Consider the following 83,263-nt stretch of genomic DNA (forward strand, 5'->3'; position numbering starts at 1 on the left):
GGGCGGGTGAGCGCATTATCTCCCGGACAGGCAAACTGATACGTAAAATTTCCTGTTATCTGATGCTGTTATGGATGGCACGGACGGCCCATAATCGGCACTCGTACACAAAGGCGTTGTGCAAGGAGATGCCATGAACCCGTTGAGGCTGTTGCGGACCGTGCTGTGGGGCTTCTTTGGCCTGCGCCAGGGGCAGGAGCACCAGCGCGACCTGGACACCTTGCGCCCGGTACCGCTGATCCTGACTGGCGTGGCCGTGGCCGCCGGGCTGGTGGTGTGCCTGGTGCTTGCGGCAAACTGGGCGGTATCGGCTGCCTGACCTGAAACTGCTCCCATGCATTTCCTGCCCCAAGGACCTGGTATCGCCACAGCCCGTGCGCTGCGCAAGCTGGCCTGCCTGACGCTGGCGGTGCTGCTGCCCGTGGGCATGGCGCTGGCCGCCACCGACACGCAACAGATCGAACGCGGCCGCTACCTGGCGCGCATCGCCAACTGCGCCGCGTGCCATACCAGCGAAGGCGGCAAGCCGTTTGCCGGCGGGCTGCCGATCCGCACGGCGGTCGGCACGGTTCATTCGACCAATATCACGCCCGATGCCGGCAGCGGCATCGGCGCCTATACGCTGGCCGAGTTCGACCGCGCCTTGCGGCACGGCGTGGCGCGCGATGGCAAGCGGCTCTATCCGGCGATGCCGTATCCCTCGTACGCGCGCATGCGTGCCGAGGACGTGGCGGCGCTGTACGCCTACCTGCGTGCCGAGGTGGCGCCGGTCACGCAGCGCAACCCCGCGCCGCAGATGCGTTGGCCGTTCAGCATGCGCAGCCTGCTGGCCGCGTGGAACGTCCTGTTCGTCGATGACGACCCGGTCCGCACCGACCCCGCGCGCGGCGCAGCCTGGAACCGCGGTGCCTACCTGGTGCAGGCGGTGGCGCACTGTGGCGCCTGCCATACGCCGCGCGGCAACCTGTTCGCCGAGAAGGGGCTGGACGAGCGCAGCCGCCATTTCCTGTCCGGGGCGAGCGTGGAGGGCTGGTCCGCCACCAACCTGACCGGTGACCAGGTCACCGGCCTGGGCGCGTGGTCGCGCGCGGATATCGCCGAGTTCCTGCGCACCGGGCGCAACGGGCACGCGACCTCGTTCGGGCCGATGTCCACGGTGATCTCCACCGCCACCCAGTACATGAGCGCGCCCGACCTCGATGCCGTGGCCGCCTACCTGAAATCCCTGCCCGGCGCGCGCGGCGAGGACAAGCCGTTCCGGCATGATGCCGCCACCGCGCAGCAACTGCGGCAGGGCCGCTTCGATGTGCCCGGTGCGCGCCAGTACGCGGTGTTCTGCATGCCTTGCCACGGCGCCGACGGCAAGGGCTTTGCCCGCGTGTTCCCGCCGCTGGCCGGCAACCCCACCGTGGCCGATCCCGACCCGGCCTCGCTGGTGAACCTGCTGCTCGACGGCGCCGTGACCGCGCGCGTGGGCACCGCGCCGGCGGATTACCACATGCCCGGCTATGGCTGGACGCTGGACGACCAGGAACTGGCCAATGTGCTGACCTTTATCCGCGGCAGCTGGGGCAACCGCGCGGCGCCGGTGCCGGAAGCCGCCGTGGCGGCACGGCGCAAAGAGCTGGCCGCGCAGCACCCGGCCGCGGCAGGCGACGCATCCCGATGAGCACCCGATGACGATTACGCGCAGAGACTTCCTCAACGGCACCGCCCTGACCATTGCCGCCGGCCTTGCGCCGGTGCAGTTGCTGCACGCGCAGCAGGGCGGGGCAGGCGTGGCGTATCCGCCCGCGCTGACCGGTCTGCGCGGCAACCATGCCGGCACCTACACGCTGGCGCACAGCCTGGCGCGCGAGGGCGCGAAATACCCGGTCGTGCTGGCGCGCGAGGCTTTCGACCTGGTGGTGGTCGGCGGCGGCCTGAGCGGCCTGGCGGCGGCGTGGTTCTACCGGCGCCGTTTCGGCGCCAACCGGCGCATCCTGATCCTGGACAACCACGACGACTTCGGCGGTCATGCCAAGCGCAACGAGTTCACGGTGCGCGGCAAGCGGCTGGTGACCTATGGCGGCAGTGCAGAAATGCCGGCAGGCGCTGCCAGCGACGCCGCGGTGCGCGAACTGCTGGCGGGGATCGGGCTCGATGCCACGCGCCCGCCTGGCACTGTGCCTGCGGATCCCTATGGCGCGCTCGGCATGGGCCGCGCCGTGTTCTTCGATGCCGAGCATTTCGGGCGCGACCAGTGGGTGGCTGGCGATCCGTTCGGCGAGCTGATCGATGTTCGCAGCGGGCAGCAGGCCGGTGCCCCGGACGCGGCTGCCCTGTCGCGCTTCCTGGACAACACGCCTTTGCCTGTGGCGGACCGCGCCGCGCTGGCGCGGCTGGCCGCCGGCACCACCGATTACCTGCCGGCGCTGTCCGGCACCGAGCGCGCGGCTGCGCTGCGCTCCATGCGTTACGCCAGCTTCCTGCGTGACAAGGCCGGCATCGGCCTGGCCGGGCAGCGCTTCCTGCGCAGCCGCAGCAACGATGCCTATGCGCTCGATGTCGATGGGATTTCGGTTGCCGACGCCATCGCCATCGGCCTGCCTGCAGGCGCCAACATGCCCGCGCCGGCGGGCAATGCGCGGCTTGGCAAGTCGCCGGCATCGCGCCTGTGGTTTCCGGATGGCAATGCCTCGCTGGCACGGCTGCTGGTGCAGAGCCTGATCCCGGGCGTGGCGTCGATCGCCCGGCCGGCCGATGTGGTGTCGGCCGCGTTCGACTACAGCCGGCTGGACCGCGACGGGCAGCCGGTGCGCCTGCGCCTGAACAGCACCGCGATCGCGGTCGAGCCCGACGGCAATATCACGCGCGTGACCTACGGGTTCAGCGGCAACCTGCATCGCGTCGAGGCGCGCCACGTGGTGCTGGCCGGCTACAACATGATGATCCCGTACCTGCTGCCGTCGCTGCCGGCCAAGCAGAAAGAGGTGCTGCACAACGAGGCCAAGGCGCCGCTGGTCTACACCAAGGTGGCGCTCGACCACTGGCAGGCGTTCGCCGCGCTGCGCACGCGCCGCATCCACGCGCCGGCCATGGCCTATACCGACCTGTGGCTGGAACCGCCGGCGGGCAGGCAGCCCTCCGATCCGGCCGTGCTGCACATGCTCTATGTGCCGACCGTGCCTGACAGCGGCATGCAGGCGCGCGACCGCTTCCGCGCGGGCCGCGCCTTGCTGCTGGGCACGCCGTTCGACACGCTGGAGCGCGACATCCGCGCGCAGCTTGACCGCATGCTCGGGCACAAGGGCTTTGCTTCGAAGGACGTGATCCGCGGCATCACCGTCAACCGCTGGGCGCATGGCTACAGCTATATGCCCGACAGCCTGGCCGCTGAGAACGTGGCGCCCGACGCGGTGTGGCCCGGGCTGGCCGGCGTCGGCAATATCAGCATCGCCAACAGCGACAATGCCGGCAGCCCTTCGCTGACCGCGGCGGTGGGACAGGGGAAGCGGGCAGTCGAGCGGCTGCCCGGGTAGCAGGGCTTCAGCCTTCGCGCGGCGGCGTCAGCGCATCGATCTCGGCGTCCTTGGCTTCCCACTGGCGTGCCAGCCAGTTGTGGAATTCCGTGCGGAAGGCCTTGTCGCTGCCGTAGTCGGCCTCGCAGAAGGCCGGCGGCACCGGCAACTGCCGCATGCGCACCAGCACCGGGCCGGCGCGTCCGCAGGCCAGGTCCCAGAAGCCTGGCGCGCCTTCCGGGTACACGATGGTGACGTCGAGCAGGGAGCGGAACTTGTTGCCCATCGCATTCAGCGCCACCGCCAGCCCGCCGGCCTTGGGCTTGAGCAGATGGCGGTACGGTGAGTCCTGGGCCGCGCGCTTGGCCTCGGTGAAGCGGGTACCTTCGGCAAACACCATCACGCTGGTCGGCACCAGCGAAAACTTCGCGCAGGCGCGCTTGGCCGTTTCCTGGTCCTGGCGCCGCAACGCCGGATTGCGCCGCAGCTGCGCCTTGCCGTGTCGCTTCATGAACGGAAAGTCCAGCGCCCACCACGCCAGCCCGATAACCGGCACATAGATCAGCTGCTGCTTCAGGAAAAACTTCAGCAGCGGGATGCGCCGGTTCAGCGAGCGCTGCAGCACGAAGATATCGGCCCACGACTGGTGGTTGCAGTTGACCAGGTACCAGTCGGCATAGCGCAGTCCCTCGTTGCCCTGGACGTCCCACGGCTCACGCTGGATCCACGCGAACCAGCCGGTGTTGCCGGAGATCCAGGCGGTGGCGATGCCGTTGAGCATCGGATCGATGCGCCGCCTGGCGGGGGCAAACGGCAGCACCAGCTTGAGCAGCGCGAGCGGAAACAGCAGCGCGCACCAGAACAGCGTGCTGGCAATCAGAAGCGTCCAGCTCAGGATACCAGTCAGCCACGCGAAACGGCCCCGCGGCACAAGAGCCGGGCGGCGTGCAGCCACGGAGGGGGGCGGGGGCTTGGGTTGGCCCGCGTCAGCGGCGACGGGCGGAGAAGAGGGCAGTGTGGTCATGGGCGCCAGTGTGCAGGCTTGTAATGGATCGGGGCTTGAGCCTGATCAACGCGGACGTTGGCGCGTGGATCCCTCAAGTTGACGCTGCTACCCCGTTCGGCTGACGCAGCAGGCTTAATACAGCCTACCAAATGTTTCACTGGTGCGCAGATTGCCGGTTCCCGAGAATGCAACAAAAATCCTACAAAGGAGATCACTGTGCGAGTTCCGGGACCAGGCATGCAGCACGGTGCCATCATCAAGCGGCGACGCAACCACGCCCTGCGGCCGATTGCCGCGCTGATCGCTTACTGGCTTGCGCCGGCCGGAACCATGGCCCTGGCAACGCTCGAAGTCCGCGCACAGACCGCCTGCGGCACGATTGCCAGCGGCACTTATACGGCACTGTCCTGTACGCCTGCATCGGGCAACGCCGAGATGGAGACCGTGTCAGGCACCACCTTCAATACGAACACAGGCGCGAGCCTGCGCGCGCTCGCGAGGGGGGCGAATGCCTCGGTGACCCTGACCGGGACCACCATCACGAATACCACCGCCACGGCTGCCAGTGGCGTCGCGTCACAAGTCATCACCAACCCGGGCGATGCCAGCGTGACGTTCAATGGCGGCACCAGCGCCATCACGATGCAAGGGGCCGGCATGGACGGCGTTGCCGTCACCAAGCACGGCCGGCGGGTCGGCTATCACCGTCAATGCGGGCACGACGCTGAACCTCAACAACCTGGTTGGCGGCAACGAGCGCGACGGGTTCGATATCAATGCCACCGGGGGCGGCAACGCCAGTGCAGGACAAGCCGCGCAGCGGCTGGCTGCGCGCAGTGGGCAAGTGGGAGGGCAGCCGCAGCAAGGACGGCAACTTCCGCACCCGCACCGACAGCTTCCTGCTGCACGGCGGTGCCGAGCTGGCCAGGTGGCGTGTCGCCAGCGAGACCGACCGCCTGCATGTCGGCGTAACGGGCAGCTATGGCAACGCCAGCACCGACGCGGATGCCGCCGGCAACCCCACGCGGGCCAGGGGCAAAGTGGAAGGGTGGGCTGCGGGTGTCTACGGCGCCTGGTACCAGAACGACGAGAACAAGCTGGGCGCCTATGTCGATGCCTGGTTCCAGTATGGCTGGTTCACCAACCGCGTTGAAGGCGACCAGTTGCCGACGGTGCGATACCACGCGCAGGGACTAGGGCTGTCGGGGGAAGTCGGCTATGCCATCCCACTGCCGCGCGACTGGGTGATCGAGCCGCAGGCGCAGCTCATCTATGTCAACTACAGCGAGGACGACATTGCCGAGCCCAACGGCACGCGCGTCAGCGGGGCGGATTCCAGCGGGATCATCGCGCGGCTGGGCGTACGCACGCATCGGACCTTCGTGCGCGAGGACGGCCGCAAACTGCAGCCGTATGCGACGGTGAACTGGTGGTATTCCGATACCGACACCAATATCTCGTTCAACCAGTTGCCGATCGGCGGGCTGTATCCGCATAACCGCTTCGAACTGAAGCTGGGGCTGAACGCCGATCTCGGCAAGCGCTGGACCGGCTGGACCAATGTGTCGGGTTCCTGGGGCCAGCAATCCTTTTACCAGTACGCGCTGAGGGCAGGGGTGAAGTACACGTGGTGAGCGGGCTCACCGCGCGCGCGGCCATCAGAACACGACAGTCGCTGTCCCCATGAACGTGTTCGTGCTCTTCAGGCGGTTCTTGCCGGCAACGGTCGGCACCCAGCGCAAGCCCAGCGACAGCAGGCTCTTCGCGCCGATCTTGGTGTCGTAGGTGACGATCGGGCCCACCGCCCAGTCATGGCCGCGGAAGCCGTTCAGGCGGTCGGCCAGCGGGCCGCTGTCGTCGCCGAGCTGCTGCGTCGTGCCCGCGATCAACCCGAGGCCCGCGCCGTTGGCAAAGCGCTTGAGCAGCATGGTGTCGAGCGTGAACAGCGGTGCGTTCTGGTAGTCGGTGGCGTTGTTGCGGGTGTAGAACTGGACCCCGGCGACGGCATCGAACTCGAGCCCGTGTTCGGGGAACAGCTTGGTGTAGGCCACTTGCGGAATAAACGTCCAGTTGTTCAGGCTGGCGTTGGCCAGTGCGTTGGGATCGTACTTGCCGGTCGGCGCCCACACATTCAGGCTCAGAGCCACATGCTCGGTCTTTGAGAAATGGTAGCCCGCGATGATCGGCGCGAAGGTGATGTCGAACAGGTTCGATGCGGTGTCCTGGGTGCTGGCGCCCCGGCCGCCGGCGCTGATGTTGGCCGTGACCTTGGTCCAGACATAGGGCAGCGTGAAGCTGGAGGCAAAGTTCCAGGGGCCGGTATCGGTGTCCCATACCTTCATCACCGTTGCCAGGGTGAACGCGACCTTGCCGTCCACGCCCAGCGCCGTCTTGCCTGCGATGGGCACGTTTCGGCTGCCGCCGATCGAGCCATCCAGGTAGATCTCGCCGACGTTCACGATGAGCGCGGGTTCCGGCGACACGATCCCTACATTGGGGAGCACGCTGGTGCCGGTCACGGGTCGCCCCAGGGCGCCTTCAGTCGCGTTCGCACCTGCACAGGCAAAGAGGAAGGAAGCAGCAATGGCCAGCCGGTTTGCGATGGTCGTTGACATATTCAAGGAACAAGGAATGCAAGGCCGGCCAGGCGCTTGCCGGAATGCCGGCCTCTGGCGCATGCCTGCCCGCGCCAGCTATAGTGAAATTACACAGTAAGGCAATGCCCCACCCTCATATTTTCGTGACATTGCATACTACCAGCAAAGACCCCTGTCACTGCCAGCGCGCAAGCCGACGAAAATCTTCATCACGGCATCGCAAATATTTACTTCACAGGCCTTGAGGCGGTCTGCGATGATGGAAGCGCCATATTCAATCGGCGGGCGTTACCAATTTCATTCAGGGCAACGATTCCAAATGAATTCAGTCATGCAGGGATTAAGGCTTGCTGCGGGCAGCGTGGCAGCAACATTGCCGGCGCTTGCCTGTGCGGCAGGGCCCTCGACGGATGACATGAATGCGTCAAATAATCCGCTGAGCCCGACCATTACCCTGAATCTGCAGGACCAGTACGTGGGACGCTATTACGGACTCGGCGACGAGGACGGAAACAGCGTCCTGCTGCGCGGCACCATTCCGCACAAGCTGTTCGGGTTGCCGCAGATCGTCGGTTCACGATGCCCGTCGTCACCACGCCGAATGTCGCGCCGGATGGCAGCAAGACCGGACTGGGCGACCTGAACCTGTTCAACCTGGTGTTGCTCAAGGGCCTGGGCATGGAATGGGGCATTGGCCCCCAACTCACCATTCCCACGGCATCGCGCGACCAGACCGGCACCGGGAAATGGCAGGCCGGCCTGGCCGGCGTGGGTATTTCCCCGCAGAAATGGGGCATGATCGGCGGGCTCGTGACCTGGCAGCATTCATTTGCCGGGGAAAGCGACCGGCCCACCCAGGACAACCTGACCGCGCAGCCGTTCGTGATCTATAACCTGCCGCAAGGCAGGTACCTGCGCAGCACCGCAACCTGGAATTTCGACCTCAAGCGTGGGAATTACTACATCCCCCTCGGTATCGGCGCGGGCAAGATCTGGAAAATCGGCAAGGAAATCTACAACCTGTTTGCCGAGCCGCAATGGACGGTGGGGCACGAGGGAGTCGGGGTGCCCAAATTCCAGGTGTTCATGGGCTTGAATATCCAGTTCCCGCTGTAGCCATAAGCAGGGACCTTTCATAACTTGCTGATGACCCGCTCCCAGGCAAGCCAGCGCATTGCATCGCTGCTAAGCGCACTGGCCTTGCTCTGGTGCGACGCCGCGTTCGGCCAGGCTGAAGCGCCGGCTGAAAAGAAACCGCTGTCGTTCTTCGATCCTGAGGACGGCAAGCTGGACATGAGCGACTTCCTGCTCAATCACAAGGGCGCGCTGCCGGTGCCGGTCGTTATCACGGAACCAGCCGTTGGCTACGGCGGCGGGCTGGGGCTGATGTTCTTCTCGGAATCCATGGCGGATGCGGCGGCCAGCGCCAAGGCCAGTGGAAAGGGGCCCGCACCGCCGAACATTACAGCCATCGGCGGTGCGTATACGGAAAACGGCACCTGGGGCGCAGGCGTGGCGCACTTCCACACGTGGGACGGCGACCGCTACCGTTATCTTGGGGGCATCGCCAAGGTCAATGCAAACCTGGACTACTTCGGCTTGCTGAGCCAGCCCCGTGCCTACGAACTCAGAGGCGTGGCATTGGTGCAGCAACTGCTCGTGCGGGTTGCCGATACGCGTTGGTACGTGGGGCCGCGCTACGTGTATTTCGATTCGACCGCGACCTTCAAGGTTGGCGATGCGGGTGAACTCGGCAGCTTCGACAAGACCCAGCGCATCGGCAAGGCCGGGTTGGTGGTCGACTATGACTCGCGCGACAACATCTTCTATCCCAGCCGCGGCAGCTATGCCGAGCTGGAGGCGCAGTTCGCGCGCGGCGGCTTCGGCAGCACGCAGTCATTCAATATGTATAACGCGCGCGGCTTCACTTGGCTGCCGGCTGGCGCGCCCCGTGATCCTGGGGCTGCGCGCCGATACGCGCTTTTCCACCGGCGACGTGCCGTTCTACGCGCAGCCGTTCGTGGACCTGCGCGGGGTACAGAAGGGGCGCTGCCAGGACCGCAATGCGCTGGCGGCAGAAATGGAGCTGCGCTGGGACGTGACGCCGCGCTGGTCGCTGCTGGGCTTCACTGGCCTGGGCAAGGCATATGGGCGCTGGCATGATTTTTCCGATGCATCGACCATCTACAGCGTAGGCGCGGGCTTTCGCTACATGATTGCGCGCAAGCTGGGGGTGTCGATCGGTCTCGATGTGGCCCACAGCAAGGGCCAGAACGCCTTCTATATCCAGGTGGGGAGCGCATGGCACTGAGTTGCGAGGTCCGCTCGATGTGCCGGTAGGCTGTCCGGGCGCCCACGCGCCCAACCTGCTCGCTACGCTATGGCAATCAAGAAGATCAAGGACAGGCGGGGCGTGATGGCCAGGCTGTCCGCCTCCGATGAGACGTCCAGCCGGAACTACCTGCGCGAAGCGGTGCTGCTGTGCGAAACGCATCTGGCCGGGCTGCCGGATGTCTCCAAGCCTTACTTCGGCGGGCACTTCGTCTGGCAAAACCGCGTTCACTACTATGTGGCAGGCCAGGAGAACGGCGGCCGCAGCCGCTTGATCGAGGTGTTCGTGATCGACGCTGGCGAAAACCTGGAGCCGCTGCACGCCTTTCAGTATCCGCCACCGCTGGCAGCGCTGTTTCCGGCGGACTACGGCATCCTCAATGAGGGTGAGGAAGATCCGGCGGCCCTGACGAAGATGGTGCCAAGGGCAGATAGCGAGCGATGAGCAGGGCGCCAGTGGCAGTGCGCGCAAGAAAAACTTAATTCACTTGGCCCCCGAACGAGAAAAAGCTGACTTCTGATAACCGTAGCCATCTGAGATCATGGTTTGCGCTGAATCAGCATGATTCTTGTATACAAAGAGGCGGAGTGAATGAGCGGACGACGTAAAGGCAGCAATCCCGGCGCGGGCGCGGGGCGTTCCGGCTCGGTTGCGCTTGCCGCGGGACGGCGCAGCGGGCAGAGGGCACTGATCCTGGTGCTGCTGGGTCTCGGGGTCGCAGCAGGCCTCGGCGCCAGCTACTGGTACATGAAAGGGCGGACGCCAACGGCGCCCGCCATCGTCATCGGCGATGGCAAGCGCGGACCCGCTGGCATGGTGCGCGTGCCCGGCGGTGAGTTCCTGATGGGCAGCGACAGCAAGATGGCGCAGCCCAACGAAAGGCCGGCCCACAAGGTGCGCGTGCACTCCTTCTGGATGGACCAGCACCACGTCACCAACGCGGAATTCCGCAAGTTCGTCGAAGCCACGGGCTACGTCTCGACCGCGGAACGGGCACCTGACTGGGAAACCCTGCGGGTCCAGCTGCCGCCCGGCACGCCGCGCCCGCCCGACAGCGCCATGATGGCCGGCGGCATGGTCTTCGTGGGCACGCCGCGGCCGGTGCCGCTGCAGGACTACTCGCGCTGGTGGCGTTATGTGCCCGGTGCCGACTGGCGCCATCCGACTGGCCCCGGCAGCTCGATCGAAGGCAAGGACAACCACCCGGTGGTCCAGGTCTCGTATGAAGACGCGCAGGCCTACGCCAAGTGGGCCGGCAAGCGCCTGCCCACCGAGGCGGAATGGGAGTTTGCCGCGCGCGGCGGGCTGGAGCAGGCCACCTATGCCTGGGGCGAGCAGTTCGCCCCCGACGGCAAGCAGATGGCCAATGTCTGGCAGGGCCAGCAGAACCAGCCGTTCCCGGTGGTCAGCCCCAAGGCGGGCGGGGCGCTCGGCACCAGCCCGGTTGGCACTTTCCCGCCCAACGGCTATGGCCTGGCCGACATGACCGGCAATGCCTGGCAGTGGGTGTCCGACTGGTATCGGGCCGACCAGTTCCGGCGCGAGGCCGGCAAGGCCCAGCCGATCGAAAACCCGGTCGGCCCGATGGCCTCGTGGGATCCGGCCGAGCCCGGCGTCCCGGTGAATGCGCCCAAGCGCGTCACGCGCGGCGGCTCCTTCCTCTGCAACGAGGATTTCTGCCTCAGTTACCGCCCCAGCGCGCGGCGCGGGACCGACCCGTACAACAGCATGTCGCACCTCGGTTTCCGGCTGGTGATGGACGAGGGCCGCTGGGCGGAACGGCAACGGCAGGCGCCGGTGGCCTTGGCCGGCCAGTCCGGGCAGGCGGCTCGATAGCGCTGCGCCCGCGCGAACCAAAGCACAACGACGAGCACGACAGCACGCGACAGGAGTGAACCATATGGACATCGCTGCCACCCGCGGATTCCTAGCCAGCCCCTCGCGCAGGGCCATTGCCGCGCTGGTGCTGGCCGGCCTTGCGCTTGCGGGCTGTTCGACGCCCGCCACGGCGCCCGAGTCTCAGGCCGCCGTCACCCAGGCGGCGCAGCCGGCCGCGCAGGCTTTGGCGTCGTGGCGCGACGGTGCGGCACGGCAGGCACTGCTGAAGTTTGTTGCCGACGTGACGCGCAAGGGCTCGCCGACATTCGTGCCGCCCGAGGAGCGCGTCGCAGTGTTCGACAACGACGGCACGCTGTGGAGCGAGCAGCCGCTGTACTTCCAGTTCTTCTTCCTGCTCGACCAGATCCGCGCCGCCGCGCCGCAACACCCGGAGTGGCGCAACAACCCCGCCTTCAAGGCGCTGATGGCCAACGACATGGAGGGCCTGATGCGCAACGAGAAGCAGCTGGCCGGCCTGGTCGTCACGGCCAACAGCGGCATGACCACGGACGAGTATGAGCGCACCATCCGCGACTGGCTGGCGAAATCGCGGCATCCCAGGTTCAACCGGCCCTATACCGAGCTGGTCTATCAACCGCAGCTGGAACTGCTGTCCTACCTGCGCGCCAACGGCTTCAAGACCTACATCGTCTCCGGCGGCACCATCGAGTTCATGCGCCCCTGGAGCCAGGCTGTCTATGGCATTCCGCCCGAGCAGGTGATCGGCTCCTCGCAGGCCGTGCGCTACCTGGTGCGCGACGGCAAGCCGGTGCTGGTGCGCGACCCCAAGCTGGAATTCGTGGATGACGGGCCGGGCAAGCCGGTCGGCATCTACCGCCATATCGGCCGCCGGCCGATCCTCGCCGTGGGCAACTCCGACGGCGACCTGCAGATGCTGGAGTACACCACCGGCGGCGACGGTCCGCGCATGGGCGTGCTGGTGCATCACGACGATGCCGAGCGCGAGTTCGCCTATGACCGCCAGTCAAAGGTGGGCAAGCTCGACAAGGCACTGGACGCTGCCCGCGCCAAGGGCTGGACGGTGGTCAGCATGAAGCAGGACTGGCAGCAGGTTTACCCCACGGCTGGTGCGAAGTAGGCAGAAGAGGGAGCCGGCATGCCAGGCGTGCCGGACGCAGGTTGAAGCTGTTTGACTATCGGGAGCAGCAATGCAACGAATGACAGAGTCCACCCCGGCAAGGCGCGGCGCGCGCTTTGCCATGGCCGCAATGGCGATCGCCATCGCGGCGATCGCCGGCTGCAAGAAGGCAGACGAGCCCAAACAGCAGGCGCCTGCCGCGCAGCAGCCGGCGACCCCGGCCCCGGCTGCGGCGGCGCCGGACACGTCCGCGACGCCGGCACAGCCGCCGGCGCAGTCCAACCTGCCGGTTGCACCTGAAGCCGCTTCCGCGCCAGTGGCTGTCAATACGTCGGGCAAGAAGCCCAACATCCTGGTGATCTTCGGCGACGACATCGGCCAGACCAACATCAGCGCCTACAGCATGGGCGTGGTGGGCCATCGCACGCCGAACATCGACCGCATCGCCCGTGAGGGGATGATCTTCACCGACTACTACGCCGAGAACAGCTGCACGGCGGGCCGCTCGTCGTTCATCACGGGCCAGTCGCCGCTGCGCACGGGCCTGTCGAAGGTAGGCGCGCCGGGGGCGACCGTGGGCTTGCAAGCCCGCGATGTGACCATTGCCGAGGCCCTCAAGCCGCTCGGCTACGCCACCGGCCAGTTTGGCAAGAACCACCTGGGCGACCGCGACGAGTACCTGCCGACCAAGCACGGTTTCGACGAATTCTATGGCAACCTCTATCACCTGAATGCCGAAGAAGAACCGCAGCGCCCGTACTGGCCGAAGGACAAGAACGATCCATTCGTGAAGAACTTCTCGCCGCGTGGCGTGCTGCACTCCACGGCCGACGGCAAGATCGAGGATACCGGTGCACTGACTACCAAGCGCATGGAGACCATCGACGACGAGACCACCGACGCGGCGCAGAAGTTCATTACCAAGCAGGTCCAGGCCGACAAGCCGTTCTTTGTCTGGATGAACACAACCCGCATGCACGCGTTCACCCATGTGCGTCAGTCCATGCAGGGCCAGAGCGGCATGCCCGGCAACGATTACGCCGACGGCATGATCGAGCACGACGGCGACGTCGGCAAGCTGCTCAAGACGCTCGATGACCTGAAGATCGCGGACAACACCATCGTCATCTACACCACCGACAACGGCCCCAACCAGTGGTCCTGGCCTGATGCGGCAAGCACGCCGTTCCGCAGCGAGAAAAACACCAACTGGGAAGGCGCGTTCCGCGTACCGGCGATGATCCGCTGGCCGGGCAAGATCAAGGCGGGCACCGTCAGCAACGAGATGTTCTCCGGGCTTGACTGGTTCCCGACGCTGCTGGCTGCCGTTGGCGACGGCGATATCAAGGAGCGGCTGCTAAAGGGTACGTCGCTTGGCAGCAAGAACGCCAAGGTACACCTCGACGGCTACAACCAGTTGGCGTACCTGACGGGGCAGACCAACAAGGGTGCGCGCAAGGAGTTCTATTACTTCAACGACGACGGCGTGCTCGTGGCGATGCGCTATGACGACTGGAAGGTCGTCTTCTGCGAGCAGACTACACCGGGCGGGTTCCAGGTCTGGCAGGATCCGTTCAAGTGCCTGCGGGTGCCGAAGATCTTCAACCTGCGCATGGATCCGTATGAACGCGCAGACATCGTTTCTGACCAGTACAACGACTGGCTGGGCAAGAACGCGTACCTGACCGAGATCGGGACGATGAAGGCTGCGGCGTTCCTCCAGACCTTCGTCAACTACCCGCCGAGCCAGCGCCCGGCCAGCTTCAGCATCGACCAGGTGCGCGAGCAGGTCGACAAGAAGATTGAAGAATCAATGAAGAAGAAGTAATGCAGTCAGTCATCAGCGCCGTCCGCCTGTGACGGCAGTTGAAACCGGCGAAGGCCCGCGTACGCGCGGGCCTTCGCGCCAACGGTCCAGTTCATGATCGAATCTCATGCCGCCCCGGGCGGCAATGGTGGCAAGGACGGGCGCCGGGCGCGCTCCGTGAAGACCGAATATTCCGCATCCGCCTTGGCGCTGCGGGGCAACACGGCCGACCAGACGTGGCTTTGGGCGGCCGTGTTGCTGTTCATATCCGGCACGGCCGGACTGGTTTACCAGATCGTCTGGATCCGCCAGCTGTCGCTGGTGGTGGGCGTCGACGTGCACGCGGTCACCACCGCGGTCAGCGCCTTTTTTGGCGGGCTGGCCCTGGGCGGCTGGCTGTTCGGCCGCGTGGCCGACCGCCACGGCAATCCGCTGCGCCTGTATGCGTGGCTCGAAATCGGCGTCCTGGTGCTGGGCATCGGCGCCACCGTGGCGCTGGCGCATGCGGCAGCGCCGTTCGCCTGGCTGGAGCAGCGCACCGGATGGCTGGCGTGGGCCTTGCCCTTTGTGCTGGTGATCCTGCCTGCAGCCGCCATGGGCGGCACCTTGCCGGTGCTGATGCGCGTGCTGACGCCAGGCGCCGGCCGTGTGGGCGTGCATGGCGGGCGGCTGTATGCCGCCAATACGGCCGGCGCCATCGCCGGCACGCTGCTGGCTGGATTCGTGCTGGTGCCGCTGCTGGGCATCCTGGGCAGTGCGGTCACGGCAGGCATGCTCAATGGCGCCGCGGCGCTGGTGGCCTGGCTGCTGGCTGCGCGCACGCAAGCTGCGGCCGAGCCGGTTGCCGCCGCTGCCGGGCAAGGCGCCGCTGCCGGCGGCGATGCCGCCAACGGCCGGCTGGCGCTGGTGCTGTATGCCGCTGCCGGCGGCATTGCCCTCGGCTACGAAGTGGTCTGGTCGCAGGCCATCGTGCAGTTCCTCAGCACGCGTACCTTCGCTTTTACCGTGGTGTTGGCAACGTACCTTGCCGGCCTGGCTATCGGCAGCGCGCTGGCTGCGCGCCATGCCGACCGGGTGCGCGACCCCTGGGGCGCCTTCGGTCTGCTGGTGACGGGGGCGGGGCTGGTGGCGTTGCTTGAATTCGTGCTGCTGGGCGAATGGCTGCTGCGGGCGCAGGGCAGCCTGTCCGCCTGGGTGCAGGGGCTGACGTCCAGCCCGCTGGTGGCGGCCTGTGCCAGCTTTGCGCTGGCGGCGCTGTCGGTCGTGTTCGTGCCCACGCTGTTGCTGGGCGCGGCGTTCCCCTTCGTGCTGCGCGTGAGCATCGATAGCCGGCACGTCGGCGCCGGCGTGGGCAGCGTGGTGGCGCTCAATACTCTGGGCGGCATCGCCGGCACGGCGCTGGCCGGCTTTGTGCTGGTGCCATACCTGGGGCTGGTGCATACGCTGTCTCTGCTGGCAGTGAGCGCTGGCGTGGTCGGCGTGGTGGCGGTGGCGCTGGGTAGTGGTGTGCGCCGCGTAGCGCGCTGGGCGGTGCCGATGGTCAGTGTGCTGGCCGTGATCGCCGCCGCGCTGGCGCCTGCGGACCGGCTCGCCACGCTGCTGGCGCGCGCCCGCGGCGGCGACCTGGTGTTCTACGAGGAGGGCCGCGGCGCGACCGTGGCCGTGGTGGAGCAGACCTCGTCCAGCAACCGCTTCCGACGCCTGTATATCCAGGGCGTCTCCAATTCGGGCGATGCCATGACCTCGCAGCGCTATATGCGGCTGCAGGCGCTGCTGCCGTTGATCGTGCACAACGGCACGCCCAAATCCACCCTGGTCATCGGCCTTGGCACCGGTATCACGGCCGGCGCCACGCTGGCCTGGCCTGGCCTTGAACACCGCGTGGTGGCGGAACTGCTGCCGCCGGTGGCGCGCGCCGTGCCCAACTTCGAGGGCAATTTCGGCGTGGCCACCGACAAGCGCATGGACATCCGCCTGCGCGACGGCCGGCGTGAACTGCTGCAAAGCACGCAGCAGTACGACCTGATCACCCTGGAGCCGCCGCCTCCGTCGGCGGCTGGCGTGGTCAACCTGTATTCGACCGATTTCTACCGCCTCGCGGCAGCGCGGCTGCAACCCGGCGGGCTGGTGGCGCAGTGGCTGCCGCTGCCGACGCAGAACGACGAAGACACCCGCATGCTGGTGCGCAGCTTCCTGGACGTGTTCCCGCACGCCATGCTGTGGACCACCGAGCTGCACGAGATGATGCTGGTGGGTTCGCTGTCGCCGCTGGCGCTGGATGCCGCGCGCATCCGCACGCGCTTTGAACAGCCGGAAGTTGCTGCCGCGCTGCAGGCCGTGGGCGTGCGCTCGCCGGCGGCGCTGATGGCGACCTGGGTCACCGACCGCGCCGGCCTGGACTGGTATGCGGCCGATGCGCCGGCCGTCACCGATGACCGCCCGCGCATCGAATACGCCGGCTGGGTCCGCCGCGACGCCTTCCCGGAAACCTTGTCCAGGCTGCTGTCGCTGCAAAGCGAACCCCCGCTGGCGGGCGCCGATGACGCATTCTGGCGCGACTTGCGCCGCGAGCGCGAAGTGCTGCACACCTTCTACCGCGCCGGCCTCGATGCCTACCGCGGCGACCGCGAAGCCTGGGCCAGCCATATCACGCAGGCCATGCGCGCCGATCCCGACAATCCCTACTACGCCTGGTTCGTCGGCGGCCAGTCAGCTCGCCCCGCCCGCCGCGCACCTGCTGAACCAAGGAACACGCCATGAGCGCACGCGACGACGTCCTGGCCCTGCAGCAGCGCATGGGCGAATCGATTGTGGGGCAGCAGCGCATGATCGAACGCTTGCTGCTTGGCCTGTTGGCCGATGGCCACCTGCTGGTGGAAGGGTTGCCGGGGCTGGCCAAGACGCGGGCCATCAAGATGCTGGCGCGCAACCTGGATGCGCGGCTGTCGCGGATCCAGTTCACGCCGGACCTGCTGCCCGCCGACATCACGGGTTCAGAGGTGTACTTCACCGAAGGCGGCAAGGGCGAGTTCCGATTCCAGGCCGGCCCGGTGTTCGCCAACCTGGTGCTGGCGGACGAGGTCAACCGCTCGCCGGCCAAGGTGCAGGCGGCTCTGCTGGAAGCCATGGAGGAGCGCCAGGTCACCGTCGGCGGCACCACCCACAAGCTGGAGCCGCTGTTCCTGGTGATGGCCACGCAGAACCCGATCGAGCAGGAGGGCACCTATCCGCTGCCCGAGGCCCAGATGGATCGCTTCCTGATGCATGTCAGCGTGGGCTATCCCGAGGCGGACGCCGAGGCCGACATCGTCAAACTGGCCCGCGAGGAAGAGGCCGGCGGCGGGGCGGGGGGCGGGGCGCAGGCAGTGCGGCTGGCGCCCGAAGCGATCTTCGCCGCGCGGGCGGAGATCCATGGCATCCATGTCAGCGATGCGGTGGAGCGCTACATCGTGACGCTGGTGCAAGCCACGCGCGCCCCCAAGCCCGTGGACGACGACCTCGACAAGTGGATCCAGATCGGCGTGAGCCCGCGCGGCTCGATCGGGCTGGACAAGGTGGCGCGCGCGCACGCCTGGCTGCATGGGCGCGATTTCGTCACGCCCGAGGATGTGCAGGCGGTGGTGCACGACGTGTTCCGCCACCGGCTGATCCTGTCGTACGAGGCGCATGCGGCCGGCATCGGTGCCGATGCCGCAATCGACCGCCTGGTGCAGCGGGTGGCGGTGGCTTGACGGCGCGCGAGGGCTAGCCGATGCGTCTGCCGTTCCGTGCCATGGCCCGCGCCGCGCCATCTGCGGTGCAGGCGCCGGCTGCCGCGACCGTTGCCGGCGTCAGCGTGGACGCGGCGGCGCTGGCCGCGCTGGAAGTGGCCGCGCGCGACTTCCACTTCCTGCCGCGCCAGCCGGTGCACAGCGTGCTGGCCGGCCGCCACGCTTCCAAGGTTCGCGGACGCGGACTGACCTTCGAGGAACTGCGCCTGTACCTGCCCGGCGACGATATCCGCAGCATGGACTGGCGCGTGACCGCGCGCACCGGCAAGCCGCACGTGCGCGTCTACACCGAGGAAAAGGACCGTCCCGTGCTGCTGGTGGTGGACCAGCGCATCAATATGTTCTTCGGCAGCCGGCGCGCGATGAAGTCGGTCAGCGCGGCCGAGGCGGCAGCGCTGGCCGCCTGGCGCGTGCTGGCCGAAGGCGACCGCGTCGGCGGCGTGGTGTTCGGCGATGCGAAGGCCGAGGAGTTCACCCCGCGCCGCAGCCGCGAAGCCGTGCAGCAGCTGCTGGGCGCCATCGCGCGCTTCAACCAGGCCTTGCGCGCCGATGCGCCGGCGCGGCGCGCCGCGGGGCAGCTGAACGCGGCGCTGGAGCGCGCCGCGTGCATGGCGCGCCATGACTGCCTGGTTATCGTCATCAGCGATTTCGACGGCCATGACGATCGCACCCGCGACCTGATGCTGGAAATGGCGGCGCGCAACGACGTGCTGACCATCCTGGTCCACGATCCCTTCCTGAGCGAGTTGCCGGAGTCCGGCCAACTGGTGGTCAGCGACGGCGAACTGCAGGTGGAGCTGGGCTTCGGCCACGCGGCCACGCGGCGCAGCATTGCGGAGTTTGTCGATACGCACGCCAAGGCGCTGCTGGACTGGCACCACGCCATCGGCGTGCCGCTGCTGCCGCTGTCGGCGGCAGAGGAAACGGCGCTGCAGCTGCGCCGGCTGCTGGGCCGCCCGCTGCAGCAGACGCCGGTGCGGCAACGCGCAGGAGCGGCGCGATGAGCCTCACGCACAGCACCGCAGCGGGCGTCGAAGACAGCACGGGCGTGGCTACGCTGGCCACCCTTGCCGACGTAGCCGTGCCGCCGCCCCCTTCCTGGGCGCCGCAGACCATCGGCTGGCCGATCGCCGGCGCCTTGCTGCTGCTGGCCCTGGCCTGGGCAGGCTGGCGCGCGTGGCGGCGCTACCGCGCCAACCGCTACCGGCGCGAGGCGCTGGCCGAACTGGCAGGACTGCCGCTGGGCGCTGACCCCGCGCACCGCGTCGCCGCGCTGCGGCAGATGGCGGCGCTGCTCAAGCGCACGGCGCTGGCCGCGTGGCCGCGCGCCCAGGTTGCCAGCCTGGCCGGCGCCGGCTGGGCCGAATTCCTGCAGGCACACGCCGGGCGCGCACAAGACGCCGCGCCGCTGCTGGCTGCGCTGGTGCAGGACGCCGAATACCGCGACGACGCGGTGCTGGCGCAATGGCCCGAGACGCAGGTGCAGGCGGTGGCCGGCGCGTGCCGGCGCTGGATCGCGGAGCACCATGTACCAGTTTGAATACCCCTGGCTCTTCGTGCTGCTGCCGCTGCCGTTGCTGCTGTGGTGGTGGCTGCCGCCGTACCGCGAGGAAAGCCCGTCGGTGCGCCTGCCGTTCTTTGGCGAGGTGGCCAGCGCCGCCGGCCTGACCCCGGCCACCGGGGCCGTGGTGTCGCGCCGCAACCGGCTGCAATGGGTGCTGGCGCCGCTGGCGTGGGCGCTGGTGGTGACGGCGCTGGCGCGGCCGCAGTTCCTGGAGGCACCGATCCAGAAGGTGCAGCCGGCGCGCGACCTGCTGATCGCGCTGGACCTGTCGCAGTCGATGGACACACGCGACTTCGGCGACCCGTCCGGCGCGCTGATCCCGCGCGTGCAGGCGGTGCGGCAGGTGGTGAGCGGTTTTGTCGCCAGGCGCCCGGGCGACCGCATCGGCCTGATCGTGTTTGGCGACGCGCCGTACCCGCTGGCACCGTTCACGCTGGATCACCAGTTGGTGCAGACGCTGATCACCGGCCTGCTGCCGGGCATGGCCGGGCCGAGCACGGCGCTGGGCGATGCCATCGGGCTCGGCATCAAGATGTTCGAGCACAGCGAAGCGCCCGAGAAAGTGCTGATCGTGCTGACCGACGGCAACGACACCGCCAGCCGGATGCCGCCCGAGCGCGCGGGGGGGATCGCCAAGGAGCGCAAGGTGGTGGTACATGCCATCGGCATCGGCGATCCCAATGCTTCGGGCGAGGAGAAGGTCGATCTCGGCGTACTGCAGCGGCTGGCCGCGCAGACCGGGGGGCGCTACTTCTTCGGCGCCGACCAGGCCGGGCTGGAGACCATCTACGAGACGCTGGACCGGATCACGCCGCACAACCAGAAGACCTTGTCATGGCGGCCGCGGCGCGAGCTGTTCATGTGGCCGCTGGGGGCGGCGCTGGCGCTGGTGCTGGCGTACCAGTTGCTGATGCTCGGCTACTCGGCGTGGTTGTCGCGCCGGCGTGGCACGGCCAAAGGAGCTGACGAGATCGCGAATGCCGCCGGGGAGGGGCGCTGATGCAGGCCCTCGACACGCTTGCGCACTTCCATTTCCTGCGCCCGTGGTGGCTGCTGGTGCTGGTGCCGGCCGCGCTGCTGGTGTGGGCGGTGCAGCGCCGCGGCGATGTGCGGCGGCGCTGGCGCCAGACCATCGCGCCGCACCTGCTCGACGCGCTGGTGATCGGCGAACGCCGCCGCGTGGCGCTGCGCCCGGTGCACCTGACCGCGCTGCTGCTGGCACTCGGCGCCATCGCGCTGGCAGGGCCGAGCTGGCGGCAGGAGCGCCCGCCGTTCCTGGATGACAAGGCACCGCTGGCGATCGCCGTGGACCTGTCGCGCACCATGGACGCGGTGGACGTCACGCCCACGCGGCTGGAGCGCGCCAAGCTCAAGATCAAGGCGCTGCTGGCGCGCCGCGGCGGCGGCCGCACGGCGATCTATGCCTATGCCGGCTCCACTCACCTGGTGCTGCCGCTGACGGACGACACCAACCTGCTGCAGACCTTTGTCGATGCGCTGCAGACCCGCATCATGCCGGTGCCGGGGCGCGACATGGCACAGGCGCTGCGCACCATTGACGCCGACCTGGCGCGTGAGCCGGTGCCCGGCACCATCCTGTTCCTGACCGACGGCGTGGACCCCGCCGCCGCCAGGGCCTTCCGCGCGCAGGCGGACAGCGGCCGCAGCCAGCCGGTGGTGCTGGCCATCGGCACGGAACAGGGCGGGCCGCTGCGCAATGCAGCGGGCGGCTATGTCGAACAGGACGGCGCACGTGTGTTCGCGCGGCTGGATGTGGCGGCGTTCAAGCGCTTCGGCGACGACAGCGGCACACCGCTCGCCACCTTCACGCCCGGCAGCGACGACGACGTGGCGTGGGTGCAGCGCCATGTGCAGTCGCACCGCGAACAGATGCAGGCTGGCGACCGCACGCGCTGGAAGGATGAAGGCTGGTGGCTGGTGCTGCCGGTCACGCTGCTGGCCATGCTGTGGTTCCGCAAGGGCTGGACCGTGCGCTGGACCGCCGGCCTGCTGCTGGCGCTGGCGTTCGCTGCGCCGCAACCGGGCTTGCGCGCACAGCAGGCCGATGGCGCGCGCCCGTGGCGCTTTGCCGACCTGTGGCTGACGCATGACCAGCAAGGCCGCCGCGCCTTCGAGCAGGGCGACTTCGCGCGCGCCGCGACCCTGTTCGACGATGCGATGTGGCGCGGCGTCGCCCAGTATCGCGCCGGCCAGTACGTGCAGGCGGTGCAGAGCTTCGCGCTGGTCGATTCACCGCAGGCCGACTACAACCAGGGCAATGCGCTGGCGCGGCAGGGCCAGTACCAGCAAGCCGCCGCGCGCTACCGGCAGGCGCTCAGGCGCCAGCCGCAATGGCCGGCGGCCACGGCCAACCTGGCGCTGATGGAAAAGCTGCTGGCGCAGCAGAAGCCAAAAGACAAGCCAGACCCCGACGACCAGGAAGAGCCCCCCGACGTGCCGCCGGATGAAATCAAGTACGACGCCGCGAAGCCGCCGGAGCAGGGCGGCCAGTCCATGCATATCGGCCTGACGCAGGACGCCGAGATGTGGATGCGCGCGATCCGGACCACGCCGACCGACCTGTTGCAGCGCAAGTTCGCGCTGCAGCGCGGGCAGGCCGCACCGCAGCAGGGGCAGCGATGAGCGGCCGCGCCGTGTGTCAGCGCGGGTGGCTGCGGCGGCTTGCGCCGCTGGTCATCTTGCTGATGGCGGCGTTGCTGCTGCCCTTGCTCGCGCGTGCCGCCGAGCCCATCGTGCGCGTGGAAGTGGGCGCGAAGCAGCCGGTGCTGGTCGGCCAGCAGATCAGCATCGACGTCACTATCCTGGCGCCCAACTTCTTCATGTCGGCGCCGGCCTTCCCGGTGCTCCAGGTGCCGGGCGCCGTCGTCACCATGCCTGACCAGCGCGCGTTGAACTCGACCGAAATCATCGATGGGGTTGGCTACGCCGGCATCCGCAAGACCTATGCCTTTACCGCCGAGCAGGATGGCGACTTCGAGCTGCCATCCGCGACCGTGCGCTTCACTTATGCGGGCGACGACGGCGCGCCGCGCGAGGGCAGCGTGACCTTCCCGCCCACGCGGATCCGCGCGGGAGCCGGCGGCGCGGTGAAGGCCGGCGCCGGAACCGGACGGCCCTTGCTGCCGGTGGCCCGGCTCACCGTGACACAGGCGCTGGACCACGCCTCCGACGAAGGCACCGTGCGGCTGCGCGCGGGCGATGCCCTGGTGCGCACCGTCACCACCTTTGCGCCGCAGACCCAGGCCATGATGATCCATCCGCCGCACGCCGCGGCGCCGCGCGGGGTGCGTGTCTTCAGCGCCGATGCGCGGCTGTCCGATCACGCCCAGGACGCGCCCGGGCCGGGCGGCACGCGCGTGGATGCCATCACCTACGTGTTCGAGCGGACCGGTACCTACACGCTGCCGGCGGTGACAGTGGATTGGGTCGATCCGGCCACACGCAAGCCGGCAAAGTCCGAAGCGCCCGCGATCAGGGTGGTAGTGGCTCCCGCGCGCGCGGGCAGCGCGCTGGCCCCGGGCGGTCCGTCTGCCGGCGCGCTGCCGGGCGAGGGCGGCTTGCCCTGGCGGACATTGCTGTGGGGGGCAGTGGGGCTGGTGGCTGTGCTGGCAGCCGGGCTGTCGTGGTGGCGTATGCGGCCGGCGCTGGCCCGGCTGCGCCAGCGGCTGGCCGAGCGCAAGCGCGCCCGCGCCGAAGGTGCCGACGCGCAGCTGGAAGCAACGCTGCAAGCCTGCCAGGCAGGCAGTGCCGCTGCCGCCAGCCAGGCGCTGGGCGCATGGACGCGCGCCGCCCACGGCACCACCCCCGCAGTGTGGGCAGAGTCGGTCGGCGATGCCGCCCTTGCCGATGCCGTGACCGACCTGCAACGCCATCTCTACGGCGCGATGCCGGCCCAGGCCGCCTGGAATGGCACCCCGTTGGCCCAGGGCCTGCGCCGCCATACTGCCAGGGCGCCGGTGCGACGGCACCGGCAAGCCATGCCCGCACTGCCTCCGCTCAATCCCTGACAATCAAGTCCCCCAAACGACGCCCCCTCTATGAAATGCTCCGTTGATCTGTTTGCAGGCAACCCGTTGATGGTGCTCTTCATCACCGTGGGCCTGGGTTACTTCATCGGCAAGGCACGCGTGGGCCCGATCCAGCTAGGGGGAGTCTGCGGCACGCTGGTCGTCGCGCTGTTCATGGGGCAGACCGGTTGCCAGATGCACGGCGAGCTCAAGGACATGGCCTTCGCGTTGTTTATCTTCGCCATGGGCTATTCCGGCGGGCCGCAGTTCTTTGCCAACCTGAACCGGTCGAGCCTGCGCTATATGGTCCTGCCGGTGGTGGAAGCCATCGTCGTGCTCGCCATCGCCGTCGGTGCGGCGGCCTACCTGGGCTTCGATCCCGGCACCGCCGCCGGCCTGGCCGCGGGTGCGGCGACGGAATCGGCCGTGGTCGGCACCGCCGCCGAGGCGCTGAAGCACCTGGGCCTGGACGCCGCCGCCGCGAGCCGCTACGAGGCCAATATCGCCACGGCATATACGCTGACCTACCTGGTCGGCCTGATCAGCATCGTGTTCTTCACCAGCCAGATCGCGCCGGCCTTGCTGGGCATCGATCTGCGCAAGGCCGCCAGGGAAGTCGCCGCGAAGATGGATGCCGCGTCCGAGGACGACGTCGCGACGCAACCCGCGCTGCCGCGCCTGATCGGGCGCGCTTATTCCGTGCACCAGGCCGCCGGCATGACGGTGAGCGAGCTGCAGCAACAGGTGGGTGGCCGGGCGTCTATCGTCAAGGTGCTGCGCGACGGCACCAGTATCGAGCTTGGCGATGACGACAAGGTCCAGGCCAGCGATATCCTGGCCATGGTCGGGATCCGCAGCAACCTGCTGAAGGCGGCAGCCCTGATCGGGCCCGAAGTCCTGCTGCCCGAGGCCCACACCGATGCCATCCAGCTGGTCGAAAAGCAGGTCATCGTGAACAAGCCCAGGGTCAACGGCAAGACCATCGGCGAACTGGCCCGCCTGGCCGGCGCACGCCGTCTGCGTGAAGTCTGGATCCTGCAGGTGCGGCGCTCGGGGATGTCGCTGCCGATCACGCGTTCCACGCCGCTGCAGCATGGCGATGTGGTCACCATCGTCGGCCTGGAGCCGTCGCTGTCCGAAGCCATTGCCGGAATCGGCGTGGAAGCGAAGGCAACCGAGGTCACCGACCTGGTCTTCCTGTGCGTGGGCATCCTGGCGGGCCTGCTGGTGGGAACCCTGAGCCTGAGCCCTGGCGGCATGCATATTTCGCTTGGCAGCGGGGGCGGGGCGCTGCTCAGCGGCCTGGTGTTCGGATGGATCAATTCAAGAAGGCCGTCGCTCGGCACCTTCCCGAGGTCGGTCGTGCAGATCCTGAAGGACCTGGGCCTGGCGCTCTTTGTCGCATGCGTCGGCTTGTCCGCCGGGCCGGATGCGATCTCGCTGATCCGCGAGCACGGCGCGGTGCTGCCGCTGATCGGGCTGGCCGTGTCGCTGGGGCCGGCGTGCCTGTCCTTATGGATCGGTCACAAGCTCCTGAAGATCGAAGGCCCGCTGCTGGTTGGTGCGATTGCCGGGCAGCACGTGAGCACCCCGGCGATCAGCGCCATCCTGGCCGCCAGCCACAGCTCGGTGCCGTTGCTGGGGTACACCATTACCTATGCCATTGCCAACGTGCTGCTGCCGGTGCTGGGGCCGATCATTATTTCGCTGGCGTTCAGGTTCACTTAGGGAAATGCGGCCTGCTTCTCTCACATTACGAATGCCGAGGTCTGGATTACCTGCGCCAGCTCACTGATCAGCATTTTCCTAGTGTCCGCGAGGGCGCTCCGCCGGTGCCGGATCTGGCCCAAACACACTGCCGCTATATCGTTTCGCTCAGGCGCCGCCGGTCTCCGCCGGGCGATCGCCAAGTCAGCGGACGGAAGCGCTGGCACAAGCGTTTCTGTGCGCGCCGTGGCGTCGCTCGCGAGCCACGCAATGTGAGCAAGTGTCAATGCGCGGGATTGCCGATATGCCCGCCATTAACCTGGGCGAGATTGCTCCGATTGGCCCCATAAGCGGTTCGATGCTTGCGGATCGGATGGAGCAGATTTCGCCCGGCAAGGCACTGATGCTGGCATGCAACGACCCGCTGGCGATTATCGAGGACCTGAGCATCCTGACCAATCCCAAGATGCACCCGAAGGCGAACAACGCGGTCATCTGGGATCAGTCTACGGACTTTTTGCTGGATCGTCTTGAATCGAACATCCGGGCCAGCGCCGAGGCGCAGCACACAAAAGAGGCGGAGGCCGCGGCGGCCGAGGCTGAGCGCATGAAGACCACGCCGGATGGATTTCCGGCTTACGAACTCATGTCGGTTCTGTTTAATGGAAAAGCGACGGCCGAGCGATGGAAGCGCGAAGATGCGGAGCGTGAAGCGACTCGCCTTGCGAGGAAAAAGGCAGCCGGCGATGCGGCTTGGGCGCCCTATGAAGCCGTGCTGGACAAGAGTAAGCGACACCAGCACCGCCGCGCTAATCTCTGCAGAACTAATTCTCGTTGGCACTCCGGTTTGGCCTCTCCTGGTCGTACTCTTCGCGGTGAACGTGAGGATCGCGATCCTGGACGACCCGGCCACGCTCAAATGGGCCACGCGCTGCCATTTCAGCAAGCAAGCGAATGGCGAACGCTACACCACCATGGAGAAGGAATGGGCAGAGTTTCTTCAACTTGACATTAAGGTTAGCGAGGATGCCAAGAAATGAAGCTCCCGACCAAGGATGAACGCATTCCACTTTACTTTCGCGAGAAGGGAAGACCGCCTGGAACATGGCAGTTGCAGCACCGCTTGTACATCGATAGGCCGTCCAGCGAAGTCGCCGATGAAATCGGCAACGTCTACAGCATAGGTTCGACCTGTTTGGAAATCATCGATGAGTCGCAAAAAAGAATCCAGATGATCGGTCAGAGTTGGGTCTTGGGCCTAGCTTTTGCGACGCTCAGTTTCCTCGGCTTCGCGATGATCATTTCCGGGTTCAAGAATGACTCACCAGAAGTGGTAGGACGCCCGGGGTACTGGCCTGCTATGTTGATTGGTCTCATCATGATGGCTTCGGCAACCGGCTTCTTTGGCTTCATCGCCGCTGAGTCGATGCGACGAAACCTCTTCACGTTGAAGCGGCGTCCGATCCGGCTGAACCGAAGAACCCACCGCATCTATGCCATGCGCACGAAAGGGGGGACGGTGTATGGGAGGTGCCATGGAGCAACGAAGAGTTCTTCTGCGTGGGCGTCAGCAAGATGGGTGGCTTGTCGCGTAGCTATGAGATGTATGACATACGCCATTACAAGTTGGACGCGGACGGTAATGTGGTTCGTGCCTTCGTTCTCGGGCAGCAGATGTTCATGCTGGAACAGGCCCAGCAGCAGTGGGAATACTACCGACGTTATATGCAAGACGGTCCCGCCAACCTGCCTGAACCGAAGTTTTTTTGGGCTCCACGAGAGGGCTTTTGGGAGGGCTTCAAGATCTGCAGGGGCGACCTCAGGTCTGCTGGTGATCTGATCTTCCTGCCGATGATCTTGCTGGATGCGACATTCCGATGGCTCACGCTGGTAACTTGCAGCGATCCCGTGTGGCCTCCCGAGATTGAGGCGGCGTGCAGGCCCACACCCAACGACCCTTATGCGCGTCCCCATGCCGACGAGTTCATCGGTGTGCCGAACGGCCCGGATGCCAGGCCTGGCATTGAAGACGGCAACCACCATGTCTAAGTCATGGGACGTGGAGGAAGTTGCGAATGAAGCGAAGGAAACATCAGCATCCAGTCAAAGGAACTGACAATGCGAGCCAACGAAACAAGCCCGATGGCAACGCCCTCGGATACGTCGGCACTAAGAGTCTTGCTCAGGGAGTTACCCTCACCAACCCCTGGGGGACGGATGATACTGGGATTCATGCCTGGGCGAGTGGGCTTCCCATCGACCGCCTGGAAGCCGCTGAGCTTGACTACCTCCACGAGCATGCGGGCCTCTTCGCATGGCGCGAAATACTTCATTACTTTGCCAGCAACTGGGACCAGGCGCGTTGGACCGAGCAGTGACACAAGCCTTTCACACTGCCTGCGATGTACAACGTAGCCGGTCGTTGACGCGAGTTCCGGCATGGATGTCGATGGGCAACCCGCAGCACTGCATGGGGACCGCACCCGGTGCGGTGCCACGCTAATCGGCGGTGGCAGCGCGAACGTGGCTTAGCTGGCCGGTGCCGGCCTACGCATAATCGAGCGGCAGCGCCGTGGTGTACTTGATCTGCTCCATCGCAAAGCTGGAACTGACGTCGGCCAGCTCGGCGCCCTGGATCAGCTTCTTGTAGACGCGGTCGTAGGCGGCAATATCCGGCACCACCACGCGCAGCAGGTAGTCCGTATCGCCGGCCATGCGGTAGAACTCGGTCACTTCCGGGATCGATGCCACCAGCCCGTGGAACTGCGCCAGCCATTTCACGTTGTGCTGGCTGGTGCGGACCGAGACAAAGACCGTGACCCCGGCATTGAGCTTGTCGGCGTCGAGCAGTGCCACGCGTTTGCGGATCAGGCCGGCGTCTTCCAGCCGCTGGATCCGGCGCCAGCATGGCGTCGAGGTCAGGCCGACGCGTTCGCCGATCTCTGCCACCGGCACGGTGGCGTCTTCCTGCAGGATGGCGAGAATCTGTTTGTCGTAGCGGTCCATGGCGCGTAGCGGTTCAGGTGAGGGTGGGCCGGCGCCCGCATGCGGCGCGGCTACGCGCGGCAAAACCTAGGCGTCGGCGGTCGGCACCAGCAGGTTCACGCCGGTGGCAATGTGGTCGCGGTGCACGCCATAGAGGTGCAGGGACACGGCGATCTCGTCGCTGGCATTGCCCAGCGCATGGATATGCTGCAGCCCGGCCGGCACGCTGAAGGTATCGCCGGCCGTGCGCGCGACGGTGTTGGCATGGCGCGCCTGCCGGCTGGCGGGATCCCACCGGTAGTGCTGCTCGCTTAGCGTGCCGCGCAGCACGCGGTAGGCACACCAGGTGCGATGGCCGTGCACGGGGCTGGCCTGGCCCGGGCGCCAGACCAGCACCATCGCCGAGAAGCGCTCCAGCGGGTCGGCATGGACCAGGTGGCGGGCATAGGAATCCGGCTTGCCGAGCAGGGCGCCTGGCGGCAGTGTTGCAAGCAGCGTGTCGGTGTCCGGCAGGTGCGTGGCGATGTGGCCGGCCACCATGCGCGCGCTGTGGGCGAAGGTGGCCTCGAGGTTGAGCGCCAGCTGGTCGAGCGGCGCGGCTGGCGGGGGCAGATGCGGGAGAGTTGCCGGAGGGGCGGCAGTCAGGGGAGATCCGGTCGGCATGGCAGGCACCTTGGTCTTGTTCTGGGTACGTGTCCATGATATTTGCGGGCCGGAGCACAGGCATGCGAATTGTCGTTCAATGTCGCCGGAGATTGTAATTCTATTCCTGGATTGGTTGAATTTTGAGAATCATATGCTCACATCAGGCCGGGCAGGGTGAATGGGTGCTCGCCAACGACGCCACGGCCGGGCCAGGGTGGCGTACCCCGTGCGCTGTGCAGCGAACGCATATATGCTGATATGGGCAGGCAGCCCGAGTAGCCGGGTCACGGACGACGGTGCGGCAAAGGAGCATGATCGATGCGCTCGCCAGCGAGGGACGCCACGCGCCTGGGACGCCTTGCGACCTGGGTTGTTGCCGTCATCGTCGCGCTGATCGCCGTCAGTCGCGTCACCGGCCTCGTTGTTGACTGGATGTGGTTTGCCTCGGTTGGCTACGCCGGGGTTTTCCGCACGATCTTCCTCACCCAGGCGCTGCTGTTCCTTGCCGTATTCGCCGTTTCGGCAGGCGCGCTCTGGCTATCGGGCTGGCTGGCGCACCGCAGCGCGAGCCAGGCGCAGGCCTGGAGGCCGGAGGTCCTGGGCCAGCCGGTTGGCGAGATTGCGGCGCGCGTCCCCTGGCGCGCCGCCATTGCCGGCGTCGCCGTCCTGGTGGGGCTGCTCATGGCCGTCGGTGAACTGTCGAGCTGGGCCATTGCGCTGCGCTATTTTCATCAGGTGCCTTTCGGCAAGACCGATCCGATCTTCGCCAAGGACATCGGTTTCTACTTCTTCACGCTGCCGGCGTATCTTGCACTGAGGAACTGGCTGCTTCTGCTGCTGGGCTGCAGCGCAGTGCTTGCCGGCGTGGTCTATGGCTTGCGCGGCGACATCGCGCTGGTCCGGTCGCCGCGCGGGCTTTCGCCGGCGGCCGCTACCCATGGATCGGCATTGCTCGGCTTGTTCTTCGCGCTGCAGGCGTGGTCCTACTGGCTCGACCGCTTCATGCTGCTCTACGGCGACAACGGCGTCGTGGTCGGCGCGAGCTATACCGATGTCCATGTCGGGCTGCCGGTCCTGTGGCTGCAAGTCGGCCTGGCTGCCGCGGCTGCCGCCGCTTCGTGGGCCAATATGCGCTGGCGGGACTACCGGGTGCCTGCGGCCGCGGCGCTGCTGGTGGTCGGTAGCGCAATCGTGCTCGGCACGATCTGGCCGGCACTGTTCCAGCGTTTCTATGTCAAGCCGAACGAGCTGCAACTCGAGACACCGTATCTCCAACACAATATTGCGCTGACGCGCGAGGCCTATGGCTTGACGCAGATCGAGGTAAAGCCGTTTCCGGTCGAACAGAACCTGAATCTCGCCGCGCTCCAGGCCAATCGGCCGACCATCGACAACATCCGCCTGTGGGACCTGCAGCCGCTGCGCGATACCTATGCGCAGCTGCAGGAGATCAGGACCTATTACAAGTTCCTCGCGACGGACATCGACCGCTACCAGCTCGGCGCTGGCTACCAGCAGGTCATGCTGTCGGCGCGGGAGCTTGAGCCGGCACTGATTCCGGCCAATGCCCAGACCTGGGTGAACCTGCATCTGTTGTTCACCCATGGCAATGGCGTGGTGATGTCGCCGGTCACCGAGAAATCCGCCGAAGGCCTGCCCTCGCTCTATCTGCATGACATTCCCCCGCTCTCCGACGGCGGCCCGGTCATCCAGGAGCCGCGCCTCTATTTCGGTGAAGGCGGCAAAGGCTATGTCATCGTCAAAGGCAGCGTGCCCGAGTTCGACTACCCCAAGGGCAAGGACAACGTCTATACGGCCTATCGCGGGCGCGACGGCATCGGAATCGGCGGCATTGCGCGCCGGACCCTGTTCGCCTGGCATCTCGGCGATCCCAATATCCTGCTGAGCGGCTACATCACGCAGGAAAGCCGCATCCTGCTCCATCGCAATATCCGGAACCGCGTGCGCACGATTGCGCCGTTCCTCAGCCTCGACCATGACCCCTATGTGGTCGTGAGCGATGGTCGCCTCTACTGGATCCAGGACGCCTACACTACCAGCCGCTGGTTCCCTTATTCGCAGCCCGGCACCGGTGGCGGCGCCAACTACATCCGCAACGCCGTCAAGGTCGTGATCGATGCGTACAACGGCACGGTCGACTTCTACACCAGCGACCCGGCCGATCCGATCGTGCAGGTGTACCAGCGCATCTTCCCGGGCATGTTCAGGCCGCTGGGCGCCATGTCGCAGGACCTGCAGCGGCATATCCGCTACCCTGAGGACCTGTTCCTGATCCAGGCGCGGATCTACCGCGCCTACCACATGGAAGCGGCAGAAGTCTTCTATAACCGCGAGGATCTGTGGGAGTTTCCTCGCCAGCTGACCGGCATGAGCACAGGGAACACGCCCGCCGCGCGGATGATGCCCTACTACATGATCCTGCGGCTGCCGGACGAACCGCGCGCCGAGTTCGTCCTGATGCTGCCGATGGTGCCGAGCCAGCGCGAGAACATGATCGCCTGGCTGGCTGCGCGCTCCGATCCCCCCAACTACGGCAAGCTCGTCGCCTACACCTTCCCCAAGGAAAAGCTGGTCTACGGGCCGTTCCAGATCGAGGCGCGCATCCAGCAGAATACCGAGATCTCGCAGCAGATTTCGCTGTGGAACCAGATGGGCTCGCGAGTCATCCGCGGCCATCTGCAGGTCGTGCCGATCGAGAACTCCATCCTCTATGTCTCGCCGCTCTACCTGCGTGCGGAGTCCGGCCAGTTGCCCGAACTCAAGCGGGTGATCGCCGCCTATGGCGATCGCGTGGTCATGGAGGACACCCTGGGCGCAGCGCTTGCGGCCCTGTTCAAGGAATCCGCGCCGGCGGCGATTCCGGCGCAGGGCGCAGCGAACGCCCGCGCGCGCGAAGCACTCGCGCACTATGACCGCGCCGTCGAGCGTTTGAAGGCGGGGGACTGGAGCGGCTTTGGCGCGGAGCTCGATGCCTTGCGGCCGCTGCTCGAGGCGCTCGGGGCAGGGGGTGCCGATGAGCGGAAGTGAGCGGCGTGCCGGGAGCCGCCGGCAGGAGTGCCGTCCTATGTCGCCAGCTCCCTGATCTTCTCGACGACCTCCGGATTGGCAAGCGTGGATACGTCTCCAGGCTCCTGGTGGTTGGAGATCGCCGCCAGCACGCGGCGCATGATCTTGCCCGAGCGTGTCTTGGGCATGTCGGGGACGATCACGACCCGATGCGGACGCGCAATCGCGCCAATCTGGGATACCACCGCGGCCGAGACCTTGTTCGCGATCTTGATGGAGGGCGACAGTCCCGGCTTGAGCGATACATAGAGATCAGGCACCTTGCCCTTGACCTCGTCGGCCACCGGCACCACCGCCGCCTCGGCGACGTCCGGCACCAGCAGTGCTGCGGATTCGATCTCCTTGGTGCCGAGGCGATGGCCGGAAACATTGATCACGTCGTCGATGCGGCCAAGGATGCGAAAGTAGCCGTCCGCCGCCTGCGTTGCGCCATCGCCCGCCATATACGGCCAGTCGTGCCAGTCCTTGCTGTCGGGATTCTTGCAATAGCGCGCATAGTACTGGCGCACGTAGCGGTCCGGATCCTTCCAGACGGTCTGGAATATGCCCGGCCAGGGATTGCGGATGCAGATGTTGCCCGCCTTGCCCGAGCCGGCCGGGACCTCATTGCCTTCCTCGTCAAAGATCACCGGATGAATGCCCGGGATTCCCGGGCCAGTGCTGCCGGGCTTCATCGGGTGGATGCCCGGCAGCGTGCTGCAGAGGAAGCCGCCATTCTCGGTTTGCCACCAGGTGTCCACGATCACCGCCTCGCCCTTGCCGACTTCACGGTGGTACCACTTCCAGACTTCGGGCTCGATCGGCTCGCCCACCGTGGTCATGTGCTTGAAATGGCAGTCGTACTTCGCCGGCTCGTCGGGCCCGTTGCGCCGCAGCGCGCGGATTGCGGTGGGCGAGGTGTGGAAGATATTGACGCCAAGGCTTTCCGCAATACGCCAGGGCCGGCCGGCGTCGGGCCAGGTCGGCACGCCTTCATAGACGACAGACGAAGCGGCGAGCGCGAGCGGGCCATAGACGATGTAGGAATGCCCGGTGATCCAGCCAATATCGGCCATGCACCAGTAGACGTCCTCGGGGTGGATATCCTGGATGTACTTAGAGGTCCACGCCACATAGGACAGATAGCCGCCAGTGGAATGCTGGCAGCCCTTGGGCCGGCCCGTGGTGCCGCTCGTGTACATCAGGAACAGCGGCGCCTCCGCCGGCATCGGCTCAGGCTCGACACGCCTGCCGCGGAACCCGGCGAGCACGTCATTGAGAATGACATCGCGGCCCTTCACCAGTAGGGCGGCACTGGAATACTTGCCCGGGTAGCGCTGCCAGATCAGGACCTTCTCGACCTGCTGACCGGCGCTGGCGGCTTCTGCCACGGCGATGTCGGCCTTTTCCTTGTGATCGAGCAATTCACCGCCGCGGTGATAGGCGTCCATGGTGATCAGCAGCCGGCTCTCGGAGTCCGCGATGCGTTCGGCGCAGGCCTTGCCGCTGAAGCCGCTGAATACCTGCGAATGAATCACGCCGATGCGGGCGCAGGCGAGCATGGTGATGGGCAGTTCGGCCACCATCGGCATATGCAGCGTGACGCGGTCGCCGGCCTTCAGGCCGCAGAACTCGCGCAGCAGGGTGGCCAGCTCATTGACGCGAACGAAGAGCTCCTGGTAGGTGAGGTGATGCACCGCCTCATCCTCCGGCTCGGGCACGAAATGAATCGCGGTCTTGTTCCTGTATGCAGCGAGGTGGCGATCCACGCAATTGTGGCAGGCGTTGATCCTGCCGCCGACGAACCAGCGCCAGAAAGGCGGGTTGCTGGTATCCAGGGTCGTTTCCCAGTATTTGTACCAGTCCAGCAGGTCTGCGAACTCCTTGAAGCACTCGGGGAAACGTTCGAGGGAGAAGCGCTCGAAAATATGGGGATCGGTCAGATTGGCCTGCGCAATGAACTGGCCGGCCGGCGGGACGTAGTCTTCCTCGGGCCAATGGACCGCGATTTCGGCCTCGGACACATCAGCCAATTCCTGCTGGGCAGCATGGCGTGGCGCTTTGCCTTCAGACATGACGATCCCCCTTCACTTTCATGGCATCCATCCAGGGATGGTCGGTGCCACTATCCTGCGATAGCTGCCTGAAACGACTAGTCCATATTAAGTCCGGGCACGGGGAGTTTCCAGGAATTCGCCCTGCCGCTGTCCGCCGAGCCCGGAGCTTGCCTGGCGGCCGCCATGAGCTAGATTCGTAGGAGGGCATTGGAGGAATGAGCAATGACCAACGATCTTCTCGTGGAACGCGTGGACGTGTGGGCGGCAACCATACCGGACCGTCCCGGCGGCCTCGCCGAGGTACTGGAGACCTTGCGCGATGCCGGTGCGGACCTGCAATTCGCGATTGCGCGCCGCACGCCGGAGGACCCCGGCAAGGGTGTCGTGTTCGTGACACCGCTGCAGAATGACAGGGAAATCCGTGCCGCTGCCCAGGTCGGCTTCAACGTCACGCACAGCCTGCATTCGGTGCGAATCATGGGCGGGGACCGGCCCGGCATCGTGGCGGAACTGACCCGAAAGCTGGCGGAAGGCGGAATCAACCTGCGCGGATTCTCTGCCTCCGTCATCGGGATACAGTTTGTCGCGTACGTGTCGGTGGACTCGCTCGACGATGCGAACAAGGCAATGGCAATCCTGGGCAAGGGCTGAAGCGAGGTTCAGCCATCTCCTATCATGGAATCACGCCTTGCCTCTGAACGGGCAGGCAGATGGGGCCCGGCGCGAACCGGCTGATTCATGTTGATGGCGTCTCCGACGTTCCCCTCGCGGCCGGTTGCGCCGTGGCGGTCCGTCCGTTGGCGAGACCTGGCGACTTGCGCCGAAGTTGCGCATCGCTGGCATGCAAATTGGGAGAATTCCATGGGCAACAACCAGCAACAAGCTGTCTTGGCGCTGAACCAGCTGATCGAGGCTGGCAAGGACAGCGAACTGGCCTGCATGAGCGGAGCCAGCGAAGTGCGCGATGCAGCGCTGCGCGACATTCTGACCAGCACCGCGGAATCGTACCGGGCGTCGGTGAAGGAACTGCAGTCGATGGTCAGCGCCATGGGCGGCGCGCCAGCTGACCGGGGCAGCATGAATGGCATGCTGTACCGCCGCTGGATGGCATTCCGCCACATGCTGTCGCCGAACAACGACGACGCCGTGCTGGGCATGTGCGAGCACGAGGAAGATGCCGCCAGGCGCGAGTATCAGTCCGTCATGATGAAGCCGCTGCCGCCAGAGGCCAGCGCGGCGCTGCAGCGCCAGTATGAGGCGTTGACGCAGCATCATGGCCGGATTCATGCCATGCGCGGGATGCAGATTCACTGAGGGCCCGGCTTCGCGCGATGGGAGTAAGCAATGGCAACCTACGAGTTCAAGGACAAGGATCTACAGTTCCTTGCCCAGGGCGCCGACTCCTGTTTCCCGTCCCCTGACGCTGCTTTCGTTGAGTGCGCGGACAGCCATCCGGCGTTCCTGGTGACATGGCCGGAGAGTGGACCGACGACGATGCATCTCAAGGTGCAGATTCGGGCAAGCCAGTACGCCAGTTACCTGACGGATCCGTTCAGGGGACGCGAAGTCCTGCGCAAGGCGGTTGAAGATCGCCTTGCGCTGATCCATACGGTGAAAAGCGGGCTCCTGGTCGCCCCCGACATCTAGGAGCGGATGCCGAACAAGCCGTGCCAGAACGAATCGAAGGCGCCGGCATGACGCCTGGGCCGCGTTTCCTCGTCGGGGTTTGACGCTGCCGCCCCGTCGGGCGCCTGGGCGGCCTCGGTGTCCGGCGCGTGCGCGTCCCGCGCACTTGCCCGCCGCGACTCCTGCAGCGCCCATATGCTGTCCGCGATGCGTGACGCCAGTTCCGCCTCGCAGTCGCGGCCGAGCAGCACGCCGAAGATGACGTCGCGGTTGTGGCCGTCGTCGGCAAAGCGCATCGCGATACCGAGCATTTTCTCGTAGTGTTCCTGCGCGATGCGCTGGCTCTCGCGTTGCGCCTCGCGCTCCTGCTCTTCCTGGGCCTCGCGCTCGGCCTGCCAGCGCCGCATCTCCCGCTCGAATACCTCGTCGTAGATCTGGCGCTGCCCGGCATCGGAGAGAATGGTGTAGGCGTCGCGGATTTCCTGGAATGCCGCATGCGCCTCAGTCTCGCGGCCAAGGTTGCGGTCGGGGTGCCACTTCATCGCGGCGCGGCGGTAGGCGCGCTTGATCTCGTCCAGGGTGGCGTCCGGTGCCACGCCGAGGGTTGTGTAGAGGGTGGTCATGGGCCGATTGGGCGTCTTTCTGCCGGGCGGGCATTCATCCTAGCACGGGGTGACCCGCAGCCATGGCATGCGAGATCGATCCCGGCCCCGGTTCATGGGCACGCAAGCGCCGCGGCAGCGTACAGGAGCAGCGCCAGCAGCACCACCGCGGTGAATCCGACATGGATCGCGACCAGCGTGGCAAGGACCGCCGCCACCACCGAGGCGCAGGCGTTGATGCCCCATGCCCAGGGCACCAGCGTTTCGTCGCGCGCCGCGACCCGGGCCAGGCCGAGCGGGAACGGCATTCCCATCAGAAACGCCAGCGGCGCGATCAGCAGCACTGAGACACCTATCCTGGCCGGGTCCGGCAACCCGATCAGCAGCCTGAACACCGTCGGCAGCGCCGCCAGGTAGACCAGCGCGGCCACGCAGATGCCGTTGACGGCCAGCGCCGCCTGCCGCCGGCCGCGGTCATCGCCAGCGCGCGCGGGCATGCGCTGGGCGTATCGGCTACCCAGTCCCGCAAAGCAGAGAAAGGCGCACAGCACCACCGCGACCGCGTAGAGCGGGTGGCTCAGGAACAGGATGAATTTCTGGATAAAGGCGATCTCCACGAACATGAAGCCGAGGCCGACCGCGAGGAAGTAGAAGCCGGCCCGCCATTCGGGCAAGCGCCGCACGGCTGCGCCATTGCCGCCAGGCCCCGCGGCGGGCTGCGGCCGGGGGCGCCGCCGCAGAATCCAGAGCGGGACCACGATCAGCAGCCATGCCAGGGCGGTGGCCTGCAGCAGCGTCGCCACCAGCACCGGATAGCCCCATTCCAGCAAGGGCAGGCCACCCTGCGCCTTGAGCGACAGCAGTTCAGGCAGCGTGCGCCATTTGAAGAAATGGAAGAAATACGGCCTGTCGTCGGTGGCGGGCCGCACATCGAACTTGTAGCGGGACAGGAACCGGTCGTGTTCGGGGCCGAGCAGGGCCTGCGCGGCGTCGAAGAAGTAGGGCTGGTCCAGCACGTTGTAGCGATTCGCCTGGCCGGGCTGGATGCCGGGATAGTATTCGACGTCGAAGGAACGGGCGCGGCAGAAGTCGGCGAGGGCGGCAAGGTCCGCGGCACTGAATTCCCCGTTCTTGACCACCAGCGTGGCCGTCTTCCAGCCACGGATCAGCGCCAGCCGCCGGGACGGATCGGGCACGCCCGCGCCTTCCATGGCGGCCACGGCGGTGGCGAGCAGTTTGGGTATGTCGCGCGGCGGCAGCGTGACCCAGCGCGTGATCGCAAGCAGGCCGCCGGGCCTAAGATGGCGCAGGTAGCCCTGGAAGGCCTCAACGGTATAGAGATAGCTCTCGGAGAGCGCGTACAGTCCGGCCGATGAGGTGCTGAATGAATCCAGCAGGGCCACCTGGATCAGGTCGTAGCGTGCCGTGCTGGCCGCCAGGAAGCCGCGCGCCTCGCCGGCAAAGACACGCACGCCGGCGGCACTGTACGGCTTGCCGGAAAACGCAGCGAAGCGGCCCTGCACCAGGTCGATCACCTGCGGATTCAGTTCCACGGCATCGACCGCGCTGGCCTGGTGATAGACCGCCTGCAAGACGTCCGCCCCCGCACCGCTGCCCAGCACCAGCACCTTCGGATTGCGCAGCAAGTGGTAGGGCAGGGCAGAGGTCAGGTCGCCCAGGTAGGCAAGCGGTTCGCGCCGGCCGTCATGGCGGTTGAGCGCACTGAGCCCGTCGCCATCGGTAAATACGGCCAGTTGTGCTGGCGGCTCCTGGCTGGCATTCAGGCTCAGCCCGGGTGCGTGCCGCAACGGGATCGAAGGGCTCTCGACCACCGTGACCAGGCCGAGGGGACTCGAGCGCTGCGCCACCACGCGCGCGTTGCCGATGCGCAGGGCCTGGCTCAGCTCCTTGTACTCGGACGGCCGCAGCGCAATCCAGTCACCTGGCACGCCGGCCGGAACGATTGCCGCCAACAGCAGCAGCGCCGGCAGCCAGGGCCGGTGCCAGCGGCATTCCACGCATGCCAGCGCCGCCGCCGCCATGCCTGCCATGCCGACCAGCCGCAGCGCATCGACCGGATGCAGCGCGAACAGCGCCACGATGATGCCCAGGCAGCCCAGCCCGGCGCCAAGGATATCGAAGCTGTAGATGCGCGGAACCTGCCCGGTGAAGCGGGAAAAGCTCAGGCAGATACTGGTCGCGGCGCAAAAGAACGGCACGAACAGCAGCAGGTAGATCAGCAACAGGCGCAGCGGCTGCGATGGCTCCCACAGGATCTCCAGGGGGTTGAACGCCACGTGCTGGGCCAGGGCGAAGCAACCCATCGCGCTGACGCCGAACAGCAGGGCCCCGCCCGCGAACACTGGCACGAAATGGCGGACCAGCGTTCGCTGCGCCAGCGCCACCAGCGCACCCGCCGCGCCATAGCCCAGCAGTGCCACGCTGATCATCATGTAGGCGAAGTGATGCCACTGGATGATGGAAAGCAGCCGCATCAGCAGGATCTCGTAGCCCAGCGCGGCGGCAGAGAGCAAGGCCAGGGCGAACAGCGGGGGGCGTGGCATGGCGTCAGCTGGCCGGGCTGATGTGCCGCGCTTCAGTGCTTGCCAACCAGCGGCACGAACCTGACCGGCAGGATCTGCCTGGTGGAAACGGTGCCGTCCTCGGACTTTTCGACCAGCAGCAGGTACTGCGTCAGGAACTGGGCGCCCACCGGGATCACCATGCGCCCGCCTGGCTTCAGTTGCCGGATCAGCGGCGGCGGCACGTGGCTGGCCGCCGCGGTGACGACAATGGCGTCATAGGGCGCGTGTTCGTCCCAGCCGTAGTAGCCGTCGCCCACCTTGCACGCCACCTGCCGGTAGGCCAGCCGCTTCAGGCGGTCGCAGGCGTGCCGTCCCAGCGGCTCGATGATCTCGATGGTATAGACCGCGCGCGCCAGCCCGGTCAGCACCGCGGCCTGGTAGCCGGATCCGGTGCCGATTTCCAACACGGTGTCGCCAGGCTTGACCATCATCAGGTCGGTCATCAGGGCGACGATATACGGCTGCGAAATGGTCTGGCCATGGCCTATCGGCAGCGGCCGGTTCTCATAGGCGTGCGGCTTCTGCGCGTCCGGCACAAACTCGTGGCGAGGCACTTGCCCCATCACGGCCATGACGCGCGGGTCGATGGCATGCCTGCCGCTCTGGGCGGCGGCCGCTGCCGCGACCGCGGCGATCTCCCTGACCATGTCGGCGCGCTGCGGGGCAAGGGCGTCGTCGGCGGCGGTGATCGAGCAGGGCAAGGCCAGCGCGATGGCGGCGACCAGGATTGGGAGGAGTGGGCGGGGCGCTGATGGCTTCACGAGTGGGGCAGGCAAGGAGCCTACCGTCATCGTAGATCATCGGCCTGGCTGGCGCAGATAAGTGGCAAATGAGGCGCCTGCCAGTCGATTCGCGCTGGTCTGCTACCCCGCGATCAACTTGAGCCCGGCGGGCAGCGCCTCCCCAAACACCCGCCCCTCGTCCGCGGTATTGAGTTCCACCACTTCGCGCACCGTGGCAATCCAGCTTGGCGGCGCGTTGGCGGCTTCCAGCCGGCGCACCACGGTTGCCCGGATCTCGTCGGGCAGGTCGCGGCTGCGATCGCCGGTCATGCGCGCGATCTGCACGGCGGCGAACGCTGCCGGCTCGACCTTTTTCCAGTCGAGGGCCAGGATCGCGTCCACCCATTGGGCGGCGGTCCCGGCCGGCACCACGCTGTGCGCGCTGCCGTAGAACGGCCGGCGCGCGCCGATGCGGCCCACGGCCCACCAGCCCTGGCTGTTTTCGGATGGCTTGCGCAGCCGGGCCAGCAGCCATTCGGCCAGTTCGATCTTGGCGTCGGCGGGAATGCGCTCGAGCGAGCCGGCAAGGCGCACCATATCGGCATAGCCGCCCCTGGCGGGCCCGGCGGGCTTCTTGTAGCGGGTGCTGCCGGGTGGCTGCAGGTAGAAGGCCATGTCTTCCAGCAGGCGCAGTTGCGCGCTTTCGTCCAGCCCGCCTGCCGCGCGCCGCCACAGCGTCCACCACTCGGACCAGTTCTGGCTTTCGTTGACGTACTGGATGCCCTGGTCGTACTGCGACCAGAGTTGCCCGACGCGCCATTCGTCGAGCGGATAGCCGAATCCCGGGCGCACGCAATAGCCGGCCAGGTTCAGCCACAGGCGTTCATGGTCGGCAGTGCGCCGCCTGCGCCGGGCGCGTTCCCAGAAGGCGCCGAACAGCTCGCGCAGCACGGCGCTGTCCCATTGCTCGCGCGCACCCAGCAGCTGTTCCAGCTGCGCACGCAGGCGCTTGACCTCCTTGGGGCCGACGTCCTGCGAGCGCGCGCCAAAGGTGCGGTCGATCGCCTCCAGGGCCTGGGGCAGGGACGGGTGTGCCGTATCGGGCGCCGGTGCCGCCTGGGTGTCATTGCCACGCAACTGGAACTCAAGGCGCCATCGCTGCGAGGCATCCGCGATGTCGATGCAGTGGACCTCGAGCGTGCCGACCTCGGTCAGCGAGGCGGTGATCTGCACCGGCGTTTCCCGCGGGCCGCTGGCGCCGCGCGGCGGCACGACGGTGGCGATCGGCGGCAGGCGGATGAAGTCGCCCGCCGACAGGTCGGTCAGCTGACCGGGCTGATAGGCCGTGTCGGCGACGGAGGATGCCAGGTGGAATTGCACCGGATGGCCGAGCCGCAAGGCGAAAGTGCGGTCGCTGAGGTGAATCTCGTGGCCTTCCTCAGTGCCGCGCGGCAGCAGGCAGATCCCTTGCGGCCCCGACGCGCCATCATCGAGGACCAGAAAGTAGCTGCGCGGCGAGCCGCCGCCGATGCGCGGGGCCTGCCCGGCACGGGCCCGGGCATACGCAACCGCGCCCCGGGCCACGGCAACGTCGGGATTGTCGTTGTGCAGGACCTGCAGCGGCGCGCCGCGCCACGTGCCCAGCGTGTCGGCGATGCGGCCGGCCAGCGCCTGCGCCCTGAATACGCCGCCGTTGAGGAGCAGGGTATCGGGCATCGGCAAGGCATCGGCCGGCGCCTGTGGTGCGTCCAGTGCCGCCCGCGACTGCGCCGCGTGCTGGCTCAGGAACGCCGCAACGTGCCGGGTCACGGCGGGGTCGGACGCATACGGCAGGCCGAACTCGACAATCGCGCCCCGTGCGCGCCCCGGCCTTTCACTGGCCGGCACCTTGGGGAAGAAGCCGTCGACGATCAGCTGTTCGACCTCCTGCCGCGTCACTTCCACCGAGCGTGCGCCGCCGATCAGCCTGGCGCCCGCGCCCAGCAGCGTCACCGCGACCGAGTCCGGCGCCTGCGCGCCGAGCAGCTGTTCCTTGGCGGCGCGGCAGCGCGCGACCAGCTGCGACAGGCCGGCCGCCGACAGCCGCGGCTGCGCGGCCCCGCCGGCCCCGAGGCGCGCCTCGACCAGATGCGCCAGGCCAAGATCCATGTTGTCGCCGCCGAGCATCAGGTGGTTGCCCACGCCGATGCGGGTCAGCTGCGGCTGCCCGTCCTGCATGTCCACCCGGATCAGGGTGAGGTCGGTGGTGCCGCCGCCCACGTCGCAGATCAGCACCAGGCGGGTTTGCGCCAGGTCGGTGTCCAGGCTCTGGCGATGATGGAACAGCCAGTCGTAGAGCGCGGCTTGCGGCTCCTCGAGCAGGCGCAGCGCGGGCAGACCGGCCAGGCGCGCCGCCTCAAGCGTCAGCGCGCGCGCGCCTTCGTCGAACGAGGCGGGCACGGTGAGGACCACGTCCTGGTCCTCGAGCCGCGCATCGGGAAAACGGTGGTTCCACGCCGCGCACACATAGCCCAGGTAGCTGGCGCTGGCGACGACGGGCGAGATCTTGTCGAGATCGTCATCCCCGCCCCAAGGCAGGATGGCCGCGGTGCGGTCGACCGAAGCATGCGACAGCCAGCTCTTTGCGCTGGCTACGAGCCTGCCGGGCACTTGCGCGCCGAGCGTGGCCGCCAGGCGGCCGAACACGGTCCGGCGCGCGGCGGCGCTGGCGGCGGATTGCCAGGGCAGCTGCAGGTCGTCGCCGCTGAGCTCGCCCGGTGCCGCGTGGTAGCGCACCGAGGGCAGCAGGGGACGGGCCGCGACCTCGCCCGGGCTGACCAGCTGGTCGATATCGAAGACGCGGATATCGTCGGACCCGGCCTTCGCGTAGGCGACGACGGTGTTGCTGGTGCCGAGGTCGATGCCGACGACGTATTGCTTTGTCGCCGGCCCGGCCGCTTGCTCAGGCATCGGCGCTGCCGCGCACATCGAACTCGACCTTCCAGCGCTCAGCGCTGCCGCCGGGCACGGCTTCGAGTTCCAGGGTGCCGGCCTCGGTCACCCGCGCATGCAGCCTGACCGGTACCACTTCGCCCGCGGTGCGGCCTTCGGCCGGCAGGGTCGCCTGGATTTCTTCCAGCTCCTGCAGTTCCTCCGGCCCCCAGTAGTCCAGCAGGGTGCCGACCTGGTCCTGGCGGCGCACCGACGAGCCGAAGAAGCGGAAGTGCACGGGTTCGCCTACCACCAGGCCGAATTCCTGCGGCGGCAGCGCGGCCTCGGTGCCTTCCTCCATGCCGAACGGCGCCACGCACAGGGCCTGGATCGGCGGTTCGAAGCCAGGCACGGCGGGCATCGACGATTCCACGGCGATATAGTAGGCGCGCGCGGTGCCGCCACGAATCCGCACCCCCTTGCCGCGCCGCACGTAGCCGTAATAGGCGGCGCCGCGTGCCACGGCCAGGTCCAGCTCGGCGCCGTCAAGCAGGCGGGCAGGGGCCGCGCCTTCCGCGGCGAGCCAGCCGTTCAGCGTTTGCAGGATGCGGTCCGCCAGCAGGCCGGACTTGAACACGCCGCCGTTGAACAGGACGGCGGTCGGGTGCAGCAAGGTCGCGCCTTCCGGCTGTGCGCCTTGCAAGCCTTCGATTTCGGCCAGCGCCGCCACCTGCCGGCCCAGGAACGCGGCCAGGTGCCGCGTGATGGCCGCATCCTGCGCATAGGGCAAGCCAAGCTGCGTCAGGCCGGCGCGTGCGCGGCTCACCGGGCGGGCCGAGGCCTCGACTTGCGGGAAGAAGCCTTCCAGGATGGTCTGGGTCAGCTCGGCGCGGGTCAGGTCCGTGCGGATCGAGCCGCCGATCAGCCTGGAGCCGCGGCTGGGCACGACCAGGGGCACGGTATCGGTATCCGGGTCGGTCAGCAGCGTTTCCTTGGCCGCGCGGCAGGCATAGGTCAGCGCGCGCAGTTGCCACGGATCGGCCTGCGTGCCCTGGGCCGCCAGCTTGCGCGCCACCACGTGGGCCAGCGCCAGGTCCATGTTGTCGCCGCCGAGCAGGATATGGTCGCCGACCGCAATACGGTGCAGCTCAAGGTTGCCTTCGCGCTCGATCACGGCGATCAGCGAAAGGTCGGTGGTGCCGCCACCCACATCGACGACGAGGATGATGTCGCCGACCTTGACCTGCTTGCGCCATTGGCCGCCGCTTTTCTGGATCCAGCTATAGAGCGCGGCCTGGGGTTCCTCGAGCAGGGTCATGCGGGCATAGCCGGCCGCGGCGGCTGCCTCGGCTGTCAGCTCCCGTGCGGCCGGGTCGAACGATGCGGGAATCGTCACGGTGACGTCCTGCTCGCCAAACGGCGCTTCGGGGTGGGCCTGGTCCCAGGCTTCACGCAGGTGCGTGAGATAGCGCACGGAAGCCTCCAGCGGCGACACGCGCGTCACCTCGGGCGGTGCGTCGTTGGGCAGGACCGGCGCGCGGCGGTCGATGCCGGGATGGCACAGCCAGCTCTTCGCGCTCGACACCAGGCGGATCGGCGTGGCCGCGCCGCGGCTGCGCGCCAGCTCGCCCACGGCGAAGTCGCGCGCGGCGTTCCACGGCAGCGCCAGGTCGCCCGGGGCGAGTTCGCTGGCGTGTGGCAGGTACAGGAAGGAGGGCAGCAGGTCCAGGTCTTCGACGGCCCCCGGCGCGGTCAGCTGCGTGATGGGCAGGACGCGCTGGCTGGTCTTCTCGCCATCGCTGGCGGCCAGGTCGACGTAGGAGACCGCGCTATGGGTGGTGCCCAGGTCGATGCCGATGGCATAGCGTGCTTCGCTCATCAAAGCTCCACCTCGGCGGGGGCAATCACGGTGGCGTCATGGCGTTCGGCCACGCGCGGCAGGCGGACTTCCTCGACCTTCCAGCCGCGGTGGCTGATGCTGCCATGGAACGGCGCGCTGCCTACCACGTTGCCGGTCAGGCGGATGGCGGTGGCATCGAAGCCGTCGGCCAGCGTGACACGGCTGCCCTCGGCTTCCTCGCGCACCGGCCGGATGGTGAAGTGCTCGCGCAGCACCCCGCGGCAGCCATCGTGCACCAGGCGCGCGGCGGCACCGATCTCCGTGTCGGAATAGCGCGCGATATCTTCCTCGACGAAGTCGATGAAGCGTGCATCGCGCTGGAGCAGTCCGAGCAACTGCAGCGCCGCCACCGGGCTGGCTTCCTTCAGCACGGGTGCGGCAGCCTCCGCCACCGGGGCGGGAGCAGGTGCTGATACAGGCGCGGGCGCCGGCGCCGCGGCGAATCCCTCGCCGTCACGCAGGCGCTTGACACCGGCCGCGAGTTCGCGGTTGCCAAGGATGGCGAAGAAGGTGCCCATGGCAAGCGAGACCCTGCCGAAGAAAGATAGGTTCGAGTCAGTCATCCGAAAGCTCCTGTCTGCTCTGTGTCAGTCGGCCAAGCGGCTGTTGCCGGCAAGTATCAGGCGTCGCGCAGATAGGTGATCAGCTGGTCTGCCCGGCTGGGATGCCTCAGCTTCTTCATTGCCTTGCTTTCAATCTGGCGGATCCGCTCGCGCGTGACATCGAACTGCTTGCCGACTTCTTCCAGCGTGTAGTCGGTGGACATATCGATGCCAAAGCGCATCCGCAGCACCTTGGCTTCACGCGGCGTGAGCTCGTCGAGCATTTCGCGCACGACGGCGCGCAGGCCCGCCTGCAATGCGGCGTCGGCGGGCGTGGCCGTGTCCGAGTCGGCAATCATGTCGCCCAGGCTGGTATCGCCATCCTCGCCGACCGGGGTTTCCATCGAGACCGGCTCTTTCGCGATCTTCATGATCGAGCGAACCTTGTCTTCGGTCATGTCCAGGCGCTCGGCCAGCACCGCCGGATCGGGTTCCTTGCCGGTCTGCTGCATGATCTCGCGCGACAGGCGATTGAGCTTGTTGATCTGCTCGATCATGTGCACCGGGACGCGGATGGTGCGGGCCTGGTCGGCAATCGCCCGCGTCACGGCCTGGCGCACCCACCACGTCGCGTAGGTGGAGAATTTCCAGCCGCGGCGATATTCGAACTTGTCGACCGCCTTCATCAGGCCGATGTTGCCTTCCTGGATCAGATCCAGGAACAGCATCCCGCGGTTGGTGTACTTCTTGGCAATCGAGATCACCAGCCGCAGGTTGGCCTGCGTCATCTCGTGCTTGGCCTGGCGCATCTGCCGCTCGGCAGCCAGCATCTTGCGGTTGACGCCCTTCAGGTCGGGCAGCGACAGCGCCGCCCGGGCCTGGATGTCGATCAGCTTTTGCTGGTGCGCCTCGAGGTCCGGCAGGGCCCGCGCGACCGCCGCGCTGTACGGACGGGACTGGGCGACCAGCTCCTGCCCCCAGGCCAGGTTGGTTTCATTGCCGGGGAAGCGGGCGATGACCTCCTCGCGCTCCATCCCGCAGCGCTCGACCAGCAGCTGGACCACCTGGCGCTCGACCGTGCGCACCTCGTCGACCATGGCCTGGACGTTGGCGCACAGGCGCTCGATGGTCTTCGCGGTAAAGCGGATCGTGCGCAGTTCTTCGCGCACCGCATCCCTTGCGGCCAGGAAGGCTGCCGAGCCCGCGCCATTTGCGGCGCTTTCCTGGCACATCAGCTCGAATTGCGCGGTGACGCGCGCGAACCGCTTCAGGCATTCCTCACGCAGTTGGGCCAGGGCTTTTTCGTTGCTTTGCTGGGTCGAGCCTTCGTCGTCGGAGTCTTCGGAATCGTCATCGGCCTCGTCGGCACTATCGACGCTGTCGTCGGTCTCGTCAGCTGCCGCCGCCACGGCTGCTTCGGCAATACTCTCGTCGCTCAGGCCATCGACCAGGTCGTCGATGCTGATTTCATTGCTGGCGACCTTGCCCGACAGCTCGAGAATCGCGGCGATGGTGAACGGGCAGGCCGAGATGGCATGCACCATATTGTTCAGGCCTTCCTCGATGCGCTTGGCGATCTCGACTTCCTGCTTGCGCGTGAGCAGCGTTGCCGAGCTCATTTCGCGCATGTACATGCGCACCGGGTCGGTGGTCCGGCCGAACTCGGAGTCCACAGTCGCAAGCGCTACCTCGGCCTCTTCATCGGCCTGGTCGTCCGAGGCCACCACCGGGCCATCGCTCAGGAGCAGCGTCTCGGCATCCGGCGTCTGCTCATAGATCTTCACGCCCATCTCGGCGAACGTGCTGACGATGCTTTCCATCGCCGCCGTGTCAGTGAAGTTCTCCGGCAGGTGGTCGCTGATATCCGCGTGGGTCAGGTAGCCGCGCTGCCTGCCCAGCTGGATCAGCGCACGCAATTGCTGGCTACGCGCGGCGGCTTCCGTCGATGGATCAGGCTGCGCCGTCGACCCTGCGCTGGTCTGGCCAGGGTCCTTGATTGCGCCTGTTTCTCGTGTTTTAGCTGCCGTTCGTTGTACGCCGCTTGTCATTTACTACTGTTTCCTTCGTGAATCGCGTTTCGACAGCAGCGCGCACGCTGTGCGTGCGCTATCGGGCCTGCTGTCAAGCTCGTGAGGTACCGGTGCGGCGCGGGCCGATATCGGACGCCGTGACCATTGGAATCGGGGAGGACGCGTATTCTACAGCCATTGCTGCTTCGCAGCGTCAACTCGCCGTATCCCGGTGGAGCCGGCGCACAGTTGAGGGTAGCCGGTGCGCCACAGCTGCGCGTGCTTTGCGTTCGCGCGTTGTCGTCCTACAACTGGAAGTGTGGGCCGGAAGCCACCGGGCCGCACCGGTCAAGGAGGAGCATCATGTGCCGCTGGCTGGCTTACTCGGGCAAATCCGTTCCGCTGGAAACGGTGCTGTTCCAGCCGGAACACTCGCTGATCGACCAGAGCCTGAATTCGCGGCTGGGTCATACCACGACCAATGGCGACGGGTTCGGCGTCGGGTGGTATGGACGTCACTCGGAGGTGCCGTTCCGCTACCGCTGCCTGCACCCGGCCTGGAGCGACACCAACCTGCGCGAGACCGCGCGGGCGGTGAGAGCGCCACTTTTCGTTGCCCACGTGCGCGCAGCCACCGGCACCCCGACGCAGGAGACCAACTGCCATCCGTTCCGCTTCGGCCGCTGGCTGTTCGTCCACAACGGCCTGATCCGCGAATACCCGCTGTTGCGGCGTGACCTGATGTTGGCCGTGGCGCCGCACCTGTTCCGCTGGATCGAGGGGTCGACCGACTCCGAGGTGATGTTCTTCCTGGCCCTGAGTTTCGGCCTGGAGCGCGATCCGGGCGGCGCGCTGGAACAGATGGCCGGGCTGATCGAGGACGTTGGCCACCGTTACGATGTGCAGTTTCCGCTCAACATGACCGTCTGCGTGACCGACGGCCAGCAGATCGTGGCGGTGCGCTATTCGAGCGAGACGGACTCGCGCTCGCTGTTCCACAGCACCTCGTTCCGGCAATTGCGCGCGCTTTACCCGGACGATCCGCGCATCATCGCCGCCGGCGACAACGCCTTCCTGGTGCTGTCCGAGCCGCTGATCGAGGTGCAGGGGGTATGGGAGGAAATTCCCGAGGCGACCACCCTGGTGGCCCGGGGTGGCGAGATCGAGCGCCGCCGCTTCGTGCCGCGGATGCCTTCCCAGTCGGCCTGAGGGCGTAAAGGAGCAAGGGAGCGCGGCAGGATCCGGCTCCGCAGGACAAGTCCTTACTCGTGACCCTTCACGGCCCTCTTGGTCGCGCGATAGCCCTGTTTAGTGGTATCGGCAATCGCATGGCCGGCCGCCTTCGCGCCGCGGCCAATGGCATGCGCGCCGTCGCGCACCGCATGCCCGGCCTGCTTGCCAGCCGATTTGACGCCGTTCTTGAACCCGCGCGCGTCCTCGGCCACCCCCGCGTGCGCCATCGGAGTGGCCAGGGTCACCAATACGAATGCAATGATCGAGGCTCTTGCCTTCATCGCGACAACCTCTTCGATTCTGACTGAACCGGGGTCGGGGCCTGGGAGTGATCCCGACGTGGTTCCCATGAATACATTCTAGCCGTGCCCGCGCCTGTCCCCGGAGCGCTGCCCGCCGGGCCGCGCCGGCCTGGGGAATCAGTTCCGGTCCGCGATGGACAGCCCGACCGGCGACGCAGGCAGCCCGGCGCTCATTTCGTCGTAGCGGGCCGATGCCGAGCGCCTGTGATCGATCAGCAGGACCGCGCCCATGCCAATCACCGCCGGAATGGCGATCGCGATGAAGTTCTGCTGCAGCGGGAGTTCCATGGCGACGAGTACCCCGATGACGATTGGGGCGAGGATGGCCCCGCTGCGGCCGATGCCCAGGGCCCAGCCAAGACCGGTGGAACGGATGGCGGTCGGGTAGAACTGCCCGGTGTAGGCATTGGCGACGATCTGCGTGCCGATCGTCGACGCACCGGCCAGGCCCACCACGACGAACAGCAGTTCAGTCGGCATCCTGAATCCGAGCAGCGTGATCGAGACCGCGGCCAGCGCGTACATGGCGGCGAGCACGTACTTGATGTGGTAGCGGTCGGCGAGCCAGCCGCCGCCCACGGCGCCCATCATCGCCCCGAGGTTGAGGACCAGCACGAAGGTCAGCGCGGAACCCAGGCTGTAGCCGGCGCCCGCCATCAGCCTGGTCAGCCATGAACTGAGCGCGTACACCATGAACAGGCACATGAAGAACGCGATCCAGAACATGATGGTGCTGAAGCCACGGCCCTCGTGGAACAGGTGCCGGATTGGCGCGCTGGCGGCCTTGTCCTGCGCCGGCACGGCGAAGCGGTCGGTGGCCGACCACCGTTGCTCCGGCGCAAGCCTGGAGACGATGCGCCGCAACGCTTCGTGGTCGCCCCTGGCCAGCAGGAACGGCATCGATTCTGGCAGCGACCCGAGAATGACAGGAATGAGGAGCACGGGCAGGCCGGCCGCCAGGAAGACCGACTGCCAGCCGTAGGCCTCGATCAGGCTCTTGCCGAGCAGCGCCGCCAGGACCCCGCCCACGGCATAGCCGCTGAACATCACGGTGACCAGGGTCGCCCGGATTTTCTTCGGCGCGTACTCGGTCATTTGCGCGACCACATTCGGCATCACGCCGCCGATGCCGAGCCCGGCCAGGAAGCGGGCCATGCTGAACAGCAGCGGGTCCTTGACCAGCCCGGCCGCAGCGGTGAAGACGCTGAACAGGGCGACGCAGATCGCGATCGTCCAGCGGCGGCCGATCCTGTCGGCCATGGTGCCGAGGAAGATCGCGCCGAACACCATGCCGAACAGCGCGGAGCTGACCATGAGCCCCGCCTGGGTCGGGGCGACGCCGAGGTCCTTCATGATCGAAGGCAGCGCGATGCCCACGACCGCGAGGTCATAGCCGTCGAAGATGATGATGAGTGCGCACCAGAACAGCACGAGCGCATGGAAGCGGTTGAAGCGGGCCGTGTCGGCCAGCTTGTGGATGTCGATCTGCTGCATGGGGGCTTGTCTCCGGTCGGTCTGTTCTTATGGCTGGGCTTACTGCCTGGACATCGGCACGTTCGGGTCGGCCAGGCGGCTGGCATCGACCGGCTTGCACTGCTCGATGTGGCGGCGCGCGAAGCGCAGGTCGCGCGCGGCGTTGGACCCTAGCGCGGCCTTGACCACGTCGCCGTCGAGGTAGAACAGCACGAAGCTGTCCGCGCCGGGCGTGCCGCGTGCCACCACGCGGTGCGAGGGAAGGGGGATGCCATGGATCTGCAGGTTCATGCCGTACTGGTCTGACCAGAACCAAGGCAGCGGCTGATAGTCGACCGCGAGACCGAGCGCCGCGCGCGCGGCGGCAATGCCCTGTTCCTGGGCGTTCTGCCAGGATTCCAGCCGCAGGCGCCGGCCGGCCCACGGGTTGGGCGTGACCGCGACGTCGCCCGCGGCGAAGATGTCGGGGTCGGACGTGCGGCAACCCGCGTCGACGACCACGCCGCCGTCGCACTCCAATCCGGCTTCCCAGGCAAGCTCGTCGTTCGGCACGAGACCGACACCCGCAACGATGGCGTGGCAAGCCAGCGTGCTGCCATCGGCCAGCTTCACGACGGACCGGCCGCCGGTACCGGGGGCGATGCCGGCGATATTGGCGCCGAGCATGACACGGGTGCCATGCGAGGCATGCAGCCCGAGCAGGTGTTCCGAGACTTCCGGCGGCACGGTGCGCTCGCACAGCCGGCTCTGGGCTTCGAGCACGGTGACCTCGGCACCTTTGCGGCGTGCCGTGGCGGCGACTTCGAGGCCGATCCAGCCGCCGCCGATCACCACGATGCTGCGCCCGGGCCGCAACGCCGGCGCCAGCGCCAGGGCATCGCCAATCGTGCGCAATGTATGCACGGCAGCCGTGTCGACGCCCGGAACGGTGAGCGCGCGGGCCCTGCCGCCGGTGCACAGGATCAGCTTGTCGTAAGGCAGCATCTCTCCGTTGGCTATCTCCAGGCGCTTCGCGGCCCGGTCTATGCGGGTGACGCGCGTGTCCAGCCACCACTCCAGCCCGAGCGCAGCGAACGCTTCAGGCTTGAGCAGCCACGTGCTGGCGGGTGCGGCCTCGCCGGCCAGCACGGCCTTGGATAACGGCGGCCGCTCATGCGGTGGATGGGCCTCGTCCCCGATCAGCACGAGCCGGCCGGTGAAGCCCTCGTTGCGCAGCGTCTGGGCGGCCCAGCCGCCAGCCTGGCCGGCACCGACGATGACGATGGTGGCGGTTGGCGATATGGGAGTCGCGGTGTCTGAGCGCTCGGAATCCATGGCTGTCTCCTCTGGTTGGTGACGCGACCTCTCAGCCGAGATCGAGGTACACCTTGTCGCCGTCGATCCGGACCGGGTAGGTGCGAATGTTCTCGGTCAGCGGGGCGCACTTCGCAGCACCGTCGCGGATATCGAACCTGCCCTGGTGAAGCGGGCACTCGATCTCATGTCCCTCCAGGAAGCCTTCGCACAGGCGCGCATGGCCATGGGTGCAGATGTTGTCGGTCGCGTAGACGTCGCCGTCCACGCCGTACAAGGCGATCTCCTGGCCTTGCACGGCCACGGCGATGACATCGTCCTGCGGGACGTCGGACAGCAGCGCTGCCTCGATCCAGGTTTCGGTCATGAATCACTCCTGCTAGATGGGGTAGATCAGCGAGTTGGGGATCATCTCGCTATCGAAGACGCAGATGCGCGAGGCGAAGCGCAAGCCCGCCGGCGTCCGGACGACGGTGTCGAGGTAGCGGCCAACGTTGTAGACATCGGTCATCTGGTCCGGCTTGGTGCGCAGCACCGCGTAGTTGGTCTCGGCCACGATCCTGTCGCCGTCGGCCTCCCTGATCAGCGGCGCGCCGACAATGTGGCGCTGGTAGTAGGGATCGTGGAACAGGGTCTCGCGAATGCCGTAGATGCGGTCCTTGAGCATGCCCTTGCTTTCGAGCGAGAGCGTTGCCAGCGGCAGGCCACGCTCGTGGTTCTCGCGGGGCTGGACCCGGTAGAGGCAGTCTTCGGTGAAGAATTCCGGCCAGCGGTCCCAGTCGCCGTTGTCCACGGCGCCGGTGTAGTCGGCGAACAGGGAGAGCAGGGCGTAGTAGTCAGTGAAGTCCATGGCGTCAGACCTCCATCATCTTGCGCCAATAGGCGTACATGCCGCGGATCAGGGTTTCGGTCACCATGTGGTCCGTGTTCTCCGCGGTCTTGCCGCCCAGTTCGGCGAGCACGCGATGCCAGGGTTTCTGGGAGAAGCCTTCCTGCGAGCATTCGATGGCTTCGCCATCGTCGGCCGACACGAAGCCGGCGGGGCCGAAGAGATTGGCCTGGCGCAGGCGGCGCCGCGTCATCTCCTCGGTGTCGTCCTCGAAGCCGAAGTGCGTCCAGACGAAATCGAAGGAATCCGGGCCATGGGGCTGGATATGGCGCGTGGAGACCGAGTTGACCTGCTGCTGGAAGATCACGCTCGGGAACACCGTCATCATCACGGCGGTAGGCTCTCCCCACCACGGCTCGTGGACGATGTCGAGGACGCGGTCGTCGTGCAGCGCCATCTGGTCCTTGAAGCTGGATACACCGGCGGTCACGTCGCTCTTGCCGCCCTGGCCGCGGGTCGACACCATGGCGGCATGCCGGAAGTGCGGGTCCATCACCAGGCGTGCCTTGTTGTCGGCGCGCCAGAGGCCGAAGGTGACAAACCAGGTATGCAGCAGGCCGGGGTGGTAGGGGTCCTTGATGTTCTCCTGCATGAGCTTCCAGTTGCCCGGAATGCGCTGCTTGTTGTAGCCGAGGACCTTCAGCTTGCGGCCGTTGAAGAGCCGGTCGAAGTAGCCGAGGATATCCGGCCCGAGGTATTCCTCGAGTGATGGAACCTCATGGTCGAACGAGGCAAACACGACACCACCGCGTGTCGCGACCTTCAGTTGCGTGAGCCCGTGCTCCTGCGGCCTGAAGTCGGCGGGCATGCCGCCATTGACCTTGCCGTCCTGCTTGACCCCGCGACGCAGCGGCACGCCTTGCAGGTTGCCCTTCAGGTCATAGTTCCACTGGTGGTAGGGGCAGTGGAAGTCCTTCCGGTTGCCGCTGCGTTCCCGGCAGAACTTCATGCCGCGATGGGCGCACACGTTTTCGACGACGTTGATCTCGCCGTCCTGGTCGCGCACCAGGATCACGGAACGCTCGCCAAGCGTGGTGCGCTTGAAGTCACCGGGATTCGGGATCTCCGCCTCGAGCCCGACGTAGTTCCAATGACCGCGGTAGAAGCAGCGTTCGAGTTCACGCTGGTATAGCTGTGCATCCGTATACACGCGGAACGGGATGCGGCTGATGCTGTCGTCGGCCCACACCGGGCCGGCTTGCGGGGGGATTGCCATGCTTGTCTCCGGCTATGTCTCTTCGTATGGGAAGGATCATGGTGCACGGAGGAAAATTAACCAATAGAATTCTGACTATAATGAACATTCATAAAATCAATAATAGACGGCACCATGGAGCTCAAGGACGTCGATCTGAACCTGCTGGTCGTGTTCGATAACCTGCTGCGGCAGGGCACCGTTTCCGGCGCCGCGAAGACCCTGAATCTGAGCCAGCCCGCGGTCAGCAATGCGCTGGCCCGCTTGCGCACCTTGTTCGGCGACCCGCTGTTTGTACGAAGCAGCAAGGGCATGCTGCCGACACCCCTTGCCGAGGAACTGGCGGAACCGGTTGCCTATGCGCTGGAGTCGCTGCAGACGGCGCTCAGCCACAAGGTGTCGTTCGATCCGCTGCGCAGCGTGCGCGCATTCCGGATCGCCATGACGGATATCGGCGAGGTGCACTTCATCCCGCCGCTAATGGGCGCGCTTGGCGACCGCGCCCCGGGTGTCACGGTAACGACAGTGCGTAATACGGCAGTGGACCTGGCGGCGGAGATGAGCCAGGGAAAGATCGACCTGGCGGTTGGCCATCTTCCTGAACTCGGCACGACGTTCTTTCAACGGCGGCTATTTCGCCAGCGATACGTTTGCCTGTTCCGGCCCGGTCATGCCATGGACAAGAAGACGGTCAGCATGCGCGACTTCGAGGCGGCGGAGCACATCGTGGTCACGGCGGCGGGGACGGGGCATGCCCGGGTCGACGAGATCCTCGCCCAGCACGGCGTACAGCGCAAGATCCGGCTGCGTGTCCCCCATTTCGTCGCACTGGCGGACATCATTGCCACCACCGACCTGGTCGCCACGGTGACCTTGACGTTTGCGGAGCGATGCGCCAGGTACTTCGGGCTCAGGTACGTCAAGCATCCGTTCGCGTTGCCGGAAATCCAGATCAACCTGTTCTGGCATGCCCGGTATCATCGCGATCCGGCGAATCAGTGGCTGCGCGACCAGTTCGTCGGCTTGTTTTCGGATTAGGCGCAGCACTGCTGCTGCGTGGATAAGCTCGTCTCAGCCGCGATCTGCTTGCGTAGTGTCGCGAAGCGCGCTTGCACTTCTTCCCCCGAACATAGGATCAGAGCTTTCGGGAGCCGCGTCGGCAATAGCTGCCCAGTCCTCTTGTGTCAGCAACTGGGCAGCGCGCGGCATTGCCTGTCTCTCCTCGGTAGAGAGATGGTTACGGCAGTACACAAGGTACATGGCTGCGGCTGCCTCCAGCGCCGCTCGCGAACTTATAGCGTCTCCCTCCCTGGTGGAATACGCATACCTGCTCTTCCAGTAGGTCGAGCAGACGAGAGAAATTGAGGTGCGCGGCATGCCATACGGCAAGTCGGGTGGACATGGCGCGCTCCTTGGGAACGGGCAAGTACAGGGCTTGTTCGAAGGCCGATTGATTTCAGTCAGCCTTAAGCAGGACAGTAGTCTCCAATTTCCGAGTAGGTCGGATATAGCTCAAGAGATCAGTTCACGGATGCGGGTGCAGCACCTGTCTGCGCGTCATCAGGCAGCTCAGGTTCCCCGACAGGAAAGCCGCCAGCAGCAAGGCACCGGCACTCCAGGCCACGGCCGGAAGCCATGGCAGCAGGTTTGCCAGCACGGGGGTCTTGCTGGCGCCCGACGACACCAGGGCAATGCGCATGAACGCGGCAACCGCCAAAGCGGCAAATACCAGCCCGGTGTACATCCCTTCGCGGCCGACGTGACCGGCGTCGAGCGCCGCACTGGCCGTCGCGGCGAACATGATTCCCCACAGGCCGCCGGCAAGACACTGCACGGCGAGGATGGCCCCGAGCGAGCCCGCAACTGTGAAGCCGAACAACGACAGGGCGCCAAGGGCCGCGGCGGTCAACAGCAGCGTATAGGGCGGATAGCGCCGCAGCAACGACGTCGCGGGCAGCAGCGTGCCCAGCGCGAAGCTAATCCAGAACACCGGCGTCACGCGCTCCAGCTCGGCAGCCGTGACAAAGCGCAGGTACGCCGGCGCGGAGTTGACGGTGGTGTGGATCTGGAAGCCGAGCGCAAGCACCCAGACCGCGGCAAACAGCAGCCAGACGCGCTTGAGCGCAACGCCGGCTGCCGGCGCGGCGTCGGCATCGTGGCGCGCCGGGCCGGATTCGATCCATCGCAGCGCGGCCACGGCCACCACCAGCCCGACGCTTGCGGCCAGGAACGGCAGCATGGGCGACGCATCGCGCAGCCGGGCCGTCAGCAGCGGCGCCACGGCTCCGGCAAGGCCGACGCCGAGCAGCGAGCATCCCACCAGGAACGACGACGCGGTCGCCGGCAGCCGCCGGGCAATGATTACCATGGGCGGCGCCCGCAACGCCGAAGCGGTGGCTGCCCAGAGCGCGGTCAGGCCCAGCAGCAGCGCTGGTGAAGTTGCCCGGGGCAGCAGCACGAAAGCCAGTGCGGAGATGACCGACAGCCCCAGCATCCAGCCTCCCAGCCTGCGCATCGCGTTGGCGACACGGTCGGCCGCGACGCCCACCGTGAAATCCATGGCGACAAAGATCAACTGGTCCATCAGCAGGATCAAGGCGACGTGCGCGCGCGCGATGCCGGCCTGCGCGGCCAGCTGGGGCAGGAAGGCCACATAGAGGGTCCATGTCACCGCCAACAGGAACTGCACAGAGCAGAAGACCAACGCGCGCATGCCGCCCTCCCGCTTGGATTGACCAACAGCCTATTCCTGTGCTCGACGGCTGGACTGCCGCGCTGAGCCTCCCATAGCAAGGATAGGGCAGCGTCTTGCCATGGGAGTGGCGGATTGTGCAGGTGCGATTGGGCCTCGCGAGTCGCCTGTGGTCCAACAGTCCACTGGAAGTGGCGGGGCGGTACCAACACTAGACCATTTGGCGGCGCACCGGCGCCCACTGCCGCTCCCGCGGCCAAATGAGGGCGCAGTGTCATAAGCGGCCTGTAAGCTGCACTTTTGGCATGACCTGGCCAAGAACTTGCTAGGTCAATGCGTAAGGTCGCAAGCCGGCAGCCATCAGTTGGGAGGAACCATGCAGCACGCACGCATCACCGCGCACAGGGGGATTCTGGTCGTCGAGCTGTTACCTGACGAGGCAAACGACGAGGCCACCCCGACCAACAAGCTCCGCAACCTGGCCACGGTCATTCATGACACAGGGCGGCACCTGGGTGTTTCAGAGGAAGCCCTGGCGCTGCTGAAGCTGGTGAAGCGCGGCCTGGACGCCATCGGCGACTTCGCGTGGTTCAGTAGTGACGATGGAAAAGATCATTTTGCGTGGCTGGGCGGCCCGAAGCGGCTTGTGAATCCCACTGCAGTGGCGGCTGCCCGGAGCTACGCGATACTTGCGCACCGCGTCATACCGAACGAGGTGCCAGAGGGCGCCAGGAAGGCCATCGAAGCCAATTTTTGAACGTGCGGCATCGCTCCGGGCCGGGCCGATCTTTCGAGTGATCCGCGCTGCTAGAACGAGGAGAGTGTCGAGCGATACCTTTCCCAGAGCTCTTGCAGCATGGACTCCGAAGGCGGTGTGATGTCAAAACCGGCGACGTTTCCGAAAACACCGAGAATGCGCGCCCTGAACGAAGCCATATCCGTCGTCGCCTTTGGTGAGCGCTGTGCGATATCGATAATCGTATGCAGCTGCTTGCCCGAGAGTTCGGCGACAGCGGACCACAAGCTATCAGGCCTTGCGCAGGGCTGGACGGGTATGTTTCGTATCGGCGCCCGGCGGCGCTTGCTATCGGCTTGCGGGTCCATAGCTGCGCTGGTACGACGACGAGAACGTGGCCAGCGCGCGCAATGCCGCTGCCGGGTCGTGCCCGGGCTTGAGCGCAAAGCTGTTGAAGCCGCAACGTGCCAGGTAGTGCACGGTGTCGATCATCACGTCACCCACGGCGCGCAGCTCTCCGGTCCAGCCTAGCTGGTGCCGGAGCAGCTGTGCGATCGAATAGCCACGACCATCCGTGTAGACCGGGAAATCGATGGCAATCATCGCGATGCCTGTCGGATCAACGGCCGTGGCACCGGGTTCCAGCAGGGTCTGGGGCTCCGCATCCGGCGACAGGTAGACCGCGAGCGGATACTGTCGAAGCCGATACCGCTGGCGGTGGGTGGTCCAGTTCTCCAGTGTCACCAGGTAGCCGGGCTCGTCGGGGGGGCAGGTGTTGTCGGCGTCTTGCGCATCCCCGATGTGAGCGAGCCAGCTATCCGCGACCAGTTGTCCGTCACGGATGACGTTGCGCCGGTCCTGCCCGGCTAAATGGTCATGGTCAGGCATTCACCGCCTCCTGGCGAGCTCGCCGCGCGCCGCTGTCAGAGTCCGGGTACACGGCGCGCTGGAAGGGTTCTATGCCGATTCGGCCAACCACGTCGACAAAGCGTTCGGCTTCGCTGTCCCGATGCAGCAAATAGGTCTCGATCAGCCGCTCCACCACATCCGGAACCTGCTCCTGTGCAAAGGACGGCCCGATGATGCGGCCGATGGCCGCGCCGCCGGCCGCCACGCCATCCGGGCGGCCCAGGCCGTCGGCGCCGTTCTGCCGGCCGCCGATGGTGATCTGGTACCAGGCCTCGCCGGCCTTGTCGACGCCGAGGATGCCGATGTGGCCGATATGGTGGTGGCCGCAGGAGTTGATGCAGCCGGAGATGTTCAGGTCCAGTTCGCCGATGTCGTGCACATGGTCGAGGTCGTCGAAGCGCTCCTGGATGGCCTGCGCAAGCGGGATCGAGACCGCATTGGCCAGCGAGCAGAAGTCGCCCCCGGGGCAGGCGATGATGTTGGTGATCAGGCCGACGTTTGGCGTGGCCAGCCCGGCGGCGTCCAGCGCCTGCCACAAGGCGTGCAGCCCGCTGCGGCGGACATCGGCGAGGATCAGGTTCTGCTCATGCGACACGCGCAGCTCGCCGAAGCCGTGGCGCTCGGCCAGGTCGGCCATGATTTCCATCTGCTCGGCAGTGATGTCGCCGGGCGCCTGGCCCGCGGCTTTCAGCGATGCCGTGACGGCGGCGTAGCCAGGCACCCGGTGCCGGTGCACATTGCTTTTCAGCCAGAGGCGGAAGGCGCGGTCGGTCTTGGCCAGGTCGGTTGACTGGTCCGGCTCGTCGGCGGCCGCGGCTTCATACGGCGGGATCGTGAAGCGCTCGGCGATGGACGCGACAAAGCCCTCGGACACGGTGTCCGGGCCCCCGCGGATGCGTTGCCACTGCTCGTCCACCTGCGCCCGGAACACCTCCGGGGTCAGGTCCTTTACCAGGATCTTGATGCGCGCCTTGTACTTGTTGTCGCGGCGGCCGTGCAGGTTGTAGACGCGCAGTGTGGCCTGCAGGTAGGTCAGCAGGTCCTGCCAGGGGACGAAGGGGTTGATCAGCTTGCCCACCATCGGCGTGCGGCCCATGCCGCCACCGACCCAGACCTTGAAGCCGGCCTGGCCGTTCTGTTCAACCGCCTGGAGCCCGATGTCATGGACGCCGACCGCGGCCCGGTCCGTCCGCGCGCCACTGATGGCAATCTTGAACTTGCGCGGCAGGAAGGCGAACTCGGGATGCAGCATCGACCATTGCCTGACGATCTCGCACCACACCAGCGGGTTCACCAGTTCGTCGGGAGCAATGCCGGCAAAGTGGTCGGTGGTGGTATTGCGGATGCAGTTGCCGCTGGTCTGGATCGCGTGCATCTGCACCGTGGCCAGCTCGGCGAGAATGGCAGGGGCATCCTCGAGCCGCGGCCAGTTGAACTGCAGGTTCTGGCGCGTGCTGAAATGCCCGTAGCCGCGATCCCAGCGGCGCGCGATCTCCGCGAGCTTGCGCAATTGCCGGGACGCCAGCATGCCGTACGGAATCGCCACGCGCAGCATCGGCGCATGGCGCTGGATATAGAGGCCGTTCTGCAGCCGCAGCACGTGGAACTCATCCTCGGTGAGCTGGCCGCTCAGGAAGCGGCGGGTCTGGTCGGCGAACTGCACGACCCGTTCGTCGACGAGCTTCTGGTCAATGGCGTCATAGACATACATGGTGGAAAGCCTCCTTGCGCGCGAGCGCTAGTCTTTTGCCCGGGCCCGTTCGATGGACATGTCGGTCGGCATCATGTTGATATCGGCGTTGTGCATCACCCACAGCGAGCCGGCCACGACGATGACGATCAGGAAGCCGGTACAGGCAAAGATGGCGGTGTTGCCGCGCTGGCCGGGACCGGTGCCCAGGTGCAGGAAGTACACCAGCTGCACCAGCAGTTGCGCGACACAAAGGCCGACAACCAGCGCGATCGCTGCCTGCGTTGACAGGGATCCGGTCATCACTGCCGCAAACGACGCCATCGTCAGCGCGACCGACAGCAGCAGTCCGATGGTGTAGCTGCGCACGCTGCCGTGCGCGGCCGGCTGGTCCGCGTGCACGGAATGTAGATGGGACGGCTTCATCAAGCGAACTCCCGCAGGTAGACAAAGGTGAAGACACAGATCCAGACCAGGTCCAGGAAGTGCCAGAACAGGCTCAGGCAGGCCAGGCGGCGGCGCACGATGTGGTCCAGCCCGAAATGCCGGATCTGGTGGATCATCACCGCCAGCCACAGCAGGCCCGACGTGACATGGAGTCCGTGCGTGCCGACCAGCGTGAAGAAGGCAGACAGGTAGGCGCTGACGCCGGGGCCCGCGCCCTGGTGCAGCAGGTGCGCGAACTCGTAGACCTCCATGGCGATGAACAGTGCGCCGAGCGCGAAGGTCACCGCCAGCCAGCGGATCATCCGCGGCGCGTCGTCGGCGCCCTGCCTGAGCATGGCCAGGCCGAAGGTATAGCTGCTCAGCAGCAGCACCATGGTCTCGGCGAACACGAACGGCAGCTCGAACAGTTGCCGCCCGCCGGGGCCGCCGGCAGTGTTGCCGGACAGCACGCCGAAGGTGGCGAACAACACCGCGAAGATCAGGCAATCGCTCATCAGGTAGAGCCAGAACCCCAGCGGAGTGTGTGCGCCGGCTTCGTGATGGCGGTGCGCCGCGTCGTGGGCCGCCTCGTGCCCGGGCTGGTGCAGGGTAGGGGAGAGAGTCGGAGTCATGGTCAGGCAGCTTCCTGCAGTTGTGCAAAGCGCGCGCGCTCGATGCGCTCGACTTCGGCGGCCGGCACGTAATAGTCGACGTCGCGGTCATAGCTGCGCACGACGAAGGTCGCGATGGCGCCGACCAGGCCGGCGACGGCGACCAGCCACATGTGCCAGACCAGCGCGAAGCAGCACAGCAGCCCGAACGCCGACACGATGAAGCCTGCCGAGGTGTTGCGGGGCATGTGGATGTCTTCGTAGCGGGCCGGCTGGCGCCATGCGCGCCCGGCTTCCTTGTCGTCCCAGTGCTGTTCCAGCGAGGTGATATGCGGCACGTGGGCGAAGTTGTAGAACGGCGCGGGCGAGGCCGTCGACCACTCCAGGCTGCGGCCATCCCACGGATCGCCAGTCAGGTCGCGGTTCTGCTTGCGGTCGCGGATACTGACCGCGAACTGCACCAACATCGCCAGGATGCCGGCGCCGATGACGAAGGCACCGACCAGCGCCACCACCAGGTAGGGATGCCAGTCGACGTTGGCATAGTGGTTCATCCGGCGGGTCATGCCCTTGAAGCCCAGTACGTAGAGCGGCATGAAGGCCAGGAAGAAGCCGGCCAGCCAGCACCAGAACGACACCTTGCCCCAGAACTCATTGAGCGTGAAGCCGAACACCTTCGGGAACCAGAAAGTGATTGCGGCCAGGCAGCCGAAGAGCACGCCGCCGATGATGACGTTATGGAAATGCGCAACCAGGAACAGGCTGTTGTGCAGGACAAAGTCGGCCCCGGGAATGGCGAGCAGCACGCCGGTCATGCCGCCGACCGCGAACGTCACCATAAAGCCGATGGTCCACATGGTCGAGGTATGGAAGCGGATCCGGCCCCGGTACATGGTGAACAGCCAGTTGAACAGCTTCACGCCGGTCGGGATCGAGATGATCGAGGTCATGATGCCGAAGAAGGCATTGACGTTCGCGCCCGAGCCCATGGTGAAGAAGTGGTGCAGCCAGACGAAGAACGACAGCACGCCGATCGAGGAGGTGGCGTACACCATCGACTTGTAGCCGAACAGGGGCTTGCGCGAGAACGTGGCGATGATCTCGGAGAAGGCGCCGAACGCCGGCAGGATCAGCACGTAGACCTCCGGGTGGCCCCAGATCCAGATCAGGTTCACGTACATCATGGCGTTGCCGCCGAGCTCGTTGGTGAAGAAGTGCATGCCGAGGTAGCGGTCGGCGGTGAGCAGGGCGAGCGTGGCGGTCAGGACCGGGAAGATCGCCACGATCAGGATGTTGGTGATCAGCGCGGTCCAGGTGAAGACCGGCATCTTCATCAGGTTCAGGCCCGGCGCGCGCATGCGCAGGATCGTGACGATGAAGTTGATGCCCGTCAGGGTGGTGCCAAGCCCGGATATCTGCAGTGACCAGATGTAGTAGTCAACCCCTGGCGTGGGGCTGTAGCCGAGCTCGGACAGCGGCGGGTAGGCGACCCAGCCGGTGGCCGCGAAGTCGCCGACGAACATCGACATCATCACCAGCACCGCGCCCATTGCCGACATCCAGAAGCTCAGCGAATTGACGAACGGGAAGGCGACGTCGCGCGCGCCGATCTGCAGCGGCACGATCACGTTCATCAGCCCGAGCACCAGCGGCGTCGCGACAAAGAAGATCATGATCACGCCGTGCGCCGTGAAGATCTGGTCGTAGTGGTGCGGCGGCAGGTAGCCCGCGGCATCGCCATAGGCGATCGCCTGCTGGGCGCGCATCATGATGGCGTCGGCAAAGCCGCGCAGCAGCATCACCAGCGCCAGGATGATGTACATCACGCCGACCTTCTTGTGGTCGACCGAGCAGATCCATTCGTTCCACAGGTATTTCCATTTGCCGTAGTACGTAATGGCGCCCATCAGCGCGATGCCCAGCACGATCACGACGGCCAGCGTCCCCATGATGATCGGCTCATGGAGAGGGATGGCGTCCAGGTTGAGTTTTCCAAGCATTCTTATTGCTCCATGCGGCCAGCGGGCGCCGTCGGGACGCGCTGGAAGGCCTGCAGAGATTCCGGGGTGTCCGCGCGGCAGATCTGGCCGTTTTCCAGCATGTATTTGTCGACGACCTGGTCGAACAGCTTCGGCGCGACGGCGGCGTAAAGCGTCACGGGATCCTTGCTGCTGGGCAGTTCAAGCGTGCGGTAGGTCTTCAGGTCGAGCGCCTGGGACGAAGCGCGGGCAGCCTGGATCCAGGCATCGAACTCCTTGCGCGAAGTGGCCAGGGTCTTGAAGTGCATGTCCGAGAAGCCGGGGCCGCTGTAGGCAGCGGACTGGCCGAGATAGACGCCCGGCGTGTCGGCGATCAGGTGCAGGCGCGTCTGCATCCCCGCCATGGCGTAGACCATGCTGCCGAGCTGCGGGATGAAGAACGAGTTCATCATCGATTCCGCGGTCAGCCGGAAATTGACCGGCGTGCCGACCGGGATCGCAAGCTGGTTCAGCGACGCGACGCCGTATTCCGGATAAATGAACAGCCATTTCCAGTTCAGCGCGATCACATCGACCTGGACCGGCTTGACCTGCGATTCCAGCGGCCGATAGGGATCGAGCTTGTGCGTCGAATCCCAGATCAGCACGGCCAGGCAGGCCACGATGACGCAGGGAATGCCCCAGACCACGACCTCGATCCTGGTGGAGTGCGCCCATTTGGGGGCATAGGTGGCGCTCGTATTGGTTTCGCGGTAGCGCCACGCGAACCACAGCGTCAGGACGATCACGGGGATGACGACCATCAGCATGACGAACAGGGAGATCAGGATCAGTGACTTCTCCTGTTCCCCGATGCTGCCCTTGGGGTTGAGCAGTTCCAGGTTGCAGCCGCTCAGCAGCGCGCTCAGGCAGGCGCTCAGCAACAGTGTGGGAAGACGGCGCTGCGGGCCGGGGGACGGGCGGGGGAGCGGGCCTTGTCGATTCTTGTCTGCCGGCCCGGCAATAGGTTTGAGCATTTCGGACACCTTGGTTACGGATCACCGAAGGCTCCCGGCCACGCGCTCCGATTCAAGTGCTGGCTCAGCCCCGCGCGGGCGTGGTTTGTATGGATTCCCTCGGTGATGTCTGGCATGCTAATGCAAGACAAAACCCATACATCGAAGAAATCTACCGGATGAAATCCATGCAAGGAACCGATATCCGCGCCAAAGCCAGTGCCAAATGGGATCTTGAGATCACAACAGGTGGCGGCGCGCGCTACTTGCAGATCGTGGATTTCATCGAGCGGGCGATCGGCGAAGGCCGCCTGGTAGCCGGCGACCGCGTGCCGCCGCAGCGCAGCCTGGCCAAGTCCCTCCGCGTGGACCTGACCACCGTGACGCGTGCCTACAACGAGGCCAAGCGGCGGCATCTGATCGATGCCCGCGGGGCCCTCGGCACTTTCATTGCCGCGCCGCGGGCGGAGCTGGCGCGGGTGATCGACATGAGCATGAACGTGCCGCCGCCACCGGCGGGGCTGGATTTCCAGGACCTGTTGCGGCGCGGCCTGTCGCAGGTGCTGCTGCACAGCGACCCGCACCTGCTGATGACCTACCAGCTCGGCGGCGGCAGTGCTGCCGACCGGTCGGCCGGCACCCTCTGGCTCGCGCAGATATTCGGGCAGGTCGCTACTGCGCGGCTCGTGGTGTGCCCGGGCGCCCAGGCTGCGCTGGCCGCCGTGATCCTGGCCCGGACCCGGCCTGGCGATGCGATCGTGAGTGAGCCGCTGGCCTACCCAGGCATTCGCGCGGCTGCGGCACAGCTCGGGCGGCGCGTGATCATCGCGCCGGTCGACGCCGACGGGATGCTCCCCGACGCCCTCGAGGCGGCCCGTGCCGACGGTGCCACGCTGGCATACCTCAATCCGACCGCCCAGAATCCAACTACGCACACCATGCCGGCCTCACGCCGGGAGGCTATCGCCAGGGCCGCGGCGCACTGTGATGTCACCTTGCTGGAGGATGATCCCTACTGGCTGCTGACGCCGTCAGCGCCGCCGCCGCTGTCCAGCTTCGCTCCCGAGCGCACGTACTATGTCTCGACCCTGTCCAAGACCCTCAGTCCGGGGCTGCGGACCGCGTATGTCATGCTGCCGGAGGGCAGGCGCGGCGACGATCTGCTGGCATCGCTGCGGGCCTTCGCGCTGATGGCTGCACCGATGACCGCCGCCCTGGCGACCCAATGGATCCACGATGGCTCGGCCATGCATCTGCTCGACGGCATCAGGACCGAAGCGTTGGCCAGATGCGCGCTGGCAAGCCGGTGGCTGAGCGGGATCGGCCAGCTCCCGCCCAGCGCCATCCACGCATGGCACCGCTTGCCGGAGCACTGGTCGGCGCAGCAGCTCACCCGGGCCGCGCTGGCGGAGGACCTGCGCGTGACGCCGTCCGACGCGTTCTGGGAGGGGCCCAACGCGCCGACTGCCATCCGCATCTCGCTCGGTGGCGTGGAGGACCGCGCGCAACTATCGGCCGCGCTGCGCAGGCTGGCCGCATTGCTGGAACGCCGGCCGACGCCGGGGCTGGAAATGGTGGTGTGAGTTGCGGCGTGAGTCGGCTGGCTACTTGCCCGCATCGTCCGCAGTCGCGGACTGCCTTGTCGCAAACTCGCCCGCGGCTTCCAGCAGCCACTCGCGCAGCCGCTGCATCGCCTCGCTCATCGGCCGGGTATCCGGCGAGACCAGGTGATACGCGCTCGTGGAGCGCTGCGAATGGGCGACGGGCATGACCAGCTGGCGGTTTGCCAGGTATTCCCCCACGAGGAAGCGCGGCACCAGGCCAACGCCCAGCCTGGCGCGTGCGGCGGCGATGACCATGGAATGGTGGTCGAAGCGTGCGCCGCGCATGGCGTTGACGTCGTCGATGCCGGCCGCTTCCATCCATTGCTTCCAGCCGAGAATGCGTGTGGCGAGGTGCAGCAGCGGCGACCGGGCGATGTCATGTGGGCTGATCCGCTTTCTGCCGCCGAAGAAGTCCGGATGGCAGACCGCCACCGATTCTTCGTCGAACATCCGGTCGGCACGCGCGCCGGGATAGACCGCCTCGCCAAAGTGAATCGCCGCGTCGTAGGGGGTGCCGTCGAACAGGAAGATGTCTGACTGCGCGCTGATATTGACCACGATCCCCGGATGCCGCGCATAGAAGGCCGGCAGCCGCGGAATCAGCCACTCGACCGCCAGCGTGGGCACGCAGGCCAGCTCGACGGTGCCGCCCGCGCCCTCGTGCGCCATCAGGTCGAGCGTGTCGCGCTGCAGCTTGCGCAGCAACTCCCGCACCTGTCCGCTGTAGAGCGTGCCGGCCGCCGTCAGCGTGATGCGCTGGTTGGCGCGGTGGAACAGCTGCACGCCCAGCAGCGCTTCCAGCGACGCAATCTGGCGCGACACCGCGCTCTCGGTGATAAACAGGTCCGCCGCCGCGCGGCGCAGGTTCAGGTGCAGCGCGGCGGCCTCGAAGGCGCGCAGGCTGGACAGGCTGGGAAGTCGTTGCCGCATCGGGGAAGGGCTGGGTTGATGATCTTAGGTCATCATCCTATACGGAAATCTCGCTTGAAAGCTTGGAGTTGATGAGAAATCATTCGATCCTTGCGTTGCCGCCTCCTCCCGGCATCGTCATCACGACAACCTCATAACGACAACCATCAGGTAGACAGGAGACTGCATGAAACACTTGTTCAGCGCGCTCGCCGCCGGCACCCTTGCATTCGGCGCGACCATGCCCGGCATCGCCGGCGCGCTCGAGTTCCCGGCCAAGCCGGTGCGCATCATCGTGCCGTACCCGCCGGGCGGCACCACCGACATGGTGGCCCGGCTGATCGGCGAGCAACTGGCCACGCAATGGAAGCAGTCGGTGGTGGTCGACAACCGCCCCGGCGCGGGCGGCATCGTCGGCACCGGCACGGCCGCCAAGTCCACGGCGGACGGCTACACCCTGCTGATGGGCTCGGTGGGCGAGTTCGGCATCAACCCGGCCTTGTACAAGAAGCTGCCCTATGATGCCGACGCCGACTTCGCGCCGGTCGCGATGGTGGCGCGCGTACCCAACGTGGTGGTGCTGTCGCCGGCGTTTGCGGAACGCGCGCGCGTGCAGACGCTGCCCGAGTTCATCGCCTACCTGAAAGCCAATCCCAAGCGCGTCAACATGGCGTCGGCCGGAAATGGCACGTCCACGCACCTCGCGGGCGAGCTGTTCCAGCGCATGACCAGCACGGAGATGAGCCACGTCGCCTACAAGGGCAGCAGCCCGGCCATCGCCGACCTGATGGGCGGCAGCGTCGACGTGATGTTCGACAACCTGCCGGCGTCGCTGCCGTTTATCCGCTCGGGCAAGCTCAAGCCGCTGGCCGTGACCACGCCGGCGCGCTCGTCGGCGCTTCCGAATGTGCCGACGGTCGCCGCCGCGGGCCCCGTCCCCGGCTTTGATGCCAGCCCTTGGTTCGGCCTGCTTGCGCCGCGCGGGGTGCCCACGGCGGTGGCGCAGAAGATCAGCCAGGACCTGACGCGCGTGCTCAACGAGCCAGGCGTGCAGGCGAAAATGCGCGAGCTGGGCGCGGAACCGGCGCCCAGCTCGCCGGAGGCATTTGCCGACGTGTTGAAGAAGGACCGCCAGAAGTGGGGCGAGATCGTTCGCCTGTCCGGTGCTTCGGTGGACTGAAGCACGCCCATGTCCAGCACGTTCTGCATCCGCTCATGACTTCCGACGCCGCTTATCCCTTCGTCCCCGCGCTGCGCAACCCGGCTGGCTCTCCGATCCGGGAACTGTTCAAGTACCTGTCCGACCCCGGGATGATCTCGTTCGCCGGCGGCTACCCGTCCGCCGCGCTGTTCGATGTCGACGGCATTGGCGCGGCCTCGGCGGCGGTGCTGCGCGAGCGGCCCGCCGAATGCCTGCAGTACGGCGCCACCGAAGGCGCGCCGGCGCTGCGCCAGGTGCTGGCGTCGTTGATGGCCGGGCGCGGCGCGCCCGTGGCCCAGAACGAACTGCTCGTGACCAGCGGCTCGCAGCAGGGCTTCGATTTCCTCGCGCGCGCGCTGGTCGAGCCCGGCAGCGTGGTGCTGGTCGAGGAGCCGACCTATTCCGCCACGCTGCAGGCCTTGCGGCTGGCCGGCGCCGACGTACGCGGCGTGCAGTCTGATCACGACGGCATGGACGTGGCTGCGCTCGAAGCCATGCTGGCCGACCCGTCGTTGCGGCCCCGGCTGATCTATACGGTGCCAACCTTCGCCAACCCCTCCGGGGCAACGCTGTCGTCCGCTCGCCGGCTGCAGCTGCTGAAGCTGGTAGCACGGCACCGCGTGGTGCTGGTCGAGGACGATCCCTACGGGGCGCTCAGCTTCGATGGCGCACCGCCGCCTTCGCTGCTGGCGCTGTGCGCGTCGGTCCCCGAGGCGCGGCCGTGGCTAGTGCATCTGGCCAGCCTGTCGAAGACGCTGGCCCCCGGCCTGAGGATCGGCTGGATGGTCGCCGCGCCCGAGATCGTGCGCCGCACGGTGATTGCCAAGCAGGTATCCGACCTGTGCACGCCGCCATGGATCCAGCTGGCCGCGGCGCAGTATCTGGAAGCGGGCGGGCTGCCGGCACAGGTCGCGCGGGAAGTCGCGGCCTATCGCGACAAGCGCGACCAGCTCGCGGCGGCGCTGCGCCAGGCCTTTGGTGACCGCATCCGTTTCGCATTGCCGGCGGGAGGGATGTTCCTTTGGGCCGCGCTGGATGGCATCGACGATGCTGCCGCACTGCTGCCGCACGCGATCGCGGAAAAGGTGCTGTTCGTCCCGGGTGCCGGATTCTATGTGGAGCAGCGCCAGCGCGCCGCGTTCCGGCTGTCGTTCGCGAGCACGAACCTGGCGCAGATCGGGGAGGGCGTCGCACGGCTCGCGCGGGCGGTCGAGCTGGCCGGGTGAGGGCTTCCACAACGGAAGCGGTTCGTGGCGGCTGGCGGATGCTATCCTGCTGCGGTCGAAACCACGCGGCCGAACGCGGCAGGAGGACGGTATGACCATGACGCTCTACTACAACCCCCAGAGCCGCGCCTCGGTGGCGCGCTGGATGCTGGAGGAGGTCGGGGCTGAGTACAAGCTGCAGCACATCGATTTCACCAAGGGCGAGAGCCGCGCGCCGGAGTTCCTGGCGGTCAACCCGATGGGGAAGATTCCAACGCTGGTCTTGCATGACGGCACGGTCCTGACCGAGAACGGCGCGATCATCGCCTGGCTGGCGGATGCCTTTCCGCAGGCCGGGTTGATGCCGCCTGCAGGCTCGTCCGCGCGCGGCACGGTGCTGCGGTGGCTGTTCTTCTGCGGCAGTTGCTTCGAACCCGCGCTGACTGACCGGATGATGCGCAAAGAGGCGCCGCTGCCGAAGCAGGCGGTCGGCTGGGGCGACTATGACGATGTGATCGACGCCATCGAGCAAGCCCTGACGCCCGGCCCCTTCGTGCTCGGCGCGACCTTCAGCGCGGCGGACATCTATCTCGGTGCCTCGCTGGCATGGGCGGGCCGATTCGGTGCGCCGCGCATCAGCGAGAGCGCGTGCATCCAGGACTACGTCAAGCGGATCACCGCGCGCGACGCGTTCGTGCGCGCGGCGGAGGCCCAGTGAGACGCGAGAAGTCCTGCGGCATCAGCCCAGCGCGATGTTCGCCTTGCTGACCAACTCGCCCCGGCGCTGGGTCTCGAAGCGCACCAGCCTGGCATAGTCGGCACTGGCGCCGGGCAGCGGCGACGCCCCTTGGACAGAGGCCGCCGGCGGCTCCTCAGCTCGCCCTTTGCGCGGCCTGCGCCCGCCACCGGAATATGAGACATTGGAGTCCCGGTGGCGGATTCCCGGTGCTCGACTTTCCAGGAGACACATCATGCAAAGCAAGAACACGATCTGCTTGTGGTACGACCGCGACGCCCTTGATGCCGCAAACTTCTATGCCGAGACATTCCCCGACAGCGCAGTCAGCGCCGTCCACCGTGCGCCGGGCGACTATCCCGACGGCAAGCAGGGCGATGTCCTGACGGTCGAGTTCACCGTCGCCGGCATTCCCTGCCTCGGGCTGAACGGCGGCCCGCATTTCAAGCACAACGAGGCCTTCTCTTTTCAGATTGCGACGGACGACCAGGCCGAAACCGACCGCTTGTGGAATGCGATCGTCGGCAATGGCGGCCAGGAAAGCGAATGCGGCTGGTGCAAGGACCGCTGGGGACTGTCATGGCAGATCACCCCGCGCGCGCTCAGCGCGGCGATAACCGACCCCGACCGTGCGGCGGCCAAGCGCGCATTCGACGCCATGATGACGATGAAAAAGATTGATATCGCCGCGATCGAGGCGGCACGGCAGGGCAAAAGCCCATCCTAGAATTAAGGTAGGGCGTCTCAGTGCCAACCGCAAAGGGGGCTGGGGCAGGGCCGCTCCTCCATCGACTGGGAGAGACCATCATGAGTCGTTTGCTGCTAGGCAACATCGAACCTGGCACCTCGGACGAGGAAATCGCGGCCTTCCTGGAAAAGTACGGGTTTCCTCCGTTCGACAGCCTCGAACATGAGGAGGGCGATGGCTCGCAGCCTGCCGTGCTGCTGACCTATGGCAGCCTCGACCCCATGGTGCTGGGCAAATTGCAGCAGCGTATCCACCATATGTACTGGAAGAAGCGCGAATTGACCGCCGCTATCCTGCACGACCGTTTTGCGTGAGCCGAAGATGCCGCGGGGTGGCTTACGCGGCTCACGCGCCTGGCCCATCGGCTAGAATCCCGACCGGTAGCCGTTTCCCAATGTACCTAACGTGGCACTTCCGCAGGGTTTCATCCTGACCCGACATTGGCGCGATACGCCGGCCGGCACCGAAGTCGAATTCTGGCTGGCGACCGATGATGGTCCGCGCCACCTGCACCTGTCCTGTCAGCCGTCAGTCGCGTTTATCCCCGAGTCGCAGCGCGAGCGTGCCGAGGCGCTGCTGCGCCGCGAGCGCGAGGTCGAGCTGCGCCCGCTCAAGCTCCAGGATTTCCAGCGCCGGCCCGTACTGGGCCTGTACTGCCGCCAGCATCGGCAACTGATCCAGCTCGGCCGCTCATTGCGCGACGCCGGCGTGGATGTCTACGAAGCCGATATCCGCCCGCCCGAACGCTACCTGATGGAGCGCTTCATCACCGCCCCGGTCTGGTTCGACGGCGAGCCGGACCCCGGCGGCGCGCTGCGCAATGCCCAGATGAAGCCGTCGGAGTGCTACCGGCCCAAGTTGCGCCTGGTCTCGCTCGATATCGAGACCAACGCGTTCGGCGAACTCTATTCGATTGGGCTCGAAGGCTGCGGCCAGCGCCAGGTCTACATGCTGGGTGCGGCGCCGCAAATGCCCGCCGATGTCGATTTCTCGCTCGAGTACTGCGCCACGCGGCCCGAGTTGCTGGAAAAGCTGAACCAGTGGCTGGCCGATCACGATCCCGACGCGATCATCGGCTGGAATCTGGTCCAGTTCGACCTGCGCGTGCTGCACGAGCATGCGCGCAAGTTCCAGCTTCCGCTGCGCCTCGGCCGCGGCGGTGCCGAGATGGAATGGCGCGAGCACAACGCCCAGCAGCACTATTTCGCCAGCGCACCAGGCCGGTTGATCATCGACGGCATCGAGGCGCTGCGTTCCGCCACGTGGAGCTTCCCGTCGTTCAGCCTCGAATCGGTGGCGCAGACGCTGCTGGGCGAGGGCAAGGCGGTCGACAACCCGTACGACCGCATGGACGCCATCGACCGCATGTTCGAGCAGGACAAGCCGGCGCTGGCGCGCTATAACCTGCGCGATTGCGAACTGGTCACGCGGATCTTCGAAAAGACGGAGCTGTTGCCGTTCCTGCTGGAGCGCGCCACGGTCACGGGCCTGCCGGCCGACCGGAATGGCGGCTCGGTCGCCGCCTTCACGCATCTCTACATGCCGCTGATGCACCGCCAGGGGTATGTCGCGCCCAACCTCGGCGAGAAGGCGCCCGAGGCCAGCCCGGGCGGCTTCGTCATGGACTCGCGGCCGGGGCTCTACGAATCGGTGCTTGTGCTGGACTACAAGAGCCTCTACCCGTCGATCATCCGGACCTTCCTGATCGACCCGATCGGGCTGGTCGAGGGCCTGGCGCATCCGGACGATGCCGATTCGCTGCCTGGCTTCCGCGGTGCGCGGTTTTCCCGGACGAAGCACTGCCTGCCGGCGATCGTGGCCAGAGTCTGGCAAGGCCGCGAGGCCGCCAAGCGCGACCGGAACAAGCCGCTCTCGCAGGCGCTCAAGATCATCATGAACGCGTTCTACGGCGTGCTCGGGTCCAGCGGTTGCCGGTTCTTCGACGCGCGGCTGGCGTCGTCGATCACCATGCGCGGGCACGAGATCATGCGGCAGACCCGCGCGCTGATCGAGGCCCGCGGCTATGAGGTGATCTATGGCGACACGGATTCCACATTCGTCTGGCTGCGCCGCGCGCGAACGGAAGCCGATGCCAGGCAGATCGGCCGTAGCCTGGTCGCCTACGTCAACGACTGGTGGCGCGACCACCTCTGGCAGACCTATGGACTGGAAAGCGCGCTGGAACTCCAGTTCGAAACGCACTTCCGGCGCTTCCTGATGCCGACCATCCGCGGCACGGACCTTGGCAGCAAGAAGCGCTATGCCGGCCAGGTCGAACGGCCTGACGGGAAGATCGAGATGGTGTTCAAGGGGCTTGAGACGGTGCGCACGGACTGGTCGCCGCTCGCCCAGCGTTTCCAGCAGACCCTTTACGAAAAGATCTTCAACCGCGAGCCGTACGCGGATTATGTGCGGGACATCGTGCGTCGCACCCTGGCCGGCGAGCTCGACGAGCAACTGGTCTATCGCAAGCGGCTGCGCCGCAAGCTCGATGATTACCAGCGCAACGTGCCGCCGCACGTCCGCGCCGCCCGTATCGCCGATGCCTATAACGAGCGCCAGGGACGTCCGCGCCAGTACCAGCATGGCGGCTGGATCAGCTACGTGATGACCGTTTCAGGGCCGGAGCCGCTTGAGACCCGGTCGGCGCCGGTCGACTATGGCCACTACGTCAACAAGCAGTTGCAGCCGATCGCCGATGCGATCCTGCCGTTCCTGGACGACGATTTCGAGACGCTGCTGGCTGGGCAGATGGCGCTCTTTCCGCAGTAGCATAAGCTGCTGATTCTAATGGAAAACTGTTCGATGGCTGGGGCTGCGGCAGTCGATCAGTTGCTTGTTCCCAAGCTCAAGGATCTGCCGGAACACGGGCACCCGTCACGGAGCAGTTCGACCTGCGCCGGCAGGCGGCATCAGCGCGGCATGTCCGTGTCGGGTGTTGCGCGATAGCGCCAACGACGTGCTCGCATTCGCGCTGCGGCACTTCCCGACCTAATATAGGCCATGCCATCGGCGGCACGGGGCCTTCCTATGATGATCGATCCGCCAGTCTTGCCATGTTGACGCGCAGAGCCTTCCTGCTTGGCGGTGCGGGCGCTGCCGGTGCGCTGGTGATCGGGTGGGCCTGGCTGCCGCCGCGCCAGCGCCTGGCGGGCGGCGAGCCGCTGGCAGCGCGCGACGGGCAATTCGCGCTGAACGGCTGGGTCAAGGTGGCGTCCGACAACACCGTCACGGTTGTCATGAACAAGGCCGAGATGGGGCAGGGCGTGCATACCGGCGCGGCGATGCTGCTGGCCGAGGAGATGGAGGCCGACTGGTCGCAGATCCGGGTCGAGCCGTCGCCCATCGACAACCTGTACAACAACATCGAGGGCGTGGTCGCCAACCTGCCGTTCCGGCCGGACGACAAGGGGTGGCCCAGGCGTGCCGCCGAATGGTTCACGCGCAAGGGCGTGCGCGAGGTGGGCCTGATGTTCACCGGCGGCTCTACCAGCATCAGGGACCTGTGGCATCCGATGCGCGAGGCCGGCGCCGCCGCCCGCATGATGCTGTGCGCGGCAGCGGCGAAGCAGTGGGACGTCAAGGCCGAAGCCTGCCGCGCGCAGGCCGGCAAGGTGGTGCATCCGTCGGGGCGCAGCGCCACCTTCGGCGAACTTGCCGCGGCTGCCGCGCGTGAGCCTTTGCCTCGCAAGGCCGAACTGAAGGATCCGGCCAGCTACAGGCTCATCGGCACCCGCGCGGCGCGCCTTGATGCCGCTGCCAAGCTCCACGGCACAGCCAGTTTCGGTATCGACGTGGTGGCGGACGCGATGGTCTACGCCAGCGTGCAGATGTGTCCGACGCTGGGCGGCACGCTGCGGGGATCCCCGCCCGACGACGTAAAGAAGTTGCCCGGCGTGCTCGACCTGGTCGCGCTGCCTCCGCTCCAGGGCGGCAGCGGCGGCGTGGCGGTGATCGCCAGCGATGCGTGGATCGCCATGCAGGCGGTGGAGAAGGTCCAGTGCAAGTGGGACGAGGGCGAAGCGGCGAAGCTGTCGAGCGACGGCATCCGCGATACGCTGGTGAAGGCGCTCGACGCCGCCGACCCACGCGTCTGGTACGAGCATGGCAACGGGCGCGCCATGAAGCAGGGCAAGCCCGCCATCCAGGTCCTGTACTCGGCGCCTTATCTCGCTCACGCCGCGCTGGAGCCGGTCAACTGCACGGTGCTGGTCCAGGAGGACCGCGCCATCGTGTGGGCTGCCACGCAGATGCCCGGGCTGGCTCGCCGCTGCGTGGCGAAGACGCTCAGGCTGGACACCGACAAGGTCGAACTGCGCCAGCAATTCATCGGCGGTGCCTTCGGGCGCCGGCTCGAAGTCGACTTCATCTGCCAGGCGGCCACCATTGCCGCCAGGCGCAAGGGCGTGCCGGTGCAGACGATCTGGTCGCGCCCCGAGGACATGCGGCATGACTTCTACCGTCCGGCCAGCGTGTCGCGCTTCGAGGCCTGGCTCGACGAAAACCGAAAGGTCATCGCCGTGCGCAATGTCTCGGCCAGCCAGTCAGTGCTGGAGGGCGTCGCGAAACGCAACTTCGGCCTGCCCGACATCTTCCTGTCGCGGCTGGACAAGTCCACGGCGGAGGGCGCCTTCGACCAGGCCTATGACTGGCCGGACGTGTGGGTCGGCCACCAGACCGTGGACCTCGCCATCCCCGTGGGCTACTGGCGCTCGGTGGGGCACTCGCACCACGCCTTCTTCATGGAGAGCTTTGTCGATGAGCTGGCGGTGGCGGTCGGGGTGGACCCGCTCGACTACCGCATGAGCCTGCTCAGGGATGAGCGCCAGCGCGCGGTGCTGGAGCAGGCAAGAAAGATGTCGGGCTGGGGCCAGCCCTTGCGCAAGCAGCCTGGCGTGGCGAAGATGGGGCGCGGCGTGGCCCTGCACGAGTCGTTCGGCAGCGTGGTGGCGCAGGTCGCCGAGGTGTCGGTAGGCAACATGGGGCAGGTCCGCGTGGATCGCGTGTTCTGCGCCATCGATTGCGGCATGCCGGTCAACCCGACCCTGATCGAGCAGCAGGTCGAGGGCGGCATTGTGTTCGGGCTGTCGGCAGCGCTGTGGCAGAAGATCACGCTGGAGCGAGGCAAGGTGAAGGAGGACTACTACACCGCCTTTCCGGCCATGCGCCTGCGAGACTGCCCGGACATCCAGGTACACGTGATGCCTTCGACGCGCCCGCCGCAGGGCGTGGGCGAGTCCACCACGCCGCCGATCGCCCCGGCGGTGGCGAACGCCTTGTTCCATGCGACCGGCGAGCGCCTGCGCGACCTGCCGCTGCTGAAGACCCTGCCGCCTTCCGGAGCCTGCGATGCCAGACCATCAGATCAGTGTCAACGGTAAGAGCGTCGAAGTCCGCTCGGACGGCTGCACGCCGCTGTTGTGGGTGCTGCGCTGCGAGCTCAAGCTGACAGGCACCAAGTTCGGCTGCGGCGTGGGGGTGTGCGGCGCCTGCGCGGTGCATGTCAACGGCAAGATGGTGTTGTCGTGCCAGCACCAGGCGAGCGAGATGGAAGGCAAGAAGATCGTCACCATCGAAGGACTCGACGGCCCCGAGGCGAGCGCGCTGCGGGCGGCCTGGCTGAAGCACGAGGTGGTGCAGTGTGGCTACTGCCAGAGCGCGCAACTGATGGCGGCGAGCGCGCTGCTCAAGCGCACCCCGAATCCGAAGGAGACGGAGATCGCCGACCAGATGAGCTGCGTGATCTGCCGGTGCGGCACGTACACACGGATCAGAAGGGCGATTGCGGAAGCGGCGGAGATGTTGAGGGGGTGAGGGCGTAGGGCCATTGGCAACGGCTGGCACTCGCGCCAGCATGCGCGAGCGCCCCGATCCTTGCGGACGAGCTGGAAGTCTTGGGGGTAAGGCGATGAAACATTCCGGGTCAGCACCAGAGTCGCCATATCCGGGTGGTTCGCAAGCTGCGGCCGATGCTGCCGGCTCCGCGACGATCGCTTCCGCGTCTGCCGCGACCGGGCGCGTGGAACTCTACACCCAAAGAACCATGGTGAACTGGCTGAGCCCGCTACAGCTGCCGTTCACTGCCATGCGGGTTGCCGTGGCGATGGCGATCGGCGCCTTTGCCGACCAGCGCATGGTGCAGGCGGCACTCACCACGCTGAATCCGAACCCGCCGCTCCCGGTGCCCGCCGACGGGCACGGCGGTGTCTGGGTCGACTATCTGGCCGACACCGGCGACGGTTGGGACTCGACCTACTCCATGGCGTTGTGCGTCAGTCACGCGGTGACGCTGCGCGAGCAAGGCGTGACGCTGCCACGGGCAAAGGTGCTGCTGCTGGGTGGCGACCAGGTGTATCCGACCCCTGCCCATGAGGGTTATCGGACACGCTTCGTCGATCCCTTCCGGGCGGCATTCCCTGCGCCGGTCGAGATCGTGCGCCCCGCATACAGCGACCAGCCGATCAAGTTGCCGGATGCGCCGTGGATGGTCGCCACGCCTGGCAATCACGACTGGTACGATGGCCTGCGTGGCTTCGCCCGCCTGTTCTGCAGCGGCAAGCCCGTGGGCGGCTGGGAGACACGCCAGCGCACTGGCTACTATGCCTTGCAGTTGCCCGGCGGCTGGTGGGTCTGGGGCCTGGACCTGCAACTGGAGTCTGAGATCGACCGGCCGCAGCGCGAGTACTTCCAGAAGATGCACACGGCGCTGCAGCCCGGTGACCGCGTCGTATTGTGCGCGCCCGAGGCGAGCTGGATTGACGAGATGGAGCGCGTGCGCCGCGGCGAGCGGCGGGCCGTACCTTCGATCGAGGCCAAGACGCCGCGCTTCCGGAGCCTGAGCGAGATCGAGGGGATGCTGGGCGACCGGCTCGCGCTGGTGCTGGCCGGCAACTCGCACCACTACGCGCATTACGTGCCGCGAGAGGGCACGGCGGGACCGCATCGCATCACCTGCGGAGGCGGCGGTGCATTTCTTCACGGCACGCACCTGCTGCCAGATCCGCCGAGGCCTATCGTCGTGGGCCCGGCCAGACAGTTCTACGAACTGAAGTCAGCGTATCCGGAAAAATCCGCTTCCCGGCAATTGCGCAATCGCGCGTGGCAACTGCCTGCGCGCAACCTCTCGTTCTGTGCGCTGGTGGCGATCCTGTACTTGCTGTTCGACTGGATCATTCAAAGCGCGAGCCTGGTATCTGTCCCCGGACGCGATCAACGCAGCTTCGTCGACAGGCTGGCCGGGCTCGAAGTGACATTCGGGAATATCGGCGAGGTGTTCCACCAACTGTTCCGGGTCATGGCGCACAGTCCGGCGTCGGTGGTGTTCGCAGCGGCCATTGTCTTTACCTGTGCTGCGCTGTCGACCAGGGATGTCAGGCGCGGCGTGCGCCTGGCGTGCGTTGTCGGCGCGTTGCACGGGCTGCTGCACCTGGCACTGGCAGTCGCGCTGCTATGGCTCGTCATGCGCCTCAACTTCCATGTCTTTGGCGCGGACAATGCGCCCCCCGTCTTGCTGTTCGTGGTCGAGGCCATGCTGCTGGGCGGCGCCCTCGGTGGCCTGCTGTTTGGCGCATGGATGGTGTTGGGCAATGCCCTTTGGCGCCTGCACCCCGAGGAAGTGTTCTCCTCCCAGCGCATCGCCGATTACAAATGCTTCCTGCGGATGCGGTTCGAGGGTGGGCAATTGACGATCTACCCGCTCAAGCTGGAGAAGGTCTGCCGTCATTGGAAGCTGGGCGAGGGCGTCAAGCGATTGACGAAGGTCCATGGCACCTGGCGCATACGCGCCCAGCCCGGCGCGACCGGCCCCCGGTTCGTGCCGGCAGACGGTCAGGTAATGCCGCCCGAGGCGGTGCGGATGATTGAGGAGAAGCCAATCATCATCCAACGATAGGGAGCGTCATGATGAGCAATGCGCTTGCCTACGATGTCGTCGTCATCGGCAGCGGCTTCGGTGGTGCAGTCTCGGCGTGCCGGCTCGCGCAGGCCGGCCGCAAGGTGCTGGTGCTGGAGCGCGGCCGGCGCTGGAGCCCCGCGACTTACCCGCGCGACGAGAGCGACCCCTGGCTGTGGAACCAGGAGCGCGCCAATCGCTTCAATGGCTGGGCCGATATCCGGACCTTCTCTGACGTATGGGTCATCGCCGGGGCCGGGGTCGGTGGCGGCTCGCTGATCTACGCCAACGTTTCCGTGGAAGCCAAGCCGGAAGCCTTCCAGCAGGGCTGGCCGAAAGAGGTTACCTATGCCGGCCTGCAGGCCCACTATGAGGAGGTCGGGCGCATGCTCGCGGTGAGCGAAGTGCCGGATAACCAGTTGAGCGAGCGAACCCGGCTGTTGCGCGAGGGGGCGGAAGCCTGCGGTTGGGGCGGGCGCTTCCGTAAATTGCCGCTGGCGGTGACATTTTCCGAGCATTGGGACCCCACACGGCAAGACGCCCGCGATGACCGTCATTCACAGACATTCATGAACCAGCACGGCAGGTTGCAGGGCACTTGTGTTCACTGCGGCAACTGTGACGTGGGGTGCCAGGTATCGGCCAGGAATACGCTGGACCTGAATTACCTGGCAGTGGCTGAGGACAATGGCGCCGAGATTCTTCCGCTGCACCTGGTAGACCGGCTCGAGCCGCTGCAGCAGGGCTGGCGCGTATGCTTCAGGAAGATCGACCCGGAAAACGAAACGACGAGCCCTGGCACAGTCACGGCCGCCAGGGTGATACTGGCCGCCGGCTCCATCGGCAGCACCGAGCTTCTGCTGCGCTGTCGGGATGAGCATCGCACACTTCCGGGGCTTTCGCCACGGTTGGGATATGGGTGGGCGCACAATGGCGACTTCGTGACGCCAGCCTACTATGACCACAGGACGATCTCTCCTTCCCATGGCGTAACCATCTCCGCAGCGATCGACCTGTTGGACCACAGCGGCCCGAACGGACAGGCGCTCTTCGTGGAGGACGGTGGAATCCCGAACCTCGCAGGCAACTTCATTCGGCGCCATATGAAGCGAACGCGTTCCCGCAAGCTGCGTGCCGTGTGGAAGGAGGTCGGAGGACTGTTTGACGACGGCGATCCGGTCGAGCAGATGATGCCCTGGTTCGGGCAGGGCGTGGACCCTGGCGATGGCCAGCTGAGACTGGGCCGCACGTGGTACGCACCGTGGCGTCGTGTGCTGCGGCTCGACTGGTCCTATCAGGCATCGGTGGCCGTCATCGAGGCCATGATTGCAGCGCATACGCAGCTCTCGGCAGCGACTGGCGGGGATCCGTGGGTACCGCTCACCTGGCGACGGTGGCACAACCTGATCACACCGCACCCGCTGGGAGGCTGCAACATGGGAACCTCCGCTGCAGACGGAGTCGTCGATGCAAGGGGCCGGGTATTTGGCTACAAGGGACTGTATGTCATGGACGGAGCGATCGTCCCGCGTCCGCTCGGCCTGAATCCTTCGCGAACCATCGCGGCGCTCGCGGAGCGCAACGTGGCGATGCTCTTGCGCGAGCAGGACTGACGCTAGCGAAAGCCAACCATGCACCATCGACACCTTCAGCCTGGCACGCTGTGGCCGGCGATCCTGCAGCGGACGGCGCATGCCTTGCAGAGCGGGGCGTTGTGCCCGATCGAAACCACCGAGGCGGCGATCGAGGACGGTGGCGTGCGGTTTCTGGTCCGCCAGGTATCGAGCCTGGCTCGCAAGGACAAGGCACGCACGACCAGCAGCGCCGGGAGCAATCCATTCCTGCCCTATGACCCGGAACTGTTTGTCGCGGATATCTCCGACACCCATGTGGCCTTGCTCAACAAGTTCAATGTCATCGAGCATCACCTGCTCATCGTCACGCGCCGCTTCGAAGCGCAGGAATCCCTGCTGACCGTGGCGGACTTTGAAGCGCTGCTGGCTTGCATGGCGGAGTTCCCGAGCCTGGGCTTCTACAACGGCGGGGCAGTCGCGGGAGCGAGCCAGGCCCACAAACACCTGCAGATCGTACCGTTGCCGTTCGCCGAGGGTGGGCCGGCGCTGCCGATTGGTCCCTTGCTGGCGTCGGCACGGATCGCCGGCGCCATCGGTGCCGTTCCCGGCCTGGCATTTGCGCATGCGTTCGCGCCGCTGGATCTGTCCGCGGCGCCGGTGGAAGAGATGGCGTGCACGGCGTGCGAGCGCTACCGCGCGTTGCTGGATGCGGTTGGCGTGCGCGCGGTCGATGTCGAGGGCGGCCTGCACCCGTCAGCGCCGTACAACCTGCTGGTCATGCCCGCGGGGCTGCTGCTGGTGCCGAGATCCATGGAGTGCGTGGAAGGCATCGCAGTCAATGCCCTGGCGTTCGCCGGCTCGCTTTTTGTCCGGGATGCGGCGCAGATGCAGGCTATTGAGAGCCTTGGCCCGATGCATCTCCTCCGGCAAGCCACGGCAGCCGCGGGGCAGGGCGGGACAGCAGGCTAGCTGCCCTATGCGGCCCGATTCGCAGCCGGGCGCCGCGCCGCCGCTTTTTGCCCGGCATGCTTGCTGCGCCTGGTAGCACGCAGCACCAGCAGCACCACCGGCAGGATCAGCACGCCCTTGATCAGTTCCGGGTCCAGCGGCAGGTGCACCGCATGCAGCGCCTTGAGCCCGGTGCCCGCCAGCGACAGCACGTAGTAGGAAATGGCCGCGACCGACAGGCCTTCGACCGCGTGCTGCAGCCGCAGCTGGCTGCGCGCGGTCTGGTCCATGCCCTCGAGCAGGCGCGTGGTGTCCTGCTCCTGCGCCAGGTTGACGCGCGTGCGCAGCAGGTCGAGCGCGCGCGCCACGCGGCCGGCAAATTGCTCGTGCCGCGCCCAGACCGACCTGCACGTCTCCATGGCAGGCGCGAAGCGGCGCTCCATGAATTCGGCAATGGTCGGTATGCCTTCGATGCGCTCTTCACGCAATTCCTGGATGCGCGCCAGCACCAGCTTCTCGTAGGCGCGCGACGCGCTGAAGCGGTTGCCGGATTCAGCCAGCGCCTCGATGCGGACCGCCAGGTGCGTCAGCCGCTCCAGCAGCTCGGCATCGTGGCGGCCGCCCTGGCTCGTGTCCATGCTGCGCATCAGCGGCGCGAGCGAGCGCTGCAGGTTGTCCACGCTGCGGCCCAGTTCACGCGCCACCGGCAAGGCCAGCAGCGCCATCATCCGGTAGGTCTCGATTTCATACAGCCGCTGCAGCAGCCGTCCGCCTTGCACTTCGCGGAAGCCGTTGTCGATGACCAGGAAGCGCGTAAAGCCATCTGGCGGGATGGTCCAGTCGCAGAACACCTCGCCGCCGCCGAGCACGTGGCTGCCCGCCAGGGTCGGGCCGTCGATCCATTCCCGCACGTGGTCGCGCGCATGGGCCGCGGCCTCGCCCGAGACCAGCTCCATGCGCAGCGCCACCAGGCGCTTGCCGGCGAAGCTGTCGAACCACTCGGCCGGGATATGGGCGGTGGCCAGGTCGGAGAAGTAGTCCGCGTCACCACGTCGCGCCACGAACGTGAAGGTGGAGAACTCGGTGTGCCGCTCCCACTTCAGTTGCTTGTGATCGCCCCAACGCCCTGAATAGTGCGTTACGCCGTCGGCCGGTACCTCCAGCCCGGTCAGCCTGCACAAGTCGGCTAGCAAGGCATGGTGGACGGCGGTATCGCCGTCGGCATAGATGGCAAAGTGCGTCAGCGAGGCGGGGCCGCCGATGCGCAGGAAGGGGCGGGCATGCAGTTCGCGCGCGAGGCTGTCGCGCAAGGGGTGGTCCATGTTCGCGTGTGGCATAGGTGGTCAACGTTTTCGACCAGTATGCCCGAGCACCGATGGTTAAGAAAAATGCGTAAAATTGATCTGTTGCTTCAGTTTTTCTGATACCAGTGAAAGCGCTTGACCTCGATGTCCTGGCCATGATGGTGGCGGTTGCCGATACCGGCAGCATTTCCCGCGCGGCGGAACTCGTGCACCGCTCACAGTCGGCGGTCAGCATGCAGATCAAGGCGCTTGAGCAAGCTTTGGGCAAGCCACTGTTCGTGCGCAGGCCGAGGAACATGATGCTGACCCCGGAAGGCGAGGTCCTGCTGAGCTTCGCGCGCCGCATGCTGGCCCTGCGCGACGAGGCCTGGGCGGCCGTGGTCCGCCCCGACGTGACCGGGCGCGTGGTGCTCGGCATGCCGGACGACTATGCCTCGTCCCTGTTGCCCGCGATCCTGAAGAAGTTTTCCGCGACCTATCCCAAGGTCGAGATCCAGGTCATTGGCCTGCCAAGCGTGGCGCTGGCGCCCATGGTCAAGGACGGATCGGTCGACCTGGTCTGCGCAACGCGAGTGAAAGGGTTGTCCGGGGAGTTCATCCGGCTGGAACCGATGGTGTGGGCCGCATCGCCGGCGGCGCACGAAATCTGGAGCGAGCGGCCGCTGCCCATTGCCGTGTTCCAGTCGGGCAGCGTCGCCCGCGACATTGCGATCCGCAGCCTGGAGCAGGCCAGGATCGCCTATCGCATGTCCTATGAAAGTCCCAGCCTGCTCGGCCTGCTCAGCATGGTCGAAGCGGGACTGGCGGTGGCGCCGCTCGCGCGATGTGCCGTTCCGGCCCGTTTCACCATCCTTGGCCAGGCCCAGGGGCTGCCCGGGCTAGCCGGGCTGGAGCTGGTGCTGGCGCGCAGCGCAAAGTCGAAGCGGCCGCCTTGTGACTTCCTCGCTGAACAGATCCTGTCCGAGTTGCAGCGCTGGCAAGCGTAATGAGGCGTTCGCCCTCGTCGGCAGGCCGTGGGTGGGCGTGGTCAAGTGACAAAGGAGGCTCATTCAAGTTCTTTTCAAAAACGCTTGCAAGGCAGGCATCCAGGCATTAAGATTCGCCCCCTCGTTCGCAAGGCACCGCGCAACGGGGGTGGGAAAAGACTTGCAAGGATTAACTCGATTCGAAAGAGTGTGCCTTCCAGAATAAAGAATTTCTCGAAAATGATTGATTAATCGCAGAAACTTCTTTATAGTCTCGTTTCTCCGCTGCAAACAAAACGCAGCAACGCAAACGGCAAAGCCGGATGCGGCCCGAAAGGGCGGGTTCTTTAACAACCAAACAACCGATAAGTGTGGGCGCTTGATAACGGATGCGGAAGACTTCGGTCTTTTAGCTTTACAAGTTATACAGTGCTCGCACAGCAAAACGTGACTGGATCTTCGGATCTGGTCAGTCAGTTTTCTGAGAGTGAGCGACCGCTCGAAAGAGCGAGGACCTTCGGGTCCACACAGAGATTGAACTGAAGAGTTTGATCCTGGCTCAGATTGAACGCTGGCGGCATGCCTTACACATGCAAGTCGAACGGCAGCACGGGCTTCGGCCTGGTGGCGAGTGGCGAACGGGTGAGTAATACATCGGAACGTGCCCTGTAGTGGGGGATAACTAGTCGAAAGATTAGCTAATACCGCATACGACCTGAGGGTGAAAGCGGGGGACCGCAAGGCCTCGCGCTACAGGAGCGGCCGATGTCTGATTAGCTAGTTGGTGGGGTAAAGGCCTACCAAGGCGACGATCAGTA

At 66.5% G+C, this 83,263-nt stretch carries 69 protein-coding genes, 1 rRNA gene and 2 pseudogenes; 44 read left to right on the forward strand and 28 right to left on the reverse strand.

Translation table 11 applies throughout. From position 1 onward, the window contains the following. The first annotated feature begins 133 nt into the window (after nucleotides 1-133). Genes AC3WRI_RS14470 through AC3WRI_RS14480 form a run of 3 tightly spaced genes read left to right on the forward strand, consistent with a single transcriptional unit; the run spans nucleotide 134 to nucleotide 3,521 of the window. Nucleotides 134-319 carry a DUF2970 domain-containing protein gene (locus tag AC3WRI_RS14470; RefSeq protein ID WP_010811552.1) on the forward strand — a complete coding sequence of 62 codons (186 nt, stop codon included), beginning with the start codon at nucleotides 134-136 and terminating at the stop codon, nucleotides 317-319. Nucleotides 320-334: 15 nt separating this feature from the next. Next, entirely contained in the window at nucleotides 335-1,669 is a 1,335-nt protein-coding gene (locus AC3WRI_RS14475) for a cytochrome c (RefSeq protein WP_011615167.1), read from the forward strand. 7 nt (nucleotides 1,670-1,676) lie between these two features. Then, a complete protein-coding gene (locus AC3WRI_RS14480) occupies nucleotides 1,677-3,521 on the forward strand; it encodes an NAD(P)/FAD-dependent oxidoreductase (RefSeq protein ID WP_439671634.1) in 1,845 nt (614 codons plus the stop codon). A gap of 7 nt (nucleotides 3,522-3,528) precedes the next feature. Here AC3WRI_RS14480 and yihG read toward each other — a convergent pair whose 3' ends face one another. Both yihG and AC3WRI_RS14490 read right to left on the reverse strand, forming a co-directional pair. After that, nucleotides 3,529-4,431 carry a 1-acylglycerol-3-phosphate O-acyltransferase, YihG family gene (yihG, locus tag AC3WRI_RS14485; protein ID WP_010811555.1) on the reverse strand — a complete coding sequence of 301 codons (903 nt, stop codon included), beginning with the start codon at nucleotides 4,429-4,431 and terminating at the stop codon, nucleotides 3,529-3,531. 467 nt (nucleotides 4,432-4,898) lie between these two features. Further along, nucleotides 4,899-5,165: a hypothetical protein gene (locus AC3WRI_RS14490; protein WP_010811556.1), complete on the reverse strand. Its 267-nt coding sequence runs from the start codon at nucleotides 5,163-5,165 to the stop codon at nucleotides 4,899-4,901. 141 nt (nucleotides 5,166-5,306) lie between these two features. On the opposite strand from AC3WRI_RS14490, the gene AC3WRI_RS14495 reads away from it, so the two are divergent. Continuing rightward, nucleotides 5,307-6,140 carry an autotransporter family protein gene (locus tag AC3WRI_RS14495; RefSeq protein ID WP_010811557.1) on the forward strand — a complete coding sequence of 278 codons (834 nt, stop codon included), beginning with the start codon at nucleotides 5,307-5,309 and terminating at the stop codon, nucleotides 6,138-6,140. 24 nt (nucleotides 6,141-6,164) lie between these two features. On the opposite strand, the gene AC3WRI_RS14500 is transcribed toward AC3WRI_RS14495, so the two are convergent. Further along, a complete protein-coding gene (locus AC3WRI_RS14500; protein WP_037023789.1) occupies nucleotides 6,165-7,121 on the reverse strand; it encodes a SphA family protein in 957 nt (318 codons plus the stop codon). A gap of 301 nt (nucleotides 7,122-7,422) precedes the next feature. Here AC3WRI_RS14500 and AC3WRI_RS14505 point away from each other — a divergent pair, with 301 nt between their 5' ends. The 19 genes and pseudogenes from AC3WRI_RS14505 to AC3WRI_RS14595 all read left to right on the forward strand — a co-directional run. Then, on the forward strand, nucleotides 7,423-7,746 hold the full coding sequence (locus AC3WRI_RS14505) for a hypothetical protein (protein ID WP_231881396.1): 324 nt from the start codon (nucleotides 7,423-7,425) through the stop codon (nucleotides 7,744-7,746). Continuing rightward, complete coding sequence (locus tag AC3WRI_RS14510) at nucleotides 7,683-8,219, forward strand: hypothetical protein (protein WP_492293463.1); 537 nt, start codon at nucleotides 7,683-7,685, stop codon at nucleotides 8,217-8,219. The genes AC3WRI_RS14505 and AC3WRI_RS14510 overlap by 64 nt, the downstream gene beginning before the upstream one ends. Before the next feature lie 30 nt (nucleotides 8,220-8,249). Further along, nucleotides 8,250-9,414 (forward strand): annotated as a pseudogene (locus tag AC3WRI_RS14515) (BamA/TamA family outer membrane protein). Between the two features lie 69 nt (nucleotides 9,415-9,483). Then, nucleotides 9,484-9,879 carry a hypothetical protein gene (locus tag AC3WRI_RS14520; RefSeq protein ID WP_492293464.1) on the forward strand — a complete coding sequence of 132 codons (396 nt, stop codon included), beginning with the start codon at nucleotides 9,484-9,486 and terminating at the stop codon, nucleotides 9,877-9,879. A gap of 147 nt (nucleotides 9,880-10,026) precedes the next feature. After that, complete coding sequence (locus AC3WRI_RS14525; protein WP_492293465.1) at nucleotides 10,027-11,271, forward strand: formylglycine-generating enzyme family protein; 1,245 nt, start codon at nucleotides 10,027-10,029, stop codon at nucleotides 11,269-11,271. Nucleotides 11,272-11,335: 64 nt separating this feature from the next. Further along, nucleotides 11,336-12,412, forward strand: coding sequence for an HAD family hydrolase (locus tag AC3WRI_RS14530; protein WP_492293466.1), 1,077 nt, complete (start codon nucleotides 11,336-11,338; stop codon nucleotides 12,410-12,412). A gap of 70 nt (nucleotides 12,413-12,482) precedes the next feature. After that, nucleotides 12,483-14,240, forward strand: coding sequence for an arylsulfatase (locus AC3WRI_RS14535; RefSeq protein ID WP_176844237.1), 1,758 nt, complete (start codon nucleotides 12,483-12,485; stop codon nucleotides 14,238-14,240). Nucleotides 14,241-14,333: 93 nt separating this feature from the next. Next, a complete protein-coding gene (locus AC3WRI_RS14540) occupies nucleotides 14,334-16,979 on the forward strand; it encodes a fused MFS/spermidine synthase (RefSeq protein WP_492293467.1) in 2,646 nt (881 codons plus the stop codon). Continuing rightward, complete coding sequence (locus tag AC3WRI_RS14545; RefSeq protein WP_010811566.1) at nucleotides 16,976-17,950, forward strand: AAA family ATPase; 975 nt, start codon at nucleotides 16,976-16,978, stop codon at nucleotides 17,948-17,950. Before AC3WRI_RS14540 ends, AC3WRI_RS14545 begins: the two co-directional genes overlap by 4 nt. 20 nt (nucleotides 17,951-17,970) lie before the next feature. Then, nucleotides 17,971-18,993, forward strand: coding sequence for a DUF58 domain-containing protein (locus AC3WRI_RS14550; RefSeq protein ID WP_492293468.1), 1,023 nt, complete (start codon nucleotides 17,971-17,973; stop codon nucleotides 18,991-18,993). Next, nucleotides 18,990-19,529, forward strand: coding sequence for a DUF4381 domain-containing protein (locus AC3WRI_RS14555; RefSeq protein ID WP_010811568.1), 540 nt, complete (start codon nucleotides 18,990-18,992; stop codon nucleotides 19,527-19,529). The genes AC3WRI_RS14550 and AC3WRI_RS14555 overlap by 4 nt, the downstream gene beginning before the upstream one ends. Further along, nucleotides 19,516-20,553 (forward strand): vWA domain-containing protein, encoded by a 1,038-nt coding sequence (locus tag AC3WRI_RS14560; protein WP_492293469.1) that lies wholly within the window; start codon nucleotides 19,516-19,518, stop codon nucleotides 20,551-20,553. The genes AC3WRI_RS14555 and AC3WRI_RS14560 overlap by 14 nt, the downstream gene beginning before the upstream one ends. Next, nucleotides 20,553-22,196, forward strand: a complete 1,644-nt coding sequence (locus AC3WRI_RS14565; RefSeq protein ID WP_492293470.1) for a VWA domain-containing protein — start codon at nucleotides 20,553-20,555, stop codon at nucleotides 22,194-22,196. The genes AC3WRI_RS14560 and AC3WRI_RS14565 overlap by 1 nt, the downstream gene beginning before the upstream one ends. Continuing rightward, nucleotides 22,193-23,581, forward strand: coding sequence for a BatD family protein (locus tag AC3WRI_RS14570; protein ID WP_492293471.1), 1,389 nt, complete (start codon nucleotides 22,193-22,195; stop codon nucleotides 23,579-23,581). Before AC3WRI_RS14565 ends, AC3WRI_RS14570 begins: the two co-directional genes overlap by 4 nt. 30 nt (nucleotides 23,582-23,611) lie before the next feature. Further along, nucleotides 23,612-25,309, forward strand: coding sequence for an aspartate-alanine antiporter (gene aspT, locus AC3WRI_RS14575; RefSeq protein ID WP_492293472.1), 1,698 nt, complete (start codon nucleotides 23,612-23,614; stop codon nucleotides 25,307-25,309). 265 nt (nucleotides 25,310-25,574) lie between these two features. Next, nucleotides 25,575-26,297, forward strand: coding sequence for a hypothetical protein (locus AC3WRI_RS14580; RefSeq protein ID WP_011615186.1), 723 nt, complete (start codon nucleotides 25,575-25,577; stop codon nucleotides 26,295-26,297). Between the two features lie 521 nt (nucleotides 26,298-26,818). Further along, nucleotides 26,819-27,337, forward strand: coding sequence for a DUF6708 domain-containing protein (locus AC3WRI_RS14585; protein ID WP_011615187.1), 519 nt, complete (start codon nucleotides 26,819-26,821; stop codon nucleotides 27,335-27,337). Nucleotides 27,338-27,363: 26 nt separating this feature from the next. Beyond that, nucleotides 27,364-27,666, forward strand: coding sequence for a hypothetical protein (locus AC3WRI_RS14590; RefSeq protein WP_136227758.1), 303 nt, complete (start codon nucleotides 27,364-27,366; stop codon nucleotides 27,664-27,666). Nucleotides 27,667-27,718: 52 nt separating this feature from the next. Next, nucleotides 27,719-27,820: pseudogene (locus tag AC3WRI_RS14595) on the forward strand (PAAR domain-containing protein); the annotation flags it as partial. A 15-nt stretch (nucleotides 27,821-27,835) separates the two neighbouring features. On the opposite strand, the gene AC3WRI_RS14600 reads toward AC3WRI_RS14595, so the two are convergent. Then, nucleotides 27,836-28,294 carry an Lrp/AsnC family transcriptional regulator gene (locus tag AC3WRI_RS14600; protein WP_010811575.1) on the reverse strand — a complete coding sequence of 153 codons (459 nt, stop codon included), beginning with the start codon at nucleotides 28,292-28,294 and terminating at the stop codon, nucleotides 27,836-27,838. A gap of 66 nt (nucleotides 28,295-28,360) precedes the next feature. After that, nucleotides 28,361-28,936 (reverse strand): cysteine dioxygenase family protein, encoded by a 576-nt coding sequence (locus tag AC3WRI_RS14605; protein WP_011615188.1) that lies wholly within the window; start codon nucleotides 28,934-28,936, stop codon nucleotides 28,361-28,363. Nucleotides 28,937-29,236: 300 nt separating this feature from the next. On the opposite strand from AC3WRI_RS14605, the gene AC3WRI_RS14610 reads away from it, so the two are divergent. Further along, nucleotides 29,237-31,966, forward strand: a complete 2,730-nt coding sequence (locus AC3WRI_RS14610) for a UPF0182 family membrane protein (protein ID WP_492293473.1) — start codon at nucleotides 29,237-29,239, stop codon at nucleotides 31,964-31,966. Between the two features lie 35 nt (nucleotides 31,967-32,001). Here AC3WRI_RS14610 and acs read toward each other — a convergent pair whose 3' ends face one another. Then, on the reverse strand, nucleotides 32,002-34,059 hold the full coding sequence (acs, locus tag AC3WRI_RS14615; RefSeq protein ID WP_492293474.1) for an acetate--CoA ligase: 2,058 nt from the start codon (nucleotides 34,057-34,059) through the stop codon (nucleotides 32,002-32,004). Between the two features lie 204 nt (nucleotides 34,060-34,263). On the opposite strand from acs, the gene AC3WRI_RS14620 reads away from it, so the two are divergent. The 3 genes from AC3WRI_RS14620 (at nucleotide 34,264) to AC3WRI_RS14630 (ending at nucleotide 35,688) form a co-directional block, all read left to right on the forward strand. Then, complete coding sequence (locus AC3WRI_RS14620; RefSeq protein ID WP_010811579.1) at nucleotides 34,264-34,692, forward strand: ACT domain-containing protein; 429 nt, start codon at nucleotides 34,264-34,266, stop codon at nucleotides 34,690-34,692. Nucleotides 34,693-34,902: 210 nt separating this feature from the next. Next, entirely contained in the window at nucleotides 34,903-35,355 is a 453-nt protein-coding gene (locus tag AC3WRI_RS14625) for a PA2169 family four-helix-bundle protein (protein WP_011615190.1), read from the forward strand. 30 nt (nucleotides 35,356-35,385) lie between these two features. Beyond that, nucleotides 35,386-35,688 (forward strand): hypothetical protein, encoded by a 303-nt coding sequence (locus tag AC3WRI_RS14630; protein ID WP_010811581.1) that lies wholly within the window; start codon nucleotides 35,386-35,388, stop codon nucleotides 35,686-35,688. Here the strand turns inward: AC3WRI_RS14630 and AC3WRI_RS14635 are convergent. The 7 genes from AC3WRI_RS14635 to rpoD form a co-directional block, all read right to left on the reverse strand. Further along, nucleotides 35,685-36,290 carry a J domain-containing protein gene (locus AC3WRI_RS14635; protein ID WP_010811582.1) on the reverse strand — a complete coding sequence of 202 codons (606 nt, stop codon included), beginning with the start codon at nucleotides 36,288-36,290 and terminating at the stop codon, nucleotides 35,685-35,687. The genes AC3WRI_RS14630 and AC3WRI_RS14635 overlap by 4 nt on opposite strands. Before the next feature lie 92 nt (nucleotides 36,291-36,382). Continuing rightward, nucleotides 36,383-38,833 carry a spermine/spermidine synthase domain-containing protein gene (locus AC3WRI_RS14640; RefSeq protein ID WP_439671648.1) on the reverse strand — a complete coding sequence of 817 codons (2,451 nt, stop codon included), beginning with the start codon at nucleotides 38,831-38,833 and terminating at the stop codon, nucleotides 36,383-36,385. Nucleotides 38,834-38,865: 32 nt separating this feature from the next. After that, nucleotides 38,866-39,645 (reverse strand): protein-L-isoaspartate(D-aspartate) O-methyltransferase, encoded by a 780-nt coding sequence (locus tag AC3WRI_RS14645; RefSeq protein ID WP_011615192.1) that lies wholly within the window; start codon nucleotides 39,643-39,645, stop codon nucleotides 38,866-38,868. A gap of 72 nt (nucleotides 39,646-39,717) precedes the next feature. Next, nucleotides 39,718-42,543: an Hsp70 family protein gene (locus tag AC3WRI_RS14650; RefSeq protein ID WP_492293475.1), complete on the reverse strand. Its 2,826-nt coding sequence runs from the start codon at nucleotides 42,541-42,543 to the stop codon at nucleotides 39,718-39,720. Then, the gene (locus AC3WRI_RS14655; protein ID WP_454750339.1) at nucleotides 42,518-44,365 is read right to left on the reverse strand and encodes an Hsp70 family protein; all 1,848 of its coding nucleotides are present in this window, start codon (nucleotides 44,363-44,365) and stop codon (nucleotides 42,518-42,520) included. The genes AC3WRI_RS14650 and AC3WRI_RS14655 overlap by 26 nt, the downstream gene beginning before the upstream one ends. Beyond that, nucleotides 44,365-44,949, reverse strand: a complete 585-nt coding sequence (locus AC3WRI_RS14660; RefSeq protein WP_010811587.1) for a DUF2760 domain-containing protein — start codon at nucleotides 44,947-44,949, stop codon at nucleotides 44,365-44,367. Before AC3WRI_RS14660 ends, AC3WRI_RS14655 begins: the two co-directional genes overlap by 1 nt. A 56-nt stretch (nucleotides 44,950-45,005) precedes the next feature. Continuing rightward, a complete protein-coding gene (gene rpoD, locus AC3WRI_RS14665; RefSeq protein ID WP_011615196.1) occupies nucleotides 45,006-46,976 on the reverse strand; it encodes an RNA polymerase sigma factor RpoD in 1,971 nt (656 codons plus the stop codon). A 324-nt stretch (nucleotides 46,977-47,300) separates the two neighbouring features. Between rpoD and AC3WRI_RS14670 the strand changes: the two genes are divergently transcribed. Beyond that, a complete protein-coding gene (locus tag AC3WRI_RS14670) occupies nucleotides 47,301-48,146 on the forward strand; it encodes a class II glutamine amidotransferase (protein WP_010811589.1) in 846 nt (281 codons plus the stop codon). A gap of 53 nt (nucleotides 48,147-48,199) precedes the next feature. Here AC3WRI_RS14670 and AC3WRI_RS14675 read toward each other — a convergent pair whose 3' ends face one another. From AC3WRI_RS14675 to AC3WRI_RS14700, 6 genes are all read right to left on the reverse strand, one after another. Beyond that, the gene (locus AC3WRI_RS14675) at nucleotides 48,200-48,451 is read right to left on the reverse strand and encodes a hypothetical protein (RefSeq protein WP_010811590.1); all 252 of its coding nucleotides are present in this window, start codon (nucleotides 48,449-48,451) and stop codon (nucleotides 48,200-48,202) included. Nucleotides 48,452-48,589: 138 nt separating this feature from the next. Beyond that, nucleotides 48,590-49,966: an MFS transporter gene (locus AC3WRI_RS14680; protein ID WP_439668850.1), complete on the reverse strand. Its 1,377-nt coding sequence runs from the start codon at nucleotides 49,964-49,966 to the stop codon at nucleotides 48,590-48,592. A gap of 39 nt (nucleotides 49,967-50,005) precedes the next feature. Then, nucleotides 50,006-51,259: an NAD(P)/FAD-dependent oxidoreductase gene (locus AC3WRI_RS14685; protein ID WP_439668851.1), complete on the reverse strand. Its 1,254-nt coding sequence runs from the start codon at nucleotides 51,257-51,259 to the stop codon at nucleotides 50,006-50,008. A 31-nt stretch (nucleotides 51,260-51,290) separates the two neighbouring features. Continuing rightward, nucleotides 51,291-51,605 (reverse strand): non-heme iron oxygenase ferredoxin subunit, encoded by a 315-nt coding sequence (locus AC3WRI_RS14690; protein ID WP_010811593.1) that lies wholly within the window; start codon nucleotides 51,603-51,605, stop codon nucleotides 51,291-51,293. Nucleotides 51,606-51,617: 12 nt separating this feature from the next. Then, on the reverse strand, nucleotides 51,618-52,088 hold the full coding sequence (locus tag AC3WRI_RS14695) for an aromatic-ring-hydroxylating dioxygenase subunit beta (protein ID WP_011615198.1): 471 nt from the start codon (nucleotides 52,086-52,088) through the stop codon (nucleotides 51,618-51,620). Between the two features lie 4 nt (nucleotides 52,089-52,092). After that, nucleotides 52,093-53,343 carry an aromatic ring-hydroxylating dioxygenase subunit alpha gene (locus AC3WRI_RS14700; protein WP_439668852.1) on the reverse strand — a complete coding sequence of 417 codons (1,251 nt, stop codon included), beginning with the start codon at nucleotides 53,341-53,343 and terminating at the stop codon, nucleotides 52,093-52,095. 114 nt (nucleotides 53,344-53,457) lie between these two features. On the opposite strand from AC3WRI_RS14700, the gene AC3WRI_RS14705 reads away from it, so the two are divergent. After that, nucleotides 53,458-54,360 carry a LysR family transcriptional regulator gene (locus AC3WRI_RS14705; protein WP_011615200.1) on the forward strand — a complete coding sequence of 301 codons (903 nt, stop codon included), beginning with the start codon at nucleotides 53,458-53,460 and terminating at the stop codon, nucleotides 54,358-54,360. 487 nt (nucleotides 54,361-54,847) lie between these two features. Here the strand turns inward: AC3WRI_RS14705 and AC3WRI_RS14710 are convergent, their stop codons facing one another. Next, nucleotides 54,848-56,035 (reverse strand): MFS transporter, encoded by a 1,188-nt coding sequence (locus AC3WRI_RS14710; RefSeq protein WP_492293476.1) that lies wholly within the window; start codon nucleotides 56,033-56,035, stop codon nucleotides 54,848-54,850. Between the two features lie 355 nt (nucleotides 56,036-56,390). Between AC3WRI_RS14710 and AC3WRI_RS14715 the strand changes: the two genes are divergently transcribed. Beyond that, nucleotides 56,391-56,771, forward strand: coding sequence for a hypothetical protein (locus tag AC3WRI_RS14715; protein WP_011615202.1), 381 nt, complete (start codon nucleotides 56,391-56,393; stop codon nucleotides 56,769-56,771). 327 nt (nucleotides 56,772-57,098) lie between these two features. Here AC3WRI_RS14715 and AC3WRI_RS14720 read toward each other — a convergent pair whose 3' ends face one another. The 6 genes from AC3WRI_RS14720 to cyoA are packed head-to-tail and all read right to left on the reverse strand — an operon-like array spanning nucleotide 57,099 to nucleotide 63,381. Next, nucleotides 57,099-57,638, reverse strand: coding sequence for a DUF934 domain-containing protein (locus AC3WRI_RS14720; RefSeq protein ID WP_010811601.1), 540 nt, complete (start codon nucleotides 57,636-57,638; stop codon nucleotides 57,099-57,101). Then, nucleotides 57,631-59,370: a nitrite/sulfite reductase gene (locus AC3WRI_RS14725; protein WP_492293477.1), complete on the reverse strand. Its 1,740-nt coding sequence runs from the start codon at nucleotides 59,368-59,370 to the stop codon at nucleotides 57,631-57,633. Before AC3WRI_RS14725 ends, AC3WRI_RS14720 begins: the two co-directional genes overlap by 8 nt. 27 nt (nucleotides 59,371-59,397) lie before the next feature. Further along, nucleotides 59,398-59,775, reverse strand: coding sequence for a cytochrome o ubiquinol oxidase subunit IV (gene cyoD / locus AC3WRI_RS14730; protein ID WP_010811603.1), 378 nt, complete (start codon nucleotides 59,773-59,775; stop codon nucleotides 59,398-59,400). Beyond that, a complete protein-coding gene (cyoC, locus tag AC3WRI_RS14735) occupies nucleotides 59,775-60,407 on the reverse strand; it encodes a cytochrome o ubiquinol oxidase subunit III (RefSeq protein ID WP_492293478.1) in 633 nt (210 codons plus the stop codon). Before cyoC ends, cyoD begins: the two co-directional genes overlap by 1 nt. Before the next feature lie 2 nt (nucleotides 60,408-60,409). Next, the gene (gene cyoB, locus AC3WRI_RS14740; protein ID WP_492293479.1) at nucleotides 60,410-62,386 is read right to left on the reverse strand and encodes a cytochrome o ubiquinol oxidase subunit I; all 1,977 of its coding nucleotides are present in this window, start codon (nucleotides 62,384-62,386) and stop codon (nucleotides 60,410-60,412) included. Between the two features lie 2 nt (nucleotides 62,387-62,388). Further along, nucleotides 62,389-63,381, reverse strand: coding sequence for a ubiquinol oxidase subunit II (gene cyoA / locus AC3WRI_RS14745; protein WP_011615206.1), 993 nt, complete (start codon nucleotides 63,379-63,381; stop codon nucleotides 62,389-62,391). A gap of 158 nt (nucleotides 63,382-63,539) precedes the next feature. Here cyoA and AC3WRI_RS14750 point away from each other — a divergent pair, with 158 nt between their 5' ends. Continuing rightward, a complete protein-coding gene (locus AC3WRI_RS14750; RefSeq protein ID WP_058697242.1) occupies nucleotides 63,540-64,943 on the forward strand; it encodes an aminotransferase-like domain-containing protein in 1,404 nt (467 codons plus the stop codon). Nucleotides 64,944-64,964: 21 nt separating this feature from the next. Here the strand turns inward: AC3WRI_RS14750 and AC3WRI_RS14755 are convergent, their stop codons facing one another. Continuing rightward, on the reverse strand, nucleotides 64,965-65,894 hold the full coding sequence (locus AC3WRI_RS14755; RefSeq protein ID WP_010811608.1) for a LysR substrate-binding domain-containing protein: 930 nt from the start codon (nucleotides 65,892-65,894) through the stop codon (nucleotides 64,965-64,967). A gap of 166 nt (nucleotides 65,895-66,060) precedes the next feature. On the opposite strand from AC3WRI_RS14755, the gene AC3WRI_RS14760 reads away from it, so the two are divergent. The 11 genes from AC3WRI_RS14760 (at nucleotide 66,061) to AC3WRI_RS14810 (ending at nucleotide 80,197) form a co-directional block, all read left to right on the forward strand. After that, complete coding sequence (locus AC3WRI_RS14760) at nucleotides 66,061-67,053, forward strand: Bug family tripartite tricarboxylate transporter substrate binding protein (RefSeq protein ID WP_492293480.1); 993 nt, start codon at nucleotides 66,061-66,063, stop codon at nucleotides 67,051-67,053. Nucleotides 67,054-67,088: 35 nt separating this feature from the next. Next, nucleotides 67,089-68,300 (forward strand): aminotransferase-like domain-containing protein, encoded by a 1,212-nt coding sequence (locus AC3WRI_RS14765; protein ID WP_492293481.1) that lies wholly within the window; start codon nucleotides 67,089-67,091, stop codon nucleotides 68,298-68,300. 91 nt (nucleotides 68,301-68,391) lie between these two features. Beyond that, nucleotides 68,392-68,997: a glutathione S-transferase family protein gene (locus AC3WRI_RS14770; RefSeq protein ID WP_010811611.1), complete on the forward strand. Its 606-nt coding sequence runs from the start codon at nucleotides 68,392-68,394 to the stop codon at nucleotides 68,995-68,997. Nucleotides 68,998-69,250: 253 nt separating this feature from the next. After that, on the forward strand, nucleotides 69,251-69,742 hold the full coding sequence (locus tag AC3WRI_RS14775) for a VOC family protein (protein ID WP_010811612.1): 492 nt from the start codon (nucleotides 69,251-69,253) through the stop codon (nucleotides 69,740-69,742). 80 nt (nucleotides 69,743-69,822) lie between these two features. Then, entirely contained in the window at nucleotides 69,823-70,077 is a 255-nt protein-coding gene (locus AC3WRI_RS14780) for a hypothetical protein (protein ID WP_010811613.1), read from the forward strand. A gap of 91 nt (nucleotides 70,078-70,168) precedes the next feature. After that, a complete protein-coding gene (locus tag AC3WRI_RS14785; protein ID WP_492293482.1) occupies nucleotides 70,169-72,535 on the forward strand; it encodes a DNA polymerase II in 2,367 nt (788 codons plus the stop codon). Between the two features lie 284 nt (nucleotides 72,536-72,819). Next, complete coding sequence (locus AC3WRI_RS14790) at nucleotides 72,820-75,144, forward strand: xanthine dehydrogenase family protein molybdopterin-binding subunit (protein WP_492293483.1); 2,325 nt, start codon at nucleotides 72,820-72,822, stop codon at nucleotides 75,142-75,144. Next, a complete protein-coding gene (locus AC3WRI_RS14795) occupies nucleotides 75,113-75,577 on the forward strand; it encodes a (2Fe-2S)-binding protein (protein WP_011615212.1) in 465 nt (154 codons plus the stop codon). The genes AC3WRI_RS14790 and AC3WRI_RS14795 overlap by 32 nt, the downstream gene beginning before the upstream one ends. Nucleotides 75,578-75,782: 205 nt before the next feature. Next, the gene (locus AC3WRI_RS14800) at nucleotides 75,783-77,654 is read left to right on the forward strand and encodes a preprotein translocase subunit YajC (protein WP_231881400.1); all 1,872 of its coding nucleotides are present in this window, start codon (nucleotides 75,783-75,785) and stop codon (nucleotides 77,652-77,654) included. Nucleotides 77,655-77,662: 8 nt separating this feature from the next. Further along, on the forward strand, nucleotides 77,663-79,267 hold the full coding sequence (locus AC3WRI_RS14805) for a GMC oxidoreductase (RefSeq protein WP_041687318.1): 1,605 nt from the start codon (nucleotides 77,663-77,665) through the stop codon (nucleotides 79,265-79,267). A gap of 18 nt (nucleotides 79,268-79,285) precedes the next feature. Next, on the forward strand, nucleotides 79,286-80,197 hold the full coding sequence (locus AC3WRI_RS14810) for an ATP adenylyltransferase family protein (RefSeq protein WP_010811619.1): 912 nt from the start codon (nucleotides 79,286-79,288) through the stop codon (nucleotides 80,195-80,197). A gap of 5 nt (nucleotides 80,198-80,202) precedes the next feature. Here AC3WRI_RS14810 and AC3WRI_RS14815 read toward each other — a convergent pair whose 3' ends face one another. Then, nucleotides 80,203-81,498, reverse strand: coding sequence for a DUF3422 family protein (locus AC3WRI_RS14815; RefSeq protein WP_136227759.1), 1,296 nt, complete (start codon nucleotides 81,496-81,498; stop codon nucleotides 80,203-80,205). 107 nt (nucleotides 81,499-81,605) lie between these two features. On the opposite strand from AC3WRI_RS14815, the gene AC3WRI_RS14820 reads away from it, so the two are divergent. Both AC3WRI_RS14820 and AC3WRI_RS14825 read left to right on the forward strand, forming a co-directional pair. Beyond that, nucleotides 81,606-82,466 (forward strand): LysR family transcriptional regulator, encoded by an 861-nt coding sequence (locus AC3WRI_RS14820; protein ID WP_011615216.1) that lies wholly within the window; start codon nucleotides 81,606-81,608, stop codon nucleotides 82,464-82,466. A 515-nt stretch (nucleotides 82,467-82,981) separates the two neighbouring features. Further along, nucleotides 82,982-83,263: ribosomal RNA gene (locus AC3WRI_RS14825) — 16S ribosomal RNA — on the forward strand; the annotation flags it as partial.

This window comes from Cupriavidus sp. FW305-27 (assembly GCF_058787995.1).

Excerpts from the sequence above, each read along its gene's own strand:
- AC3WRI_RS14470 (WP_010811552.1), top strand. The coding sequence starts at position 134 with ATGAACCCGTTGAGGCTGTTGCGGACCGTGCTGTGGGGCTTCTTTGGC.
- AC3WRI_RS14475 (WP_011615167.1), top strand. The coding sequence starts at position 335 with ATGCATTTCCTGCCCCAAGGACCTGGTATCGCCACAGCCCGTGCGCTG.
- AC3WRI_RS14480 (WP_439671634.1), top strand. The coding sequence starts at position 1,677 with ATGACGATTACGCGCAGAGACTTCCTCAACGGCACCGCCCTGACCATT.
- AC3WRI_RS14490 (WP_010811556.1), bottom strand. The coding sequence starts at position 5,165 with ATGCCGGCCCCTTGCATCGTGATGGCGCTGGTGCCGCCATTGAACGTC.
- AC3WRI_RS14500 (WP_037023789.1), bottom strand. The coding sequence starts at position 7,121 with ATGTCAACGACCATCGCAAACCGGCTGGCCATTGCTGCTTCCTTCCTC.
- AC3WRI_RS14505 (WP_231881396.1), top strand. The coding sequence starts at position 7,423 with ATGAATTCAGTCATGCAGGGATTAAGGCTTGCTGCGGGCAGCGTGGCA.
- AC3WRI_RS14510 (WP_492293463.1), top strand. The coding sequence starts at position 7,683 with ATGCCCGTCGTCACCACGCCGAATGTCGCGCCGGATGGCAGCAAGACC.
- AC3WRI_RS14520 (WP_492293464.1), top strand. The coding sequence starts at position 9,484 with ATGGCAATCAAGAAGATCAAGGACAGGCGGGGCGTGATGGCCAGGCTG.
- AC3WRI_RS14525 (WP_492293465.1), top strand. The coding sequence starts at position 10,027 with ATGAGCGGACGACGTAAAGGCAGCAATCCCGGCGCGGGCGCGGGGCGT.
- AC3WRI_RS14530 (WP_492293466.1), top strand. The coding sequence starts at position 11,336 with ATGGACATCGCTGCCACCCGCGGATTCCTAGCCAGCCCCTCGCGCAGG.
- AC3WRI_RS14535 (WP_176844237.1), top strand. The coding sequence starts at position 12,483 with ATGCAACGAATGACAGAGTCCACCCCGGCAAGGCGCGGCGCGCGCTTT.
- AC3WRI_RS14540 (WP_492293467.1), top strand. The coding sequence starts at position 14,334 with ATGATCGAATCTCATGCCGCCCCGGGCGGCAATGGTGGCAAGGACGGG.
- AC3WRI_RS14545 (WP_010811566.1), top strand. The coding sequence starts at position 16,976 with ATGAGCGCACGCGACGACGTCCTGGCCCTGCAGCAGCGCATGGGCGAA.
- AC3WRI_RS14550 (WP_492293468.1), top strand. The coding sequence starts at position 17,971 with ATGCGTCTGCCGTTCCGTGCCATGGCCCGCGCCGCGCCATCTGCGGTG.
- AC3WRI_RS14555 (WP_010811568.1), top strand. The coding sequence starts at position 18,990 with ATGAGCCTCACGCACAGCACCGCAGCGGGCGTCGAAGACAGCACGGGC.
- AC3WRI_RS14560 (WP_492293469.1), top strand. The coding sequence starts at position 19,516 with ATGTACCAGTTTGAATACCCCTGGCTCTTCGTGCTGCTGCCGCTGCCG.
- AC3WRI_RS14565 (WP_492293470.1), top strand. The coding sequence starts at position 20,553 with ATGCAGGCCCTCGACACGCTTGCGCACTTCCATTTCCTGCGCCCGTGG.
- AC3WRI_RS14570 (WP_492293471.1), top strand. The coding sequence starts at position 22,193 with ATGAGCGGCCGCGCCGTGTGTCAGCGCGGGTGGCTGCGGCGGCTTGCG.
- aspT (WP_492293472.1), top strand. The coding sequence starts at position 23,612 with ATGAAATGCTCCGTTGATCTGTTTGCAGGCAACCCGTTGATGGTGCTC.
- AC3WRI_RS14580 (WP_011615186.1), top strand. The coding sequence starts at position 25,575 with ATGCGCGGGATTGCCGATATGCCCGCCATTAACCTGGGCGAGATTGCT.
- AC3WRI_RS14590 (WP_136227758.1), top strand. The coding sequence starts at position 27,364 with ATGAAGCGAAGGAAACATCAGCATCCAGTCAAAGGAACTGACAATGCG.
- AC3WRI_RS14600 (WP_010811575.1), bottom strand. The coding sequence starts at position 28,294 with ATGGACCGCTACGACAAACAGATTCTCGCCATCCTGCAGGAAGACGCC.
- AC3WRI_RS14605 (WP_011615188.1), bottom strand. The coding sequence starts at position 28,936 with ATGCCGACCGGATCTCCCCTGACTGCCGCCCCTCCGGCAACTCTCCCG.
- AC3WRI_RS14610 (WP_492293473.1), top strand. The coding sequence starts at position 29,237 with ATGCGCTCGCCAGCGAGGGACGCCACGCGCCTGGGACGCCTTGCGACC.
- acs (WP_492293474.1), bottom strand. The coding sequence starts at position 34,059 with ATGTCTGAAGGCAAAGCGCCACGCCATGCTGCCCAGCAGGAATTGGCT.
- AC3WRI_RS14620 (WP_010811579.1), top strand. The coding sequence starts at position 34,264 with ATGACCAACGATCTTCTCGTGGAACGCGTGGACGTGTGGGCGGCAACC.
- AC3WRI_RS14625 (WP_011615190.1), top strand. The coding sequence starts at position 34,903 with ATGGGCAACAACCAGCAACAAGCTGTCTTGGCGCTGAACCAGCTGATC.
- AC3WRI_RS14630 (WP_010811581.1), top strand. The coding sequence starts at position 35,386 with ATGGCAACCTACGAGTTCAAGGACAAGGATCTACAGTTCCTTGCCCAG.
- AC3WRI_RS14635 (WP_010811582.1), bottom strand. The coding sequence starts at position 36,290 with ATGACCACCCTCTACACAACCCTCGGCGTGGCACCGGACGCCACCCTG.
- AC3WRI_RS14640 (WP_439671648.1), bottom strand. The coding sequence starts at position 38,833 with ATGCCACGCCCCCCGCTGTTCGCCCTGGCCTTGCTCTCTGCCGCCGCG.
- AC3WRI_RS14645 (WP_011615192.1), bottom strand. The coding sequence starts at position 39,645 with ATGACGGTAGGCTCCTTGCCTGCCCCACTCGTGAAGCCATCAGCGCCC.
- AC3WRI_RS14650 (WP_492293475.1), bottom strand. The coding sequence starts at position 42,543 with ATGTGCGCGGCAGCGCCGATGCCTGAGCAAGCGGCCGGGCCGGCGACA.
- AC3WRI_RS14655 (WP_454750339.1), bottom strand. The coding sequence starts at position 44,365 with ATGAGCGAAGCACGCTATGCCATCGGCATCGACCTGGGCACCACCCAT.
- AC3WRI_RS14660 (WP_010811587.1), bottom strand. The coding sequence starts at position 44,949 with ATGACTGACTCGAACCTATCTTTCTTCGGCAGGGTCTCGCTTGCCATG.
- rpoD (WP_011615196.1), bottom strand. The coding sequence starts at position 46,976 with ATGACAAGCGGCGTACAACGAACGGCAGCTAAAACACGAGAAACAGGC.
- AC3WRI_RS14670 (WP_010811589.1), top strand. The coding sequence starts at position 47,301 with ATGTGCCGCTGGCTGGCTTACTCGGGCAAATCCGTTCCGCTGGAAACG.
- AC3WRI_RS14675 (WP_010811590.1), bottom strand. The coding sequence starts at position 48,451 with ATGAAGGCAAGAGCCTCGATCATTGCATTCGTATTGGTGACCCTGGCC.
- AC3WRI_RS14680 (WP_439668850.1), bottom strand. The coding sequence starts at position 49,966 with ATGCAGCAGATCGACATCCACAAGCTGGCCGACACGGCCCGCTTCAAC.
- AC3WRI_RS14685 (WP_439668851.1), bottom strand. The coding sequence starts at position 51,259 with ATGGATTCCGAGCGCTCAGACACCGCGACTCCCATATCGCCAACCGCC.
- AC3WRI_RS14690 (WP_010811593.1), bottom strand. The coding sequence starts at position 51,605 with ATGACCGAAACCTGGATCGAGGCAGCGCTGCTGTCCGACGTCCCGCAG.
- AC3WRI_RS14695 (WP_011615198.1), bottom strand. The coding sequence starts at position 52,088 with ATGGACTTCACTGACTACTACGCCCTGCTCTCCCTGTTCGCCGACTAC.
- AC3WRI_RS14700 (WP_439668852.1), bottom strand. The coding sequence starts at position 53,343 with ATGGCAATCCCCCCGCAAGCCGGCCCGGTGTGGGCCGACGACAGCATC.
- AC3WRI_RS14705 (WP_011615200.1), top strand. The coding sequence starts at position 53,458 with ATGGAGCTCAAGGACGTCGATCTGAACCTGCTGGTCGTGTTCGATAAC.
- AC3WRI_RS14710 (WP_492293476.1), bottom strand. The coding sequence starts at position 56,035 with ATGCGCGCGTTGGTCTTCTGCTCTGTGCAGTTCCTGTTGGCGGTGACA.
- AC3WRI_RS14715 (WP_011615202.1), top strand. The coding sequence starts at position 56,391 with ATGCAGCACGCACGCATCACCGCGCACAGGGGGATTCTGGTCGTCGAG.
- AC3WRI_RS14720 (WP_010811601.1), bottom strand. The coding sequence starts at position 57,638 with ATGCCTGACCATGACCATTTAGCCGGGCAGGACCGGCGCAACGTCATC.
- AC3WRI_RS14725 (WP_492293477.1), bottom strand. The coding sequence starts at position 59,370 with ATGTATGTCTATGACGCCATTGACCAGAAGCTCGTCGACGAACGGGTC.
- cyoD (WP_010811603.1), bottom strand. The coding sequence starts at position 59,775 with ATGAAGCCGTCCCATCTACATTCCGTGCACGCGGACCAGCCGGCCGCG.
- cyoC (WP_492293478.1), bottom strand. The coding sequence starts at position 60,407 with ATGACTCCGACTCTCTCCCCTACCCTGCACCAGCCCGGGCACGAGGCG.
- cyoB (WP_492293479.1), bottom strand. The coding sequence starts at position 62,386 with ATGCTTGGAAAACTCAACCTGGACGCCATCCCTCTCCATGAGCCGATC.
- cyoA (WP_011615206.1), bottom strand. The coding sequence starts at position 63,381 with ATGCTCAAACCTATTGCCGGGCCGGCAGACAAGAATCGACAAGGCCCG.
- AC3WRI_RS14750 (WP_058697242.1), top strand. The coding sequence starts at position 63,540 with ATGAAATCCATGCAAGGAACCGATATCCGCGCCAAAGCCAGTGCCAAA.
- AC3WRI_RS14755 (WP_010811608.1), bottom strand. The coding sequence starts at position 65,894 with ATGCGGCAACGACTTCCCAGCCTGTCCAGCCTGCGCGCCTTCGAGGCC.
- AC3WRI_RS14760 (WP_492293480.1), top strand. The coding sequence starts at position 66,061 with ATGAAACACTTGTTCAGCGCGCTCGCCGCCGGCACCCTTGCATTCGGC.
- AC3WRI_RS14765 (WP_492293481.1), top strand. The coding sequence starts at position 67,089 with ATGACTTCCGACGCCGCTTATCCCTTCGTCCCCGCGCTGCGCAACCCG.
- AC3WRI_RS14770 (WP_010811611.1), top strand. The coding sequence starts at position 68,392 with ATGACCATGACGCTCTACTACAACCCCCAGAGCCGCGCCTCGGTGGCG.
- AC3WRI_RS14775 (WP_010811612.1), top strand. The coding sequence starts at position 69,251 with ATGCAAAGCAAGAACACGATCTGCTTGTGGTACGACCGCGACGCCCTT.
- AC3WRI_RS14780 (WP_010811613.1), top strand. The coding sequence starts at position 69,823 with ATGAGTCGTTTGCTGCTAGGCAACATCGAACCTGGCACCTCGGACGAG.
- AC3WRI_RS14790 (WP_492293483.1), top strand. The coding sequence starts at position 72,820 with ATGTTGACGCGCAGAGCCTTCCTGCTTGGCGGTGCGGGCGCTGCCGGT.
- AC3WRI_RS14795 (WP_011615212.1), top strand. The coding sequence starts at position 75,113 with ATGCCAGACCATCAGATCAGTGTCAACGGTAAGAGCGTCGAAGTCCGC.
- AC3WRI_RS14805 (WP_041687318.1), top strand. The coding sequence starts at position 77,663 with ATGATGAGCAATGCGCTTGCCTACGATGTCGTCGTCATCGGCAGCGGC.
- AC3WRI_RS14810 (WP_010811619.1), top strand. The coding sequence starts at position 79,286 with ATGCACCATCGACACCTTCAGCCTGGCACGCTGTGGCCGGCGATCCTG.
- AC3WRI_RS14815 (WP_136227759.1), bottom strand. The coding sequence starts at position 81,498 with ATGGACCACCCCTTGCGCGACAGCCTCGCGCGCGAACTGCATGCCCGC.